General features: G+C 66.7%; 100 protein-coding genes and 5 tRNA genes (1 of these 105 running past the window's edge). 42 read left to right on the forward strand and 63 right to left on the reverse strand.

What is annotated here, in order from left to right:
* Positions 1-216: 216 nt before the first annotated feature.
* From rimO to phaC, 6 genes are all read right to left on the reverse strand, one after another.
* Entirely contained in the window at positions 217-1,596 is a 1,380-nt protein-coding gene (gene rimO / locus IPF36_RS18565) for a 30S ribosomal protein S12 methylthiotransferase RimO (RefSeq protein ID WP_135705032.1), read from the reverse strand.
* A 144-nt stretch (positions 1,597-1,740) separates the two neighbouring features.
* Complete coding sequence (locus IPF36_RS18570) at positions 1,741-2,709, reverse strand: tRNA-dihydrouridine synthase (protein ID WP_135705031.1); 969 nt, start codon at positions 2,707-2,709, stop codon at positions 1,741-1,743.
* A 229-nt stretch (positions 2,710-2,938) separates the two neighbouring features.
* The gene (gene phaR, locus IPF36_RS18575; RefSeq protein ID WP_018004481.1) at positions 2,939-3,490 is read right to left on the reverse strand and encodes a polyhydroxyalkanoate synthesis repressor PhaR; all 552 of its coding nucleotides are present in this window, start codon (positions 3,488-3,490) and stop codon (positions 2,939-2,941) included.
* A 425-nt stretch (positions 3,491-3,915) separates the two neighbouring features.
* Positions 3,916-4,656 (reverse strand): 3-ketoacyl-ACP reductase, encoded by a 741-nt coding sequence (locus IPF36_RS18580; RefSeq protein WP_135705030.1) that lies wholly within the window; start codon positions 4,654-4,656, stop codon positions 3,916-3,918.
* 104 nt (positions 4,657-4,760) lie between these two features.
* Positions 4,761-5,942 (reverse strand): acetyl-CoA C-acetyltransferase, encoded by a 1,182-nt coding sequence (locus tag IPF36_RS18585; protein WP_029049660.1) that lies wholly within the window; start codon positions 5,940-5,942, stop codon positions 4,761-4,763.
* Between the two features lie 81 nt (positions 5,943-6,023).
* On the reverse strand, positions 6,024-7,793 hold the full coding sequence (gene phaC / locus IPF36_RS18590; RefSeq protein WP_135705029.1) for a class I poly(R)-hydroxyalkanoic acid synthase: 1,770 nt from the start codon (positions 7,791-7,793) through the stop codon (positions 6,024-6,026).
* Between the two features lie 435 nt (positions 7,794-8,228).
* Here phaC and IPF36_RS18595 point away from each other — a divergent pair, with 435 nt between their 5' ends.
* Positions 8,229-8,459 carry a hypothetical protein gene (locus IPF36_RS18595; protein ID WP_133096839.1) on the forward strand — a complete coding sequence of 77 codons (231 nt, stop codon included), beginning with the start codon at positions 8,229-8,231 and terminating at the stop codon, positions 8,457-8,459.
* Between the two features lie 10 nt (positions 8,460-8,469).
* Here the strand turns inward: IPF36_RS18595 and pgeF are convergent, their stop codons facing one another.
* Both pgeF and IPF36_RS18605 read right to left on the reverse strand, forming a co-directional pair.
* Complete coding sequence (gene pgeF, locus IPF36_RS18600) at positions 8,470-9,273, reverse strand: peptidoglycan editing factor PgeF (RefSeq protein WP_195429511.1); 804 nt, start codon at positions 9,271-9,273, stop codon at positions 8,470-8,472.
* Positions 9,257-10,504, reverse strand: a complete 1,248-nt coding sequence (locus IPF36_RS18605; RefSeq protein WP_195429513.1) for an RluA family pseudouridine synthase — start codon at positions 10,502-10,504, stop codon at positions 9,257-9,259. Before IPF36_RS18605 ends, pgeF begins: the two co-directional genes overlap by 17 nt.
* A gap of 17 nt (positions 10,505-10,521) precedes the next feature.
* Between IPF36_RS18605 and IPF36_RS18610 the strand changes: the two genes are divergently transcribed.
* Complete coding sequence (locus IPF36_RS18610; protein WP_135705026.1) at positions 10,522-11,352, forward strand: outer membrane protein assembly factor BamD; 831 nt, start codon at positions 10,522-10,524, stop codon at positions 11,350-11,352.
* 84 nt (positions 11,353-11,436) lie between these two features.
* Here the strand turns inward: IPF36_RS18610 and IPF36_RS18615 are convergent, their stop codons facing one another.
* From IPF36_RS18615 to IPF36_RS18625, 3 genes are read right to left on the reverse strand one after another with little or no spacing between them, the layout of a single operon-like run.
* Positions 11,437-13,644 (reverse strand): ATP-dependent DNA helicase, encoded by a 2,208-nt coding sequence (locus IPF36_RS18615; RefSeq protein ID WP_195429516.1) that lies wholly within the window; start codon positions 13,642-13,644, stop codon positions 11,437-11,439.
* A gap of 22 nt (positions 13,645-13,666) precedes the next feature.
* Entirely contained in the window at positions 13,667-13,870 is a 204-nt protein-coding gene (locus IPF36_RS18620) for a DUF465 domain-containing protein (RefSeq protein ID WP_013956445.1), read from the reverse strand.
* Positions 13,871-13,905: 35 nt separating this feature from the next.
* The gene (locus tag IPF36_RS18625) at positions 13,906-14,709 is read right to left on the reverse strand and encodes a hypothetical protein (protein ID WP_135705024.1); all 804 of its coding nucleotides are present in this window, start codon (positions 14,707-14,709) and stop codon (positions 13,906-13,908) included.
* Between the two features lie 143 nt (positions 14,710-14,852).
* Here IPF36_RS18625 and IPF36_RS18630 point away from each other — a divergent pair, with 143 nt between their 5' ends.
* Positions 14,853-17,198: a Tex family protein gene (locus tag IPF36_RS18630; RefSeq protein ID WP_195429518.1), complete on the forward strand. Its 2,346-nt coding sequence runs from the start codon at positions 14,853-14,855 to the stop codon at positions 17,196-17,198.
* A 57-nt stretch (positions 17,199-17,255) separates the two neighbouring features.
* Here IPF36_RS18630 and IPF36_RS18635 read toward each other — a convergent pair whose 3' ends face one another.
* Both IPF36_RS18635 and IPF36_RS18640 read right to left on the reverse strand, forming a co-directional pair.
* Complete coding sequence (locus tag IPF36_RS18635) at positions 17,256-18,614, reverse strand: ATP-binding protein (RefSeq protein ID WP_195429520.1); 1,359 nt, start codon at positions 18,612-18,614, stop codon at positions 17,256-17,258.
* Positions 18,611-19,282 carry a response regulator gene (locus IPF36_RS18640; RefSeq protein ID WP_133096831.1) on the reverse strand — a complete coding sequence of 224 codons (672 nt, stop codon included), beginning with the start codon at positions 19,280-19,282 and terminating at the stop codon, positions 18,611-18,613. Before IPF36_RS18640 ends, IPF36_RS18635 begins: the two co-directional genes overlap by 4 nt.
* Positions 19,283-19,545: 263 nt before the next feature.
* Between IPF36_RS18640 and IPF36_RS18645 the strand changes: the two genes are divergently transcribed.
* Together IPF36_RS18645 and IPF36_RS18650 are read left to right on the forward strand one after the other, a co-directional pair.
* The gene (locus IPF36_RS18645) at positions 19,546-21,246 is read left to right on the forward strand and encodes a glycosyltransferase family 39 protein (protein WP_368671174.1); all 1,701 of its coding nucleotides are present in this window, start codon (positions 19,546-19,548) and stop codon (positions 21,244-21,246) included.
* Positions 21,247-21,311: 65 nt separating this feature from the next.
* Positions 21,312-22,367, forward strand: a complete 1,056-nt coding sequence (locus IPF36_RS18650) for a bifunctional UDP-4-keto-pentose/UDP-xylose synthase (RefSeq protein WP_135705021.1) — start codon at positions 21,312-21,314, stop codon at positions 22,365-22,367.
* Between the two features lie 33 nt (positions 22,368-22,400).
* Here the strand turns inward: IPF36_RS18650 and IPF36_RS18655 are convergent, their stop codons facing one another.
* From IPF36_RS18655 to IPF36_RS18705, 11 genes are all read right to left on the reverse strand, one after another.
* A complete protein-coding gene (locus tag IPF36_RS18655) occupies positions 22,401-23,480 on the reverse strand; it encodes an alpha/beta fold hydrolase (RefSeq protein WP_133096830.1) in 1,080 nt (359 codons plus the stop codon).
* Positions 23,481-23,758: 278 nt separating this feature from the next.
* Positions 23,759-24,163: a hypothetical protein gene (locus IPF36_RS18660; RefSeq protein ID WP_135705019.1), complete on the reverse strand. Its 405-nt coding sequence runs from the start codon at positions 24,161-24,163 to the stop codon at positions 23,759-23,761.
* 233 nt (positions 24,164-24,396) lie between these two features.
* Positions 24,397-24,873 carry a hypothetical protein gene (locus IPF36_RS18665; protein WP_255519839.1) on the reverse strand — a complete coding sequence of 159 codons (477 nt, stop codon included), beginning with the start codon at positions 24,871-24,873 and terminating at the stop codon, positions 24,397-24,399.
* 281 nt (positions 24,874-25,154) lie between these two features.
* A complete protein-coding gene (locus IPF36_RS18670; protein ID WP_135705018.1) occupies positions 25,155-27,056 on the reverse strand; it encodes a potassium transporter Kup in 1,902 nt (633 codons plus the stop codon).
* 318 nt (positions 27,057-27,374) lie between these two features.
* Positions 27,375-28,112 carry an ABC transporter ATP-binding protein gene (locus tag IPF36_RS18675; RefSeq protein WP_135705017.1) on the reverse strand — a complete coding sequence of 246 codons (738 nt, stop codon included), beginning with the start codon at positions 28,110-28,112 and terminating at the stop codon, positions 27,375-27,377.
* On the reverse strand, positions 28,109-28,870 hold the full coding sequence (locus IPF36_RS18680; RefSeq protein ID WP_135705016.1) for an ABC transporter ATP-binding protein: 762 nt from the start codon (positions 28,868-28,870) through the stop codon (positions 28,109-28,111). Before IPF36_RS18680 ends, IPF36_RS18675 begins: the two co-directional genes overlap by 4 nt.
* Complete coding sequence (locus tag IPF36_RS18685) at positions 28,867-29,955, reverse strand: branched-chain amino acid ABC transporter permease (protein ID WP_133096825.1); 1,089 nt, start codon at positions 29,953-29,955, stop codon at positions 28,867-28,869. The genes IPF36_RS18680 and IPF36_RS18685 overlap by 4 nt, the downstream gene beginning before the upstream one ends.
* 1 nt (position 29,956) lies before the next feature.
* Positions 29,957-30,823 (reverse strand): branched-chain amino acid ABC transporter permease, encoded by an 867-nt coding sequence (locus tag IPF36_RS18690; protein ID WP_063238635.1) that lies wholly within the window; start codon positions 30,821-30,823, stop codon positions 29,957-29,959.
* 256 nt (positions 30,824-31,079) lie between these two features.
* Entirely contained in the window at positions 31,080-32,282 is a 1,203-nt protein-coding gene (locus IPF36_RS18695) for an ABC transporter substrate-binding protein (RefSeq protein WP_195429522.1), read from the reverse strand.
* 121 nt (positions 32,283-32,403) lie between these two features.
* Complete coding sequence (locus tag IPF36_RS18700) at positions 32,404-33,219, reverse strand: alpha/beta fold hydrolase (protein WP_195429524.1); 816 nt, start codon at positions 33,217-33,219, stop codon at positions 32,404-32,406.
* Positions 33,220-33,244: 25 nt separating this feature from the next.
* On the reverse strand, positions 33,245-34,882 hold the full coding sequence (locus IPF36_RS18705; protein WP_195429526.1) for a benzoate-CoA ligase family protein: 1,638 nt from the start codon (positions 34,880-34,882) through the stop codon (positions 33,245-33,247).
* A 305-nt stretch (positions 34,883-35,187) separates the two neighbouring features.
* On the opposite strand from IPF36_RS18705, the gene IPF36_RS18710 reads away from it, so the two are divergent.
* The 14 genes from IPF36_RS18710 (at position 35,188) to IPF36_RS18775 (ending at position 48,984) form a co-directional block, all read left to right on the forward strand.
* Positions 35,188-36,150, forward strand: a complete 963-nt coding sequence (locus IPF36_RS18710) for a helix-turn-helix transcriptional regulator (RefSeq protein ID WP_135706244.1) — start codon at positions 35,188-35,190, stop codon at positions 36,148-36,150.
* A gap of 128 nt (positions 36,151-36,278) precedes the next feature.
* Positions 36,279-37,958 (forward strand): 2,3-epoxybenzoyl-CoA dihydrolase, encoded by a 1,680-nt coding sequence (boxC, locus tag IPF36_RS18715; protein ID WP_195429528.1) that lies wholly within the window; start codon positions 36,279-36,281, stop codon positions 37,956-37,958.
* Between the two features lie 42 nt (positions 37,959-38,000).
* Positions 38,001-39,425, forward strand: a complete 1,425-nt coding sequence (gene boxB / locus IPF36_RS18720) for a benzoyl-CoA 2,3-epoxidase subunit BoxB (protein WP_195429529.1) — start codon at positions 38,001-38,003, stop codon at positions 39,423-39,425.
* A gap of 51 nt (positions 39,426-39,476) precedes the next feature.
* Positions 39,477-40,715: a benzoyl-CoA 2,3-epoxidase subunit BoxA gene (gene boxA / locus IPF36_RS18725; RefSeq protein ID WP_135705012.1), complete on the forward strand. Its 1,239-nt coding sequence runs from the start codon at positions 39,477-39,479 to the stop codon at positions 40,713-40,715.
* Positions 40,716-40,839: 124 nt separating this feature from the next.
* On the forward strand, positions 40,840-41,229 hold the full coding sequence (locus IPF36_RS18730; protein ID WP_063238628.1) for an MbcA/ParS/Xre antitoxin family protein: 390 nt from the start codon (positions 40,840-40,842) through the stop codon (positions 41,227-41,229).
* A complete protein-coding gene (locus IPF36_RS18735; RefSeq protein ID WP_133096818.1) occupies positions 41,189-41,941 on the forward strand; it encodes an RES family NAD+ phosphorylase in 753 nt (250 codons plus the stop codon). Before IPF36_RS18730 ends, IPF36_RS18735 begins: the two co-directional genes overlap by 41 nt.
* Positions 41,942-42,063: 122 nt before the next feature.
* Positions 42,064-42,140, forward strand: a tRNA-Met gene (locus tag IPF36_RS18740).
* Between the two features lie 249 nt (positions 42,141-42,389).
* Positions 42,390-42,974 (forward strand): NUDIX hydrolase, encoded by a 585-nt coding sequence (locus IPF36_RS18745; protein WP_135705011.1) that lies wholly within the window; start codon positions 42,390-42,392, stop codon positions 42,972-42,974.
* A 37-nt stretch (positions 42,975-43,011) separates the two neighbouring features.
* Complete coding sequence (gene aat / locus IPF36_RS18750; RefSeq protein WP_133096816.1) at positions 43,012-43,764, forward strand: leucyl/phenylalanyl-tRNA--protein transferase; 753 nt, start codon at positions 43,012-43,014, stop codon at positions 43,762-43,764.
* A gap of 67 nt (positions 43,765-43,831) precedes the next feature.
* Positions 43,832-44,626 (forward strand): arginyltransferase, encoded by a 795-nt coding sequence (locus tag IPF36_RS18755; protein WP_133096815.1) that lies wholly within the window; start codon positions 43,832-43,834, stop codon positions 44,624-44,626.
* An 81-nt stretch (positions 44,627-44,707) separates the two neighbouring features.
* Positions 44,708-45,742, forward strand: a complete 1,035-nt coding sequence (locus tag IPF36_RS18760) for a quinone-dependent dihydroorotate dehydrogenase (RefSeq protein WP_133096918.1) — start codon at positions 44,708-44,710, stop codon at positions 45,740-45,742.
* Positions 45,743-46,145: 403 nt separating this feature from the next.
* On the forward strand, positions 46,146-47,123 hold the full coding sequence (locus IPF36_RS18765) for an ABC transporter substrate-binding protein (RefSeq protein WP_116317769.1): 978 nt from the start codon (positions 46,146-46,148) through the stop codon (positions 47,121-47,123).
* Positions 47,124-47,291: 168 nt separating this feature from the next.
* Positions 47,292-48,188 (forward strand): ABC transporter permease, encoded by an 897-nt coding sequence (locus IPF36_RS18770; RefSeq protein WP_029047685.1) that lies wholly within the window; start codon positions 47,292-47,294, stop codon positions 48,186-48,188.
* A 1-nt stretch (position 48,189) separates the two neighbouring features.
* Positions 48,190-48,984 (forward strand): ABC transporter ATP-binding protein, encoded by a 795-nt coding sequence (locus tag IPF36_RS18775; protein WP_063238620.1) that lies wholly within the window; start codon positions 48,190-48,192, stop codon positions 48,982-48,984.
* A 135-nt stretch (positions 48,985-49,119) separates the two neighbouring features.
* Here the strand turns inward: IPF36_RS18775 and IPF36_RS18780 are convergent, their stop codons facing one another.
* The 3 genes from IPF36_RS18780 to IPF36_RS18790 all read right to left on the reverse strand — a co-directional run bounded on the left by IPF36_RS18780 (position 49,120) and on the right by IPF36_RS18790 (position 52,095).
* On the reverse strand, positions 49,120-50,166 hold the full coding sequence (locus IPF36_RS18780; protein WP_133096813.1) for a tripartite tricarboxylate transporter substrate binding protein: 1,047 nt from the start codon (positions 50,164-50,166) through the stop codon (positions 49,120-49,122).
* Positions 50,167-50,263: 97 nt separating this feature from the next.
* A complete protein-coding gene (locus IPF36_RS18785; protein ID WP_195429531.1) occupies positions 50,264-51,097 on the reverse strand; it encodes a phosphate/phosphite/phosphonate ABC transporter substrate-binding protein in 834 nt (277 codons plus the stop codon).
* A complete protein-coding gene (locus tag IPF36_RS18790; RefSeq protein ID WP_133096811.1) occupies positions 51,094-52,095 on the reverse strand; it encodes an ornithine cyclodeaminase family protein in 1,002 nt (333 codons plus the stop codon). The genes IPF36_RS18785 and IPF36_RS18790 overlap by 4 nt, the downstream gene beginning before the upstream one ends.
* A gap of 115 nt (positions 52,096-52,210) precedes the next feature.
* Between IPF36_RS18790 and IPF36_RS18795 the strand changes: the two genes are divergently transcribed.
* Complete coding sequence (locus tag IPF36_RS18795; RefSeq protein WP_133096810.1) at positions 52,211-53,098, forward strand: LysR substrate-binding domain-containing protein; 888 nt, start codon at positions 52,211-52,213, stop codon at positions 53,096-53,098.
* 34 nt (positions 53,099-53,132) lie between these two features.
* Here the strand turns inward: IPF36_RS18795 and IPF36_RS18800 are convergent, their stop codons facing one another.
* The 3 genes from IPF36_RS18800 to IPF36_RS18810 are packed head-to-tail and all read right to left on the reverse strand — an operon-like array spanning position 53,133 to position 55,554.
* Positions 53,133-53,402, reverse strand: a complete 270-nt coding sequence (locus IPF36_RS18800; protein ID WP_133096809.1) for a hypothetical protein — start codon at positions 53,400-53,402, stop codon at positions 53,133-53,135.
* On the reverse strand, positions 53,399-54,811 hold the full coding sequence (locus tag IPF36_RS18805) for a LutB/LldF family L-lactate oxidation iron-sulfur protein (RefSeq protein WP_195429533.1): 1,413 nt from the start codon (positions 54,809-54,811) through the stop codon (positions 53,399-53,401). The genes IPF36_RS18800 and IPF36_RS18805 overlap by 4 nt, the downstream gene beginning before the upstream one ends.
* 17 nt (positions 54,812-54,828) lie before the next feature.
* Positions 54,829-55,554: a (Fe-S)-binding protein gene (locus tag IPF36_RS18810; RefSeq protein ID WP_133096807.1), complete on the reverse strand. Its 726-nt coding sequence runs from the start codon at positions 55,552-55,554 to the stop codon at positions 54,829-54,831.
* 236 nt (positions 55,555-55,790) lie between these two features.
* Between IPF36_RS18810 and IPF36_RS18815 the strand changes: the two genes are divergently transcribed.
* From IPF36_RS18815 to IPF36_RS18825, 3 genes are all read left to right on the forward strand, one after another.
* A complete protein-coding gene (locus IPF36_RS18815) occupies positions 55,791-56,576 on the forward strand; it encodes an IclR family transcriptional regulator (protein ID WP_029047693.1) in 786 nt (261 codons plus the stop codon).
* Between the two features lie 146 nt (positions 56,577-56,722).
* Positions 56,723-57,451, forward strand: a complete 729-nt coding sequence (locus tag IPF36_RS18820; RefSeq protein ID WP_133096806.1) for a FadR/GntR family transcriptional regulator — start codon at positions 56,723-56,725, stop codon at positions 57,449-57,451.
* 22 nt (positions 57,452-57,473) lie between these two features.
* The gene (locus IPF36_RS18825; protein ID WP_195429535.1) at positions 57,474-58,886 is read left to right on the forward strand and encodes an FAD-binding oxidoreductase; all 1,413 of its coding nucleotides are present in this window, start codon (positions 57,474-57,476) and stop codon (positions 58,884-58,886) included.
* Positions 58,887-58,951: 65 nt separating this feature from the next.
* Here IPF36_RS18825 and pbpG read toward each other — a convergent pair whose 3' ends face one another.
* The 5 genes from pbpG to IPF36_RS18850 form a co-directional block, all read right to left on the reverse strand.
* Positions 58,952-60,169: a D-alanyl-D-alanine endopeptidase gene (gene pbpG, locus IPF36_RS18830; protein WP_195429537.1), complete on the reverse strand. Its 1,218-nt coding sequence runs from the start codon at positions 60,167-60,169 to the stop codon at positions 58,952-58,954.
* 251 nt (positions 60,170-60,420) lie between these two features.
* Positions 60,421-61,134: a nitroreductase gene (locus IPF36_RS18835; protein WP_133096803.1), complete on the reverse strand. Its 714-nt coding sequence runs from the start codon at positions 61,132-61,134 to the stop codon at positions 60,421-60,423.
* 25 nt (positions 61,135-61,159) lie between these two features.
* Complete coding sequence (locus IPF36_RS18840; protein WP_133096802.1) at positions 61,160-61,606, reverse strand: thioesterase family protein; 447 nt, start codon at positions 61,604-61,606, stop codon at positions 61,160-61,162.
* Positions 61,607-61,703: 97 nt separating this feature from the next.
* On the reverse strand, positions 61,704-62,630 hold the full coding sequence (locus tag IPF36_RS18845) for a DMT family transporter (RefSeq protein WP_195429539.1): 927 nt from the start codon (positions 62,628-62,630) through the stop codon (positions 61,704-61,706).
* A complete protein-coding gene (locus IPF36_RS18850) occupies positions 62,627-63,547 on the reverse strand; it encodes a histone deacetylase (protein ID WP_135705002.1) in 921 nt (306 codons plus the stop codon). Before IPF36_RS18850 ends, IPF36_RS18845 begins: the two co-directional genes overlap by 4 nt.
* A 366-nt stretch (positions 63,548-63,913) precedes the next feature.
* Between IPF36_RS18850 and phaP1 the strand changes: the two genes are divergently transcribed.
* Positions 63,914-64,492 (forward strand): TIGR01841 family phasin PhaP1, encoded by a 579-nt coding sequence (gene phaP1, locus IPF36_RS18855; protein ID WP_133096799.1) that lies wholly within the window; start codon positions 63,914-63,916, stop codon positions 64,490-64,492.
* 354 nt (positions 64,493-64,846) lie between these two features.
* Here phaP1 and lpdA read toward each other — a convergent pair whose 3' ends face one another.
* From lpdA to aceE, 4 genes are all read right to left on the reverse strand, one after another.
* Positions 64,847-66,634, reverse strand: a complete 1,788-nt coding sequence (gene lpdA / locus IPF36_RS18860; protein WP_133096798.1) for a dihydrolipoyl dehydrogenase — start codon at positions 66,632-66,634, stop codon at positions 64,847-64,849.
* A 33-nt stretch (positions 66,635-66,667) separates the two neighbouring features.
* Positions 66,668-67,297: an MFS transporter gene (locus IPF36_RS18865; protein ID WP_133096797.1), complete on the reverse strand. Its 630-nt coding sequence runs from the start codon at positions 67,295-67,297 to the stop codon at positions 66,668-66,670.
* 76 nt (positions 67,298-67,373) lie between these two features.
* Complete coding sequence (gene aceF / locus IPF36_RS18870) at positions 67,374-69,038, reverse strand: dihydrolipoyllysine-residue acetyltransferase (RefSeq protein WP_135705001.1); 1,665 nt, start codon at positions 69,036-69,038, stop codon at positions 67,374-67,376.
* Between the two features lie 167 nt (positions 69,039-69,205).
* Positions 69,206-71,893, reverse strand: coding sequence for a pyruvate dehydrogenase (acetyl-transferring), homodimeric type (aceE, locus tag IPF36_RS18875; RefSeq protein WP_135705000.1), 2,688 nt, complete (start codon positions 71,891-71,893; stop codon positions 69,206-69,208).
* Between the two features lie 423 nt (positions 71,894-72,316).
* On the opposite strand from aceE, the gene IPF36_RS18880 reads away from it, so the two are divergent.
* Positions 72,317-74,902 carry a PAS domain S-box protein gene (locus tag IPF36_RS18880; RefSeq protein WP_135704999.1) on the forward strand — a complete coding sequence of 862 codons (2,586 nt, stop codon included), beginning with the start codon at positions 72,317-72,319 and terminating at the stop codon, positions 74,900-74,902.
* A gap of 148 nt (positions 74,903-75,050) precedes the next feature.
* A complete protein-coding gene (locus IPF36_RS18885; RefSeq protein ID WP_029047707.1) occupies positions 75,051-75,683 on the forward strand; it encodes a response regulator transcription factor in 633 nt (210 codons plus the stop codon).
* Positions 75,684-75,755: 72 nt separating this feature from the next.
* On the opposite strand, the gene IPF36_RS18890 is transcribed toward IPF36_RS18885, so the two are convergent.
* Entirely contained in the window at positions 75,756-76,436 is a 681-nt protein-coding gene (locus IPF36_RS18890; protein ID WP_133097426.1) for a hypothetical protein, read from the reverse strand.
* Between the two features lie 195 nt (positions 76,437-76,631).
* On the opposite strand from IPF36_RS18890, the gene folD reads away from it, so the two are divergent.
* From folD to IPF36_RS18910, 4 genes are all read left to right on the forward strand, one after another.
* Positions 76,632-77,483, forward strand: a complete 852-nt coding sequence (gene folD, locus IPF36_RS18895; RefSeq protein WP_133097427.1) for a bifunctional methylenetetrahydrofolate dehydrogenase/methenyltetrahydrofolate cyclohydrolase FolD — start codon at positions 76,632-76,634, stop codon at positions 77,481-77,483.
* A gap of 120 nt (positions 77,484-77,603) precedes the next feature.
* Positions 77,604-79,697, forward strand: a complete 2,094-nt coding sequence (locus IPF36_RS18900) for a M3 family metallopeptidase (RefSeq protein ID WP_195429541.1) — start codon at positions 77,604-77,606, stop codon at positions 79,695-79,697.
* The gene (gene xth / locus IPF36_RS18905; RefSeq protein ID WP_195429544.1) at positions 79,694-80,524 is read left to right on the forward strand and encodes an exodeoxyribonuclease III; all 831 of its coding nucleotides are present in this window, start codon (positions 79,694-79,696) and stop codon (positions 80,522-80,524) included. The genes IPF36_RS18900 and xth overlap by 4 nt, the downstream gene beginning before the upstream one ends.
* A gap of 210 nt (positions 80,525-80,734) precedes the next feature.
* Positions 80,735-82,543: a SulP family inorganic anion transporter gene (locus IPF36_RS18910; protein ID WP_133097531.1), complete on the forward strand. Its 1,809-nt coding sequence runs from the start codon at positions 80,735-80,737 to the stop codon at positions 82,541-82,543.
* Positions 82,544-82,750: 207 nt separating this feature from the next.
* Here the strand turns inward: IPF36_RS18910 and IPF36_RS18915 are convergent, their stop codons facing one another.
* Positions 82,751-83,014: a DUF1488 domain-containing protein gene (locus tag IPF36_RS18915; RefSeq protein ID WP_029047712.1), complete on the reverse strand. Its 264-nt coding sequence runs from the start codon at positions 83,012-83,014 to the stop codon at positions 82,751-82,753.
* 226 nt (positions 83,015-83,240) lie between these two features.
* On the opposite strand from IPF36_RS18915, the gene IPF36_RS18920 reads away from it, so the two are divergent.
* Positions 83,241-83,316, forward strand: a tRNA-Lys gene (locus IPF36_RS18920).
* 128 nt (positions 83,317-83,444) lie between these two features.
* Here the strand turns inward: IPF36_RS18920 and IPF36_RS18925 are convergent.
* Both IPF36_RS18925 and IPF36_RS18930 read right to left on the reverse strand, forming a co-directional pair.
* Positions 83,445-84,833 (reverse strand): 8-oxoguanine deaminase, encoded by a 1,389-nt coding sequence (locus IPF36_RS18925; RefSeq protein WP_195429546.1) that lies wholly within the window; start codon positions 84,831-84,833, stop codon positions 83,445-83,447.
* Between the two features lie 121 nt (positions 84,834-84,954).
* Positions 84,955-85,863: a LysR substrate-binding domain-containing protein gene (locus IPF36_RS18930; protein ID WP_133097430.1), complete on the reverse strand. Its 909-nt coding sequence runs from the start codon at positions 85,861-85,863 to the stop codon at positions 84,955-84,957.
* A 138-nt stretch (positions 85,864-86,001) separates the two neighbouring features.
* On the opposite strand from IPF36_RS18930, the gene IPF36_RS18935 reads away from it, so the two are divergent.
* The 3 genes from IPF36_RS18935 to IPF36_RS18945 all read left to right on the forward strand — a co-directional run bounded on the left by IPF36_RS18935 (position 86,002) and on the right by IPF36_RS18945 (position 88,162).
* Positions 86,002-86,077 (forward strand) — tRNA-Lys (locus IPF36_RS18935).
* Between the two features lie 385 nt (positions 86,078-86,462).
* Positions 86,463-87,443: a tripartite tricarboxylate transporter substrate binding protein BugE gene (locus IPF36_RS18940; protein ID WP_135704996.1), complete on the forward strand. Its 981-nt coding sequence runs from the start codon at positions 86,463-86,465 to the stop codon at positions 87,441-87,443.
* Positions 87,444-87,763: 320 nt separating this feature from the next.
* Positions 87,764-88,162 (forward strand): hypothetical protein, encoded by a 399-nt coding sequence (locus IPF36_RS18945; protein WP_133097432.1) that lies wholly within the window; start codon positions 87,764-87,766, stop codon positions 88,160-88,162.
* 63 nt (positions 88,163-88,225) lie between these two features.
* Here IPF36_RS18945 and IPF36_RS18950 read toward each other — a convergent pair whose 3' ends face one another.
* On the reverse strand, positions 88,226-89,743 hold the full coding sequence (locus tag IPF36_RS18950; RefSeq protein WP_135704995.1) for an acetyl-CoA hydrolase/transferase family protein: 1,518 nt from the start codon (positions 89,741-89,743) through the stop codon (positions 88,226-88,228).
* Positions 89,744-90,153: 410 nt separating this feature from the next.
* On the opposite strand from IPF36_RS18950, the gene IPF36_RS18955 reads away from it, so the two are divergent.
* Positions 90,154-90,768: a MarR family transcriptional regulator gene (locus IPF36_RS18955; RefSeq protein WP_195429548.1), complete on the forward strand. Its 615-nt coding sequence runs from the start codon at positions 90,154-90,156 to the stop codon at positions 90,766-90,768.
* Between the two features lie 206 nt (positions 90,769-90,974).
* On the forward strand, positions 90,975-95,843 hold the full coding sequence (locus IPF36_RS18960; protein ID WP_135704993.1) for an NAD-glutamate dehydrogenase: 4,869 nt from the start codon (positions 90,975-90,977) through the stop codon (positions 95,841-95,843).
* Between the two features lie 30 nt (positions 95,844-95,873).
* Here the strand turns inward: IPF36_RS18960 and IPF36_RS18965 are convergent, their stop codons facing one another.
* The 3 genes from IPF36_RS18965 to IPF36_RS18975 all read right to left on the reverse strand — a co-directional run bounded on the left by IPF36_RS18965 (position 95,874) and on the right by IPF36_RS18975 (position 96,970).
* Positions 95,874-96,245, reverse strand: coding sequence for a hypothetical protein (locus tag IPF36_RS18965; protein ID WP_133097436.1), 372 nt, complete (start codon positions 96,243-96,245; stop codon positions 95,874-95,876).
* A gap of 101 nt (positions 96,246-96,346) precedes the next feature.
* Positions 96,347-96,535 carry a hypothetical protein gene (locus tag IPF36_RS18970; RefSeq protein WP_133097437.1) on the reverse strand — a complete coding sequence of 63 codons (189 nt, stop codon included), beginning with the start codon at positions 96,533-96,535 and terminating at the stop codon, positions 96,347-96,349.
* Positions 96,536-96,580: 45 nt separating this feature from the next.
* Positions 96,581-96,970, reverse strand: coding sequence for a hypothetical protein (locus tag IPF36_RS18975; protein ID WP_133097438.1), 390 nt, complete (start codon positions 96,968-96,970; stop codon positions 96,581-96,583).
* A gap of 229 nt (positions 96,971-97,199) precedes the next feature.
* On the opposite strand from IPF36_RS18975, the gene IPF36_RS18980 reads away from it, so the two are divergent.
* From IPF36_RS18980 to IPF36_RS18995, 4 genes are all read left to right on the forward strand, one after another.
* Positions 97,200-97,475: a hypothetical protein gene (locus IPF36_RS18980; RefSeq protein WP_240745948.1), complete on the forward strand. Its 276-nt coding sequence runs from the start codon at positions 97,200-97,202 to the stop codon at positions 97,473-97,475.
* 38 nt (positions 97,476-97,513) lie between these two features.
* Positions 97,514-98,020: a cupin domain-containing protein gene (locus IPF36_RS18985; RefSeq protein WP_135704992.1), complete on the forward strand. Its 507-nt coding sequence runs from the start codon at positions 97,514-97,516 to the stop codon at positions 98,018-98,020.
* Between the two features lie 185 nt (positions 98,021-98,205).
* A complete protein-coding gene (locus IPF36_RS18990) occupies positions 98,206-98,454 on the forward strand; it encodes a hypothetical protein (RefSeq protein WP_133097440.1) in 249 nt (82 codons plus the stop codon).
* A gap of 3 nt (positions 98,455-98,457) precedes the next feature.
* Complete coding sequence (locus IPF36_RS18995; protein WP_133097441.1) at positions 98,458-98,742, forward strand: hypothetical protein; 285 nt, start codon at positions 98,458-98,460, stop codon at positions 98,740-98,742.
* 206 nt (positions 98,743-98,948) lie between these two features.
* On the opposite strand, the gene IPF36_RS19000 is transcribed toward IPF36_RS18995, so the two are convergent.
* The 14 genes from IPF36_RS19000 to IPF36_RS19065 form a co-directional block, all read right to left on the reverse strand.
* Positions 98,949-99,230 carry a hypothetical protein gene (locus tag IPF36_RS19000; RefSeq protein ID WP_240745947.1) on the reverse strand — a complete coding sequence of 94 codons (282 nt, stop codon included), beginning with the start codon at positions 99,228-99,230 and terminating at the stop codon, positions 98,949-98,951.
* 207 nt (positions 99,231-99,437) lie between these two features.
* Positions 99,438-99,514, reverse strand: a tRNA-Pro gene (locus tag IPF36_RS19005).
* Between the two features lie 56 nt (positions 99,515-99,570).
* Complete coding sequence (locus tag IPF36_RS19010) at positions 99,571-99,993, reverse strand: MerR family transcriptional regulator (RefSeq protein ID WP_133097442.1); 423 nt, start codon at positions 99,991-99,993, stop codon at positions 99,571-99,573.
* A gap of 132 nt (positions 99,994-100,125) precedes the next feature.
* The gene (locus tag IPF36_RS19015) at positions 100,126-100,536 is read right to left on the reverse strand and encodes an integration host factor subunit alpha (protein ID WP_063238522.1); all 411 of its coding nucleotides are present in this window, start codon (positions 100,534-100,536) and stop codon (positions 100,126-100,128) included.
* 89 nt (positions 100,537-100,625) lie between these two features.
* On the reverse strand, positions 100,626-103,073 hold the full coding sequence (gene pheT, locus IPF36_RS19020; RefSeq protein ID WP_195429550.1) for a phenylalanine--tRNA ligase subunit beta: 2,448 nt from the start codon (positions 103,071-103,073) through the stop codon (positions 100,626-100,628).
* Between the two features lie 70 nt (positions 103,074-103,143).
* Positions 103,144-104,175: a phenylalanine--tRNA ligase subunit alpha gene (pheS, locus tag IPF36_RS19025; protein WP_029047729.1), complete on the reverse strand. Its 1,032-nt coding sequence runs from the start codon at positions 104,173-104,175 to the stop codon at positions 103,144-103,146.
* A 250-nt stretch (positions 104,176-104,425) separates the two neighbouring features.
* Positions 104,426-104,782 carry a 50S ribosomal protein L20 gene (gene rplT, locus IPF36_RS19030; protein ID WP_008650487.1) on the reverse strand — a complete coding sequence of 119 codons (357 nt, stop codon included), beginning with the start codon at positions 104,780-104,782 and terminating at the stop codon, positions 104,426-104,428.
* 28 nt (positions 104,783-104,810) lie between these two features.
* Complete coding sequence (gene rpmI, locus IPF36_RS19035) at positions 104,811-105,008, reverse strand: 50S ribosomal protein L35 (RefSeq protein WP_006575466.1); 198 nt, start codon at positions 105,006-105,008, stop codon at positions 104,811-104,813.
* A 166-nt stretch (positions 105,009-105,174) separates the two neighbouring features.
* Positions 105,175-105,696, reverse strand: coding sequence for a translation initiation factor IF-3 (gene infC / locus IPF36_RS19040; RefSeq protein ID WP_081479471.1), 522 nt, complete (start codon positions 105,694-105,696; stop codon positions 105,175-105,177).
* A gap of 47 nt (positions 105,697-105,743) precedes the next feature.
* Complete coding sequence (gene thrS / locus IPF36_RS19045; RefSeq protein WP_135704990.1) at positions 105,744-107,651, reverse strand: threonine--tRNA ligase; 1,908 nt, start codon at positions 107,649-107,651, stop codon at positions 105,744-105,746.
* A 367-nt stretch (positions 107,652-108,018) separates the two neighbouring features.
* Positions 108,019-108,095: transfer RNA gene (locus IPF36_RS19050), tRNA-Val, on the reverse strand.
* A gap of 21 nt (positions 108,096-108,116) precedes the next feature.
* Positions 108,117-110,342, reverse strand: a complete 2,226-nt coding sequence (locus IPF36_RS19055; RefSeq protein WP_195429552.1) for a bifunctional (p)ppGpp synthetase/guanosine-3',5'-bis(diphosphate) 3'-pyrophosphohydrolase — start codon at positions 110,340-110,342, stop codon at positions 108,117-108,119.
* A 15-nt stretch (positions 110,343-110,357) separates the two neighbouring features.
* Positions 110,358-110,720: a RidA family protein gene (locus IPF36_RS19060; protein ID WP_135704988.1), complete on the reverse strand. Its 363-nt coding sequence runs from the start codon at positions 110,718-110,720 to the stop codon at positions 110,358-110,360.
* Between the two features lie 52 nt (positions 110,721-110,772).
* The gene (locus IPF36_RS19065) at positions 110,773-111,651 is read right to left on the reverse strand and encodes an alpha/beta fold hydrolase (RefSeq protein WP_195429554.1); all 879 of its coding nucleotides are present in this window, start codon (positions 111,649-111,651) and stop codon (positions 110,773-110,775) included.
* 229 nt (positions 111,652-111,880) lie between these two features.
* Here IPF36_RS19065 and IPF36_RS19070 point away from each other — a divergent pair, with 229 nt between their 5' ends.
* On the forward strand, positions 111,881-112,657 hold the full coding sequence (locus tag IPF36_RS19070; protein WP_133097448.1) for a 3-hydroxybutyrate dehydrogenase: 777 nt from the start codon (positions 111,881-111,883) through the stop codon (positions 112,655-112,657).
* Between the two features lie 9 nt (positions 112,658-112,666).
* Positions 112,667-113,155, forward strand: coding sequence for a DUF411 domain-containing protein (locus IPF36_RS19075; protein ID WP_135704987.1), 489 nt, complete (start codon positions 112,667-112,669; stop codon positions 113,153-113,155).
* A gap of 51 nt (positions 113,156-113,206) precedes the next feature.
* Here the strand turns inward: IPF36_RS19075 and IPF36_RS19080 are convergent, their stop codons facing one another.
* Both IPF36_RS19080 and IPF36_RS19085 read right to left on the reverse strand, forming a co-directional pair.
* The gene (locus IPF36_RS19080; protein ID WP_133097450.1) at positions 113,207-113,587 is read right to left on the reverse strand and encodes a putative zinc-binding protein; all 381 of its coding nucleotides are present in this window, start codon (positions 113,585-113,587) and stop codon (positions 113,207-113,209) included.
* Positions 113,588-113,786: 199 nt separating this feature from the next.
* On the reverse strand, positions 113,787-114,017 hold the end of the coding sequence (locus tag IPF36_RS19085; RefSeq protein WP_133097451.1) for a CoA transferase subunit B. It continues 408 nt past the right edge of the window; 231 of the gene's 639 nt are visible here — the last part of the coding sequence; its start codon lies off the right edge, out of view; its stop codon occupies positions 113,787-113,789.

Raw genomic sequence — 114,017 nt, forward strand, 5'->3', positions numbered from 1 at the left:
ACCAGCGCGCCCAGTTCGGCCGGCGCCACGTCCTTCAGGCTGCCGCCAAAGGTCCCGATTGCGGTACGGACACCGCTCACCACTACGACTTCACGCGTCATGACTTGTCTCCCAGGAGGTTTGTTGCGCTGCACAGTATAGCGGCGCCCGCGCAGAAACGAACGACCGTACTTTTACCTAATCGCGCCGCGCCCCGCCTCGTCCGGCAGGACTAGCTCAGACCTCGCCCCACAGGTCGTGACCATCGGCGCCCGTGATCTTCACGTCGACGAACTCGCCTGCGCGATAGCGCTGCGAGGTACGCTCCGGCGGCGCGATATAGACCAGGCCGTCGATTTCCGGCGCATCCGCCGACGAACGGCCGATGCCGCCGTCCTGGTTGACCTCGTCGACCAGCACGCGCAGGGTCTGGCCGACCTTGCGCTGCAGCCGGCGCGCGGACACTTCCTCGGCCACTTCCATGAAGCGGGCGCGGCGCTCCTCGCGCACCTCGTCGGGCAGCGCGCCCGGCAGGTCGTTGGCCGTGGCGCCTTCCACCGGCGAGTATGCAAAGCAGCCGACGCGGTCCAGCTCGGCCTCGGCGATAAAGTCCAGCAGCGTCTGGAACTCGGCCTCGGTCTCGCCCGGGAAGCCGGCGATAAAGGTGCTGCGGATGGTCAGCTCGGGGCAGATCTCGCGCCAGGCACGGATGCGGTCCATGGTCTTTTCGGCGTTGGCCGGGCGCTTCATGCGCTTGAGCACGTCCGGGTGGGCGTGCTGCAGCGGCACGTCCAGGTACGGCAGCACGTGGCCGTTGTTCATCAGCGGGATGATCTCGTCGACGTGCGGGTACGGATAGACGTAGTGCAGGCGCACCCAGGCGCCGTACTGCGCGGCCAGTTCGCCCAGCGCCGCCACCAGTTCGGTCATGCGGGTCTTGAGCGGACGGCCGTTCCAGAAGCCGGTGCGGTACTTGACGTCGACGCCATAGGCGCTGGTGTCCTGCGAGATCACCAGCAGTTCCTTGACGCCGGCCTTGAACAGATTCTCGGCCTCCAGCATGACCTCGGCCACCGGGCGCGACACCAGGTCGCCACGCATCGACGGGATGATGCAGAACGAGCAGCGATGGTTGCAGCCTTCCGAAATCTTCAGGTAGGCGTAGTGCTTGGGCGTCAGCTTGATGCCGGCGGCCGGCACCAGGTCGGTAAACGGGTCGTGCGGCTTCGGCAGGTGCGTGTGCACGGCCTGCATCACTTCGCCCAGCGCATGCGGGCCGGTCACGGCCAGCACCTTGGGGTGCACCGACGACACGATGTCGTGCCCCGCCGCATCCTTCTTGGCACCGAGGCAGCCGGTCACGATGACCTTGCCGTTCTCGGTCAGCGCCTCGCCGATGGCGTCCAGGCTTTCCTGCACAGCCTCGTCGATAAAGCCGCAGGTATTGACCACCACCAGGTCGGCGCCGTCATAGGTGCCGCTGATGGCATAGCCCTCGGCGCGCAGCTGGGTGATGATCTGCTCGGAGTCGACCAGGGCCTTGGGACAGCCGAGCGAAACGAAACCCACGCGCGGACTACTGTCTTTCTGGGTCGTTGATTCTGAAGGGTTTTTCACGGTGCGATACGAATGTGGGGCAGGCGCGGCGGAGTATATCCGGTTATCGCGCGGGCGATCGGGCGCCAGGCGATGCAGGCCAATCGCGTATTTTACCCGTTTGCCAGTCTTTGCCGGCGCCTGACGCCACACTTGATGGCTGGTTCAGCCAGGAATCGGAGAGGCGCCGGGAACACTCAGCAGCAGACGCGCGATCTCGGCCGAGTCCTGCATGCGCCGGATTGCGTCATGCAGTTCGGTGGCCTGCGGCCAGGTCCGCTTCAGGTAGCTGAGCCAGAGCTTGACCCGGCCGTGCTCATGGCAGGACGAGATCCGTTCGTGCAGCTTCTTCAGGTACAGCGAGATCTGGCGCAGCACCAGCGGCCATTCGGCGGCGGACGGCGTGCGCTCCATCTGGCCGCGGATGCGCCGGACCAGGAAAGGGTCGGAGACCGCGCCGCGCCCGATCATCACATCGTCGCAACCGGTCACTGCGCAACAGCGCTCCCAGTCGGCGACGGTCCAGACGTCGCCGTTGGCAATGACCGGAATGTCGATGGCCTCGGCGATCCGCGCGATCCACTCCCAATGCGCGGGCGGCCGGTAGCCGTCGTCGCGCGTGCGCGCATGCACCACCAGCGACGCCGCCCCGCCCTCCGCCAGCGCGGCGGCACAGTCCAGCGCGAGAGCGGTATCGGAAATGCCCAGCCGCATCTTGGCGGTCACGGAGATATGCGCCGGCACCGCGGCGCGTACTGCGGCCACGATGCGGTTCAGCAAGTCAGGTTGCCCGAGCAGCATGGCGCCGCCGCCATGCCGGTTGACGACCTTCGCCGGACAGCCGAAATTCAGGTCGATGCCGTGGGGCGACAAGGTCGCGGCATACGCGGCATTGCGCGCCAGCCATTCTGGGTCGCTGCCTAGCAGCTGGATCACCATCGGCGTACCGCTGTTGGTGTAGCCGCCCTGCAGGGTTTCGGGCGTATCGCGCTCATAGACACGGGCGGGAAGCAGCGAGCCCGTCACCCGCACGAACTCCGACACGCAGCCGTCGTAGCCGCCAAGGCCAGTCAGCACGTCGCGCAGGACGTAGTCCGCAAGCCCCTCCATCGGAGCGAGGATCAGCCGGCTCATGATCAGGAGTGCGCCAGGCGGCGTGCGCCGGCTTCGCGGGCGCATAAATGGCAAGGACGGTGGATTCTGGAAGGCATCGGGATTCGCGCTATGCAGGCGAGTCCGCAAATGAGCCGCCAGTTCAGGAGGTCGGCATTTTAACCGCTTTGGCCGCTGCGCTGCACGACGGGGCTGTTTATCGACAGCGCACAGGAAAAGCGGCAGGCCGAACGGCCCGCCGCCACGTCGATTACTTCTTGTCCGGCTGGTTGAACGGGAACGTCCCGAACATATTCTTGGCCTGGTTCTGCATCTGTTCCTGCATCTGCACGAACAGGTTCTTGCTCTGCTCGATGTAGTTGCTCATCATGCCCTGCATCATCGGGCCCTGCATGTTCATGAACTGCGACCACATGTCGGGGCTGAAGGCCTCGCCCGAATACAGGCCCTTGGAATTCTCGGCCAGCTTGTTCTGGATATCGATAAAGGCCTGGATGTTCTTTTCCAGGTAGGTGCCCATCATGCCCTGCATGGCATGGCCGTAGAACCGGATGATCTGCGACAGCATGGCACTGGAGAACATCGGCACGCCGCCGGTCTCTTCTTCAAGGATGATCTGCAGCAAGATGCTGCGGGTCAGTTCATCCCCCGACTTGGCGTCAACGACCTTGAATTCTTCGGAATCCATGACCAGCTGCTTGACGTCAGCCAGGGTGATATAGGTGCTGGTCTGGGTGTCGTAGAGCCTGCGGTTCGGATACTTCTTGATCAGTCGCTCTGCGCCTTTTTTGGTCGTGGCCATCGGTGCTCTGTCCTTGTGTCGTCGCTGATTGCGCGCTGCTGCACCGCATGGGGTGCACTGCGCAAATCGGTACCGCCTGCGCCATCTGTGTTTGTCGTGTCGGCTTGCCGCGGCGTGTTCGCGCATGGCTGCGCGTTGCGGCTTCGCCACCTCGCCCCCGCGAGGGCCGCACTGCACGACTATGGTGCTGGCTGCGCCGCTGCCCTGATTCTATGCCCAACACAGCACTAAGAAAAGCGACCCAGCTTAAGGAAAACCCGGTAAACCCACGCCAAATCGGCAGACAAACCGCTGCGCGGAAATGATTCGCGGGCCCTTGCGGCCCGCGAAAGAGACAGCGAAACCAAACCTCCGCCGCCTTGTGCGCCGCGCTGGCTGCACCGCAAAATGCGGCCGCCGGCGCGGTTGCCGATCACGCCGGCAGGTCAGCCCATGTGCAGGCCGCCGTTCAGCGAGAAGTCGGCGCCGGTCGAGAAACCGGACTCATCGGACGACAGCCAGGCGCAGATCGAAGCGATCTCGTCCGGCTCGCCCAGCCGCTTCACCGGGATCGTGGCGACGATCTTGTCGAGCACGTCCTGGCGGATCGCCTTGACCATGTCGGTGGCGATATAGCCCGGCGAAACGGTGTTGACCGTCACACCCTTGGTCGCCACTTCCTGCGCCAGCGCCATGGTGAAGCCGTGCAGGCCGGCCTTGGCGGTGGAGTAGTTGGTCTGGCCGAACTGGCCCTTCTGGCCGTTCACCGACGAGATATTGACGATCCGGCCCCAGCCACGGTCGACCATGCCGTCGATCACCTGCTTGGTGACGTTGAACAGCGAGGTCAGGTTGGTGTCGATCACCGCATCCCAGTCGGCGCGCGTCATCTTGCGGAACACCACGTCGCGCGTGATGCCGGCGTTGTTGATCAGCACATCGACCTCGCCAACCTCGGCCTTGACTTTGTCGAAAGCGGCCTTGGTCGAATCCCAGTCGGCAACGTTGCCTTCCGAGGCAACGAAATCGAAACCGAGCGCCTTCTGCTGCTCGATCCACTTTTCACGGCGCGGCGAGTTGGGGCCGCAGCCGGCCACCACACGAAAGCCATCCTTGGCCAGGCGCTGGCAAATGGCGGTCCCGATGCCGCCCATGCCGCCGGTCACATACGCAATGCGCTGAGTCATGTCCACTCCTTGATTGGCTCTTCGTTATCGTTGCCGGGCCCGCGAGGACCGCTGGCCCGGCCTACTGCTGATTCGTTGCCGCTTGATACCGAACTGGTTGCGGATCAGTTGCGCTCAACCGCCAGCGCCACGCCCATGCCGCCGCCGATGCACAGCGAGGCCAGGCCCTTCTTGGCGTCGCGGCGCTTCATCTCGTGCAGCAGCGTCACCAGGATACGGCAGCCCGATGCACCAATCGGGTGACCGATGGCGATGGCGCCGCCGTTGACGTTGACCTTGGAGGTATCCCAGCCCATCTGCTGGTGCACCGCCAGCGCCTGCGCGGCAAAGGCCTCGTTGATTTCCATCAGGTCGAGGTCCTGCGGCGTCCAGCCGGCACGCGACAGCGCGCGCTTGGAAGCCGGCACCGGGCCCATGCCCATCACCTTGGGATCGACGCCGGCGTTGGCGAAGCTCTTGATCGTGGCCAGCGGCGTCAGGCCCAGTTCCTTGGCCTTGGCCGCCGACATCACCACCACCGCGGCGGCGCCGTCGTTCAGGCCCGAGGCATTTGCCGCGGTCACCGAGCCGGCCTTGTCGAAGGCGGGCTTCAGGCCGGCCATGCTGTCCAGCGTGGCGCCATGGCGGACAAACTCGTCGGTCTTGAACGCAACCGGGTCGCCCTTGCGCTGCGGGATCAGCACCGGCACGATTTCCTCGTCGAACTTGCCGGCCTTCTGCGCGGCCTCGGCCTTGTTCTGCGAGCCGACGGCAAATTCATCCTGCGCCTCGCGCGTGATGCCGTATTCCTTGGCGACGTTCTCGGCGGTAATGCCCATGTGGTACTGGTTGTACACATCCCACAGGCCATCGACGATCATGGTGTCGACCAGCTTGGTATCGCCCATGCGGAAGCCGTCGCGCGAGCCCGGCAGCACGTGCGGAGCGGCGCTCATGTTTTCCTGGCCGCCGGCCACCACGATCTCGGCGTCGCCGGCAGCGATGGCATTGGCCGCCAGCATCACGGCCTTCAGGCCCGAGCCGCAAACCTTGTTGATGGTCATGGCCGGCACCATAGCCGGCAGGCCGGCCTTGATCGACGCCTGGCGCGCCGGGTTCTGGCCCGAGCCGGCGGCGAGCACCTGGCCCATGATGACTTCGCTGACTTGTTCCGGCTTGATGCCGGCACGCTCCAGCGCCGCCTTGATGACTACTGCGCCCAGTTCGGGGGCCGGGATCTTGGCCAGCGATCCGCCAAACTTGCCTACTGCGGTACGGGCCGCGGAAACGATGACAACGTCAGTCATGGTGTAGTCCTTTCGATGGAAATGGAAAGCCTGCGCGGCAGCCGATGCCGCCAGTGTGGCGGCCCGGCCATCATGCAAGCATCATGCCTTGGCTTTGACGTAACGCCCAGGCGCGGGTTCGATCACGGGATAGCGCGCGTTGCCGTACTCGGCGGGCGCGGCGCGCTTGGCACCGGCATGGCCGGCAAGCCATGCCATCCAGTCTGGCCACCAGCTGCCGTGGTGCTCGGTGGCATCGGCCAGCCATTGCTGCGGCGATGCCGCCAGCTTGTCGTTGGTCCAGTGGCTGCGCTTGTTCTTGGCCGGCGGGTTGATCACGCCAGCGATATGCCCGGATGCGCCCAGCACGAAGCGCACCTTGTTCTTCAGCAGCGCGGTCGAGGCATAGGCGGCGGTCCACGGCACGATATGGTCCTCGCGCGAGCCGTAGAGATACGTCGGCGTGTCGATGCTGCCCAGGTCGACCGGCACGTTGCACACGGTCAGCTTGTTGGGCACCTTCAGCTCGTCCTGCAGGTAGGTGTGGCGCAGGTACCAGCAGTACCACGGGCCCGGCAGGTTGGTGGCGTCGCCATTCCAGAACAGCAGGTCGAACGGCACCGGCGTGTTGCCCTTCAGGTAGTTGTCGACCACGTAGTTCCACACCAGGTCGTTCGGGCGCAGGAACGAGAAGGTATTGGCCAGCTCCAGCCCGCGCAGCAGCGAGCAGGGTGCGCCGGCACCACCGCCCAGCGTGGCTTCGCGCAGCTGCACATGGGCTTCGTCCACGAACACGTCGAGGATGCCGGTATCGGCGAAATCGAGCAGCGTGGTCAGCAGCGTCAGGCTCGAGGCCGGATGCTCGCCGCGCGCGGCCAGCACTGCCAGCGCGGTCGAGACGATGGTGCCGCCCACGCAGAAGCCCAGCACGTTGATCTGGTCCTGGCCGCCGATATCGCGCGCAACCTCGATGGCCTTGATGGCGCCGTGCTCGATGTAATCGTCCCAGGTGGCGGCCGCAAGGCTGGCATCGGGATTGCGCCACGACACCAGGAACACCGTATGGCCCTGCTCCACCGCATGCCGCACCAGCGAGCTTTCCGGCTGCAGGTCGAGGATGTAGTACTTGTTGATGCACGGCGGCACCAGCAGCAGCGGGCGCGCATGGACCTTGGCGGTCAGCGGCTTGTATTGCAGCAGCTGGAAGTATTCGTTTTCATAGACCACCGCACCTTCGGTCACGGCAACGTTGCGGCCGACCTCGAACGCGGTCTCGTCGGTCTGCGAAATCTTGCCGCGCGTCAGGTCTTCGAGCATGTTGCGCACGCCGGCGCGCAGCGATTCGCCGCCCGATTCGATCAGCAGCCGCTGCGCTTCGGGGTTGGTGACCAGGAAATTGGCCGGCGACATGGCATCGACCCATTGCGAGATCGCAAAGCGGATGCGCTGGCGTGTCTTGGCATCGGCCTCGACAGCGTCGGCCAGCTCGGTCATGGCGCGTGCGTTGAGCAGGTAGAACGCGGCGGCGAAGCGATAAGGAACGTTATTGCGCCACGCCTCGCCGGCGAAGCGCCGGTCATGCAGCGGCCCCGCGGCGTCGGGATTACCCTCGGCCATGGCCTGCCACAAGGCCACGAAGTCGTTCATGTAGCGCTTCTGGATATCGCCCAGTTGCGCCGGGGCGATCTTCATGCCTGCGAGCGCGTCCAGGCCCGGAATGCCTGCGACGGCCGCATGGCCGTTACCTCCTGTGCCCTGCCACTGGCGGGACCATTCCAGCCATGTGGCTGGATCGAATGGCCCCGGCGTGAACTTGAACGGTTGGGACTTGCCTTCCTGGATGGAAGCTGCCGCACCTTTGCCGGTCGCCATGATGTGAATTGTCTCTCTGCCGTCACTATACGAACCGGCTCCGGGCATTGCCCTGGCCGGCACTTTTGCATTGGGAGATGCTATCCGGATGGACCCGGCGCGCGCCTCACCCGAACCGGGCAGGCTAGCCAGATAATTCGCCGGAACCCCGGCGCCCCGCGCTTGCGCGGCGGATTCCGCCCATCCCGATAGCAACTCCCTTTTTACCGGCTACCGCGGCGCTCTGGCTGGCAACGCCATGCGGTATGCTTGCCGGCAAAAACCCTTGGAATCGTCAGCGATCCCGAGACATTTGAGGCCATTGTTGCCTTGCAACGTATGTACTGTCAATGTGGAAATCCGTCCTGGCGAAACGGGCTCCCCGACCTACCGGACGGTATGCCGCGCCTGCCTCCGCCGAGGCTCCGCAGGATAGGCGAGAAGGATGAAAATTTTATGTACATCGTAGCCATTGGCTGGCTCTATGTCGCGCTGATGATGGCGATCACCGAGCACACGGTGGTGGCGGGCGTCGCCACGTTCGTGTTCTATGGGCTGGCGCCGGTGGCACTGGTGCTGTACATCCTGGGCACGCCGGCGCGGCGGCGGCGCAAAGCGCAAGCCGAGCGCGCGGCGCAGGCCGGCGGCAATGCGCCGCCGGTGGCGGAAACACCGCCGGAGAAGTAGGACTGACGCCTCAGTCGGCCAGCCAGACCAGGCTGGCCATGCGGCCGGTCACGCCGTCGCGGCGATAGGAGTAGAAGCGCGCTGCGTCGGTGACGGTGCAGGCATCACCGCCATACACCTCGGTGCAGCCGGCCCGTGCCAGCCGCGTGCGCGCGAGTGCATAGATGTCGGCCAGGTACTTGCCCGGGGCACCGGCACGGAAAGCCGCCGCAACAGCGGCCTGCTCGCCGGCATGCGCCTGCGCCAGGAAGGCGTCGCGCACCTCGGCGCCGACCTCGAACGCATCCGGCCCGATGGCCGGACCCAGCCACGCCAGCCAGCGCTGGTCCTGACCGCCGGCCGCGGCCTGCATGCGGGCCAGCGTGGCTTCGATAACGCCATTGCACAGCCCGCGCCAGCCGGCGTGCGCCGCACCCACCACCGTGCCTTGCGCATCGCACAGCAGGACCGGCAAGCAGTCGGCCGTCATCACGGCGCAGACATGGCCCGGTGCGCTCGCGACACTGGCATCGGCCTGCGGGGCCTGATCGCCTGCACCGGCCACGTGGCCGGCCGTGACCACGGCGCAGCCATGCACCTGGTCAAGCCAGCGCGGCATCGACGGCAGGTGCGCGGCCAGCCGTTCCCGATTGCGCGCGACGTCCGCCGGATCGTCGCCCACATGCGTGCCCAGGTTGAGCCCGCCCGGCATGCCGCCGGCAAGCCCGTACGGTCCCTGGCTGACGCCGCCATGGCGTGTGGTCGAGAGCGCGCGCACGCGCGCCGGCGCCGACCAGCCGGGCACCAGCCATTGGGAGTCAGGCGTCGCGCTCATCGTCTTCATCCTCGTCACCCTCGCCGGCATATTCCCAGTGGGCTTCACCGCCTTCCCACACCTCGTCCCAGGCCTCTTCTTCCTCTTCATCCTGCGCGCTTTCGAAGTCGAGCGCATCGACCAGTGCCTGCAGGTCCGCCGGCGGCTGCGCGGTCCACGACATGTGCCGGCCGGTGGCCGGATGCACCAGGCCAAGCTTGTACGCATGCAGCGCCTGGCGCTCGAACGGCACCGGCAGCGGCACGCGGATGGCCGGACGCTGGCCGCGCTGGGTCGCGCGGAAGTAGACCGGATCGCCCACCAGCGGATGGCCGATCGATTCGAAGTGCACGCGGATCTGGTGCGTGCGCCCGGTCTCGAGCTTGCACATCACCATCGAGACAAAGCTGCGGCCCAGCGGCACCGTGGCCAGCGTGCGGAAATGCGTGCGCGAGGGCTTGCCGCTGGCCGTATGCACCACCGCCATGCGCGTGCGTTCGCGCGCGTCGCGGCCGATCGGCGCGTCGATGGTGCCCTCGTCGTAGGTGCGGCCCCACACCAGCGCAATGTACGTGCGCTTGACCGTGCGCGCCTGCAGCTGGCGCACCAGGTCGGTCTGCGCGGTCAGGGTGCGCGCGACCACCATCAGGCCAGATGTTTCCTTGTCGAGCCGGTGCACGATGCCCGCACGCGGCAGGGCGCTGGCGGCCGGGTCGCGATGCAGCAGCCCGTTGAGCACGGTGCCGCTCCAGTTGCCGGCGGCCGGATGCACCACCAGCCCGGCGGGCTTGTTGATGATCAGCAGCGTGTCGTCTTCATAGACCACGTCCAGCGGCACATCCTCCGGCGCAAAGGCAGAAGATTCGGGCGCGGCCTGCGGCTGCACCTCGATGCGGTTGCCCATCTGCACCGCATCGCGCGGGCGCCGCACCTGGCCGTCAACGCGCACCGCGCCGCTTTCGATCCACTGCTGCAGGCGGCTGCGCGAGAACTCGCTGAAGTGACGCGCGAGCAATTTGTCGAGGCGTTCGCCATGCGCGGCACTGTCCACCTCCAGGGACAGCGTTACCCCGGCCTCGGCGCCCGGCGCGGCATTGGCCGGCGCGGCCTCGGCAAGGTCCTCGAATTCCTCGGAATCGGCCACGGCTGCGGCGGCGCGCACCTGTTCGGGTGGCAGTCCTCCCACACCCGCGCCCGGTCGGGCTTGAGGTTGGGGGCTTGGGCTATAATGCTTGACGCTATTTTTCTTCATCCGGGATACGATTGCCCATGCAATTGCAGAGCATGAAACGCGCGCCGTGGCGCGCGACAATTGGAGCGGTTCTGCTCGCAGGCGGCTGCGTCATGCTGTCGGCATGCGGCCTGCTGGCGGACCAGCCCGACGAAACTGCCGGCTGGTCGGCCAACAAATTATATTCGGAAGCCAAGGACGCACTGGATGGCGGCGACTACACCCGCGCCGTCAAGCTGTACGAAAAGCTCGAAGGCCGCTATCCGTTCGGGCGCTATGCGCAGCAGGCGCAGATCGACACCGCCTACGCCAACTACAAGGACGGCGAGACGGCCGCAGCGCTGGCCGCGGTGGACCGCTTTATCCAGCTGCACCCGAACCACCCCAACATCGATTACGCCTACTACCTCAAGGGGCTGATCAACTTCAACGACAACCTGGGCTGGCTGGGCCGCTTCTCCGGCCAGGACCTGAGCGAGCGCGACCCCAAGGCCGCACGCGCCGCCTACGACGCGTTCAATACGCTGGTCACCAAGTACCCGGACAGCAAGTACGCCCCCGACGCCGCGCTGCGCATGCAGTACATCGTCAACTCGCTGGCCCAGCACGAGGTGCATGCCGCGCGCTACTACTACAAGCGCGGCGCCTACCTGGCCGCGGTGAACCGCGCGCAGCAGGCGCTGAAGGACTATGACGGCGCGCCGGCTAACGAGGAAGCGCTGTACATCATGATCCGTTCGTACGATGCGCTGGGCATGAAGGACCTGCGCGACGATACCGCCCGCGTGATGGAGAAGAACTTCCCGGAAAGCGACTTCATCAAGTACGGCGAACGCCGCAAGGACAAGTCCTGGTGGGAAGTGTTCTGAACCTCGCCAACGCCCACGGGCGGCGATAAAAAAACGGGACGTGTCGCATGACCGTCCCGTTTTTGCTTTCCAGGGGTGCGCCCTTCAGTCTTCCGCGCCCGCTTCCGCGGCACGCGCCGCCTTGCCCTCCCCGCGCAGCGATTCCAGGAAGCGCACCACCGTGGCCGCCTCGCGCGTGCGCGTGAACGGCGGCAGGCTCTGCCAGATCTGGCGGCCATAGGGCTTTTCCACCAGCCGGGTGTCGAAGATGGCCAGCACGCCGCGGTCGGACTCCGAGCGGATCAACCGCCCCGCGCCCTGCTTCAGCGTGATCACCGCATGCGGCAGCTGGTGCGCGGCAAACGGACTCAGCCCCTTCTTCTGCAGCACTTCCATGCGCGCGGCCAGCACCGGGTCGTCGGGCGGCGCGAACGGCAGCTTGTCGATGATCACCAGCGACAGCGCCTCGCCGCGCACGTCCACCCCTTCCCAGAAACTCTGGCTGCCCACCAGCACGGCGTTGCCCAGTTCGCGGAAGCGATCGAGCAGCTCGGTGCGGCTGGCCTGGCCCTGCACCAGCAGCGGCAGGTTCAGCCCGCGCTCGGCGAAGGCGTCGTAGAGCAGGTCGGAGGCGCGCTGCACCGCGCGCAGCGTGGTGCACAGCAGGAAGGTGCGCCCGCCGGCCGCTTCGATCAGCGGCAGCGCGGCCTGCACCACGGCATCGGTGAACTGCGGCGACTGCGGCGCGGGCATGTCGCGCGGCACATACAGCAGCCCCTGCTTCGCGTAGTCGAACGGACTCGGCAGCGTCAGCGAACGGTCCTTGTCGAGACCAAGCTGGGCTGCATAGTGCGTAAAGTTGCCCTTGACCGACAGCGTGGCCGAGGTAAAGACCCACGCACGCGGCTGGCCGCCGCGCTGGCGCGAGAAAATCGGCGCGATCGACAGCGGGGTTCGGTGCAGCTGCACGGTGTGGGAGAACACTTCGACCCAGCGTACGGTTTCAGCGGGCGCCGGCGCCTGGGCTGCCTCGCCGCCTTCACTGCCCTCGCCTGCCGGTGCGGCGGGCGCGGCAACGACATCGCTGCGCCATGCCGCCAGCCGCTCGGCCAGCTCCAGCGCGCGCCGGTGGCACTGCTGCAGCGATTCGGCGCGCTCCGCCTGGCTTTCCAGCATCTCGACGAAGGCGGACAGCGCCTCGTCCAGCGCATCGAGCGTTTCATTGAAGGGCTCGGCAATGCGGCGGTCGGCCTCGATCTGGCCCAGCGCCAGCCGCGCGTTGTCCTTGCCGAACGCCAGCCGCAGGTCGCGCGCGGCACGCTCCAGCGGCGCGCCCAGCGCCACCCAGTCGACCGCATCGCGCGCATGCGACAGGCCTTCGGCCACCGTGTCGCGGGCCAGCTCGAGCAGCTGGCTGGTCGACAGCGTTTCGCCGAAGAACAGCGTCGCAGTCTCGGGCAGCTGGTGCGCTTCGTCGAAGATCACGGTGTTGGCGGCAGGCAGCAGCTCGGCCATGCCGGTATCGCGCAGCACCACGTCGGCGAAGAACAGGTGATGGTTGACCACCACCACGTCGGCCTGCTGCGCTTCCTTGCGCGCGCGCATCACGAAGCAGTCCTTGTAGAACGGGCACTCCGAGCCCAGGCAGTTGTCGCGCGTCGACGTCACCATCTGCCACACCGGCGCGTTCTCGGGCACGGCGGCCAGCTCGGCCTTGTCGCCGGTCTTGGTTTCCTTGACGAAGCGACCGATGTCACGCAGCCACGCGGCGTCCTGGCGCGATGCCAGCCGCCCGGCCGCCTGCGCGCGTTCGAGGTGATAGTGACAGACGTAGTTGGCGCGGCCCTTGAGCAAGGCCACCGAGACCGGCACGTTCAGCGCATGGCGCACCGTCGGGATATCGCGCAGGAACAGCTGGTCCTGCAGGTTCTTGGTGCCGGTGGACAGGATGACCTTGCCGCCCCACAACATGGCCGGCACCAGGTAGGCGTAGGTCTTGCCGGTGCCGGTGCCGGCCTCGACGATGACGGTGTCGTTGGATGCGATCGCCTCGGCGACGGCATCGGCCATCTTGTGCTGCGAAGCGCGCGGCCGGTAGCCCGGGATGGCCTGCGCCAGCGTGCCGGTATCGGCAAAGATGGTGCCAAGCTCGGCGCTGCGGCTGGCTGCGGCGTCCATGGCGCTGGCGGCGACGTCATGCAGGTCCGTGGCGTCGTCCGCGCTGGCGGTATCGTCTTGCTCGGGGGAATCGGAAAGGTCGGACAAGGTGGGGGAATACTTTGTGTAAGCCGCCGGTCGGTGTGCCGGCGGCATCTGGTGCGGGCGGCCCGGATGCTCAGGCCGGCACGTCGGGTTCCAGCTGCAATTGCAGCAGCGTGATGGCGTCCTTCAGCTTCAGCCGGCGCTTCTTCAGGCGGCGCAGTTGCAGCTCGTCATGGACGGCGTCGCTCGCGAGCCGGTCGATCAGGAAGTCCAGGTCGCGGTGCTCGATCTGCAACTCCATGATGCGCCGCTCCAGGGTATTCAGGTTGCTGTCCATGTGCGCCTTCGCTGTACGGTCACAGTGCGATCGGCTCAGAAGCCGAACGGGCGCGGCGCCGACGCCTGGCCCTGCTGCTCCTTGGCCTTGGCGCGCCGCTCTTCCAGTTCCTTCTGGCGCCGCTCGAGGTCGCGTTGCTTGGCCTCGTACGCCTTCACGTTTTCCTCGCGCTGGCGCGCCTGCTCGGCGCCCTTTTGCTGCGCCTCCTTCATCTTGGCGTCATAGTCGGACTGCTTCTGCTGGTACGCCTGCGCATTGGCGGCACGCTGCGGCGCTTCACCCTGGCGTTGCGCGTCGCGCAGTTGCTGTTCCTGCTGCTTCTTCTCGAACGCGGCGCGGCTGGACTGCTCGCTGGCGGCACGCTGCGGCTGGCTGGCCTCGAATTCGGCCCGGCGCAGCGCCTGCTCGCGGTCGCGCTCGGCAGCGCGGTGCGCGCGTTCGGCCTCGCCGACTTCCAGTTCGCGCTTGCGCAGCACCTGCAACTCCTCGCGCTGGACTTCCTTGGCCTTGTCGATGCAGCTGTTGACGAAGAACTTGCTGTAGCACTCGTGCTCGGCCGCGGAAAAACGGTAGTTGGTCCAGGCGCGGGAATCGCCGATGGCCTTGCGTTCGGCACCGAAGTCGCGCGGAGCTCCGGCGGCCGGCGCAGAAGCTTGCGCCAGCGCCGGTCGCACCGGCATCAGCGCGGCGCCGGAGGCGAGCGCCAGCACGGCCAGGCTGGCAGCCTGGAAAAGGACGGATTTCGGCACGTTGGCGACAGTTGGCATGGCCGGCGAGGTGGCGGGAGAAGTTACCGCGGAAGTAGCCAGGGCGGCGGCCTGACGGGGCTTGACGATCATGACGGGATTCTAGCATCCGGGCCGCCTGGCGGCCTGCCCCGCACATGCCGGTAACGCCCCTTGCGCGAAGCCGGCGGCAAGCGTGGCCGAACTGCGGCGCGCTTGTGGCAAAATGCCCCGCTTTCGACCGACTGCGTTTTCAGATGTCCAACCTGCCCGCTTCCGTCTCGCAAAAAATCGTGTCGCTCATCGCGGCTGAACTGTCCGTGCAGCCGCGCCAGGTCGCGGCCGCCGTGGACCTGCTCGACGAGGGCGCCACCGTCCCGTTCATCGCCCGCTACCGCAAGGAAGTGACCGGCAACCTGGACGACACGCAGCTGCGCAACCTGGAAGAGCGACTGCTCTACCTGCGCGACATGGAAGACCGCCGCGCGGCCATCCTGGCGTCGATCCAGGAGCAAGGCAAGCTCACGCCCGAGCTGCAGGCTGCCATCGAGGCCGCCGAAACCAAGCAGACGCTGGAAGACCTCTACCTGCCCTACAAGCCCAAGCGCCGCACCCGCGCCCAGATCGCGCGCGAATGCGGACTGGAACCGCTGGCGCTGGCGCTGCTGGCCGACCCCACGCTGGACCCGCAGGCCGAGGCCGCCAGGTACGTCAACGGCAACCCGACCGCCGACGGCGGCGTGCCCGATGTGAAGGCCGCGCTGGACGGCGCGCGCGACATCCTGTCCGAGCAGTTCGGCGAGACCGCCGAGTTGCTGGGCAAGCTGCGCGAACACCTGTGGAACAACGGCGTGGTCGCCTCCACCGTGATGGAAGGCAAGGAAACCGCCGAGGAAGAGAAGTTCCGCGACTACTACGCCTACAGCGAAACCATCCGCACGGTACCGTCGCACCGCGCGCTGGCGCTGTTCCGCGGCCGCAACGCGGGCGTGCTGATGGTCAAGCTGGGCCTGGGCGAAGAACAGGACGCGCTGGTGCCGCACCCGTGCGAAGGCATGATCGCGCGCCATGTCGGCATCCAGCAGCTGGGCCGCCCCGCCGACAAGTGGCTGGGCGACGTGTGCCGCTGGTGCTGGCGCGTGAAGGTGCAGCCGCACCTGGAAACCGAGCTGCTGACGCAGCTGCGCGAAACCGCCGAAAGCGAAGCCATCAAGGTGTTCGGCCGCAACCTGCATGAACTGCTGCTGGCCGCGCCGGCCGGCCCCAAGGCCGTGATGGGCGTCGACCCCGGCATCCGCACCGGCTGCAAGATCGCGGTGGTCGACAGCACCGGCAAGCTGCTCGACACGGCCACCATCTACCCGCACGAGCCGCGCCGCGACTGGAACGGTTCGCTCGCCACGCTGGCCCGCCTGGCGAAGCAGCACAACGTCGCGCTGGTCTCGATCGGCAACGGCACCGCCAGCCGCGAGACCGACAAGCTGGTGCAGGACCTGATGAAGCAGATGCCCGAGCTGAAGCTGACCAAAATCGTGGTCAGCGAGGCCGGCGCATCGGTCTACTCGGCGTCGGAACTGGCCGCCAAGGAATTCCCGGACCTGGACGTGTCGCTGCGCGGCGCGGTGTCGATCGCACGCCGCCTGCAGGACCCGCTGGCCGAACTGGTCAAGATCGATCCCAAGTCGATCGGCGTGGGCCAGTACCAGCACGATGTGAACCAGCGCGAACTGGCGCGTACCCTCGATGCAGTGGTGGAAGACTGCGTGAACGCCGTGGGCGTGGACGTCAACACCGCCTCGGCGCCGCTGCTGGCGCGCGTATCGGGCCTGAACACGGTGCTGGCGCGCAATATCGTCGAATACCGCGATGCCAACGGCGCCTTTGCCAACCGCAACGCGCTGAAGAAGGTGCCGCGCCTGGGCGACAAGACCTTCGAGCAGGCGGCCGGCTTCCTGCGCATCAACGATGGCGACAACCCGCTGGACCGCTCATCGGTGCACCCGGAAGCCTATCCGGTGGTGCAACGCATCCTGGACGCCATCAAGAAGGGCCTGCGCGACGTGATGGGCAACCGCGAAGCGCTGCGCGGCCTGTCGCCGGAAAAGTTCACCGACGAGTCGTTCGGCCTGCCGACCGTGCGCGACATCCTGTCCGAGCTGGAAAAGCCCGGCCGCGACCCGCGCCCCGAGTTCAAGACCGCGACCTTCCAGGAAGGCGTGGAGGACGTGAAGGACCTGCAGCCCGGCATGGTGCTGGAAGGCGTGGTCACCAACGTGGCGGCGTTCGGCGCGTTCGTCGATATCGGCGTGCACCAGGACGGCCTGGTTCACATCTCGGCGCTGTCGAACAAGTTCGTCAAGGACGCGCACGAAGTGGTCAAGGCCGGCCAGATCGTCAAGGTCAAGGTGATGGAGGTCGACGTCAAGCGCAATCGCATTGGACTGTCGATGCGGCTGGACGACGAGCCGGGCCAGGCGGCACCGCGAGCCGGCGGCGGCGACCGCGGCGGCCAGCGTAACGGCGGCAAGGGCCCCGGCGGCGGCCGCCGCGAGCCGGAGCCGGCGGGCGCGATGGCAGCGGCATTTGCCAAGCTCAAGCGCTGAACGGCACGCTCCACGCAAAATCAAGGACGCCCCGCACGAAACTGTGCGGGGCGTTTTTCATTGCGCGCCGCCGCGGGCGATCGTCACGACCAGTCCGGTCGCGCCGTCGGTCCGGTTGGCAAAGGCAAGGTCGAGTCCGTGCAGCCTCGCCACGCGCAGGGCGATGGAAACGCCGAGGCCATGCCCATGCTCGCGGTGCGCCCCGCCCCCGCGGAAGAAGCGGTCGCCGAGCCGCGCCAGCACATCGGGCGCGATGCCCGGCCCCTGGTCGCGCACGGAAATACCGCCCGGCTCGAAATCCACCGTGACCAGCGCGCCCGGCGGGCTGTAGCGGATGGCATTGTCGAGCAGGTTGCGCAGCAGCAGGGACAGCAGGTTGGCATCGCCCGCGACCGGCAGCGGTTCGCCGCCCTGCTCCGGCCATTCGAGCTCCACATCGACCTGCTTCTGCTGCGCCAGCGCCAGGCAGTCCGACAGCGCCTGCTGCGCCACCGGCAGCCAGCTGACCGGCTGGCGCGACGGCAGCGCCGAGGCATCCTCCAGCCGGCTCAGCGTCAGCAGCTGCGATACCAGCCGGCTGATGCGGTCGATGCCGGCGGCGACGTTGGCGCGGGCCCGGTCGCGCTCCACGGCGTCCGGCGAGCGCTCGGCAAGCTCCCATTGCGCCCTTAGCGCGGCCAGCGGCGTGCGCATCTCGTGCGCGGCGTCGGCGGTCAGGCGGCGCTCGTGCTCGATCGAATCCGACACGCGCTCCAGCAGCCGGTTCATCGCGTGGACCAGCGGTACCAGCTCGCCAGGCACCGCCTCCAGGCTGAGCGGCTGGCGATCGTCGGGCGCGCGCCGTTCGATGTCGGCCGACAACGCCCGCACCGGCGCCATCGCGCGGCGCGTGAACCAGATCAGCAGCGCGATCAGCAGCGGCAGGCCCGCGGCCCATGGCAGCACCTGCGCGGCGATATAGGACAGGATCAGCTCGTTGCGCTCGGCCAGTTGCTGGCCGACGCAGACACGCCAGCCGGTATCCGGATCGTCGAGGTAGTACAGCCGCCAGCGCTGGTGGTCGAGCACGGTATCGGTAAAGCCCTTCACGCCCGGCGCGCGCGGCAGCAGGTCGCCCTCCGGATCGATATGCAGCGGCTGCCCGTTTGGCAGCCACGCGGCGATGGCGAGGTCGCCGAGGCCGGCATCGCCCTGGTCGCCTTCCACCAGCTGCGGCAGCCGCGTGCGCGACGGCCCGGCGGCAAGGTCGACCATCGGCGCCACCGAGTGCATCTGCAGCGCCATGCGCACCATGTCGGTGTCATACAGCTCGTTGATCTCATGCCGGGCGCGCACGTAGGTCAGGCCGATGGTCAGCAGCCAGACCACCGGCGTGGCGATCAGCACGGCCAGGATAAGCCGGCGCTGCAGCGTCATTGGCAGTCCTCGGCTGCGCCCAGCGTGTAGCCCGCGCCGCGGAAGGTGCGCACGATCCTGGGATGGATCTTTCGGCGCAGGTGGTGGATGTGGACTTCCAGCGCATTGCTTTCCACGCCGCCCTGCCAGTCATAGAGCTTGTCGCGCAGGAAATCGCGCGTCAGCAGGCGGTTGGGGTGTGCCAGCAGCAACTCGAGCAGCATGGCTTCGCGGCTGGTCAGCTCCACCGGCGTGCCGGCCCAGTATGCCTGCCGGCGGGCGGGATGGAATTCCAGCGCGCCGTGCTTCCACACCGGCGACGACATCCCCACGGCGCGGCGTGTCACGGCGCGCAGGCGCGCGGCCAGTTCGTCGAGCGCGACCGGCTTGACCAGGTAGTCATCGGCGCCGGCATCGAGCCCGCCGATGCGGCTTTCGATCGCATCGCGCGCGGTCAGGACGATCACGGGAATGCGGCAGCCGCGCGCGCGCCAGCGCGCCAGCAGCGCCATGCCGTCCTCGCCGGGCAGGCCGAGGTCCAGCACCACGGCGTCATAGCCGGCCATCTCGAGCGCATGGTCGGCCTCTGCGGCGGTGCTGAACCAGTCGACCGCATAGTCCAGCAGCTGCAGCCCGCGCCGCAGGCCGTCGCCGAGCATGGGGTCGTCTTCAACAATAAGGATTCTCATGTTCCGGGTCGTTATGCGGCCGTCACGCCACGCAGGGGATCGATTGTGCGCTTGCAAGCTTAATGTGCCATTAAGGTTGCCGGCTTATCCTCGCGCTCGCATTGCCAGGCCTTGTCCTGTTCAACGCCGCGCCTGGCGCCGGCGCCGACAAGGCCGTCAACTCTTCCGCCCGCGCCGCCTTGCCGTCACACCTGCCCTCCAGCCCTGCCAGCCCCGCCGTTCTGCCACACGCCGAGCGCCTCGCCGCGCGGCCCGACCATGCCGTGCGCGTGGCAGGCATTCCCGCCATTGCGCTCGCGCTCGCGGTGCTGGCGTTCGCGCTGCTGTGGTTCGGCACGCTGGGGGCACGCCACCTGCTGGGACCGGATGAAGGCCGCTACGCCGAGATCGCGCGCGAGATGCTGGCCACCGGCGACTGGGTCACGATCCGCTATGACGGGCTGAAGTACTTCGAGAAGCCGCCCTTCCACCTGTGGGTGACGGCAGTGTCATATACGCTGTTCGGCATCGGCGAATGGCAGGCGCGGCTGTGCGTCGCGCTTGCCGGCCTGGCCGGCGTGGCGGCATCGATGCTGGCGGCGGCGCGCTGGTTCGGCGCGCGCGCGGGATGGCTGGCGGGGCTGGTGCTGGCATCGGCGCCGATGTGGAATGCCGCGGCACACTTCAATACTCTCGACATGACGCTCTCCGGCGTCCTGGCCTGCGCCCTGGCGGGCATGCTGCTGGCGCAGCACCCCCGCACCACGCCAACGTCGCGACGCAACTGGATGCTGGCATGCTGGACGGCGATGGGTATCGCGCTGCTGACCAAGGGGCTGGTCGGGGTGGTGCTGCCGGGACTGGCACTGGTGGCGTACACCTGCGTCACGCGCGACCTGGCGCTGTGGCGGCGCCTGCATGCGCTGGCGGGCATTGCGGTGATGCTGCTGGTGGCGGTGCCGTGGTACTGGCTGGTGGCACGTCGCAACCCCGAGTTCCTGCACTTCTTCTTCGTGCACGAGCACTGGCAGCGCTACACGTCGACGGTGCATGCGCGCCAGGGTCCGCCGTGGTACTTCGTGCCGCTGGTGCTGGGCGGGTTCATGCCGTGGCTTGGGGTGCTGCCCGCAATGGTCCGCACCGTCAGGCATCGCGCCGGGGCCAGCGTGACCACCGTGACCACCACCATGACAATCGGCCCGGCACCGTTCCAGCCCGCGCTGATGTGCGCTGCGTGGGCATTGTCGATCTTCGCCTTCTTCAGCCTGTCAGGCTCCAAGCTGCCCGGCTACATCCTGCCGGTGTTCCCGGCGCTGGCGATCCTCGCCGGTGCCGCGCTGGCGCAAACCGGCGTGCCGGCGTGGCGCACGCAGCTTTGGGCGATGCTGGCGATCGGCGCGCTCGGGCTGCTGGCGAGTCCCGTGGTGGCGAACCTCGATTCCAACAACACACCGAACGTGCTCTATCGCGCCTACGCCGTATGGGTGACGATGGCGTTTGCCCTCATCTGCGCCGGCACGCTCGCCGCGCTGTGGCTGCTGCGCCGGCACGGGCGCATGGCAAGCATCACGGCTTACGCGCTGGGCATGCTGCTGGCATTCACCGTTGCCCTGCTCGGCCATGAGGCCATCGGCCGCTCGGCCTCGGGCATCGCCCTGGCTGCGCCGATCGAGCGCGTGCTGCGGCCCGGCATGCCGCTCTATGGCGTGGGCATGCTCGACCATACATTGCCCTTCTACCTGCGGCATCCGCTCACCATGGTGGCGCAGCCCGATGAACTGGCCTTCGGCACGGAGCAGGAGCCGCAGAAGTGGCTGCCGACCATCGACGCCTTTGTCGATGCGTGGCAGCACGGCCCGCGTGCCGTGGCGCTGTTGTCGCCGCGGACGTTTGCCGAACTGAGCGCGCGCGTGCCGATGCATGTGATCGCGCGCGACTGGCGGCGCGTGGCCGTGGCCAACTTCCCCGTCGCCGGCGTGCGCTAGCGTGCTGCCGGTGTTTCGTGCCGCACTCGTGCGGCACGCTTCTTTTCGATGCGATCGTCAACACAATGCAAGGCAAGAAAGTACTGATTCTCGGCGTCAACGGCTTCATTGGCCATCACCTGACGCGCCGCATCCTGGAAACCACGCCGTGGGAGGTCTACGGCATGGACATGAACACGGACCGCCTGGGCGACCTCGTCGATCACCCGCGCATGCACTTCTTCGAAGGTGACATCACCATCAACAAGGAGTGGATCGAGTACAACATCCGCAAGTGCGACGTGGTGCTGCCGCTGGTCGCCATCGCCACGCCGGCCACCTACGTGCGCCAGCCGCTGCGCGTGTTCGAGCTGGATTTCGAGGCCAACCTGCCGATCGTGCGCGCCGCGGTCAAGTACGGCAAGCACCTGGTGTTCCCGTCGACCTCGGAGGTCTACGGCATGTGCAGCGACGAGGAGTTCGACCCGGAAGCCTCGCCGCTGGTCTACGGCCCGATCAACAAGCCGCGCTGGATCTATGCCTGCTCCAAGCAGCTGATGGACCGCGTGATCCACGCCTACGGCATGGAGCAGGGCCTCCACTACACGCTGTTCCGCCCCTTCAACTGGATCGGCGCGGGGCTGGACTCGATCTTCGAGTCGAAGGAAGGCTCGTCGCGCGTCGTGACGCAGTTCCTCGGCCATATCGTGCGCGGCGAGCCGATCAAGCTGGTCGACGGCGGCGCGCAGAAGCGCGCGTTTGCCGATATCTCGGACGGCATCGGCGCGCTGATGCGCATCATCGAGAACCCGAGCGGCATCGCCAGCGGCAAGATCTTCAATATCGGCAATCCGGCCAACATCCATTCGGTGCGCGAGCTGGCCGAGATGATGCTGAAGATGGCCGCGGACTACCCCGAATACGCCGAGGAAGCGCGCAAGACGCAGATCGTCGAAACCTCGTCGGGCGACTTCTACGGCAAGGGCTACCAGGACGTGCAGCACCGCGTGCCGAAGATCGACAACACCGTCGAGGAACTGGGCTGGAAGCCCGAGGTCACGATGGAGCAGTCGCTGCGCCGCATCTTCGAAGCCTACCGCGGGCACGTGGCCGACGCGCGCACGCTAGTGAACCAGTCGTAGGCGCAGGCAGGCAGGCCACAGGCGCTCGATGTCCTAAGCGTCCGCCCGGTCAAACCCCGCCTTGCGCGCCAGCACGATGGCCTGCGCGCGGTTCTCCACTTCCAGCTTGGCGAAGATGCTGGTGATGTGGTTGCGCACGGTCTTTTCGCACAGGTCCAGGCGCGCGGCGATCTGGGCGTTGTCGCGGCCCTGCGCGATCAGCTCGACGATATCGCGCTCGCGCCGCGTCAGCGCGGTGAAGGCGGGATCGCGCACCGGTGCCGAGGCCGGCAGGAAGGCACGCACCTCGTCGAGCCATCGGTTCCAAGCGGGCTCGGTGTCGAGCAGCAGGTGATTGCCGCTTTCCAGCGGCACGAAGCGCGCGCCGGGAATTTCGCTGGCGATCAGGCGGCCCTCGTCGAACGGCACGCGCGCGTCGCGCACCGCATGCAGCACCAGCGTCGGGCACGTGACCCTCGGCAGCAGTTCGACCACATCGATCTCGTTGAACACGCGCATGAAGCGCGCGGCATTCAGCGGCGACGTGGAGACCCGCTCCAGCTCGTTGAACCACGCATGCTGCTCGGCCGTGCCGCCCGGGATGAACTGGGTCGTGAAGAACTGGCGGAAGGCGGGATTCTCCTGGCCCCAGCCTAGCTCGGCGAGCTTGTTCATCAATTCGGCTTCCTCGCGCAGGCGCGGGCTCAGGTTGTCGCGCTTGAGCCGCCCGCGCGCATAACCGCCGTGGAGGATCAGGTGGCTGACGCGCTCGGGGTGCGCCACGGCGTAGGCCACGGCGATCGATGCGCCCTGCGAGATACCCAGCAGCGGGAAATGCTCCACGCCGTTGGCATCGACGATGGTTTCGAGGTCGCGCAGCCACGCGTCGAACGACAGGTCTTCGATATCGCGGTCGGACAGCCCGCAGCCGCGTTCGTCATAGCGGATCAGCGTGTGGTGCGCCGACAGGGCCATGATCATGTGGCTCCACACCGGGCTGTCCACATCGAACTCGAGGTGGCTCATCCAGTTGGCCGCCTTCACCAGCGGCGCGCCGCTGCCCGTGACGGCGTAGGCAAGGCGAACGCCATCCCGGCTGGTGCACAGGCGAATCTGCTGCTTGAACATCGGCATGTCGGGCCGCGCGGTGCTGGGACGGCCTGCCGGCGGCGCGGCCCTCGGGACCGTGCCTGCCAGGCGGGCGCGCCGCGTGACTTCACTAGTGTAGGAAAGGATCGGTGCGGCTTTGCAAGGGATTGCGCAAGCGCGCATGGCGTTGCGCGAATGCACCGGCCCGGCATGAAACCGGGCCGGTGGTCAGGGACGAGCGTGCGGCAGCGTTTGGCACGGGCGGGTCCTGACGCACATGCGGGCGCATGTGCGCTGGCATGGTGCCTCACCGAGGCACACGGTTATGCATGGCTGAGGCATTCGCCACTGTCGCGCGGGCCGCTGCGTGCGCCGTCGCTGTAGCCGTCGCGCGATCTGGTGCGGGTCCCTTCCGTAAACGGGTCGAACTGTCCCATGCGCGCGCCGTCGGTATATGGATCGGGCTTGCGCATGCCGTCACGGTACGGATCAAAGTCACGGACCGCGCACACTGACATGCCCTGGCGCGCCACCACGGACAACATCGTGGCCTCGGTCGCGGGCCCGTGCGCTCCGTCGGTGAAGGCGTCGCGCTGTCCGTGGCGGACATGCGCGGCAGTCCGCGTGGCTTCGTCACCCGCCCCGGCGTGGGCGGTCGGGCTCGCGCCGACCGCCAGTGCGGCAAGTGCGGTGACGGTGAGCAGGGTCTCGGCAAACTTCTTATGCATTGCTATCTCCAACCGGGGATGCCGGCAGCGTGGCCGCTGCGGTCCCTCATGCAGGCGATCACCAACGGAATGCACGGGCCGCACGGGATCGCCTTGGCCGTGCGGGCCGATTGCCCGGCGCCTGCCGGCTGCCCTCCCATCGCGGCAGCGGTGCGGCGCCTGACTCCTGGATCAGGAAGATGCGGGTGTGGGGGGTGCGGGCGCGCATGGCGCCCCGCTTCAGTCGCTCAACGTCAGTGCAGCCATCCGAACATCGCGAGCAGCGGCACCAGCGGCACCAGCGGCATTAGCGGCGACAGCGCCGGCGACGGCATCAGCCGCGCCGGACTGCGCCAGCGTGCCGCCAGGCCCGCCGACACGCGGTCGGCGGCCAACTGCACCGCGGTGCGCCAGAGCGCCGCATCCGGCGCCTGGCGGCCGCGCAGGGAGCGCGCCAGCGACAACGCGCGTCCCAGCTCGCGCGCCGGCGCGCCGTGATCGTGGTCCAGCTCGCGCAGCGAGGCCAGCCACGACTCCCAGTTCGCGTGTGAATGACAGAAGACGTAGAGCAGCAGCAGCGCCGGCGGCAGCAGCACCGCGCCGGTGGGCGCGATGCGCTCGCGCAGCATGCGTCGCAGCCATGGCGGCAGCGCACGTCGCGGCAGGCGCGCGCGACGGGCTTCGTCGGCATGCCGGCTGGACGGGCGAGACCACTGCTGCAACGAACGCATGGCACGGCTCCTCGAGGAGGCGGACCGCCACGAAGGGGTCCTGTGACAAGTTGAGGGTTGCATTGTCCGGCCCGGGGCCGGCGCGCGCATGAGGCCGTGGTCCCGGGCCGGCTGCTGCGACGCCCGGGTTTCCGGGACAAGTGCCCCGGGGGAGCGCCGGCGGGTGGCGCATGGCAGACGCGCGCCTCGACCGCGCGGGCCGCGTCAGACAAAAAAGCCCCGGGACACGCCTTGCGGCGCCGTCCCGGGGCTTGCAGCGGCGGGCACCAGGCCCGCCCGCTTCAGATCTCGACCTTGGTACCCAGCTCCACCACCCGGTTGGCCGGGATCTGGAAGAAATCTGACGGCTTGGCGCCGTTCTGATGCATCCAGGCGAACAAGCTTTCGCGCCACATCGGCATGCCCGGCAGCTTGGACGGAATCACCGATTCGCGCGCGATGAAGAACGAGGTTTCCATCAGCTCGAAATGCATGCCGAGCTTGCGGTCGGCCAGGTCCAGCACCTTCTGCACGTCCGGCGTTTCCTTGAAGCCGTATTCCGACTTCAGGATAAAGACGCCGCCGCCCAGGTCCTTGCAGCTCAGGCGATGATCGTCGTCGACATACGGCACGTCGCGCGTGATGAAGTGCAGGAACACCACGCGCTCGTGCAGCACGCGGTTATGCTTGAGGTTGTGCAGCAGCGACACCGGCACCGACTCGGTGTTGCCGGTCAGGAACACCGCGGTGCCCTCGACGCGGTGCGGCGGGTGCGCCAGCAGGCCGGCGATGAACGGCTCCAGCGGGATGCCGTCTTCCAGGCTGCGCGCGCGCAGCAGCTTGCGGCCGCTGTACCAGGTCATCAGCATGAAGAAGGCCATGCTGCCCAGCAGCAGCGGGAACCAGCCGCCTTCGGCGACCTTGAGCAGGTTGGCGGCAAAGAACGACAGGTCGACCAGCAGGAAGCCCGCGCCGACCAGTACCACCAGCGCCGTGTTCCACTTCCACACATTGCGCATGCACACCGCCGCCAGGATGCTGGTGATGACCATGGTCGTGGTCACGGCGATGCCGTAGGCCGCCGCCAGGTTCTCGGACTTCTTGAACGAGATCACCACGCCGATCACCAGCACCAGCAGCAGCCAGTTGACCACCGGCAGGTAGATCTGGCCGATCTCCGCGGCCGAGGTGTAGCGCACGCGCATGCGCGGCACAAAGCCCAGCTGGATCGCCTGGCTGGTCAGCGAGAAGGCGCCGGAGATGACCGCCTGCGAGGCGATCACCGTCGCGCAGGTGGCCAGCAGCACCATCGGGATCAGCAGCGGCTCCGGCACCATCAGGTAGAACGGGTTCTCGGCGCCGGCGGGGTTTTGCAGCAGCATCGCGCCCTGGCCGAAGTAGTTCAGCATCAGGCACGGCATCACCAGGATGAACCAGCCGAGGCGGATCGGCCGCGCGCCGAAATGGCCCATGTCGACGTACAGCGCCTCGGCCCCGGTCAGCACCAGGAACACCGAGCCCAGCACGATAAAGGCCTGCAGCGCATGCTCGACCAGGAAGGTGATGCCGTACAGCGGATTGACCGCCTTGAGGATTTCCGGCGCCTGGACCAGGTTGAACACGCCCAGCGCACCCAGCGTCACGAACCAGGCCGTCATGATCGGACCGAACAGCTTGCCCACCGCGTGGGTGCCATGCCGCTGGATCAGGAACAGCCCGGCCAGGATGGCCAGAGTGATCGGTATCACGAATTGCGACAGCTGCGGCGCCGCGATCTCCAGCCCTTCCACCGCCGACAGCACCGAGATCGCCGGCGTGATGACCGCATCGCCATAGAACATGCAGGCGCCGAAGATGCCGAGCATCATCAGGATCTTTGCCTTGCCCGAGCGCGGCGCCACGGTACGCAGCACCAGCGCCATCAGCGCCAGCACCCCGCCCTCGCCGTCGTTGTCGGCGCGCATCACGAACACCACGTACTTGATCGAGACCACGATGATCATGGCCCAGAACAGCATCGAGATGACTCCCAGCACGGCGTCGGGGCTGAAGGCGATGCCATGTTCCTTGCTGAAGCACTCCTTGAGCGCGTACAGCGGGCTGGTGCCGATGTCGCCGAAGACGACGCCGACCGCGCCGAGCACCAGGGCGCGTGTACTGGGACTCTCGACGAAATAATGGCTGGTTGTGGACTGGGTAGTCATGAGATTGGGTCTGCCCGGCCGGCTTGCCGGCAGTTTTGTTGGCTCTGGCAGCCGCCACCCGGCGCGGGGTGCCGACTGCTGCGACCGTTTTCCGGCGCTTTTTGCGTTCTATTGCATTGCACAAACCCGCGCAATTCTAGATGAACTGCCCGCGAACGACCACTCCGGTGATCCGGATGCCGTTTTCGTGACCGAGCAAGCATGGGAGGGAAGTTGCCGGTGGTCAAGGCCCGGGTAAGCAATAAAGCGTGTCCTTGCGCCCGCAAGGGCCGTTGTGGCACAACAACATTTGTGCCTCAGGCGGCACCCAGGAGGGGCCTATACGCCGAGGTAACGATCCAGCGCTTCCGGCTTGCCGGCCAGGTCGGCCGCCGGGCCAGCCAGTACCACCCGGCCTTTTTCCAGCACCACGGCGCGGTCGGCGTGCGCCAGCACCGAGCGGAAGTTGCGGTCTACCACCACCGAAGCGATCCCGGTGGCGCGCACCGTGGCGATGACTTCCCAGATCTCGCGCACGATGCGCGGGGCCAGCCCTTCGGTGGCTTCGTCCAGCACCAGGCAGTCGGGATTGGTCATCAGCGCGCGGCCGATCGACAGCATCTGCTGCTCGCCGCCGGACAGTTGCTGGCCGCCATGCGAGAGGCGCTCCTTCAGGCGCGGGAACAGGTCGAGCACACGCGCCTCGTCCCAGTCGTTGCGGCCATTGCTGCCCTTGCGGGCGGCCATCAGCAGGTTTTCACGCACCGACAGGCTGGGGAAAATGCCCCGCCCTTCCGGCACGTAGGCGACGCCGAGGCGCGCCACCTCGTAAGGCTGCGCCCGCGACATGTCGCGGCCGGCCACGCGGATCTGCCCCTGGCGCTGGCGCACGTGGCCCAGCAGCGTGCGCAACAGCGTGCTCTTGCCCATGCCGTTGCGCCCCAGCAGGCCCACGGTCTCGCCCACGCCCACGGTGAAATCGATGCCGCGCAGCACATGGCTGGAGCCGTACCAGGCGTTGATGCCGGTGGCTTCGATCATCGGTGTGCTGGTGAGTGTGCTAGTAGGCGTACTCATGCGGCCTCGTTTTCTTCTTCGCCCAGGTAGGCAAGCTGGACTTCGCGGTTGGACCGGATCGCCTCGGGCGTGCCGGTGGCGATCACCGCGCCGTTGACCATCACGGTGATACGGTCGGCAACCGAGAACACCGCGTCCATGTCGTGTTCGACCAGCAGGATGGCATGGCCCTCGCGCAGGCCGCGCAGCAGCCCGAGCATGCGCGTCGATTCCTCGGCGCCCATGCCGGCGAGCGGCTCGTCGAGCAGCAGCGCAACCGGCTGCGTAGCCAGGCACATCGCCACCTCGAGCTGGCGCTTCTGGCCATGCGCCAGGTCGCTGGCGCGCCGGTCCGCCAGCGGGGCCAGGCCGGCGCGCTCCATCGCCTCGTCGGCCAGCGTGGCGCTGGTGCGGCAGCCCTGCGCGCTTTCCCACAGGCGCCAGGCCCGCTGCGCGCGCGACTGCGCGGCCAGCCGGCAGTTCTCGCGCACGGTCAGCGGCAGGAAGATGTTGTTGCGCTGGTAGCTGCGCCCCACGCCGTGCCGTGCCAGCCGCGGCTGCGACCAGCCGGTGACCTCCTCGCCCTTCAGAAACAGGCGCCCTGACGTGGGCGGCAGCTCGCACGACAGCATGTTGATCAGCGTGGACTTGCCCGCGCCATTGGTGCCGATCACGGCATGGATCTCATGCAGCGCCAGCGACAGGTCGACGCCGGCCACGGCAGTAAGGCCGCCAAAGCGGCGCGTGAGCTGCTGCGCCTGCAATACCGGGGTGTTCATGCGGCCTCCGTATTTCGCGCGTTGCCATCATTGGTCTCGCTGGCTTCGCTCCCCTGCCCGCCATTGTGCCTCCCGGTCTTGCCGCGGCGCCCGTGCCGCAGCACCGCGGGCAGGCTCACCAGCCCCCGCGGCAGCAGCGCGACGGCAACGATGATGAAGCCGCCCATCACGAGCTGCCAGTGCTTGGTCAGCGTGCTGAACCATTCGGCCAGCAGCACGAACGAAAACGCCCCCAGCACCGCCCCGGCAAGGCTGCCGACACCGCCCAGGATCACCATCAGCATGGCGTTGCCCGACTGGTGCCACGACGCGATCTCCGGGTTGACGAAGCCGAACTGGATCGCATAGAGGAAGCCGGCCAGCCCCGCCAGCACCCCGCCGGCGACAAAGGCGCCTAGCTGGTACCGATAGGTGGCATAGCCGGCGGCGCGCATGCGCTGCTCGTTATGGCGGATGCCCACCAGCGCATGGCCGAAGCGCGAACGCAGCACCAGCGCCAGCAGCGCGACCGTGGCCACCAGGCCCGCCCACACCAGCCAGTAGAAGTGCGTGGGGTCGGTGACGGTCAGCAACTGCTCGCCCGGCACCGGGAATTCCGGGCGGAAATAGATATAGGTGCCGTCGCTGCCGCCCGCGAGCTTGGTGTCATGGAAGACGAAGTAGACCATCTGCGCGAAGGCCAGCGTCACCATGATGAAATACACGCCGCGCGTGCGCAGCACCAGCGCGCCCACCACCAGCGCCAGCCCGGCCGAGGCGGCCAGCGCGCCGGCCAGCAGCAGCCAGCCGTTGCCCGGCCCGGATTGCGGCGCGAGCATCGCGGTGGCGTAGGCCGCCATGGCGAAGTACGCGGCATGCCCCAGGCTCACCAGCCCGGTATAGCCGATCAGCAGCTGCAGCGACAGCGCGAAGATCGCCATGATCATCACCTTGCTGAGCAGCTCGATATAGAACTTGTGGCTGTCCGCGGTCAGCAGCAGCGGCAGCACCGCCAGCACGGAGAAGGCCACCAGCCAGCCCAGCGCGGCAAGCAGCGCGGCATTGCCGCGGGAATGCCGGCGCGCCGGCAATGTCGTCGGATTCATGTCAGCCCGCCTTGAACAGCCCCTGCGGCTTCCACAGCAGGATCACCGCCATCAGCAGGTAGATCAGCACGCCGGCCGCCTCCTGCCAGAACACCTTGCCAAAGGTATCGACGAAGCCCAGCAGCAGCGAGGCCACCAGCGCGCCCTTGACCGAGCCGATACCGCCGATCACCACCACCACGAAGCACACGATCAGCACCTGCCCGCCCATGCCCGGATACACCGACGACACCGGCGCCGAGATCATCCCCGCCAGCACCGCCAGCGCCACGCCCAGCGCGAACACGAAGCGGTACAGCACGGTGATGTTGATGCCGAGCGACTGCACCATCTCGCGGTTGGTCGCGCCCGCGCGGATCATCATGCCCAGCCGCGTGCGCCGGATCACGTAGTACATGGCCGCGGCCACCGCCAGGCACACCGCGGAGATAAAGAGCCGGTACACCGGGTACGTCATGTCGTTGCCGATCGGCAGCGCGCCGTCGAGCAGCGCCGGCACCTGCACGCCGTGCACATCGTCGCCGACCAGGATGCTGCGCAGCTCTTCGAACACCAGGATCAGGCCGTAGGTCATCAGCACCTGCTGCAGGTGGTCGCGCTCGTACAGGTAGCTGAAGAAGGCCCACTCCAGCACGTAGCCGAACACCACCGCCAGCACGATGCCGAGCGGGATCGCGATAAACAGGTTGCCGGTCAGCCCGGCGAGCGTGAAGGCAAGGTATGCGCCCAGCATATAGAAGCTGCCGTGCGCCAGGTTGATCACGCCCATGATGCCGAAGATGAGCGTCAGGCCGCTGGCGACCAGGAACAGCAGCAGGCCGTACTGCACGCTGTTCAGGCACTGGATGAGGAAGGAGACGATGTCCATGCGGGCACTTCTGCAGACTACGACAGGGAAGACGGTTTTGGGTGCGCCAAAGCCGCCCGAACTTGCCTGAGCAAGGTGTTCTCCCTCTCCCCGCATGGGGAGAGGGGTGGGGTGAAGGGTGGTTTAGCCAGGTACCAGATCAAGCGGAGCCTTCGGTCTTGAATCGATGGGCGTCAGCCTTTGACCCGCATGCCCTCACCCCCTGCCCCTCTCCCGCAGGCGGGAGAGGGGAGCAAACACGCGGGTATTGAAGCGCTTACAGCCTGCACCCACGCGCCGGATCCGCCAGCGCCTTCACCGCCACCGAGCTGACCTTGTTCTCGCGCCCGTCCACCTTGCGCAGGTAGAAATCCTGCACCGGGTTGTGCGCCTTCGACAGCGTAAAGGCACCGCGCGGGCTGTCGATCTTGGCCGAGCCCATGGCCTTGTACAGGTCGGCCTTGCGCGTCATGTCGCCCTTGACCGCACTGGCACCGGCCGCGAGCAGCTGTGCCGCGTCATACCCCTGCACCGCGTAGACGTCGGGCTGCAGCTTGAAGGTCTTGGCGTAGTCCAGCCGGAAGTTCTTGTCGCGCGCATTGCTCAGGCCGTCCGCGTAGTGCAGCGTCGTTTCCAGCCCCTGCGCGGCGTTGCCCTGCGCTTCCAGCGTGCCGTCGGTCAGGAAGCCCGAGCCGTACAGCGGGATCTTGTCCTTCAGCCCCGCCGCGGCCCAGTCCTTGACGAACTTGACCGCGCCGCCGCCGGCAAAGAACACGAACACGGCATCCGGCTTGAGCGAAGCCACCTCGGTGATCAGCGCCTGGAATTCGACGTTGGGGAAGGGCAGGCTCAGCTCCTTCACCACCTTGCCGCCCTTGGCCTCGAAGGCCTCCTTGAAGCCCTTGACCGACTGCTCGCCGGCGGCGTATTTCCACGTCAGCGTCACCACCTTCTTGAGCCCGCGCTCGGCCAGCACCTGGCCCATCGCATAGCCCGGCTGCCAGTTCGAGAATGAAGTGCGGAAGATGTTCGGGCCGCACAGCGGACCGGTGGCTTCATCGACGCCGGCGTTGGGGATGATCAGCAGCGTGTTGTTTTCCTTGGCGACCTTGACGATGCCCATCTGCACGCCCGAATGCACCGTGCCGACCACCACGTCGACCTGGTCGCGCTTGACCAGCTTGGTGGCGTTTTCCGGGGCCTTGGCGGGGTCGGATTCATCGTCGACCTTGAAGTACTCGATCTCGCGGCCGCCGAGCTTGCCGCCCTGCTGCTGCACATACATGCGGAAGCCGTTCTCGATGGCGGTGCCGAGCGCCGCGTACGTGCCGGTGTACGGCAGCATGAAGCCGACCCTGATCTTGCCGCCCGGTGCGGGCTGGGCTGGCGGGGCGGGCTGGGCCGAGGCGCCGGCCATGGCAAACACGGTGGCGGCGGCAAGGCAGGCAGGCGCGAGCCCGCGCGGTGTGAAGCGACGCATCAATGTCTCCTGGTGGTCAAGCCGGCGGCTTACCGGACCGTTGCCGGTCCCCCTGCCGCTGCCGTGGCCTGCGACGGCGCATGCTGCGCCGCGGACCCTGCGGAGCGGGCGGGAAGCCCAATTATTTTAGGTATGAAGTATGTGTGTTTATATGCCGAACCGCGGCCTGCGTCAACGCCTCAGGCTGATCGCGGTGTGGCGAATGCCCGCATCGCGCGAGTTTAAGCAACGTGGTTTGTGGGGCATATCGATGGATACCCTCGATCTGCGCCATGGTGCCGTACTCGTCGTCTTCGCCCTGCACCGCCAGCACCGGGCCCGTCAGCCCCGACAGCAGCGGACGCAGGTCCCACTGGCGGAAATCCGGGTCGAGCCAGATATCGTTCCAGCCCCAGAAGGCGGATTCGACGTCGTCATGATGGCGCCCCAGCCGCTGGCGCAGGTCGGTGTCGAGATAGACCTGGCGCGTGGCGGCGATGCTGCTTACTGACAGGTCTTCCACCACGATATGCGGCGCGAGCACGGTGATGCCGTCCAGCGCCTGCGGGAAGCTGGCGGCATAGATCAGCGCGATGGAAGCGCCATCGCTGTGCCCCATCAGCCAGGGCACGCCATGCTTGCGGCCGGGCCCGATATCGAGCGCGTCGAACAATGCCGGCAACGCCTCGCGCGCCTGGCGGTGCATGAAATCGGGGCGCCATTTCTCGGCATGCGGGCGCGGCGTGGAACGGCCGTAGCCGTAGCGTGAGAACACCAGCCCGCGATAGTCGCCGGCCTCGCAGAAATCGCGCGGGAAATCGCGCCACATGCTGACCGAGCCCAGGCCTTCGTGCAGGAAGACCACCAGCGGACGCTGCGTGCGCTCGGGGCGCAGCCACTGGTATTCGATCTGGATACGGCGTTCGTCGAAGGGGATTTCCACCAGGCTGGTGGGCATCGGCATCTTGTCGTCTGGCATCGCTTCAGGAAGGAGTTGTCTGGGACTGGCGCGCGGCTTCCTCGCGCTGGCGCAGCCGGAAACGCTGGATCTTGCCGGTGGCGGTCTTGGGCAGTTCCGGCACGCATTCGATCTGGCGCGGGTACTTGTAGGGCGCGAGGCGCGCCTTGATGAACGCCTGCAGCTCCGCGGCCATGCCGTCCTGCCATTGCTGGCCCGGCCGCAGCACGACGAAGGCCTTGGGCTTGACCAGCTCGTCGGCATCGGCCACGCCGATCACCGCGGCTTCGAGCACGGCCGGGTGCAGCGCCAGCGCGGCTTCGACCTCGAACGGCGAGACGTAGATGCCGCCGACCTTGAGCATGTCGTCGCTGCGCCCTGCATAGGTGTAGTAGCCGTCGGCATCGCGCAGGTACTTGTCGCCGCTGCGCGTCCATTCGCCGACAAAGGTGTCGCGGGTCTTTTCGCGATTGCACCAGTACATCAGCGCCGCGCTCGGTCCCTTGATGTAGAGGTCGCCGATCTCGCCGGGCGCGCACGGTTCGCCGCGCTCGTCCAGCAGCTTCAGTTCGTAGCCCGGGACGGCCATGCCCGTGGTGCCGTAGCGCACCTCGCCGGGCCGGTTCGACAGGAAGATATGCAGCATCTCCGTGGAGCCGATGCCATCCAGGATGTCGCAGCCGAAATGCGCCAGGAAACGCTCGCCGATATCGCGCGGCAATGCCTCGCCGGCGGAGGTGCACACGCGCAGGGCCACGTCGCTGCGCACGGGCAGGTCGGGCGCGGCGAGCATGCCGGCGAACAATGTCGGCACGCCGAAAAACACTGTTGGCCGCTGCTCCCGCAGTCGCCGGAACACCGCCGTCGGCGTGGGCCGTTCGGCCATCAGCACGGTGGTCGCGCCAACCGACATCGGGAAGGTCAGCGCATTGCCCAGCCCGTAGGCGAAGAACAGCTTGGCGGCCGAGAACACGACGTCGTCCTCGCGAATGCCGAGCACCTGGCGGGCATAGAGATCGGCGGTGTAGAACAGGTTGCCGTGGGTATGCACCGTGCCCTTGGGGCGGCCGGTCGAGCCCGACGAATAGAGCCAGAACGCCATGTCATCGGGGCCGGTGCGCGCGACCGGCGCCGGCGAGCGGGTGCGCGCCAGCATCGCGCCCACGCTGCATGCCGGCGCCGCATCGCCATGCGGGGCGGCCTGGATCACCATCGGCGACAGGCCGCTCTTGTCGATCGCTGCCTGCATCACCGGCAACAGCGGCGTCGATACCACCACTGCGCGGGCGCCGCTGTGCGCGAGCATGTACGCATAGTCGTCCGCGGTCAGCAGCGTGTTGACCGCCACCGGCACCACCCCGGCCAGCAGGCAGCCGAGAAACACCGTGGGGAAGTCGACAGTATCGAGCGCGCACAGCAGCAGCCGCTCTTCCTGCCGGAATCCCGCATCGCGCAGCGCGCCGCCAAAGCGGCGGGCGCGGGCATCGAGCGCGGCGTAGGTCAGCGAAGTGGCGTCGTCGACATAGGCGACCTTGTCGCCCCGCCCTGCTTCGAGGTTGCGCGAAAGCAGGTCTTCGGCGGCGTTGTAGCGCGTCGGCAGCACCGCGACGGTGCCGTCCGGCGCTGCAGTGCGGGCAATGGCGGCGGTATTCGGGGGCGTCATGTCTCCACTCCTTGGTGTCGCATGCCGCGCGCTGCCTGGACCGGTAGCTACGCGCCAGGCGCCAGGCCAGTCGCTGTTATCTCGATGTCCGGATCACTTGCGTGCCGGCATCCGCTTTGCGATGCATTTTATTTCATATCAACTATTATGCAAGCAAGGGGATGCACTATAAGACAGCGCCTTGCGGGGAGCCGCCGGGCGGGAGCCCGAAGCACCACAGGGCGCGGCAACCCTGCTCGTATAATGCGCCCTTGCTTTTTGCCAGGCGGCCCAGGCGCCGCCCGGCCAACATGACCTTCGACACCATGCGCCGCGACCCAGCCCCGCTGCCTGCCACCGACCCCGACGCCCGCCCCGCGCGCGAAGCGTCCGCGCCGGCCGCCAATGCCGAGCGCGACCCTTACCTGACCCAACTGGGCGACCGCATCCGCTCGCTGCGCGCCTCGCGCGGCATGTCGCGCAAAGACCTGGCGCGCGGCGCCGGCGTGTCCGAGCGCTACCTCGCCAACCTCGAAACCGGCACCGGCAATGCCTCGGTGCTGCTGCTGCGCCAGGTGGCCGGCGCGCTCGACGTGCCGCTGCCGGTGGTGCTGGCCGAGGTGGACGGCCCGAACGGCTTGAACGGCCAGCAGGCGACGGAGTTCGCGCAGATGGTGCAATGGCTGGCGCAACTGCCGGCCGCGGACCTCGCGCGCGTGCGTGAAGCCTGCCGCCATGCGCTGGCGCCTGAAGAATCCGGTGACGCGCGCCACCGCCGCATCGCGCTGATCGGCCTGCGCGGCGCCGGCAAGTCCACGCTGGGCCGCGCGCTGGCGGCCGCGCGCGACGTGCCCTTCGTCGAACTGAACACCGTGATCGAGCAGGAAGCCGGCGCCAGCCTGTCCGAAATCCATTCGCTGTATGGCCAGGCCGCCTACCGCCGCTACGAGATGCGTGCGCTGGAACGCACGCTGCGCGAGAACGAGCGCATGGTGCTGGCCACGCCGGGCAGCCTGGTGTCGGAGCCGGGCACCTTCAACCTGCTGCTGGCGCACTGCTACACCATCTGGGTGCGCACCTCGCCGGAAGAGCACATGGCGCGCGTGGTGGCCCAGGGCGACATGCGCCCGATGGAAGGCAACCGCGAGGCCATGGCCGACCTGCGCCGCATCCTGCAGGCGCGCACGCCGCTGTACGCCCGCGCCGATATCTCGATCGACACCAGCGGCCTGGATGCCGCGACCTCGCTGCAACAGCTGCGCGCACAACTGCAGGCCGCGGGCGCCTGACCTCGCTTTACCCGCTCTCACCCCGCACGCGTTGCGCGCGCGGGGCAATCAGGCATTGCGCCGCGCCCTCCTCTGCACTATATTTCATCAAAAGCCGCAAGGCACTATAGTGCATCAAGGAGACAGCCATGTCCGCGCCGGCACCCGCCCCCGAAGCCCCCGTTCCCGTCACGTTCGAGCGCCATCCCGACCAGTACCGCCACTGGAAGCTCAGCTTCAACGGCCCAGTCGCCACGCTGGCGATGGACGTCGACGAGGAAGCCGGCCTGTGGCCCGGCTACGCGCTTAAGCTGAATTCGTACGACCTCGGCGTCGACATCGAACTGCATGACGCGCTGCAGCGCATCCGCTTCGAGCATCCCGAAGTGCGCACCGTGGTGCTGACCAGCGCGCGCGAGCGCATCTTCTGCTCCGGCGCCAATATCTTCATGCTGGGCCAGTCGTCGCACGCGTGGAAGGTCAACTTCTGCAAGTTCACCAACGAGACCCGCAACGCCATCGAGGATGCCAGCGAGCATTCCGGGCTGAAATTCATTGCCGCCTGCAACGGCACCACCGCCGGCGGCGGCTACGAGCTGGCGCTGGCCTGCGACGAGATCGTGCTGGTCGACGACCGCTCTTCCGCGGTCAGCCTGCCCGAAGTGCCATTGCTGGGCGTGCTGCCCGGCACCGGGGGCCTGACCCGGGTGACCGACAAGCGCAAGGTCCGGCGCGACCATGCCGACATCTTCTGCACCACCACCGAGGGCGTGCGCGGCCAGCGCGCAAAGGACTGGAAGCTGGTCGATGAAGTGGTCAAGCCGGCCCGCTTCGCCGAGTACGTCGCCGAGCGCGCCGCGGCACTGGCCGCCGCCAGCGACCGCCCGCAGGGCCACCACGGCATCACGCTGACGCCGCTATCGCGCACGGTCGAGCCCGACGGCTACCGCTACGAGACCGTGCGCGTGCATATCGATCCCGCGGCACGCAAGGCCACGCTCACCATATTCGGCCCCGACAAGCACCAGCCCGCCGATCTGGCCGGCGTGGTCGCCGCCGGCGCGCAATGGTGGCCACTGAAGATGGCGCGCGAGCTCGACGATGCCATCCTGACGCTGCGCACCAACCACCTCGGCATCGGCATCTGGGTGCTGAAAACCGATGGCGACCCGGCGCAGGTGCTGGCCGCCGATGCGCTGCTGGAAACCAATGCCGGCCACTGGTTCGTGCGCGAGACCATCGGCATGCTGCGCCGCACGCTGGCGCGGCTGGACGTGTCGTCGCGCAGCCTGATCGCGCTGATCGAGCAGGATTCGTGCTTCGCCGGCACGCTGCTGGAACTGGCGCTGGCGGCTGACCGCAGCTACATGCTGCACCTGCCCGACGCGCCCGACGACGCGCCGCGCATCTTTGTTTCGCCAGTCAACTTCGGCCGCTACCCGATGCCGAACGGGCAAGACCGGCTGGCCGCGCGCTTCTATGGCGACGAGACCGCGCTGGCCGCGGTGCGCGAACACGTCGGCGCCCCGCTCGACGCGCTCAGCGCCGACTCGCTCGGCCTGATCACCGCCGCGCCGGACGATATCGACTGGGAAGACGAAATCCGCATCGCGCTGGAAGAGCGCGCCAGCCTGTCGCCGGACGCACTCACCGGCATGGAAGCGAACCTGCGCTTCGGCGGCGCCGAGAACATGGCAACGCGCATCTTCGGCCGGCTGACCGCGTGGCAGAACTGGATCTTCCAGCGGCCCAACGCCGTCGGCGAGAACGGCGCGCTGAAGGTGTTCGGCACCGGCAACAAGGCGCGCTTCGACTGGGACCGGGTGTAGCGCCCTGCCCCCTGCCCCGCGCAAGGACAACGAGGAGACACCGTGAGCATCGACTACAGCCAGAAGATCCCCAACAACGTCAACCTGTCAGACGACCGCGCGCTGCAACGCGCGCTCGAGCACTGGCAGCCCGCCTTCCTCGACTGGTGGCGCGACATGGGGCCCGATGGCTCGCACAACTTCGACGTGTACCTGCGCACCGCGGTGTCGGTGGACCCGTCGGGCTGGGCGCATTTCGAGCACGTCAAGATGCCCGACTACCGCTGGGGCATCTTCCTGCTGCCGGCCGACCCGGAGCGCAGGATCCATTTCGGCGAACACAAGGGCGAAGCCGCGTGGCAGGATGTGCCCGGCGAGCACCGCGCCAACCTGCGCCGCATCATCGTCACGCAGGGCGACACCGAGCCGGCATCGGTCGAGCAGCAACGGCACCTGGGCCTGACCGCGCCCAGCCTGTACGACCTGCGCAACCTGTTCCAGGTGAACGTGGAAGAAGGCCGCCACCTGTGGGCCATGGTCTACCTGCTGCACCGCTACTTCGGCCGCGACGGCCGCGAGGAAGCCGAGGCGCTGCTGGAGCGCCGCTCCGGCGACCAGGACAACCCGCGCATCCTCGGCGCCTTCAACGAGCGCACGCCGGACTGGCTGTCGTTCTTCATGTTCACCTACTTCACCGACCGCGACGGCAAGTTCCAGCTGTGTGCGCTGGCCGAGTCGGGCTTCGATCCGCTCGCGCGCACCACGCGCTTCATGCTGACCGAGGAAGCGCACCACATGTTCGTCGGCGAATCGGGCGTATCGCGCGTGATCCAGCGCACCTGCGAGGTCATGCGCGAGCGCGGCATCGAAGATCCGGAACAGGTGCGCGCCGCCGGCGTGATCGACCTGGAGACGATCCAGCGCTACCTGAACTTCCACTACAGCGTGACCATCGACCTGTTTGGCGCGGACCAGTCGTCTAACGCTGCCACCTTCTACAGCGCCGGCCTGAAGGGCCGCTTCGAGGAAGGCAAGCGCGCCGACGACCATGTACTCAAGGGCGATGTCTACCGTGTGCTGGAAGTGCGCGACGGCCGCCTGGGCGAGCGCGAGGTGCCGATGCTCAATGCTCTCAATGAAGTGCTGCGCGACGACTACATCAAGGACAGCATGGGCGGCGTGGCGCGCTGGAACAAGGTGATCGAGAAAGCCGGCATCTCCTCCCGCCTGACCGTGCCGCACAAGGCCTTCAACCGCAAGATCGGCACGCTGGCCAACGTGCATGTGTCGCCGCAGGGAGAACTGATCTCAGAGGCCGAGTGGAAGGCCAACGAACGCAAGTGGCTCGCCACGGACGAGGACCGCGCCTTTGTCGCCAGCCTGATGGGCCGCGTGGTCGAGCCCGGCAAGTACGCCAACTGGATCGCGCCGCCGGCGGTGGGTATCAATCGCCAGCCGATGGATTTCGAGTACGTGCGTTTCAACTGAACCAGGCAAGAAGCCGGCAAGGAGATACCGGACTAACCAGAGATAAGAGCAATGGGCGCCCCCGACATCATCAAGCAGCACCTGATCGACCCGGAAATCTGCATCCGCTGCAATACCTGCGAGGACACCTGCCCGATCGACGCCATCACCCACGACGACCGCAATTACGTGGTCAAGGCCGAGGTCTGCAACGGCTGCAATGCCTGCCTGTCGCCGTGCCCGACCGGCGCCATCGACAACTGGCGCACCATGCCGCGCGGCGACGCCTATACCATCGAGGCGCAGCTGTTGTGGGACGAACTGCCGGCCGAGGTGCCGTTGCCGGAGCTGGACACTGCGATCGAAAACACCGCGGCCGCGGCGCCCGCTACGGCGGCGCCTGACGTGAGCATCCAGGCGGTCGAAGCCAGCCGCCACACCTCGCAGCGCGCGCCATGGTCGGCGGCGCACCCGTATGTGAACCTGCACGGCGTGCGGGCGCCGGTCGCCGCGACGGTGGCCGGCAACTACCGGCTCACCGCCGACGACGCCTCCAGCGATATCCACCATATCGTGCTGGACTTCGGCACCCATTTCTTCCCGATCCTGGAAGGCCAGTCGATCGGCATCGTGCCGCCGGGCACCGACGCCGCGGGCAAGCCGCACTACATCCGCATGTACTCGGTGGCCAGCCCGCGCGACGGCGAGCGCCCCGGCTACAACAACCTCGCGCTGACGGTAAAGCGGGTCGACCAGGACCATGACGGCCGGCCGGTGCGCGGCGTGGCATCCAGCTACCTGTGCGACCTGGCCAAGGGCGACACCGTGCAGGTGGTGGGTCCGTTCGGCACCACCTTCCTGATGCCCAACCACGCCGAAGCCAGCGTGATGATGATCTGCACCGGCACGGGCTCCGCACCCATGCGCGCCATGACCGAGCGCATGCGCCGCAACCTGGCGCACTTCAGCGGGCGCCGGATGCTGTTCTTCGGCGCCCGCAATGCCAACGAACTGCCCTACTTCGGCCCGCTGCTCAAACTGCCCAGGGATTTCCTCGACATCCACTTCGCCTTTTCGCGCGATCCCGATACACCGCGCCGCTATGTGCAGGACGCCATCCGCGAGGCGGCCGATGCCGTGGCGACCCTGCTGGCGGACCCGAACGGCCATGTCTACATCTGCGGACTGAAAGGGATGGAGGAAGGCGTGCTGGCCGCCTTCAACGCGGTCTGTGCCGGCGCCGGCCGCAGCTGGGCGGAACTGGAAGCCATCATGAAAGCCGAGGGCCGGCTGCATATCGAGACCTATTAGCCGGCAGGCCTGTCTAACCGATACCGGCCCGCCAGCATCCGGCGGGCCGGACCTTTTTTGCCCCAAACACTTCCCTTCTGAAATCGTTCGCCTATAATCTTTCTGAAGAAACAGGAGCAAGGCGATGCAATCCAGGCGGATCCCGGAAACAGACCCCGCCGGCGGCCCCGACCCCGGCACCACGCTGACCAAGGCGGTAATGCGTGCCGCCGGCTTCCTTGGCATCAGCCAGGCGGTGGTGGCAAGCGTCCTGGGGATCAGCACGGCTTCGGTATCGCGCATGGCATCCGGCGGCTATGTACTCGACGCGCACCGCAAGGAGTGGGAATTCGGCGTGCTCTTTGTACGCCTGTTCCGCTCGCTGGACGCAATCCTCGGCCATGGCGACCAGGCGCGGCTGTGGCTGACGCATGAAAACCTGGCACTGGGCGGCAAGCCCATCGAAATGATCCGCACAACGGAAGGTCTGGTCCGTGTCGTTCACTACCTGGACGCCACCCGCGGTCGCATCTGAGCGCCGGCAGTTCGCGCTCACGTTGTGGCGGGCGGTGGAAGCCCAGCACGTTGTCTCCACCATGCCGCTGGTCGACAGCCTCGAAGAACAGGCCGTGCTGGAAGCCGTGCTCGATGCCGGCAAACCCGCCGTGCCGGTCGAGGCACGCCACCTGCACTATCTGCTGTTCACCCCCTTTCGCTACCCGCCGTCTCCCTGGGGTTCGCGCTTCCGTGCCGCGCAGGATCCCGGCGTGTTTTACGGCGCCGCGGAGATCCGCACGGCCTGCGCGGAGCTGGGCTACTGGCGCTGGCGCTTCCTTAACGACAGTCCGGCGCTGCCGGGCATCGACGCGCGCGCGCAGACGCTGTTCGAAGTGCGCATCGCCACCGACGGCGTGGCGCTCGACGCCCCGCCCTTCGACCGCGATCGCGATGCCTGGACCGATCCCGACCGGCACGAACCCTGCCAGGCCTTCGGCCGCGTCGTGCGCGAAGCCGGCCTCGGCATGATCCGCTACACCTCGGTACGCGACCCGCATCACGGCCTGTGCGGCGCCGTGCTGACGCCGCGCGCTTTCGCCCACCCGCAGCCACTGGCAACCACCACCTGGATGCTGACCGTGCGCCCCGACCGCGTGATCTGGCAGCGCGACGACCTGCAGCAGCGCGACAGCTTCGAGTTCGCCGCCACGCTGTGGCAGCGCACAAGCGATAGTCCGGGCGAGGGCTGAACCTGTTCGCGCTCGCGGCGATCTAATCGTTGTGGCACGCGGGTTTTCGCGGCGCTTGGCGATACTTCCAGTCAGGTGTTGCAATGCGCAACCAGGTGCCCTATAATCTTTTCTTCGACGGACGCGGGGTGGAGCAGTCTGGCAGCTCGTCGGGCTCATAACCCGAAGGTCGCAGGTTCAAATCCTGCCCCCGCAACCAACCGCTGATGATGCGGTTGGACACTGCAAGTCATCCGATCCGATTCGGTCCCATTCGGTCCGCTCGACAGACAAACCCGCCACTGGCGGGTTTTTTGTTTTGGCCGCGCCGTTTTGCGCAGCCTCAGCACACACGCCGGCAGCATCATCGGTGCGGCATGCAACCGACCTCACCGTGCTGCCCTGCTGACCCGCCGCGGCGCCCTCCGCGAGGGTGATACACTTTCGCCATTCCTCCCGGACGCCCCTCATGAAATTCTGCTCGAACTGTGGCCATGCGGTCGTGTTGCGTGTGCCTGACGGCGACAACCGCCCGCGCAGTGTCTGCGACAGCTGCGGCACCATCCACTACGTCAACCCGCGCAATGTCGTGGGAACGATTCCGGTCTGGGAAGACAAGATCCTGATCTGCAAGCGCGCGATCGAGCCGCGCTATGGCTCCTGGACCCTGCCCGCCGGCTTCATGGAAATCGGCGAGACCACCGCGCAGGCCGCCGCGCGCGAGACGCTGGAAGAAGCCGGCGCGCGCGTGCAGGTGGGCGAGCTGTTCTCGATCCTCAATGTGCCGCATGTGCACCAGGTCCACCTGTTCTACCTGGCCACGCTGGACGACCTGGACATCGCGCCGGGCGAGGAAAGCCTGGAGGTCAAGCTGGTGGAAGAGGCCGACGTGCCGTGGGACGAACTGGCGTTCCCGACCGTGATCCACACGCTGCGCTGCTTCTTCGCCGACCGCGCCGCCGGCCGGCTGCAGGACGGCAGCTTCCGGCTGCATAGCCTGGATATCGACAAGCCCATGCGCCCGCTGACCAGCCGGGCCACGGTCACGCCCTGAGCGCCGGCCGGCGCGCGCAACACCCGGCACGGCCCTCATGATCGCCTGGCTGGAGCCGCACGACCCGTTTCCTCCGGTGGAGGAGGCGCTCGGGCCCGATTCCGACGCGCCCGGCTTGCTGGCGGCTAGCCGCGACCTGTCGCCCCAGCGCCTGCTGCTGGCGTACCGGCAAGGCATCTTTCCGTGGTATTCGAGTGGCCAGCCGGTGCTGTGGTGGAGCACCGACCCCCGCATGGTGCTGGCGCCGCAGGCATTGCGCGTGTCGGTGACGCTGCGCAAGACGCTGCGCCGCGTGCTGCGCGACGCGGACTGGGAAATCCGCGTCGACGACGATTTCGCGGCGGTGATGCGCGCCTGCGCCACCACGCCGCGCGACGGGCAGGACGGCACCTGGATCACCGGCGACATCATCGCCGCCTATGGCACGCTGCACCGCAACGGCCTGGCGCATTCGGTCGAGACCTGGTTCCGCGGCGAGCGTGTCGGCGGCTTGTACGGCGTGGCGCTGGGACGGATGTTCTTCGGCGAGTCGATGTTCGCGCACCGCACCGACGCCTCCAAGATCGCGCTGGCGGCGCTGTGCGCCTTCCTCGGCAACCACGGCGTGGCGATGATAGACTGCCAGCAGGAGACCGACCACCTGGCCTCGCTGGGCGCCAGCCCGATCCCCCGCGCGCAGTTCGTGGCACATGTGCGCGCGGCGGCGCTGCAGCCCGCGATCCACCCGTGGCGGTTCGACAAGTCGGTGCTGGAGTGCTGGGCCGGAACGCCAGCCGCGCCAGCCGGTTGAATCCCGGGAAGGACGCCGCCCCCGCCAAACGTCCGCCCGCATCGTCCCGCCCGGAGCCCCCAGAGTCATGAGCAAGCTGAAGGAACTACCGCTCTCTGCGCTGCAGTTCTACGCTACGGCGCCCTACGCTTGCAGCTACCTGGAAGGCCGCATGGCGCGCTCGCAGGTCGCCACGCCCGCGCACCTGATCAACGCCGACGTCTATTCGCGCCTGGTGCGCGCAGGTTTCCGGCGCAGCGGCATCTTCACCTACCGGCCATATTGCGACGATTGCCATGCCTGCACGCCGTGCCGGGTGCTGGTCGACCAGTTCACGCCCGACCGCTCGCAGCGCCGCGCCTGGCGCCGGCATGAGCACCTGCAGGCGCTGGTGGCGCCGCTGACCTACGTCGAAGAGCACTATTCGCTGTACCTGCTGTACCAGTCGATGCGCCACGCCGGCGGCGGCATGGACCAGGACAGCCGCGACCAGTACGAGCAGTTCCTGCTGCAAAGCCGTGTCAATTCGCGCCTGGTCGAGTTCCGCGAACCTCCGGGATCGCCCGAGGCAGGCCGCCTGCGCATGGTCAGCATGATCGACGTGCTCGACGACGGGCTGTCGTCGGTCTACACCTTCTACGACCCGCTCGAGCGCAACGCCAGCTACGGCACCTTCAACATCCTGTGGCAGATCCAGCAGACCCACGCGCTCGGCCTGCCGCACCTGTACCTGGGCTACTGGATCGCCGACAGCCGCAAGATGGCGTACAAGGCACGCTTCCAGCCGCTGCAGGTGCTGACCGGCAACCACTGGCACGCCTTCGAGGAAAAGGACGCCGCCGCGGCCCCAGACGCCCCCGACACGCCTCCCGCGAAGGAGTAGCCCGCCACCGGGCAAGCGGACCAGCCGCTACAATGCCGGGCTGGAATTCACTCTGTGACGGCCCCGCCGGCCGGCTGCCCCGTGCTCAACGCGCTCTACCCCCTGTTTCGCCCCGCCCTGTTCTCGATGGATGCCGAGGACGCCCACCATTTCACGCTGAACAACCTGCTGCGCGCCCACCGCATGGGCCTGGGCGGCTGCATCGGCAACAAGATCGCCGACGATCCGCGCACCGTGATGGGCGTGCGCTTCCCCAACCCGGTCGGGCTGGCCGCCGGGCTGGACAAGGACGGCGCGTATATCGACGGGCTGGCCGCGTTCGGCTTCGGCTTTATCGAGGTGGGCACGGTCACGCCGCGCGCGCAGCCGGGCAACCCGCGCCCGCGCATGTTCCGCCTGCCGCAGGCGGATGCGCTGATCAACCGCATGGGCTTCAACAACGGCGGCGTCGATGCCTTTGTCGCCAACGTCAAGGCGTCGCGCTGGAAGGCCGAGGGCGGCGTGCTGGGGCTGAATATCGGCAAGAACGCCGATACGCCGATCGAGCGCGCCAATGACGACTACCTGTACTGCCTGGAGCGGGTCTACCCGCACGCCAGCTATGTGACGGTCAATATCTCGTCGCCCAACACCAAGAACCTGCGCCAGCTGCAGGGCGCCAGCGAGCTGGACAGCCTGCTGTCGACGCTGAAGGACGCGCAGCAGCGCCTGGCCGACCAGCACAAGCGCTACGTGCCGCTGGCGCTGAAGATCGCCCCGGACCTCGACGCCGACCAGATCGGCAATATCGGCGACGCGCTGGTGCGGCACAAGATCGACGGCGTGATCGCCACCAACACCACCATTTCGCGCGAGGCGGTCAAGGGGCTGCCGCATGCCGAGGAAGCCGGCGGCCTGTCGGGGCGCCCGGTGTTCGAGGCCTCCACGCGCGTGGTGCGCGCGCTGCACGCCGTGGTCGGCGATGCGGTGCCGATCATCGGCGTGGGCGGCATCTTCAGCGGCGCCGATGCGCGCGCCAAGATCGACGCCGGCGCGAAGCTGGTGCAAGTCTACAGCGGGCTGATCTACCGCGGCCCGGCGCTGGTGCGCGACTGCGCCGCGGCCTTGCGTCGCTAAGCCTTCTCCATCCCCCTGCCGGGGCCCGGCTCGAGGAAAACCTCGACGCCCGGGATGCGCAATTGCATGAAGATGGGATCGCCGCAATCGGGGTAATCCACAAGGAAATCACGAATCCCGCGCAATAATATGCGCCTGAATGGCCGATAGCGGGCGCCTGACAGCATCGGATGCCGCGCTTTGGCATGATGACTACGCATTTCGTGCGCGAGAAGTGGTATCCTCGCAGGCTTATCGCTGTCGCATCCGACGCGCCCGCGCACGCTCCCTCTCGCCGCAGGAAGCCGCCGCGCACGCCCCGGACCGGCACCGTCCGCCAGTGCACGGGCGAGCGCCAGGACAGCGGACCGAACCATCCGCGGCCGCATCCATCCAGAACCGAGCATTCGGGGGAGAACAGATAATGAAGTCTATCAAGGGTCTCGCAGCAACCAAGTCGATCCTGGGCGGCGCCGTGGCGCTGGCCTTGCTGTACGGCGGTGCCGTGCAGGCCCAGACCGTCAAGGTACTGTCGATCGTCGACCACCCCGCGCTGGACGCGATCCGCGACGGCGTGCGCGCCGAACTGAAGGCGGCCGGCTATGACGCCGACAAGAGCCTGAAGTGGGAATACCAGAGCGCCCAGGGCAACACCGGCACCGCCGCGCAGATCGCCCGCAAGTTCGTCGGCGACAACCCGAACGCCATCGTTGCCATCGCCACCCCGTCGGCCCAGGCCGTGGTCGCCGCGACCAAGACGGTGCCGGTGGTGTACTCGGGCGTGACCGATCCGGTCGCCGCGCAGCTGGTCAAGAGCTGGGCCGCTTCGGGCACCAACGTGACCGGCGTGTCGGACAAGCTGCCGCTGGACAAGCAGGTCGCCCTGATCAAGCGCGTGGTGCCGAAGGCCAAGAACGTGGGCATGGTCTACAACCCGGGCGAGGCCAACTCGGTGGTGGTGGTCAAGGAACTGAAGGAGCTGCTGGCCAAGGAAGGCCTGACGCTGAAGGAAGCCGCCGCGCCGCGCACCGTGGACATCGGGCCGGCCGCCAAGAGCCTGATCGGCAAGGTCGACGTGATCTACACCAACACCGACAACAACGTGGTGTCGGCGTATGAGTCGCTGGTCAAGGTCGCCAACGAATCGAAGATCCCGCTGGTGGCGGCCGATACCGACAGCGTCAAGCGTGGCGCGGTGGCCGCGCTGGGCATCAACTACGGCGACCTGGGCCACCAGACCGGCAAGGTCGTGGTGCGCATCCTGAAGGGCGAGAAGCCGGGCGCGATCGCTTCGCAGACCAGCGACAACCTGGAGCTGTTCGTGAACACGGGCGCCGCCGCCAAGCAAGGCGCCACGCTGTCGCCGGAGCTGATCAAGGAAGCCAAGACGGTCATCAAGTAAGCACGTCACTGCCCGCCGCCGTCGCAATACGGCGGTGCCCTGCCGCGCCTACCCGGCGCGGCAGGCGCAGACCGGGCGAGGCGGCGGGCGGCTCCACACGGGCCGCCGTGCCGCCCCGCTCCAAACCGGCGCCAGGGTAGCCGCCGGCCCCCGCAACAGGATTCCCCCATGTCCCTTTTTTCCCTTCTGGGCGCCCTGGAGATCGGCCTGATCTTCAGCCTGGTCGCGCTCGGGGTGCTGATTTCCTTCCGCATCCTCAACTTCCCCGACCTGACCGTTGATGGCAGCTTTCCGCTGGGCGGCGCCGTTGCCGCGACGCTGATCGCCGCCGGCCAGGACCCGTTCCTGGCGACCGTGGTCGCGATCGCAGCCGGCGCGCTGGCTGGCTGGATCACCGGCTGGCTCAACGTGCGTCTCAAGATCATGGACCTGCTCGCCAGTATCCTGATGATGATCGCGCTGTACTCGGTCAACCTGCGCATCATGGGCCGCCCCAACGTGCCGCTGATCACCGAGCCGACCCTGTTCACCATCCTGCAGCCGGAATGGATGCCTGACTACGTGCTGCGCCCGCTGGTGCTGTTCATCGTAGTGGTGATCGCAAAGCTCGGCCTGGACTGGTTCTTCAGCTCGCAACTGGGCCTGGCGATGCGCGCCACCGGCGCCAACCCGCGCATGGCCCGCGCGCAGGGCATTCCCACCGGCCGCGCCACGCTGGCCGGCATGGCGCTGTCCAATGCGCTGGTGGCACTGGCCGGCGCGCTGTTCGCGCAGACCCAGGGCGGCTCGGATATCTCGATGGGCATCGGCACCATCGTGATCGGCCTGGCCGCGGTGATCATCGGCGAAACCGTGCTGCCGGCGCGCCGCCTGATCTGGACCACGCTGGCCGTGGTGCTCGGCGCCATCCTGTACCGCTTCTTCATCGCGCTGGCGCTGAACAGCGACTTCATCGGCCTGAAGGCGCAGGACCTGAACCTAGTCACCGCCGCGCTGGTGACGATCGCGCTGGTGCTGCCGGCCACGCGCAAGAAGCTGTTTGCCCGCAAGAACGGAGGTGCCTGAGATGCTGCGCGCACAAGACCTGAAGCTCACCTTCAACCCGGGCACCCCGATCGAGACCCGCGCGCTGCGCGGACTCACGCTGGAAATCCCGAGCGGCCAGTTCGTCGCCGTGATCGGCTCCAATGGCGCCGGCAAGTCGACCTTCCTGAACGCGATCAGCGGCGACCAGATGGTCGACTCGGGCCGCATCACCATCGATGACACCGACGTCACGCGCCAGCCGGCATGGGACCGGGCGCACCTGGTGGCGCGCGTGTTCCAGGACCCGATGGCCGGAACCTGCGAGGCGCTGACCATCGAGGAGAACATGGCCCTGGCGATGGCGCGCGGCGCGAAGCGGGGTTTCCGCCCGGCGCTGAACCGCGCCTCGCGCGAGCTGTTCCGCGAGAAGCTGCGGCTGCTGAACCTGGGGCTGGAAAACCGCCTGACCGACCGCATCGGCCTGCTGTCCGGCGGCCAGCGCCAGGCGGTGAGCCTGCTGATGGCATCGCTGCAGCCGTCGCGCATCCTGCTGCTGGACGAGCATACCGCCGCGCTGGACCCGAAGACCGCCGCGTTCGTGCTGGAACTGACCGCGCGCATCGTCGAGGAGAGCAAGCTGACGACGATGATGGTGACGCACAGCATGCGCCAGGCGCTGGACTACGGGCAGCGCACGGTGATGCTGCACCAGGGACAGGTGGTGCTGGATGTCTCTGGCGACAAGCGCAAGGGGCTGGATGTGCCGGACCTGCTGAAGATGTTCGAGCAGACGCGGCATGAACAGCTGGATGATGACGCGCTGTTGCTGGGCTGACAGCGCTGACATCCAAGAAGAATGGGGAGCTTTGGCTCCCCATTCTTTTGCGTTCGATGACGCTTGAGTGTCCCGAATGTTTGCTCCCCTCTCCCGCGAGCGGGAGAGGGGAGCAAACCGGCAGCATGCAAACGACTAATCGATCGTGATGCGCCGCTGTCTGATCAACCCCGCCCACCGGACACTCTCCTTCTGGATTGTTGCCGCCAGCTGCTGCGGCGTGCCACCCGCCGCCTCCATCCCCAGCGTTGCCAGCTTTTCCTTCAGCGCCGCATCGGCCAGCACCGCGTCGGCATGCTGGCTGAGCTTGCGTACGATCTCGGGCGGCGTACCCGCCGGCGCCATCAGCGCATACCACGACACCGCCTCGAATTTCGGGAAGCCCTGCTCCGCGATCGTCGGCACATCGGGCAGCACCGTCGAGCGTTTGGTGCTGGCCACGCCCAGGGCGCGCAGCTTGCCTGCCTTGATATAGGGCAACGCCGCCGACAGCTGCGCGAACATCATCGTCACCTGCCCGCCGACCACATCGGTCATGGCCGGGCTCACGCCCTTGTACGGCACGTGGTTCAGCTTGACGTTGGCATCGAGCTGCAGCAGTTCCCCGGCGAGGTGCGCCTGGCTGCCGGCGCCGGGCGAGGCGAAACTCAGTTCGCCCGGTTTCTGTGCGGCCAGCTTGAGCAGGTCCGCCAGCGATCTGGCCGGCGTGGCCGCGTTGACCACCAGCACGTTTTCGGCGGTGGCGAGCATCGCCACCGGCGCCAGGTCGGACTGCTTGTAGGGAAGGTTTGGCATCAGCGTGGGATTCACCGCGATATTCCCGACCGGCACCAGTGCGATGGTGTAGCCGTCTGGCGCTGCCTTGGCCACCATGTCGACACCGATGGTGCCGGCGGCGCCGGCCTTGTTCTCGACCAGCACGCTCTGGCCGGTGGCCTTGGCGATGCCCTCCCCGACGGCGCGCGCCAGCACGTCGGCGGGGCCGCCGGCGGCAAACGGCACGATCAGGCGGACCGGCCTGGCGGGATAAGCCGGCGGCTGGGCATGGGCCGGCGCCGCACCGAGCCATGCCGCGCAGGCTGCCGCACAGGCAAACAGGCAATGCATGGCAAGGCGCCGGATGTCAGAACTCACGAAAGACTTAACATCGGATTTCACAGCGGCATTCACAGCGGATTTCATGACGTTTTCCCCAATTTGGCAGTAATCAGGCTATGGCTCCTCCACCGCGCCGGCAGTCTTGTTATCGCCGATGGCCGTGTGCGGTCAGACACGTTGCCTATCCCGTGCCCCGCTCTGCAGCGGCGGGACCGGTCAGCGCAAAGCTCGCGCGATCCGCTTCATTCGCCATCGCGGGCAGGCAGGCATAGTCGCCCGGCTGCACCTCAACGAAGCGCGCCAGTTCCAGCGACGCCAGCAGCGCGGTGCCGGCGGCATCCTCATGCATTCCCAGCAATGCCGCACGCACGCGAGCACACTGCTGCGGATCGGTTCCCGCCGACGCGACCAGCACCGGAATCGGTGCGGGCGGCGTCAGCGCCAGCGTCTTCAGCTGCGCGGCAAGCCCCGGGTCATAGCGGCGCAGCAGGTCCATCACATAGCTGTCGATCACCCCCACGTCGGCATCGCCAGCAAGCACGGCATCGATGACCTCGCGCGGAGTTGGCGTGGCCATCGCAGCGGGCCGGTACAGCGACTGCGTACCCGCCGGTGCCAGCCGCATCAGGTAATAGCGCGGCGCGTTATAGCCCGAGTTCGACTCAGGCAACATGCATGCCAGCCGCCCGCCGAAGGTTTGCGCCAGGGACTGCACCGGCGCATCGGCGCGCACGATGAACTCCGTGAAATAGACCGGCCTTCCGCCATAGCGCGCATGCGACGGAACCGGCGCGGCCAGCAACTGCGGCGTAACCGGCGCGCTCGCGTACGGATAGCCACACATGAACACGCAGCCGCAGTCCGGCCGCGCCCACAGCGCGCTGACCGGCGCCGGCGCGGGATGCCCGACATACGGCAACGCAACGCCCGCGCGCTCGGACACGCGCGCCAGCAGCGCGCGCCATGCCGCTTCGGCCTGCGGCGTTACCGCGTACATGCGGGCATTGGCAATCATGCGTACACCAGCTTCTGGCCCAGCCCGCGCTGCTCGGCCTTCTTCAGGATGGCATGTCCCAGCGCGATATCGCTGAGCGACAGGCCGCGGTGCCAGAACAGGTTGGTTTCGTCGTCGCTCTGGCGGCCGGGCTTGCGGCCGGCGGCGATCTCGCCCAGTTCGGCGTAGAGCGTCTGTTCCGACAGCTTGCCCGCTTCGACATGCGCGCGCAGCGAGCCGAACATGCCGCCCTTGCACTGGCCCCAGTCGTCCACCACCATCCGCGTCATGATGTCGGTCAGCGACAGCTCGACCGCGCTCATGGTGCCGTAGGGCACGACGAACGCACCGGGCTTGATCCATTCGGTCTTGAGCATCGGCGTCGGGCGCTCCAGGCGCGACGCCTCGACCACGATGTCGGCGCCGCGCACGCACGATTCCCAGTCGTCCGTCACCACGATCTTCTTGCCGAGATCGCGCTCCAGCCGCGCGGCAAAGGCATTGCGGCTTTCCGGACGGCGCGAATGCACGCGGATCTCGTCGAAGTCATAGAGGCTGTCGAGCAGGCGCACATTCCAGTACGAGGTGCCGCGCGCGCCGATATGGCCCAGCACCTTGCTGTCGCGGCGTGCCAGGTGCTTGGCGCCGAGCGCGGTCAGCGCGCCGGTGCGGGCATCGGTGATGAAGGTGGCGTCGATCACCGCCACCGGCATGCCGGTGCGCGGATCGAACAGGTTCAGCATGGCCATCTCCGAAGGCAGGCCGAGCTTGTAGTTGTCGACGAAATCGCCGACGACCTTGACGCCGGCCAGCCCCAGCGGCGCCACGTAGCCGCGCAGCACGTTGAAGTGGCCGTTGAAGGCCGGGTCCGGCATCAGGTGCACGCGCGGCTCGATCACGGTCTGGCCATTGCCCTGCGCAACCAGTGCCTGTTCCACCGCATCGATGATTTCGGCATCGGTCATTTCCAGCCGCGCAATGTCCCGGCCGTTGAGATAGGTGAGATGAATGTCAGCCATACGGTCCCCGCTCTCCAGATCAGTGTGTGGTGTGTCGATGGAGTCCAGTGTAGGGTTGGCGCCCTTGACTGTCATATGCTTATATATCCGCCTGCCTTAACATCAGGTTAATGCCATGAAAATGAACCTGCGCCAGATCGAAGTCTTCCGCGCGGTGATGCTGACCGGATCGATCAGCGGCGCATCGAAGCTGCTCTATGTGTCGCAACCGGCCATCAGCCGGCTGATGTCGCACACGGAACAACGGCTCGGCCTCGAACTGTTCCGCCGCACCAAGGGGCGGCTCTACCCCACGCCGGAAGCGCGGCGGCTGCTGGGCGAAGTCAATGCGGTCTATGAAGGGATCGAGCGCGTCAACGAGATCGCCGAGGATCTCGCCGCCAACCGGACCGGCAGCCTGCGCATCACATGCAGCCCCAACCTGGGGCAGACCGTGCTGCCGCGCGCGATCGCCAGCTTCCGCGCCGCGCACCCGGCGGTGCGCGTGGTGGTGCGCACGCAGATCCCCGGCAACATGTTGCGTGCGCTGCTATCGGGACAGGTGGACCTGGCGGTGTCGAACATGCCGCTGACGCACCCTAACCTGGAGGCGCGGCTGCTGGTGAAGAACGAGATCGTCGCGCTGGTGCCGGTGGAACATCGGCTGGCCACGCGCAAATGGGTGCGCCCCGCCGACCTGATCGGCGAAGACCTGATTGGCTATGGACCCGATGTGCCGTTCGCGCTGCTGGTGCACGAGATGTTCGGCAACGATGGCGACCAGCCCGACATGCGGGTACAGGTGGAGCAGGCCCATGTGGCGCGCGCGCTGGCGCAGGCCGGTGCCGGCATCGCGCTGGTCGATGCCATGACGGTATTCGGCGCGAACTGGCCCAATATCGTCGCCGTGCCGATCCGCACCAGGGTCAATGCCTCGGTGCAGATCTTCCATGTGCAGACGGAGCCGCTGTCGCGGCTGTCGCTGGAGTTCGTGGAGACGCTGACGGGGATGATGAAGCGTTGAGCCGCGGGGGCGGCTGCGGCGAGGCGTATCGGCCTCAGGCCGTGGCCGCCTTGTCCAGCCACCTCGCCAGCTGGTCCGTCACCGCGCTGCTCGAGAACGAGCAACTGTCCTGCGCAAACACCGCCGACATCTCCAGCCTGCGCAGCAGCTCTTCCATCGCCTGCCCATAGACGGGCGGCAGCGCCAGCCCGCTGCCGGCATCGCGCCACGCACGCACGAGTTCCTGCGCGGGCATGGCCCCCGCGACGTGCCGGTCCAGTGCGGCGCGCATGCGCGCCAGCGTTTCCGTGTTGGCTGCGCTCATGAACGCGCCCTCCTTTCCTTGTAGAGTTCGCGGAACGTACGGCCCGACGGGGCCGGCATGTCGCGGGTTTCGGTCCAGCCCTTGCCGGCCATCGGCAGGCTGGTGATCAGCTTGTTGCCGCCGCCCATGCGGCCCAGCCACCAGGCACCGATGCGCGTGGCAAAGGCGTACAGGTCGGGCCGCTTGGCCACGTAGCCCCAGGCCTTCAGCGCAAAGCGCTCCTGCCACGGTCGCAGGCCGCGTTCCATCTGCTTCTCGCGCAGCTTGCGCAACAGGTCCGACAGCGGGATCGAAGCCGGACAGACCCGATTGCATTCGCCGCACATGGTCGCCGCCTGCGGCAGGTCCACCGCATTCGCCAGGCCTACGTAGCTGGGCGTCAGCACGCTGCCCATTGGCCCCGGATAGACCCAGCCATAGGCATGGCCGCCGATCTTCTGGTAGACCGGGCAATGGTTCATGCAGGCGCCGCAGCGGATGCAGCGCAGCATCTCCTGGAAATCGCCGCCGATCAGCCCCGAGCGGCCGCCGTCGACCAGCACGAAGTACATATGCTCGGGGCCATCGCGCTCGCCTTCGGCGCGCGGGCCGGTCAGCAGCGAGAAGTAGTTGGAGATCGCCTGGCCAGTGGCCGAACGCGGCAGCAGGCGCATGACCGTGGCCAGGTCTTCCAGCGTCGGCAACACCTTCTCGATGCCGGTCACGGCCACGTGCACGCGCGGCATCACCGTGCACATGCCTTCGTTGCCTTCATTGGTAACCACCGCGACCGACCCGGTCTCGGCGATGATGAAGTTGCCTCCGGTCACGCCCATGTCGGCCGACAGGAATTCCGGGCGCAGCACCTCGCGCGCCTCGCGGGTCATCTCCGGGATATCGGTCAGCCGCGGCTTGTGGTGAACCCTGGCGAACAGGTCGGCGATCTCGTCCTTGTCCTTGTGCACCACCGGCGCAATGATGTGCGATGGCGGCTCCGAGTCGTTGATCTGCAGGATGTACTCGCCGAGGTCGGTCTCGATGCTCTGCACACCCATCTCGCCCAGCACCTGGTTCAGGCGCATTTCCTCGGTCACCATCGACTTGCTCTTGATGACCTTCTTCACGCCGTGCTTCTGCGCGATCTCGGCGACCAGGCGCGCGGCGTCGGCGGTGGTCTCGGCGAACAGGACCGTGGCGCCGCGGCTGGTGGCGTTCTGCTCGAACGTCGCCAGCCAGACATCGAGGTTTTCGAGCGCGCGGTTGCGGCGCTCCTTCAGCGCCTCGCGCGTGGCGTCGAAGTCGATGTCGCGGATGGCATCGGCGCGTGCCGTGACGAACTTGGTCGAGAGCTTCTTCAGGTTCTGCTGCAGGCGCTGGTCGGCCAGCTTCTGGCCGGCGCGCGCCTTGAATTCCATACTGTGGACTTGCATCGTGGCGTCTCTCGTTGTCAGGCGTCGCCGGCCAGCACCTGGGCGATATGCAGCACGCGGGTCTGGCTGTCGCCGGTGCGGCGCAGCCGGCCTTCGATATTGAGGATGCAGCCCAGGTCGCCCAGCACCACCGCATCGGCGCCGCTGGCCTTGATGTTGGCGCATTTCTCGTCGACGATGGCCGTCGAGATATTGCCGTACTTGACCGAGAACGTGCCGCCGAAGCCGCAGCAGGCTTCGCAGTCCTTCATCTCGGTGAGCTGGACGCCGGGCAGGCGCGACAGCAGTTCGCGCGGCTGTTGCTTGACGCCCAGCTCGCGCAGGCCGGAACAGGAATCGTGGTAAGTGATATGGCCGGCAAAACCGGACGGCAGCGTCTCGACGCGCGCAACGTTGACCAGGAACTCGGTCAGCTCGTACACCCGTTCGCGCAGGCGTTCATAGCGGCCGTTCAGCTCCGGATCGTCGCGCAGCAGGTCACCGTAGTGGTGGCGGATCATGCCGCCGCAGCTTCCCGACGGGACCACGATGTAGTCGAACATCTCGAACTCGCGCAGGAATTTCTCGGCGAGATCCCGCGACACCGGGCGCTCGCCCGAGTTGTATGCCGGCTGGCCGCAGCAGGTCTGCGCCTCGGGCACCATGACCTCGTAGCCCGCGGCTTCCAGCAGCTTCAGCACCGAAAATCCGATCTCCGGACGCATCAGGTCCACCAGGCAGGTGGCGAACAGACCGACTCGCATTGTTGGCTTCTCCAGACCCCAAAACCCCGCAATTATGCGCGCCTTGGGCCGCGCGTGGCGCACAAGCGGTTCATCGCCGGCATGAATGCGGTGCGAAACACATCACTTTCCCAGGCGACATCACGGCGTGATTCTTACCGTAATGTCATTTCACCTATTGAAATTTTCACGATGCGAGATAGAATCAGGCAGACACTTAAAATTGCCGCAAAGCAACAATTTCCTCTCTTTCCACTATGTCCGAAGCAGACAAGTCACCCGGCAAGACGTCCATCCAGGTCATCGAGCGCATGATGACCCTGCTGGACGCCCTCGCCCAGCACGCCGACCCGGTCAGCCTGAAAGAGCTGTCGCTGGCCACGGGCCTGCATCCTTCCACCGCGCACCGCATCCTTAACGACATGGTGGCCTGCCGTTTCGTCGATCGTTCCGATCCGGGCAGCTACCGTCTTGGCATGCGCCTGCTGGAACTGGGCAACCTGGTCAAGGCTCGCCTGTCGGTGCGCGACGCTGCGCTGGCGCCGATGCGCGCGCTGCACCGCGTGACCGGGCAGACGGTCAACCTGTCGGTACGCCAGGGCGACGAGATCGTGTATATCGAGCGCGCCTACAGCGAGCGCTCCGGCATGCAGGTGGTGCGCGCCATCGGCGGCCGCGCGCCGCTGCACCTGACCTCGGTCGGCAAGCTGTTCCTGGCCGCCGACGAGTCGGCGCGCGTGCGCAACTACGCCACCCGCACCGGCCTGGCCGGGCATACCCGGACCTCGATCACGGACCTGACCAAGCTGGAGCGGGAGCTGAACTGGGTCCGCACCAATGGCTACGCCCGCGACAATGAAGAACTGGAACTGGGCGTGCGCTGCATTGCCGCCGGCATCTACGACGACTCGCGCCGGCTGGTGGCGGGCCTGTCGCTGTCGGCCCCGGCTGACCGGCTCCAGGACAGCTGGCTGCAGAACCTGAAGGAAACCGCGCTGCAGATCTCGCGCGGCATGGGCTACGTGTCCGAAGCCGCGGCCTGAGCGCCGGCATTCGTTCGAGAGCGCGACGACGCGCGGGCCGCCAGCAATGGCGGCCCGCGCGTTTTTACTTCCGGCATCGGGCACATTGATTCATATAGGTTTACCCTTAGTTTTCTGATAACCAGCAAACCTTATAATCGACGGCCATGCGAACCCGTGCCGTCACCCTCACCGAACAGGTCACCCGCCAGTTGCGCGCCGATATCGAAAGCGGCGCGTACCCGGTCGGCACCCGGCTGCCGACCGGCAAACAGCTCTCGGAGCAATATGGCGTCAGCGCCGCGGTGATCCGCGAAGTCACCGAGCACCTGCGCTCGCAGGGCTTTGTCGAGACGCGCCAGGGCGTGGGCTGCACGGTGCGCTCGCGGACCGGCGCGGCGGGGTTCCAGCTGCCGCGCGAGCCCGATATCGACGCCGCCGGCCTGGCTGACCTGTACGACCTGCGCATCGACCTGGAAGGCGCCGCGGCCGCGCTCGCGGCCGTGCGCCGCACCGATGACGACGTCGCCGCGCTGGCTGCGCTGCTCGAGCGGCTGCATGCCCACCTCCACGACGGGCAGCCGGCAACCGATATCGACGCGGCCTTCCATATCGGCATCGCCGCGGCGACGCATAACCCGTATTACCGCCAGTTGCTGCAGTACCTGAACCTGCAACTGCACCAGGCAGTCGCCACCGCGCGCGCCAATACGCTGCGCCAGCCTGGGCTGGCCGAAGGCGTGCAGGCCGAACATGAAGCCATCGTCGACGCGATCCGCCGCGGCGACCCCGACGCAGCCCGGACCGCCGCGGTCACCCACCTACGGAACGCGGCGCGGCGTCTTGGCCTGACGCTGCGCGCGCGCACCGCCAGCCCTTCCCCCGCGCAGCCCTGACACCACGGAAACACCGAACATCATGCAAACCGCTCATTTCGCCCAACGCCTCGCCGAAGCGCTCGGCCCCGACACTGTCCTGACCAACCCCGACGACATCGCTCCGTGGCTGTCTGACTGGCGCGGCATCTATCGTGGGCAGGCGCAGGCAGTGGTGCGTCCGCGCAGCGTGGAACAGGTCTCGCGCGCGCTGGCGCTGTGCCAGCAGGCGGCGGTGCCGGTGGTGCCGCGCGGCGGCAATACCGGCCTGTGCGGCGGTGCTACGCCTGACGGTCAGGCGGGCAACGTGGTGCTGAGCCTGGACCGCATGAATGCGGTGCGCTCGCTCGACACAATCGCCAACACCATGGTGGCCGAGGCCGGCTGCATCCTCGGCAACCTGCGCCGCGCCGCGCAGGAGGCCAACCGGCTGTTGCCGCTTTCGCTGGCGGCCGAGGATTCGTGCCAGATCGGCGGCAACCTGGCCACCAATGCCGGCGGCGTCAACGTGGTGCGCTATGGCATGGCGCGCGAGCTGGTGCTGGGCGTCGAAGCCGTGCTGCCCAACGGCGAGGTGTTCAACGGCTTGCGCACGCTGCGCAAGGACAACACCGGCTACGACCTGAAGCAGCTGCTGATCGGCTCGGAAGGCACGCTGGGCGTGATCACGGCGGCGGCCCTGCGGCTGTTCCCACGCACCGATACGCGTAGCGTGGTGCTGGCGGCAGTAGCCTCGCCAGCGCAATCGCTGGAGCTGTATGAGCTGCTGTTCGCGCAGTGCGGCGCGCGCCTGCAGGCATTCGAGTTCTTTACCGGCGACTGCCTCGACCTGGTGCTGACGCACGCGGAAGGCGTGCAGGAACCGTTCGCGCAGCGCTATCCCGCCTATGTGCTGGTCGAACTGGCGGACACCACGGATGAGGATGCGCTCAACGCGCTGCTGGAGCGCGTGATCAGCGAAGCGCTGGAGCGCGAACTCTGTCTCGACGCGGCGGTCTCGGCATCGCTGGCACAGCTGCAGGCGCTGTGGAAACTGCGCGAGGAAATCTCCGAGGCACAGCGCGCCGATGGTCCGCACCTGAAGCACGACGTGTCGCTGCCGATCGAACAGATCCCGGCGTTCATGGCGTCAATGGCAAGCCGGCTGCGCGCGCTCGACCCGGCGATCCGGCCCTTTGTCTTTGGCCACTTCGGCGATGGCAATCTGCACTACAACCTGTCGCGCCCGGCAGGCGCCCCCAAGGACTGGGCAGCGGCCCAGGGCGAGGCGGTGACTGACGCGGTGCTGGATGAAGTAATGCGCTACGGCGGCAGCATCAGCGCCGAGCACGGCATCGGCCAGCTCAAGCGCCATGCCTTCCTGGCGGTCAAGGATCCTCTGGAATTGCGGCTGATGCGAGAGATCAAGGCGGTATTTGATCCGGCCGGGATCATGAACCCGGGCAAGCTGCTCTGAGCGCTGTCGCGCTGGTACAAAAAAACGCGCCGGGATCCGGCGCGTTTTTCATTGCAGGCCAGCGATCAGATACCACGCCCCTGCTGCGAAGCCAGGATCGCGTGCGCGCCGCCCGGACGCTGCGTCAAGTTAGGGGAAGAGGGAAAGCCCTGCGGGTGCTGCGACGGCGCATGCTCCAGCCAGTCCTTGACACGGTTGGCATCGGCAAAGCGCGACAGCTTGCCCGCCGAATCCAGGAACACCATCACCACATTGCGGCCCTGCACGCGTGCCTGCATCACCAGGCACTGGCCTGCCTCGGAGATAAAGCCGGTCTTCTGCAGGCCGATCTCCCAGTTGCCGCCGCGCACCAGGCGGTTGGTGCTGACATAGTGCTGCGTGCGGCCCAGCACGTTGACCTCATGCTCGGTCTGGGTCGAGAACTCGCGGATGGTCGGGTTGCGGTATGCGGCGTTGACCATGCGCACCAGGTCCATCGCGCTCGAGACATTACTGCTCGACAGGCCGCTTGAGTCGACAAAGTGGCTGTCGTTCATGCCCAGCTCGCGCGCCTTGCGGTTCATGGCCTGCACGAAAGACGGCAGCCCGCCCGGATAGTGGCGGCCCAGCGCCGAAGCGGCACGGTTCTCGGACGACATCAGCGCCAGCAGCAGCAGTTCCTGGCGGGTCAGCTGCGTACCAAAGCGCAGGCGCGAGCTGCTGTGCTTTTCGGTGTCGCGGTCTTCCTCGGTGATGGTCAGCACTTCATCCATCGGCAGGCGCGCGTCCATGACCACCAGCGCGGTCATCAGCTTGGTGATCGAGGCGATCGGCAGTACCGCCGAGGCGTTCTTCTGGAACAGCACCTCGTTGGAGCCCTGGTCCATCACCAGCGCCACGCTGGAGCGCAGCGCGAGCGCGTCATCGGTGTCGCGCAGCCCCATCGCCTCGCCCAGCGATGGCTTGGCGGGCGTGAACACGGCGCGCACCGGCGCCGCGCGATGCGCGGCCACGACCTGGCGCTTGCCGTTTTTCAGCACGATCACCTTGCGGCCGGAACGGGCTTCGCTCTTGGCAACCTTGCTGGTGCGCGACTTCGCGCTCACAGCCTTGGAAGCGGATTTTTTGGTGACTTTAGCGTTAGTTGCCTGCTTTTTAGACGCTTTTTGCGTGCTTGCGGACGTACTGGCAGCTTCGGCGACGGGAGCTGCAACCATCGACACCGACACCAGCACCGCGGCGGCAACGGCGGACAAGGGCGTGGAGCCGAAGAATCTGGAAAAAATGGAATCAGACCGAAACATGATTCGTTCAGCGCATGAGGAATGGCGCTAGTGTAGAAAATTAAGAAATTGTTAGCAAGATTAAAGACTTACAGACGCTCCTTAAAGTTCGATTTACAAACATTTCCACATGGTGGAAAAAGTTGACCACAGGTCACGTCCGCAAACGAACTACAATCGCTCCGCCTTGCTCACCCCAGTAACAATCACGGCCAATACGGCAATTCGCTCTCTATATCGGCAGCAATCGTTACACATTGATACAAACCTCTCTATGAGAGGAAACGCGCAAACCCGCTCACCGGTTCCCGTTCGGTGGTCATGCGATTTTCCGGCGCGTCCGGATCGGCAAATCCCAGCGACATGCCGCACACCACCATTTCCTCCGGCGGCAGCAGCAAGTGGCTGGCAATGATCTTGTGGAACTGCGTGAACGCCGCCTGCGGGCAGGTATCCAGCGCGCGCGCCCGCGCGGCAACCATGATGCTTTGCAGGAACATGCCGTAGTCGAGCCAGCTGCCCTGCTCCATGATGCGGTCGATGGTAAAGATCATCCCCACCGGCGCATCGAAGAAACGGAAGTTGCGCGCGTGCTGCTCATGCATGCGCGCCTTGTCCTCGCGGCTGATCTCAAGCAGGCCGTACAGGTCCCAGCCCACCTTGCGCCGTCGCGCCAGGTAGGGGTTGGCCCATTCGCGGGGGTAGTACGGGTATTCCTCCAGGTACTTGCTGTCGCGCTCGGGGTCTTCGTAAGCGGCAAGCACATCGGCGCACAACTTTGCCTTGGCTTCTCCCGACAGGACATAGACCCGCCATGGCTGCGTATTGGTGCCGGAGGGAGCGCGGCTGGCGACGGCCAGAATGTCTTCCACGGTCTCCCGCGGCACGGGCGTATCGAGAAAGGCCCGCACCGAACGCCGTGTCAGGATCGCACGATCCACGCACGCCACGGCGTCCTGCGAACCCGGTTTCATCTCGAGGGACATCTTGTTCGTCTCCATTGCCCCGCCGTCACCCTTGCGCGCCTGCGACCGCCAGCGGCAGCAGCGCCTCGCGCAGCGGCGCCGGCAGCGGTACCGGCCGGCGCGTGGCGCGATCGACATAGACGTGGATGAAATGCCCCTGCGCGGCGGCAACCTCGTTGTCGCCGCTGAACAGGCCGACCTCATAGCGCACGCTCGACGTGCCGAGCCTGGCGACGCGCAAGCCTGCGACCACGGTCTCCGGGAAGCTGAGCGACGAGAAGTAGTTGCACTGCGTCTCGATCACCAGCCCGATTGTCTTGCCCGACTCGAGATCGAGCGCACCCTGCCGGATCAGGTAGGTATTCACCACGGTGTCAAAATAACTGTAGTAGACAACGTTGTTAACGTGGCCATAGACATCGTTATCCATCCAACGTGTCGTGATCGGCTGGAAGTACGGATAGGCACTGCGCGGGTCGGCTTGTGGCTTCATGGGGCGAGCAAGGAACTGGGCAAGAACGGAAAAGGGAAACGGAGTGCGCCAGGGCAACCGTTGACGCGTTCGCGCCTGCGAAACGAACGCACCAGCGCTACCTGCGGATGACCAGTGCCACCCCTGACGCAGCAAGCACCATGCCCGCGGCGGCCAGCGGCGGGAAGCGTTCGCCGAAGAGCAGCCAGGCCATCACGGCAGTGGTTGGCGGCGTCAGGTACATCAGGCTCGACACCCTGGTTGCCGCGCCCTGGCGGATCAGCACGAACAGCAGCGAGATGGCGCCGATGGACAACGCCACCACCGACCACGCCAGCGCGCCGATCATGGCGGCGGTCCATTGCACGCCGCGGGTCTCGAACAGGAACATGAATGGCAGGCAGGCGAGCGCGGCGGCGCCGAACTGGATCACGGATCCCATGCGCAGGTCGAACACCGGGCAGAAGTGCTTCTGGTAGACCGTGCCGACGGTAATGCTGAGCAGCGCGCCGACCGCCAGCGCCAGGCTTGCCGGCGTCAGCGCGCTGGTGCCGAGCTTGTTGCCCACCACCAGTGCCACGCCGGCGATGCCCAGGAGCAGGCCCAGCCACTGGCGCCCGCTGATGCGCTCGCCCAGCCGCGCGGCGATCAGCGCGGTCAGGATCGGCTGCATGCCCGCGATCAGCGCCGACACGCCGGCCGGCATGCCGAGCTTGATCGCCGCCCACACGCCACCAAGGTAGCCGCCCTGCAGCAGCAAGCCCGCCACGGCAAGATGGCCGACCACGCGCCAGTCGGTATGTGTCGAGCCGGCCGCGCGCGGCAACGGCACGCCGGCCAGCAGCACGAACGGCACCATCAGCACCAGCACGCCGGCAAAGCGCAGGAACAGGAATGTCATCGGTTCCGCATACGGCATGCCGTACTTGGCAACGATGAAGCCGGTGCTCCAGATCAGCACGAACAGCCACGGCATCGCCGCCACCCATGCCGTCTGGCGGGTGCCCGCGCCCACCGCGCGGCCGGGTTCTGCCGCGGCGCTCATGACACCCCCACCAGCGTGCCGTGGCGGGCATGGTATTGCGCGGCCAGGCGCACGGTCTGCACGTGGACCGCGACCGTGTCTTCGATCTGGTTGCCGTAGCCACCGGCCATCGCCACCGCCACCGGCAGTCCGCGCGCCATGGCGGCGTCGAATACCAGTTGGTCACGCCGCGCCAGGCCGGCGAAGCTCAGTTTGAGCCGCCCGAGCCGATCGCCCTCGTGCGGATCGGCGCCGGCCAGGTAGATCAGCAGGTCGGGCGCGAAGCGGCTGAATAGCGTATCCAGTGCCGCCTGCAGCGCACTGGCATAGCCATCGTCGTCGCAGCCGTCCGGCAGGCCGACGTCGAGGTCGCTGGCTTCCTTGCGGAACGGGTAGTTTTTCTCGCCGTGCAGCGACAGCGTGAACACGGTGGGGTCGCCTTGCAGGATCGACGCCGTGCCGTTGCCCTGGTGCACGTCGAGATCGACCACCGCCACGCGGCGCACGTCGCCGTCGCGCTGTAGCACGCGCGCCGCAATGGCAGCGTCGTTGAACACGCAGAAGCCGCCTCCCTTGTCGGCATACGCGTGATGCGTACCGCCCGCGAGGTTCACGGCAACGCCTTCGCGCAAGGCCGCCCGGCACGCCTCGATGGTGGCACCGGCAGAGCGCCGCGAGCGCTCGACCATGGCTTCGGACCACGGGAAGCCGATTTCGCGCTGGCGGGCGGCATCCAGCGTGCCGGCGGAAGCGGCCTGTACGTATTCCGGCGTATGCGCCAGCAGCAGGGCATCGTCGCCGGCGCGCGGCGCCTCGGCCAGGCGCAGGCCAGGAATCTGGGTTGCGACCGTGTCGCGCAGCATGCTGTACTTGCGCATCGGGAAACGATGTCCCGGCGGCAGCGGCAACACGAAATGGTCGGCGTAGAAGGCGAGCATGGGTCGGCCTGTGCGGTTCTGTTCACGTCTTGTCGGTTTTCGCAGGCGGCGGCCAGCCGTACAGCGAGGCAAGCCGCGATGTTAGCATCGCTCACCATCCCTCGCCGCCCTGCCGAAATGCCTGCTGCGGCACAAAATCAGCGCACCGCCACAATCTTTTTGTGCGACGCACAAAATGCGCTTGACATTAAACCTGGCTTCCCTAGAATTGGAATTGTTGCGGCGCATCAAAGCATCGGGCGCGGCACACAACCACCCACACGCGCCTGGGCTGGCCGAAACGGGAAACACCGTCACGGCCCTGACATCTAGGCGGCTTATTTTTGTATTTTGCTTGACCTTGAAGTTCACCACTGGAGACCAGCAATGATCCTGACCCCGGAACAAGTCGCAGCAGCGCAAAAAGCAAACCTGGAAACGCTGTTCGGCCTGACTACCAAGGCATTTGAAGGCGTCGAAAAGCTTGTCGAACTGAACCTGCAGGTCGTGAAGACCACGTTCGCCGAAAACGTGGAAAACGCCAAGAAGGCGCTGTCGGCCAAGGACGCACAGGAACTGCTGGCCCTGCAGGCCGCAGCCGTGCAACCGGTCGCCGAGAAGACCCTGGCTTACACCCGTCACCTGTACGAAATCGCTTCGGAAACCCAGAGCGAGTTCACCAAGGTGGCCGAGGCCCAACTGGCCGAAGGCTCGAAGAACGTGCAGGCGCTGGTCGAGAACTTCGCCAAGAACGCCCCGGCCGGTTCGGAATCGACCGTGGCCATCGTGAAGTCGGCGATCTCGGCTGCCAACAACGCCTACGAGTCGGTGCAGAAGGCGACCAAGCAAGCCGTGGAAATCGCTGAAACCAACTTCCAGGCCGCTGCTTCCGCCGCCACCAAGGCTGCCCAGCAAGCCAGCGCCACGGCCCGTACGGCCACGGCGAAGAAGGCTACGGTTGCCTGATAGCTGTTTGCCTTGACGATGGACCGGCTCCGGCCGGTCCGTTGGCAAAGCGCATCGAAGCGGAAACCTGCCGGTGTGTTTTGCCAACGATGAAGGTGGTGTCCCGACCGAGGATAGCGGCACTGCCTGGTCTGCCGATGTCTCCTCGGTACCGCGGTCTCCTTGTCCAAAGGTATCGTTAAAGCCTGGCCTGCAAAGGCCGGGCTTTTTTTTGGTTTTTCTCTTTCCCGCTTGTGCAGCGCCCCGCCCTGTTGGCCCCCAGTGTGGTGGCCTCGGGCTTCTGGCGGTTAATTGCATTCTCGGGGCAAAAAAAGAACCCGCCCGGAGGCGAGTTCTGCGCTTGCTGCGGAATCCTCAGCGCTTGCGCGGCGGCGGCACGTCGGTACAGGTACCTTCGTAGATCTCAGCCGCCATGCCGATCGATTCGCCCAGCGTCGGGTGCGGGTGGATGGTCTTGCCGATATCCACCGCATCGGCGCCCATCTCGATCGCCAGGCACACTTCGCTGATCAGGTCGCCGGCGTGCGTACCCACGATACCGCCGCCGATCACGCGATGCGTTTCCTCGTCGAAGATCAGCTTGGTAAAGCCCTCGTCGCGGCCATTGGCGATGGCGCGGCCCGAAGCGGCCCACGGGAACACACCCTTGCTGTACTTGATGCCCTGCGCCTTGCACTCGTCTTCGGTCAGGCCGGCCCAGGCCACTTCCGGATCGGTAAAGGCCACCGACGGGATCTGCTTGGCATCGAAGAACGCCTTCTCGCCATGCGCGGCTTCCGCGGCCACGTGGGCTTCATGCACCGCCTTGTGCGCCAGCATCGGCTGGCCGACGACGTCGCCGATCGCGAAGATATGCGGCACGTTGGTGCGCATCTGCTTGTCGACGTTGATAAAGCCGCGGTCGGTCACGGCCACGCCCGCCTTTTCGGCGGCGATGCGCTTGCCGTTGGGCGCGCGGCCCACCGACACCAGCACCAGGTCGTAGCGTTGCGCCTCGGCCGGGGCCTGCTCGCCCTCGAACTTTACGTAGATGCCGTCCGGCTTGGCTTCCACCCCGACCGTCTTGGTATTCAGCATGACCTTGCCGAAACGGTCCTTGTTCTTCTTTTCCCAGACCTTGACCAGGTCGCGGTCAGCGCCGCCCATCAGGCCCGGCAGCATCTCGACGACATCGATTTCCGCGCCCAGCGTGCTGTAGACCGTGGCCATTTCCAGGCCGATGATGCCGCCGCCGATGACCAGCATCTTGTTGGGCACTTCCGGCAGTTCGAGCGCGCCGGTCGAGTCGACGATGCGCGGGTCTTCCGGGATGAAGGGCAGCTTCACCGCCTGGCTGCCGGCGGCGATGATGGCCTTCTCGAAGCGGATCACGGTCTTCTTGCCGGTGCTGCGCTTGCCCTCGCCCTCGGTCAGCTCGACTTCCATATGGTGCGGGTCGAGGAAGTTGCCGATGCCGCGCACCACCTGCACCTTGCGCGCCTTGGCCATGCCGGCCAGGCCGCCGGTCAGCTTGCCGACCACCTGGTTCTTGTAGTGGCGCAGGCCGTCGAGGTCGATCTTGGCTTCGCCGAACAGGATGCCATGGGCGGCCAGCGCCTTGGCTTCGTCGATCACGGCGGCGTTGTGCAGCAGCGCCTTGGAGGGGATGCAGCCCACGTTCAGGCAGACGCCGCCAAGCGTGCTGTAGCGTTCGACCAGCACGGTATTCATGCCCAGGTCGGCGGCGCGGAAGGCGGCCGAGTAGCCGCCGGGGCCGGCGCCCAGCACCAGCATTTCGCACTGGATATCGGCACCGCCGCTATGCGTTGCGGCGGCCGGCGCAGCGGCGGCCGGTGCCGCGGCAGCCTGCGCAGGCGCAGCGGCCGGAGCCGGAGCTTGCGCGGGCGCCGGTGCAGCGGCGGCGGCCTCGGCCTCCACGGTGCAGATCACCGCGCCCTGGCCGACCTTGTCGCCCACCTTGACCTTGACTTCCACCACCTTGCCGGCGACCGACGACGGCACATCCATGCTCGCCTTGTCGGACTCCAGCACGATCAGGGACTGTTCCGTCTCGACCGTATCGCCGGCCTTGACCAGTACCTCGATCACTTCCACCGCGTCGAAATCGCCGATATCCGGCACCTTGACTTCGATCACACTCATATTTGCTCCTCAATACGCGCCCGCCTCTCGGCTTCAGGGCGCGCCGTCGTTGTTGGTTGCCGCATCCGCCGCCGGCGCTGCGCCATTGTCTGCATCGTGCAGCCGCACCGTATGGACCTCGATCGGCCCCGATGAGCTTTTGTCGAACTCCACGCCCGCATCGACGCCGATGCGCGCGATCTCGCCCGCATCCAGGTCGGGCCGGTCATACACCGCGTGCATCGCGCCCAGCGCGTAGTTGCGGCCCGAGCCGATGCCCCAGAAACGGTCGAACGAAAACACCTCGCGATACGAATAGACGCCGAAGATGCCGGCCGGATTGGCGATCAGGCATACGATCTGCGACGACTCGTAGGGATCGTCCTCGTCTTCCTTGGTGTTGACGAAGTACTCCGTCTTCAGCTTCTCGTGCACCTTCAGGAAGGTGCGGAACACGTCGTCGCGCGAGTCCAGCCGGCACTCCTCGCCCAGGCCCGCCAGCAGCGTGCGCATGACCGGGAAGTGCGCGGTCGTCCCGGCCAGCGCGATAAAGCCGTCGCCGACCGGAAAGACCTTCTGGTTGCGCTCATACGCGCGCGACAGCCGCGTATCGCCGAAGGTGACCAGCGCGTCCGCCGCGATCGCCACCTCGGCGCCCTTCTTGACGACAACACAGGTAGTCATGGCTCGCTCCTCTGAATCAACTCAGGTGGCTGGCCTTTCGCACACCGGCAAAGCCGGTGTGCGTCGCGGCTGCTTTTTACAGCAGGATGCGGCGGAAGTCGGCCAGCAGTTGCGCGAAGTACGTGTTGAAGCGCGCAGCCTCGGCGCCGTCGATGACGCGGTGGTCCCACGACAGCGACAGCGGCAGCGTCAGGCGCGGCGCGAACTGCTTGCCGTCCCACACCGGCTTCTGGAACGACTTGCACACGCCCATGATGGCCACTTCCGGCGCGTTGATGATCGGCGTGAAGTACGTGCCGCCCAGGCCGCCCAGCGACGAGATCGAGAAGCAGCCGCCCTGCATCTGGTCCGGCTTGAGCTTGCCGTCGCGCGCCAGCTTGGCCAGCTCGCTCATTTCCTGGCTGATCTCCAGCACGCCCTTCTTGTCGGCGTCCTTGATCACCGGCACGACCAGGCCATTCGGGGTGTCGGCGGCGAAACCGATGTTGAAGTACTTCTTCAGCACCAGGTTGTCGCCGTCGAGCGAGGCATTGAAGTTCGGGAACTTCTTCAGCGCCGCGACCGTGGCCTTGATCATGAAGGCCAGCATGGTGACCTTGATGCCGGACTTCTCGTTTTCCTTGTTCAGCTGCACGCGGAAGGCTTCCAGCTCGGTGATGTCCGCTTCGTCATGGTTGGTGACGTGCGGGATCATGACCCAGTTGCGGTGCAGGTTGGCGCCGGAAATCTTCTTGATGCGAGACAGGGCCTTGCTTTCCACCTCGCCGAAGCGGGTGAAATCGACCTTCGGCCACGGCAGCAGGCCGAGCTCGCCACCGCCGCCGCCAGCCGCGGCAGCCTGGGCCGGCGCGGCGGCCTGGCCGGTCATCACGCCCTTGACGTAGTTCTGCACGTCCTGCTGCGTGATGCGGCCCTTGGGGCCGGTGCCGGCCACGCGCGACACGTCGACGCCCAGCTCGCGTGCGAACTTGCGCACCGACGGGCTGGCGTGGGCGGCCTTGCCGCTTACGCCAGCGACGGCCGGCGCGGCGGCAGCCGCTGCTGCCGGAGCCGGGGCCGCCGCGGGCGCGGGTGCCGGGGCGGGCGCGCTGGCAGCGGCCGGTGCCGGAGCCGCCGCGGCAGCCGGAGCCGGTGCCGCGGCGGCGCCTTCCAGGATCAGCAGCAGCGTACCTTCGGACACGTTGTCGCCAACCTTGACCTTGACTTCCTTGACCACGCCGCCCTGTGGCGACGGCACGTCCATGGTTGCCTTGTCGGATTCCAGCGTCACCAGCGCGTCTTCGGCGTTGATGGTGTCGCCCGGCTTGACGTGGACTTCGATGACCGGCACGGCGTCGTAGTCGCCGATATCGGGTACCTTGACTTCGATGGCGCCGCCACCGCTCGCGGCAGGGGCTGCCGCGGGAGCCACTGCCGGCGCGGCAGCGGGTGCGGGCGCTGCGGCGGCCGGCGCCGGAGCAGGCGCAGCGGCCCCGGCGGGCGGTGCCGCGGAGGCCTCGTTGGCCGCTTCCAGCATAACCAGCACGGAGCCTTCGGACACGTTGTCGCCCACCTTGATGCGGACGTCCTTGACCACGCCGGCCTGCGGCGAGGGCACGTCCATGGTGGCCTTGTCCGATTCCAGCGTCACCAGCGCGTCTTCCGCGTTGATGCTGTCGCCGGGTTTCACATGCACTTCGATGACGGGAACGGCGTCATAGTCGCCGATATCCGGCACCTTGATTTCAATTGCTTGACTCATTCAGTGTCTCCTGGGCAGGCCGGCGCGCACGACATCCGCAAGCGGCGAGATTACCTTCGCCGCCCGCTTCTGTCACGCCGCCATGCCGCAAGGCGCCAGCCGGCGGTTTGCCGGGGCGCCCGCGGCACGGCGTCGCCGTACTGCGGGGGTGGGTGCAGGCTGCCGGATCAGACCGACATCGGGTTGGGCTTGCTCGGGTCGAGGTTGTACTTCTTGATGGCCTCGGCCACCTTGTCGCGGCTGATGGCGCCCTCGTCGGCCAGCGCCTTGAGCGCGGCCAGCGTGACCCAGTGGCGGTCCACTTCAAAGAAGTGGCGCAGCTTCTCGCGGGTATCCGAGCGGCCGAAGCCGTCGGTGCCCAGCACCACGTAGCGGCGCGGCACGAACGGGCGGATCTGCTCGGCGAAGGCGCGCACGTAGTCGGTCGATGCAATCACCGGGCCGCGGACCGACTTCAGCTTCTGCGTGACAAAGGCTTCGCGCTGGGCTTCGGCCGGGTGCAGCAGGTTGAAGCGCTCGGCGGCCTGGCCTTCGCGGGCCAGCTCGGTGAAGCTCGGGCAGCTCCACAGGTCGGACTCGACGCCCCAGTCCTTCTTCAGCAGCTCGGCGGCGGCAACCACCTCGCGGAAGATCGTGCCGGAGCCCAGCAGCTGCACGCGCGGCGCGTTGCTGTTCTCGACGCCCTTGCGGAACTGGTACATGCCCTTGACGATGTCCTGCTCTACGCCAGCCGGCATTTCCGGATGCTCGTAGTTCTCGTTCATCACCGTCAGGTAGTAGTAGACGTCTTCCTGCTCGGCGTACATGCGGCGCAGGCCGTCCTGCATGATCACCGCCAGTTCGTACTGGTAGGTCGGGTCGTACGAGATGCAGTTCGGGATCGCGGCGTGGAACACGTGCGAGTGGCCGTCTTCATGCTGCAGGCCCTCGCCGTTCAGCGTGGTGCGGCCGGCGGTGCCGCCCAGCAGGAAGCCGCGCGAGCGCATGTCGGCAGCGGCCCAGCACAGGTCGCCGATACGCTGGATGCCGAACATCGAGTAGTAGATGTAGAAGGGGATCATCTGCACGCCGTGCGTCGAGTACGACGTGGCGGCGGCGATCCAGTCGCACATGGCGCCGGCTTCGTTGATGCCTTCCTGCAGCACCTGGCCAGTCTGCGATTCCTTGTAGAACATCAGCTGGTCATGGTCTTCCGGCACATACTTCTGGCCTTCCTGGTTCCAGATGCCGACCTGGCGGAACAGGCCTTCCATGCCGAAGGTGCGCGACTCGTCCGGGACGATGGGCACCACGTGCTTGCCGATCTGCTTGTCTTTCAGCAGGGTGTTCAGGATACGCACGAAGGCCATGGTGGTGGACACTTCGCGGCCTTCGCCGGTGGCCTTCAGCAGCGCCTCGAACGCGGACAGCTGCGGGACCGGCAGCGCTTCGGCCTTCTGGCGGCGGGCCGGCAGGTAGCCGCCCAGGTTCAGGCGCGCCTGGCGCATGTATTCCAGTTCCTTCGAACCTTCCGGGAAGGTGATGTACGGCACATCTTCCAGCTGGTCGTCGGCAACGGGGAGATTGAACTGGTCGCGGAACTTGCGGATCGCGTCCACCGGCATCTTCTTCTGCTGGTGGGCCACGTTCATGGCCTGGCCGGCGTCGCCCATGCCATAGCCCTTGATGGTCTTGGCCAGGATCAGCGTGGGCTGGCCCTTGTGCTCGCTGGCGGCCTTGTAGGCGGCGTAGATCTTGTGCGGATCGTGGCCGCCGCGGTTCAGGCGCCAGATATCGTCGTCGGACCAGTCGGCCACCATCGCCTTCAGCTCAGGCGTGTTGAAGAAGTGCTCGCGGACGTAGGCGCCGTCCTTGGCCTTCATGGTCTGGTATTCGCCGTCGACGCATTCCATCATGCGCTTCATCAGCAGGCCCTTGGTGTCGCGCGCCAGCAGCGAATCCCACTTGCTGCCCCACACCACCTTGATCACGTTCCAGCCGGCACCGCGGAATTCGGATTCCAGTTCCTGGATGATCTTGCCGTTGCCGCGCACCGGACCGTCCAGGCGCTGCAGGTTGCAGTTGATGACGAAGACCAGGTTGTCGAGCTTCTCGCGGCCGGCCATGCCGATCGCGCCCAGCGATTCCGGCTCGTCGGTCTCGCCGTCGCCCAGGAAGGCCCAGACCTTGCGGTCGCCGGCCTTGGCCAGGCCGCGGCTGTCCAGGTACTTCATGAAGCGGGCCTGGTAGATGGCCATGATCGGGCCCAGGCCCATCGACACCGTCGGGAACTGCCAGAAGTCCGGCATCAGCCACGGGTGCGGGTAGGACGAGATGCCGTGGCCGTCGACTTCCTGGCGGAAGTTGTCGAGCTGGTCCTGGCTCAGGCGGCCCAGCAGGAAGGCGCGCGAGTACACGCCCGGTGCCGAGTGGCCCTGCACGAAGACCAGGTCGCCGCCGCTCTGTTCCGAGGGGGCGCGCCAGAAATGGTTGTAGCCAACGTCATACAGCGTGGCCGCCGAGGCAAACGAGGAGATATGGCCGCCGACATTGGTGTGCTTGTTGGCGCGCAGCACCATCGCCATGGCGTTCCAGCGGGTGTACGAGCGGATGCGGTGCTCGATGTCCTGGTCGCCGGGGATGCGGGCCTGCTGCTCCACCGGGATGGTGTTGATGTACTGCGTCTCGGCGTGGAACGGCTGGGTCACGCCGTTCACGCGTGCGTACTCGATCTGCTTGTCGATCAGGAACGCGGCGCGTGCCGGGCCCTCGGCGGCGAGGACGCCCTGCAGGGCATCCAGCCATTCATGGGTTTCCTGGGGATCGGCGTCGTTGGCGCTGGATGCGCCGAGAATCTGCTCTGGTACGGCGGACATGACTGTCTCCTGGGTGAATTCGTGCTTCCGTGCCTGCGCTTCCGGCGCCGGCTTTGGGGGCTCTACGGGTTGACTCGCACCGTTGCGGGTTCGGCGCTGCCGCGCCTTGCATCGGGGCCGCCGCCGGGGAACCTGTTCCGGCTCCTCCGCGCGGCAGGCGCATGGCTACCGCCCGCATTCTTGGGTCGAACCGATTCTATGGAAGCCCATTGGGCAACACAAGTGAAATTTTCAAATTGCGATATCGTTTTTTACGATGTGGAATAATGACGCAATGCACCAAGATCCACGCCACGACGCGCATGGCGCCAGCCGCAAGGGCGCCCGCGCGGACAGCGGCGGCCGGGATTTCATTGGCGCTTTCCCCAAGCGACGCACCGCAATAATCTCGGTACACTGAACGGTCAGCCGTCAATCCCTCCCATGCCGTTCCTCGATCGCTACCTCTCCCGCCTGCGTGCAGCCATGCTTTCTCCCGATGCTTCGGGCACAGCCAAGGCCGCCGGGGGCGACACCGGCCACAACCCGCCTCCGGCGACGGGGCTCGGTCCGATCGACACCCTCGACCCCGACGACGGCGCGCCGGTGGCGGCCCCGCGCGGCCTGTGGTGGCTGCGCTGGCGCAATCTCGTCGCCACCAGCTGGTTCATGTTCATCCCGCTGGTCGCGATCGTGCTGTTCACGGTGGCAATGGGCGTGATCCTGTGGTCGCTGCACGAGACCGAGCGCCAGCAGCAACGCGATGCGCTGTACCGCGACGCCGCCTGGGCGCAACAGCGCGTACGCCTGTCGCTGCTCAGCAACCAGGACCAGCTGGCCTCGCTGGCGCGCGACATCGCCGCCGCGCAACTGGAGCAAGGCGCCTACCGTACCGCCGCCCAGGAAATCCTGCGCGAGAACTCCGAGATCGTCTTTATCAACTGGCTCGACGCCACCAAGCGCGGCCGCTGGTCGCTGCCGTCGACGTCCGAGTTCGCGGTGCGCCTGCGCGAAAACCAGGACCAGCCGCTCGAGCCCGAAGTGCTGGACACCTTCGATGCCGCGCGCGAAACCCAGCGCGTGGTCTACTCGCGCCCGCTGGTCAACGACCGCGGCGACAGCTTCATGCTGATGCAAGTGCCGATCGTGCGCGACAACGAGTTCCTCGGCACGCTCGGCGCGCTGTACTCGATCAACGGCATCCTGACGCACCTGCTGCCGCCGGAGCTGACCGAGCGCTACCGCTTCTCGCTGATCGATAAGAACAACCAGACCCGCGCCAGCACCTCGCTGCGTCCAGTGCCCGGCAACGCGCTGTCGTATGAAGTGCTGCTGGATCCGCCCGGCCACTCGCTGTCGCTGCGCGCCGACGCCTACCCGCCGCCGTCGAACCTGCCCAACAACATGCTGCTGTGGCTGGTGGTGGGCCTGTCCTGCTTCCTGCTGTGGAGCCTGTGGAGCATGTGGCGCCATACCAGCCGCCGCTCCGAGGCGCAGCGCGCGCTGCTGGCCGAGACCTCGTTCCGGCGCGCGATGGAAAACTCGATGCTGATCGGCCTGCGCGCGCTCGATCTGAACGGCCGCATCACCTACGTCAACCCCGCCTTCTGCCGCATGACCGGATGGCAGGAGAACGACCTGGTCGGCCGCCTGCCGCCCTTCCCCTACTGGCCGCCGAACGACCAGCAGGAGATGCAGAAGCAGATCGACCTGACGCTGCAGGGCAAGTCGCCCGCCGGCGGCTATGAGATGCGCACGATGCGCCGCGACGGCAGCAGCTTCTACGCGCGCATGTATGTGTCGCCGCTGGTAGACAGCCGCGGCCGCCATACCGGCTGGATGAGTTCGATGACCGACATCACCGAGCCCAAGCGCGCGCGCGAGGAACTGGCCGCCGCGCATGACCGCTTCACCACAGTGCTGGAGAGCCTGGACGCCGCGGTGTCGGTGCTCGCCACCGACAAGGCCGAGCTGCTGTTCGCCAACCGCTATTACCGCCAGCTGTTCGGCTGGGAGGCCGAGGGCCACCTCAAGCTCGCCGGCGACGATCTCGACAAGGAACAGGTCTCGAGCGACAACACCGATTACGTCGACGCCTACGCCGGCCTGCCCGCTTCCGAGCTGATGCCCTATGCGTCGGACGCGCGCGAGGTGTTCGTGCCCGACATGCAGAAATGGTTCGAAGTGCGCCGCCGCTATATCCAGTGGGTGGACGGCCACCTGGCGCAGATGCAGATCGCCACCGACATCACCGTGCGCAAGGCCGCCGAGGAAATGGCGCGCCAGCATGAGGAACGCCTGCAGTTCACCAGCCGCCTGACCACCATGGGCGAGATGGCGTCGTCGCTGGCGCACGAGCTGAACCAGCCGCTGGCCGCCATCAACAACTACTGCATGGGCGCGGTGGCGCGGCTGCATTCGGGCCGCAGCACGCCGGAAGACCTGATCCCGGTGCTGGAGAAAACCTCCGCGCAGGCCGTGCGCGCGGGCACCATCATCAGCCGCATCCGCGGCTTCGTGAAGCGCAGCCAGCCGCAGCGCCGCGAAGCGGCGCTGCACGATATCGTCGCCGATGCCGTGGGCCTGGCCGACCTGGAGGCGACCCGCCGCCGCGTCACCATCCTGACCCGGCTGCCGGCGCCGCCGATGACCATCTATGTCGACCCGGTGCTGATCGAGCAGGTGCTGGTGAACCTGCTCAAGAACGCGGTCGAAGCCATGGCCGGCCTGCCGGCGCTGCGCGCCGGCGGCGTGGTGCGCCTGCACGCGCGCGTGGAGCCGGGCGAGTTCGGCGACAACGTCCATATCGATGTCATCGACCAGGGTCCGGGCGTCGACGAAGCGACCAAGGAACGGCTGTTCGAGCCCTTCTTCAGCACCAAGTCCGACGGCATGGGCATGGGGCTGAACATCTGCCGCTCGATCATCGAGTCGCACCAGGGCCGGCTGTGGGTGGAGAACAATGTCGACGGCATTGGCTGCACCTTCAAGATCATGCTGCCGCTGCATCCGGTGATGGCCGAACAATAATCCCCGCATTCGACCGCTGTCCGATTCGTTCCGGACGCCCCCGGCAGGCCGGCGCGGACTCCCTACGCATGTGGGGGATCCGTCTCGCCACAGAGGCCCCGGGGCGGTTACACTTCGCAGCAATGAATTGTTGTCCCGAGGAGACTACATGACCGCAACGCCAAACCCCACGCCCCACCGCGGCGAGACCGTGTTCATCGTCGACGACGATGAAGCCATGCGCGACTCGCTGACCTGGCTGCTGGAGGGCAATGGCTACCAGGTTCGCAGCTTTACCAGCGCCGAGCAGTTCCTCGCCGCCTACGACGCCAGCCAGGTGTCCTGCCTGATCCTCGACGTGCGCATGCCCGGCATGAGCGGCCCGGAACTGCAGGAGCGGATGATCGCCGAGAACATCAATATCCCGATCGTCTTTATCACCGGCCATGGCGACGTGCCGATGGCGGTATCGACCATGAAGCGCGGCGCCATCGATTTCATCGAGAAGCCGTTCGACGAATCCGAACTGCGCGCGCTGGTCGAGCGCATGCTGCAGAAGGCCCGCACCGACCACTCGGCCGCGCGCGAGCAGCGCGCCGCCAAGGACCTGCTGGGCAAGCTGACCACGCGCGAGCAGCAGGTGCTGGAGCGCATCGTGGCAGGCCGCCTGAACAAGCAGATCGCCGATGACCTGGGCATTTCCATCAAGACGGTGGAGGCGCACCGCGCCAACATCATGGAAAAGCTCAACGTCAACACGGTCGCCGACCTGCTGCGCCTGGCCCTGTCGCGCAACAGCTGACCTGCGGCGCCGGCTGGCCTCCTCAGGCCCTCCTGGCCAGCCTTTCCGGGCGCCACTGCCGGCGCCCCGGTCTCAATTCTTCAGGTAATCTTCGTCCCGGAACGTGACCACCCATTGTGGCCGGTAGACCACAAAGACGGCCACCAGCAGCCCGGTCAGGAACGCCTCGCCAAACGCCAGGATCAGCGTAGCCGCCAGCGTATCGGCCACGGTGAACGGCAGCCCCGGCGCCATCACGTGCCGCCACGCCGCCTGCGCGGCACTCGCGCCCAGCGCGGCCAGCCCCGCGGTGAAATAGCCGTGCCCCAGGATAAAGATGAACGGATGGCGCGGCAGCCAGCGCCGCATCAGCGCCTGCAGTCCGGCCGAAAGCAGCGCCGGCACCAGCGCCAGCCAGGTATAGCGCACCCATAGCGAAGGCCAGTCGAACAGCGCCCAGCTGTGGCCGGCCAGGTATTCAAGCCCGAACAGCGACACCAGGTCCACCACGAACAGCGACAGCAGCGCCAGCGGCAGCCCGAACAGCGTCACCATCAGCGTGGCGCCCAGCAACTGGATCACCAGCCCGCCGACCAGCGTGGCGCGCACCGTCCACAGCAGCGCCACCAGCACCATCGCCCCCAGCCAGGCGTGCTGCAGCGAATTGCGCCGCAGCAGGCGCCACGGCCGGCGGCTCAGCGCCCACAGCAGTCCGGCGAGGGACACGACAACGAGCAGCGGATCTGACAGCAGGGACGGGAGCGCGGTGTGCATGCGGCCGATGCTACCAGTCCCTTACCCCTACAACCCTTGCATCCGGTCAAGCTGCGCGCGCCAGCCCGCACTGACCCTTTATAATTCGCCTTTGATCCGCATGCCCGCATGACGGGCGCACGCCACTCGCGGCCGAAGCCATCTGCCGGATCCGCCCAAATTCGCACAAACCCGCCCAAACCGGTCTTTTCCTCCATGTCTGCCCAACTGATCGACGGCAACGCCCTTGCCAAACAAATCCGCTCCGAAGCCGCCCAGCGCGCCGCCAGCCTGACCGAGCGCGGTCACCGCCCCGGCCTCGCCGTGATCCTGGTCGGCGAGGACCCGGCCAGCCAGGTCTACGTGCGCAACAAGGTCAAGGCTTGCCAGGACAACGGCTTCCACTCCTCGCTGGACCGTTACCCGGCCGACCTGTCCGAGGCGGAATTGCTGGCCCGCATCGACGCGCTCAACCAGGACCCGAGCATCCACGGCATCCTGGTGCAGCTGCCGCTGCCCAAGCACATCGACAGCCACAAGGTGCTGGAAGCGATCGCCCCCGAAAAGGACGTCGACGGCTTCCACGTCGCCAACGCCGGGGCGCTGATGACCGGCGCCCCGCTGTTCCGCCCGTGCACACCGTATGGCTGCATGAAGATGCTGGATTCGATCCAGTACCCGCTGCGCGGCGCGCGTGCCGTGGTGGTCGGGGCCTCCAATATCGTCGGCAAGCCTATGGCGATGCTGCTGCTGCAGGCCGGTGCCACCGTCACCATCTGCAACAGCAAGACGCGCGATATCGGCGCCCATACCCGCGACGCTGACGTGATCGTCGCCGCGGTCGGCAAGCGCAACCTGATCACCGCCGACATGGTCAAGCCGGGCGCCGTCGTGATCGACGTGGGCATGAACCGCGACGACAACGGCAAGCTGTGCGGCGACGTGGACTTCGCGGGCGTGCGCGAGGTGGCCGGCTACGTCACGCCGGTGCCTGGCGGCGTCGGCCCGATGACCATCACCATGCTGCTGGTCAACACGCTGGAAGCCGCGGAACGCGCCGCGGGCTGAAGCGCGCGCGTTCGGCGTACATTCGACCTACAGTACGCCACACGGGGTGCTGGAAATGCCCGCACCCCGCCCCCATCTGCGGGGCATCGACCTTTGAGGCCAGCCAACCGAGAACACGCCATGGACCAAGCCGCACAAGCCACCCCGGTCAACAATCCGCTGCTGGACTTTTCCGACCTGCCCCGCTTCGCCGAGATCCGGCCCGAGCACATCAGCCCGGCGCTGGACGTGCTGCTCGAAAATGCGCAGCAGGCGGTCGCCCGCGCCGAGGATCCGGCCACGCCGGCCGACTGGGCCAACGCCGTGCAGGCGCTGGAAGCCGCCACCGAGCCGCTGGGCCGCGCCTGGGGCGTGGTCAGCCACCTGAGCGCGGTCGCCGACACGCCGGAACTGCGCAAGGCACACGCCGACAACCTGCCGCGCATGACCGAGTTCTGGTCGTCGCTCGGCCAGAGCCTGGCGCTGTATGAAAAGTACAAGGCGCTGGCCGCCAGCCCCGAGTTCGCCGGCATGAGCGCGGCCCGCCACCAGCTGATCGAGAACGAGCTGCGCGGCTTCCGCCTGGGCGGCGCCGAGCTGCCCGAAGACCGGAAACCGCGCTTCGCCGAGATCCAGGAGCAGCAGGCGCAGCTGTCCAAGGCCTTCTCCGACCATGTGCTGGACGCCACCAACACCTACGCGCTGATCGTCGAGGACGAGGCACGCCTGGCCGGCCTGCCCGACGATGCGCGGGAAGCCGCCCGCCACGCCGCTGAGAAAGACGGCAAGGCCGGCTGGAAATTCACGCTGCACTTCCCCTCGTACTTCCCGGTGCTGCAGTACGCCGACGACCGCGCGCTGCGCCAGACGTTGTACGAGGCCAATGTCACGCGCGCCTCGGAACTGGGCGCGCAATACGGCCTGGGCCAGGGCGAGTGGGACAACACCGCCAACATGCGCGACCAGCTGGCGCTGCGCCGCGAAGAAGCGCAGATGCTCGGCTACCAGTGCTACGGTGAAGTCTCGCTGGTACCTAAGATGGCCGAGTCGCCGGCCGAAGTGCTGAAGTTCCTCGACGAGCTGGCCATCAAGGCAAGGCCCTACGCCGAGAAGGACTGGGCCGAGCTGAAGGCCTTCGCCGCCGCCGAACTCGGCCTGTCCGACCTGCAGCCGTGGGACGTGGCCTATGCCTCGGAAAAGCTGCGCCAGCAGCGCTATGCGTTCTCCGAGCACGAGGTCAAGCAGTACTTCCCGGAACCCAAGGTGCTGGAAGGCCTGTTCGGCGTGGTGCAGAAGCTGTTCTCGGTGCGCATCGAGGCCGAGCCGGCGCAGACCTGGCACAAGGACGTGCGCTTCTTCCGCGTGACCACTGCGGACGGCACGCTGCTGGCCCAGTTCTACATCGACCTGTACGCGCGCGAAGGCAAGCGCGGCGGCGCCTGGATGGACGACGCGCGCGGCCGCAAGGTGCTGGAGCAAGGCGGCGTGCAGACGCCGGTTGCGTACCTGACCTGCAACTTTTCCGCGCCGGTGGGCAACAAGCCCGCGCTGTTCACGCACGACGAAGTGATCACGCTGTTCCATGAGTTCGGCCATGGCCTGCACCACATGCTGACGCAGGTGGGCGAGCTGGGCGTGTCCGGCATCAACGGCGTGGAATGGGATGCGGTGGAACTGCCGTCGCAGTTCATGGAAAACTTTTGCTGGGAATACGAAGTGCTGACCGGCATGACGCAGCACGTCGACACCGGCGCGCCGCTGCCGCGCGCATTGTTCGACCGCATGCTGGCCGCCAAGAACTTCCAGAACGGCATGATGACGCTGCGCCAGATCGTGTTCTCGTCGTTCGACATGCACCTGCATACGGACTTCGACCCGGCCGGCGCCGCCTCGGTGCTGGAGCTCTCGCGCCAGATCAATGATCGCGTGCACGTGGTGCCGCAGCATCCGCTGTCGCGCTGGCCGAACACCTTCAGCCATATCTTTGCCGGCGGCTACGCGGCGGGCTACTACAGCTACAAGTGGGCGGAGGTGCTGTCGGCCGACGTCTATGCGGCGTTCGAGGAAGCGGCACAGCTGTCGGGCACCGTGCTCGACAGCGAGACCGGCGCGCGCTACCAGCGCGAGATCCTGTCGGTGGGCGGCAGCCGCCCGGCGATGGAATCCTTCGTCGCCTTCCGCGGCCGCGCGCCGCAGATCGATGCGCTGCTGCGCCACGGCGGGATGGCGGCATGAGCGCGGTTGCACTACCCACCACCGGTCCGCTGCGGATCGCGAGCTGGAACGTCAATTCGCTGAAGGTGCGCCTGCCGCAGGTGCTGCAATGGCTGGCCGAGCAGGACCAGGCCGGCGCGCCGATCGACGCGCTGTGCCTGCAGGAACTGAAGCTGCCGGACGACAAGTACCCGCTGGCCGAACTGGAGAATGCGGGCTTCCACAGCATCTACACCGGCCAGAAAACGTACAACGGCGTGGCCATTCTCGCGCGCGACGCCAGCATGCCCGGGCCGGTCGACGTAGTGCGCAATATTCCCGGCTTCGAGGATGCGCAGCAGCGCGTGATCGCCGCCACCTACGGCGACCTGCGCCTGGTCTGCGCCTACTTCCCCAACGGCCAATCGCCCGAGTCGGAGAAGTTCACGTACAAGCTCAAGTGGCTGGAAGCGATGACGGCGTGGCTGCGCGACGAAATGCAGCGCCATCCGCGCCTGGCGCTGCTGGGCGACTTCAATATCGCGCCCGAAGACCGTGACGTGCACGATCCGGCCAAGTGGGTCGGCCAGAACCTCGTGTCGCCGCCGGAGCGCGCCGCCTTTGCCGCACTGGTGGAACTGGGCCTGGCCGATGCCTTCCGCAGGTTCGAGCAGCCGGAGAAAAGCTTCTCCTGGTGGGACTACCGCATGCTGGCGTTCCGCCGCAATGCCGGGCTGCGCATCGACCATATCCTGCTGTCGCCGGAGCTGGTCGAGCAATGCTCCGCCTGCGTGATCGACCGCGTGCCGCGCACCTGGGAACAGCCCTCGGATCACACTCCGGTGGTCGCCACGCTGCACTGCGGCTGAGGCCCGCCACGGGCTGCGGCCGCCACGGCATGCGCCGCCAGTCCACGCATTCACGCAAGCCCGGGCATGCCCGGCTCGCCCCGCGGCGGCCTGCCCGCTACACTGACGGCATGAACCCCGCATGAACCCCTGAACGCGGCAAGACCGCGGACAGGGGCGCCGAGGCCTGTTCCCATGTCCGTATCCACGCAAGGCTCATTCCTGCATCGCATGTTCCCGTGGCGCCAGCGCGTCGACCGCGCCACGCTGCGCGCCGACCTGGTCGCCGGCCTGCTCGGCGCGGTGCTGGTGCTGCCGCAGGGCGTGGCCTTCGCCACGCTGGCCGGACTGCCGCCGCAGTACGGCATCTACAGCGCGGTGGTGCCCTGCATCGTCGCGGCGCTGTTCGGTTCGAGCTGGCATGTGATGTCGGGGCCGACCAATGCCAATTCGCTGGCGTTGTTCGCCATGCTGAGCCCGCTCGCGTTCGCCGGCAGCCCCGCGTATATCGGGCTGGCGCTGGCGGTGACCATCGTGGTCGGCGTGATGCAGCTCGCGGTCGGCACGCTGCGGCTCGGTTCTCTCGCCAACTTTATCTCGCCGTCGGTGCTGCTCGGCTTTACCTGCGGCGCGGCGACGCTGATCGGGTTGTACGCGCTGAAGGATGTGTTCGGACTGCAGGTGCCGACCGGCACCAGTGCCTTCGGCGTGCTGCGCCACCTGGCCGAGCATGCCGAGACCATCAACTGGTCCGCAGCGGCAGTCGCCGCCGTGACGCTGGCGGTGACGCTGCTGTGCAAGCGGCTGTGGCGCAAGCTGCCGTTCATGCTGCTGGGGCTGCTCGCCGGCTATGGCGTGGCGCTGCTGCTGAACCAGGCCGGCGCCTTCGCCCAGCATGTGAACGTGGTCGGGCCGATCCCTTCGGCGCTGCCGCATTTCCATGTGCCCGACGTCGACTGGCGCAAGCTGCCCGACCTGCTCGGCATCGCCTCGGCGCTGACCATCGTCGCGCTGGGCCAGTCGATCTCGATCGCCAAGGCGGTGGCGCTGCGCTCCGGGCAGCATATCGACGCCAACCGCGAATTCATCGGCCAGGGCCTGTCCAATATCGCCGGCGGCTTTTTCTCCGGCTATATCTCGTGCGGCTCGCTCAACCGCTCGATGCCCAACTTTGAAGCCGGGGCGCGCACACCGCTGGCCAGCGTGTTCTCGGCGTTGTGGCTGGTGGCGCTGGTTGCGCTCAGCGCGCCGCTGCTGGCGCAGATCCCGATGGCGGCGATCGGCGCCATGCTGCTGCTGGTGGCGTGGGGACTGCTCGATCTCGCCCGGCTGCGGCGCATCTTCACGCTCAGCCGTACCGAGTTCGCGATTGCCATCGGCACCTTCGCCGCGACGCTGGTGATCCGGCTCGAAATGGCGGTGCTGCTCGGCACCGTGCTGTCGCTGGTGGCCTACCTGTACCGCACCTCGAGGCCTGCAGTGCGCAGCCTGGTGCCGGATGCCGACGACCCGGGCCGGCGCTTCACGCCGCTGGACGAACTGCACCGCCCGCAGCCGGAATGCCCGCAACTCAAATTGCTGCGCATGGAAGGCGCGATCTACTTCGGCGCCGTCCAGTACGTGACCGACCGCCTGCACTGGCTGCGTGAGGTCAATGCCGGCCAGACGCACTTGCTGGCGATGACCAAGAGCATGAATTTCATCGACCTGGCCGGCGCGGAAATGTGGGAAAACGAGCTGGCCGAGCGCCGCGCGATGGGCGGCGATCTCTACTTCCACCGCCCGCGCACGCAGGTGCTGCAGACGTGGGAGCAGACCGGCTTCAGCAACAAGCTGGGGCCGGACCATATTTTCCCGACCAAGCGGCAGGCGCTGCACACGATCATCGGCAAGCTGTCGCCCGAGATCTGCGCGCAGTGCCGCGCCAGGATCTTTGAAGAATGCGCGTCGCGGCCGGGGGCATCAGGGCACGACGCCGTCGATGCCGATGCGGCCAGCGCACCGCGGCCGCAGGCATGCGCCACCGCGGCGGCACGCTGACGCGTCGCGCACAAGATGCCGTCAGCAAGAAAAAGCCTGCCGAGGACAGCGTTAGACGACCGGAAATTGAAACAGCGGGGAAGACGTTGGTGCCTGCGCCGGCGTTGCGGGGCCGGGTACGCAAGGCCGGACGGCCCTACGCGGTGATGCCTGATGGTGGATGGGCGCCCGCGGCATGCCGACGGCTGGCCGGGGCATCCATCCTCATCAGATCGGCGCCACGTGGGCGCGCTTGACGACGATTGGCTGGGGCGCGCCCTGCTCGATTAGCACCACGGCGGCGCGTTCGATGGTTTCGCGTCCGGCACGGAATGCCTCTTCCAGCGACAGCACCTGGTCGGCGCTGAAGCCTTCCCACAGTGCTTCGCGTGTCACTACGCAAGTCACTTTCTCGCCATTGACGATCGCCTGGAAGAGCAAGCCTTCATTATTGATGTCGTAGCGTTCTTGCTCTTGGAATTTGATATCCATCGGTGCAGCCCTCCATATGCAAGTGGAGAAGAATCCTAACATGGCTCCGACCATATCGTGCGGATCCGCCTTGTGCGATTGCGCTCAATCCGATGACCGGCAAGGCTGGCGTTCGGTTCCGTTCACCTGATCGTCACTGGCATCGGCATGCGCGAAAGGCGTTGCACACGGTTGTTTGCAAACTGTTGACAGCGCCGGAAATCATGCTAGAATCTCGTTCTTCGTTGGGGCGTTAGCTCAGTTGGTAGAGCAGCGGACTCTTAATCCGTAGGTCGAGTGTTCGAGTCACTCACGCCCCACCAGCGAATACAGAAAGGCCGGAAGCAGCGATGCTTCCGGCCTTTTGCTTTTTCCGCTGCTGCTTTCCGTTCCGGGTTTTCTCGAAAATGCCGCAGGCAGTGCACGCCTGCGGCAGTTCACCTCCCCGCGCTCACGCGCCGACGCTGGCGCGCTCGAACAGCGTGTGCGCCAGTGCGCGATGCCGCGTCAGCACGTTGGGCAGGTCCGCCGTCAGCAGCACGCCGTCGCGCACCACTTCGCGCCCGTTGATCACGCTCGCCGCGACATTGGCCGGGGTGCAGAACACCAGCGACGCAACCAGGTCGTGGCCGCCGCCGGCGAAGCCCACCCCCGACATATCGAAGGCAACAAAGTCCGCCGACATGCCCGGCGCGAGCGCGCCGATATCGTCGCGGTTGAGCACGCGTGCGCCGCCCAGCGTGGCGATCTCCAGCGCCTCGCGCGCGCTCATCGCGGCCGGGCCGTAGCCGACACGCTGCAGCAGCATGGCCTGGCGCGCTTCACCCAGCATGTGCGCGCCGTCGTTCGACGCGCTGCCGTCGACACCCAGCCCGACCGGCACGCCCGCATCGCGCATCGCCCGCACCGGCGCGATGCCGGATGCCAGCCGCATGTTCGAGCACGGGCAATGCGCCACGCCGGTGCCGGTACGCGCGAACAGCGCAATGCCTTCGTCGTCGAGCTTCACGCAGTGCGCATGCCAGACATCGTGACCGACCCAGCCCAGGTCTTCGGCATACTGCGCCGGCGTCAGGCCGAATTTCTCGCGCGAGTATGCGATGTCGTTGTCATTCTCGGCCAGGTGGGTGTGCAGCGACACGCCATAGTGGCGCGCCATCACGGCCGACTCGCGCATCAGGTCGCGCGACACCGAGAACGGCGAGCAAGGCGCCAGCACCACGCGCAGCATCGCGTGGCGCGCGCTGTCGTGGTACTGCTCGACCAGCCGCTGGCTGTCGCGCAGGATCGCGGCTTCATCTTCGACCACCACGTCGGGCGGCAGGCCGCCCTTGCTGCGGCCCACGCTCATCGAGCCGCGCGCGGCGTGGAAGCGCATGCCCATCTCCTGCGCGGCGGCGATCGAATCGTCCAGGCGCGAGCCGTTGGGAAACAGGTAGAGGTGATCGCTGGTGGTGGTGCAGCCGGACAGCATCAGCTCGGCCATCGCGGTCCTGGTCGACACGGCAATCATTTCCGGCGTCAGGTGCGACCACAGCATGTACAGGTTGGTCAGCCACGAGAACAGCTCGGCATCCTGCGCGGCGGGCACGGCGCGCGTCAGGCTCTGGTACATGTGGTGGTGCGTGTTGACCAGGCCCGGTGTCACCACGCGGCCGCGCATATCGAGCACCTGCGCGCTGCCATCGTCGACCATGCGGCGGTATTGCGGCGGCAGCCCGGCGGTCGGACCGACCCATTGCACCGCCGGGCCTTCGGCGACCAGCGCGCCGTCGCGGATCTCGCGGCGCTGCGCGTCCATGGTGACGAGTACGTCGGCGTTCAGGGCAATCAGGGTCATGGCGGCATTCCTTAGGTTCTCGGGGACAGATGCCGCCAGTCTAAGGCGAAGGCGTGCTCGCGCCTAAGCATTGAATTCCGAGCACTGTGTCCACAAAAAGTGGACATCCACCCTACCCCGCCTAGCGGGCCTGGGCGAACAACGTGGCCAGTGCATCGCCGATGCGTTCGGCCATCAGCTCCGCGGCCGCGCTGAGGGTGCCGCGGGCACGCGCCACCAGCGTTAGCGTCTGCCCCTGCAGGTGGCGGTCGCGCAGCGGCACGTACACCAGCGCCTGCCGCGCGCGCTCTTCCATCACGTCGAGCGGGTTCAGCAGCGCCACGCCAGTGCCCAGCATGACCAGCTGGCGGATCAGCACGGTCGAGGTCGATTCCGCCACCGGCGAAACTTCGATGGCATTGCGCGAGAAGGCCGCGTCCAGCAGGGCGCGGATCGATAGCGACGGCGCCGGCAGGATCAGCGGATAGCCGACGCATTCGCTCAGCAGCACGGACGGCTGCGCCGCCAGCGCATGGCCCGGCGGCACCACCGCGCCGATCTGCCAGTCGCTGCTGGCCAGCGTGCGAAAGGCGGGCAGCTCCGGCAGATCGTAGCCAAGCCCGAGATCGGCATCGCCTTGCTCGACCGCCGCGACGATATCGGCAACCGGCAGGTCATTCACCCGCACCACGATGCCCGGATAGCGCTGGCGGAAGTCATGCACCAGCGACGGCATCAGCGAGCCGGCCAGTCCCGCGGTGACCGCCACGGTGACCTCGCCGCGGCGAGCGCCCTTGAATTCCTCGATACGTTCGCGCAGCGCGTCATGCTCGCGCAGCGTCTGGCGGACGTGGGCCAGCACCATCTCGCCCAGCGGCGTCAGGCGCAGCCGCTTGTTGATGCGCTCGAACAGCGGCGCGCCCAGCTCGGCTTCCAGGTCAAGGATCTGCCGGTTCACGGCCGTCGGCGCCACGTGCAGGTGCTCGGCCGCCTTGCGGATCGAACCGCGGCGGACAACCTCGTCGAGATAGCGCAGGACTCTGGCGTGCATGGGCTGGCCGTGTCAGGGTGTATCGGGGGGTGCCGAATTGTAGCGGCGGGCGCGAGCCCCGCGGCCGTCCCCTTCGCGGAAAATGGCGAAAGGGTATTGCGCAGTATCCGATACCTTGCTACAATCTTTTTCTTTGTTGGGGCGTTAGCTCAGTTGGTAGAGCAGCGGACTCTTAATCCGTAGGTCGAGTGTTCGAGTCACTCACGCCCCACCAGCGAATTCAGGAAAAGCCGGAAGCTTGCTTCCGGCTTTTTTCATTTCCGCCTTCGTTTCCGTTCTCATTCCCGCTCGCCCTTCCCTCGCTCCCCTCTCCTGCGCAAGCCGCTGCCAGGCAGCACGGCACGACCGCCGTTTTCTTGATACGCGGGTTGTCACCAATTCCTTTCCACGCGCTTTCCCGGTTGAATCGCTTCCGCGCACGTTGTGGAACTTGGTTCCGTATCGCGGAACCGCAACGCGCAGGCCGCTGCCGCACCCCGGCGCGGCCGGGTCAGCCGGCGCGGGAAGACTGACGGCGCGGGGCGCACGATGGTGGCGCCCGATAGAAACGCCTGCAGCCCGCCTGGCAAGCAATCAGTGAAAGAAGAACGGAGGCATCCTTGAAAGCAGTCAACAATGCAGGCGCAGCCGCCTGCCTCGCAGCCATCGGCCTGGCCTGTGCCGGCTTTGCCCAGGCGCAGTCCTACCCCACCAAGCCGATCCGCCTGATCGTCCCGTTCGCGGCCGGCGGCACCACCGATATCGTCGCGCGCGCGGTCTCCGACGGCCTGGGCCGCGAGCTGGGCCAGCCGGTGGTGGTGGAAAACCGCGGCGGCGGCGGTGGCGCGATCGGCGCCGACGCGCTGGCCAAGTCCGCGCCGGATGGCTACACCCTGGGCATCGCCACGGTCAGTACCATGGCGACCAACCCAGCCACCAATCCCAAGAATCCGTACGACCCGCTCAAGGATTTCGCGCCGATTACCAACCTGGTCAACGTGCCCAACGTGCTGACGGTGAACCCGAAGGTGCCGGCCAAGACGCTGAAGGAATTCGTCGCACTGCTGAAGGCCAACCCGGGCAAGTACAGCTACGCGTCCGCCGGCAAGGGCAGCATCTCGCATCTGGATGGCGAGCTGTTCAAGGACATCACCAAGACCGACATGGTCCATATCCCCTACCGCGGATCGGGCCCGGCGCTGAACGACACGCTGGCCGGCCAGGTCAACGCGCAGTTTGACAACCTGCCGTCGTCGATGCCGCATATCCAGGCCGGCAAGCTGCGTGCGCTGGCAGTGGCGGCACCCAAGCGCGTCGAGGGCCTGCCCGATGTGCCGACCTTTGCCGAAGCCGGCATGAAGGACATGAACAACATGGCCTGGTATGGCCTGGTCGCCCCGACCGGCACGCCCGCTGCCATCATCACGCGCGTGCACGATGCCGCGGTCAAGGCACTGCAGGACCCGAACGTCAAGCGCCGCCTGGCTGAAAGCGGCGCCTACACCGACGGCAACACCTCGGCCCAGTACGCCGCGCAGATCAAGCGCGAACTGGACCTGCGCAAGAAGATTGCGCATGACCAGAACATCACGCTGGAATAACCGGCCTTTGTGTCAAAGAGGACATCGAACGGCTGCCACATGGCAGCCGTTTTTTCGTCTGGACGCCACAAAACGTGCCGATTAAATCGCTCTCCAATGGGAAATTTCTGTTCTCGGAGCCGAATCTTGATCCTGGACAGGACGCAACCTCCGCCCAAGCGTTTCAATATCCATAGAAGAAACTTTCACTTTGCGGACACGCGCCAACTCGGTACATTAGCTGGGTGATCCGCCACACGGCCGGCCGCATGCCGGACCACGCTCGGCCCCAACCCGTCATCGCGCAGGCGCTGCGATGCCGATATCGCGAGGATAAAGAGATGCTGAAGAAGACCGTTTCGACCCTGATCGTTGCAGCATTCGCCGCTGTGGGTGCGACGCAGGTTTATGCGCAGAAGAACTACACCGAGGGCGGCGACCTCTACGGCGGCAGCCACACCAAGAAGCAGGCCAGCCCGAACCAGAACCCGGCGAAGTCGGGCAAGTTCGATCCCTACACCGATGGCGCCAAGCAGTCGACGCGCTCCGACCTGACCAACTCGGGCAAGAAGTTCGACCCGAACACCGACGGCGCCAAGGCCGGCAAGTACGATCCGTACACCGACGGTGCCAAGGCTGGCAAGCCCGATCCGTACACCGACGGTGCCAAGACCGGCAAGTACGATCCGTACACCGATGGCGCCAAGGCGCCCGCCAGCCAGGGCGACAAGGCACAATAAGCCCGCACTGCCCAGGCAAGACAGCCCGCTTCGGCGGGCTGTTTGCATTGTTGCGTACGCGTTTCAGGCAGCCAGCGCCTGCGCCGGCTGTGGGGGCTGCATCGTGCCGCGATCGCGGAAGCCGACGTGCCAGGACAGCGCCTCTTCCAGCAAGTGAGGCGTGTGGCCACCGTGGGCGCCGGCGCGGCGGAAATAATCGCCCAGCAATTCGCGGTATTGCGGGTCGGCGCAATTGGCGATGACGGTGTGCGCGCGCTCGCGCGGCGCCAGGCCGCGCAGGTCGGCCAGGCCATGCTCGGTGACGATGATGTCGACGTCGTGCTCGGTGTGGTCCACGTGCGCCACCATCGGCACGATGCTGGAGACATCGCCGCCCTTGGCCACCGACTTGGTCACGAACACCGACAGGTGCGCATTGCGCGCAAAGTCGCCGGAGCCACCGATGCCGTTCATCATGTGCGTGCCGCCCACGTGCGTGGAATTGACGTTGCCGTAGATGTCGCACTCCAGCGCGGTGTTGATGGTGATCAGCCCCAGCCGGCGCAGGATCTCTGGATGGTTGCTGATCTCCTGCGGGCGCAGCAGCAGCCGCGAGCGGTAGCGGTCCAGGTTCGACAGAAAGCGCTGGTAGACCTCGCGCGTCAGCGTCACCGACGATGCCGAGGCGAACGACAGCCGGCCCGCATCGAGCAACTCGATGGTGCTGTCCTGCAGCACCTCGGAATACATCTTCAGGTCGCGGAACGGCGAGTCGACCAGCCCGTGCAGCACGGCGTTGGCAATGGTGCCGATGCCGGCCTGCAGCGGCTGCAGCGACGGCGACAGCTTGCCCGCGCGCACTTCGCGCAGCAGGAAGTCATTGAGGTGGCCGGCGATGCTGCGCGTCTCGTCGTCCGGAGGCAGCGCATTGGAGGGGCTGTCGTCCTTGGCGGTGATGACGATGGCGGCAATCTTTGCCGGATCGATCGGGATATACGGCAGTCCGATGCGCTGTTCCGGCGCGATCAGCGGGATCGGCTGCCGGTACGGGCGGTGGACCGGGAAATAGATGTCGTGCAGCCCCTCCAGCTCCAGCGGCATGTTCATGTTGATTTCGACAATCACCTTGCGCGCCAGCATGGCAAAGCTGGCCGAATTGCCCACCGAGGTGCTGGGGATGATGCCGCCCTGCTCGGTGATCGCGACAGCCTCGACCACCGCCACGTCCACCGGCGCGATCTGGCCGGAACGCAGCTGCTCGACGGTTTCGGACAGGTGCTGGTCGATGAACATCACTTCGCCGGCGTTGATCTTGCGGCGCAGCGTGGCATCGGACTGGAACGGCAGCCGGCGCGCGATCACGTCGGCCTCGGCCAGCACGCGGTCGATGTCGTTGCCGAGCGAGGCGCCGGTCATCAGGGTAATGCGCAGTGGCTCGGTCGCCGCACGCCGCGCCAGCGCGAACGGGACTTCCTTGCAGTCGCCCGCGCGGGTGAAACCGCTCATGCCTACGGTCATGCCGTCGCGGATCAGCGCGGCGGCTTCGTCGGCCGAGACTACCTTGTCATGCAGCCTGGCCAGGCGAATGCGTTCCTTGTACATCCATATCTCCGGTCTGGCGGCGCAGGCCCTTGCCCATGCCGCTCGCCCCGCGCCTTGTTTGCCGAAGGCTGGCGTTGTGGGGTCTCCGGCTCGCAGTGTAGCCAGCCGCCCCCATTCCGGCTGTGATTTAAAGTCATGGGCAGCAGTCGCTTTCCTCATAGGCGGCGGCAGTGCCAGCGACCTTCGCTCCACTAACTGCAGCCAGAGTCTCAGGGCATACCCGCAATGTCACAAAAATGGCAAAAGTTTCTGGTACTGTCTCGCCCTATCGGTTGAAGGGGCCCGCCAGAGAGGTCCAGCAACCGTGCCGCCCGGGCCGGCCATGCTCGGCCCATCAACCCGTTGCACCAGCGTGACGGGTGCCTGCAGCATCGTAGTGGCGGCAAATTTAAAATCAGGAGACGCCATTCATGCAGCCCAGACCTCTCGAACCCAACGAGCCGGTCGTCCTTGCACTGGTCGACGCCGTCACCGCCTGGCAAGACGCCCTGGAACAGACCCTCTCCGCCTCTGGCCTGACTTACGCCAAATGGCTGTTGCTGCGCGCGATCAAGCGCGGCGACTTCGTACGCGGCGCCCCGTTGCCGGGCGCCATGCCGATCGACGTTCCGCAGTCCGAACTGCTGCTGCATGAACTGCGTCGCGACGGCTGGATCGAGCATGCCGAAGCCACCACGCCGTCCATCGCCGACACCGCCGCGAGCCGCCTCGAACGCGTTTCGCAGGCGCTCAGCGCGCTGCACAGCGTGTCGGTGGCACCGTTCAACCCCCAGGAGCGCGTGGCGCTGGGCAGCCTGCTGGAACGGATGAAGCTCCGGCTGAACGACCACACCATGCGCCAGATCCGGGTGGGCGGCGAAGCCGCTCGCCAGGACAGGCTGGCGAGTGCAGGCGGTACCGGCGCTACTGCCGGCGGGATTGCCCCGCAGGGCGGCGCGCCGGCGCCCTGCGCCTCCTGCACGGGACTGCCCCCGGTCGCGCATCGCCCGGCCTCTTGTCCCACCCTCGCCAGCGCGCGCTTCTGAGGCGCGTAGCCAGGCCGGTTGCCGCCCCTTCTGCAGGCGGGCCGGCCGCACTGTCCGGATCGTTCGCTTTCTTCGCGACTTTATCCCGCCAGGTGCGCTGATTTTTCCTAAAGTATGAGCATGCCCCGGCACATGCCCGACCGGGCGGCGAATTGCCGCGCGGGCCGCGCGAGCCGCGTCGTCTATCGATACCGCGAGGAGAGATCATGCCGCAGGAGAACGAAGACAAAGTCGCGCACCTGCTGGACGAACTGCTTGCCTTTGCGCGGGAGCGGCTGCCGGCGGCCACCTTCAGCGCCGCCGAGCCCTTCCTGCGGCACTACTACGACCAGGCTGACCTCGACGACCTGCTGCACTGCGAAGTCGCCGACCTGTATGGCGCCGTGATGGCGCACTGGCAGACCGCGCAGAAGTTCGTCCCCGGCAGCGCGCGCATCCGCATCTACAACCCCACGCTGGAAGAGCATGGCTGGCACTCCGACCATACCGTGGTCGAGATCGTCAACGACGACATGCCCTTCCTGGTCGACTCAGTGACCATGGAGATCAACCGGCAAGGATTGGCGTTGCATTCGGCCATCCACCCGGTGTTCCGCGTCTGGCGCAGCGCCGCCGGCGGGATCGAGCGCATCGCACTGGGCGGCGCCGGCGAGCCCGGCGACAATTCGCGCCTGGAATCCTTCATCCACTTCGAGGTCGACCGCAGCGGCGAGGCCGCGCGGCTGGAAGCGCTGCGCAGCGGCATCGCGCGCGTGCTGGGCGACGTGCGCGCCGCGGTCGAAGACTGGCCGGCGATGTGCGACATCACCCAGGCCACCATCGCCGCACTGGCGCAGGCGCCTGACGCCGCCTCCCCTGACAGCACCGAGGCCCGCGCCTTCCTGGAATGGATGATGGACGACCATTTCACCTTCCTCGGCCAGCGCGACTACCAGCTGGTGGCGCAGGAAGGGCGCTATTTCCTGCGCGGCGTACCGGGCTCGGGCGCGGGCATCCTGCGCGAGAGCCTGCGCGAGCCGGACGCCGATGACCTGACGCCACTGCCCGCCGCGGCCACCGCCATCATCGAAGGCCCCTCGCCGATCTTCGTCACCAAGGCCAACTCGCGCGCCAGCGTGCACCGGCCGGGCTATCTCGACTATATCGGTGTCAAGCTGCTGGATGCACAGGGCCAGCTATTTGGCGAGCGCCGCTTCGTGGGCCTGTACACCTCGACCGCGTACACGGCGCCGATCGCCGAGATCCCGCTGGTGCGGCGCAAGTGCGCCAATATCCTGGCGCGCGCCGGCTTCCTCACCAAGGGTCACCTGTACAAGTCGCTGGTCACGATCCTCGAGCAATATCCGCGCGACGAACTGTTCCAGGCGAGCGAAGACGAACTGTTCAGCATTACCACCGGCATCCTGCGGCTGCAGGAGCACCAGCGCACGCGGCTGTTCGTGCGGCGCGACCGTTTCGACCGCTTTGTCTCGTGCCTGGTGTTCGTGCCGCGCGACAAGTACAACACCGACCTGCGCCAGAAGATCCAGAAGCTTCTGACCGCGGCCTTCCACGGCACCAGTTGCGAATTCACGCCGCTGCTGTCGGAATCGCCGCTGGCACGCATCCAGCTGACCGTGCGCGGCGAGCCGGGCACGATGCCGCATGTCGATACCGCCGAACTGGAACAGCGCATCGTCCATGCCAGCCGCCGCTGGCAGGACGACCTTGCCGAAGCGCTGCACGAGAGCCACGGCGAAGAACAAGGCAACCGGCTGCTGCAGCGCTACGGCGGCTCGTTCCCCGCGGGCTACCGCGAAGACTACCCCGCCCGGACCGCGGTGCGCGACATCGAGCTGATGGAGCACGCGCTGCGCGCCCACCACAGCGCGCGCGGCATGGCCATGAACCTGTACCGGCCGATCGAGGCCGCGCCGGGCGCGTTCCGCTTCAAGGTCTACCGCGCCGGCGAGCCGATCGCGCTGTCGCACAGCCTGCCCATGCTCGAACACCTGGGCGTGCGGGTGGACGAAGAGCGCCCCTACTTGATCGAGCCCGACAGCGGCGCGCCGGTGTGGGTGCATGATTTCGGGCTGGAGATCGCCGACAGCGGCGGCGCGGCGGACTTCGATATCGCGCGCGTCAAGGCGCTGTTCGAAGACGCCTTTGCGCGCGCCTGGCATGGCGAGATCGAGAACGACGACCTCAACCGGCTGGTGCTGCGCGCCGAGATGGCCGCGCGCGACGTCACCATCCTGCGGGCCTATGCACGCTATTTGCGCCAGGTGGGCTCGACCTTCAGCGATGCCTATATCGAACGCGCGCTGACCGGCAATGCGGGCATCGCGGCGATGCTGGTCGCGCTGTTCATCGCGCGCTTCGACACCGTGAGCCAGGTGGCTGCCGATACCGCGCGCCAGGCACGCTGCGACAAGCTGCTGGCCGAGATCGAGGCCGCGCTCGACAAGGTGCCCAACCTCGACGAGGACCGCATCCTGCGGCTCTTCCTGGGCGTGATCCAGGCCACGGTGCGCACCAACTACTTCCACCGCAGCGACGACGGCCAGCCGCGTCCCTACGTGTCGTTCAAGTTCAACCCGGCGCTGGTGCCGGGGCTGCCCGAGCCGCGGCCGATGTTCGAGATCTGGGTCTATTCGCCGCGGGTCGAGGGTGTGCACCTGCGCGGCGGCCGCGTGGCGCGCGGCGGGCTGCGCTGGTCCGACCGCCGCGAAGACTTCCGCACCGAGGTGCTGGGGCTGATGAAGGCGCAGATGGTGAAGAACACGGTGATCGTGCCGGTAGGCTCCAAGGGCGGCTTCGTGGTCAAGCGCCCGCCGCCGCCGACCGACCGCGATGCCTTCCTGCAGGAAGGCATCGCCTGCTACCAGACTTTCCTGCGCGGGCTGCTGGACCTGACCGACAACCTTGTCGGCGGGCAGCTGGTGCCGCCGCCCGACGTGGTGCGGCACGACGACAACGATCCCTACCTGGTGGTGGCGGCCGACAAGGGCACCGCCACGTTCTCCGACTTCGCCAATGCGATTTCCGCCGAGTATGGCTTCTGGCTCGACGATGCCTTTGCCTCCGGCGGCTCGGTCGGTTACGACCACAAGAAGATGGGCATCACCGCGCGCGGAGCGTGGGAATCGGTCAAGCGGCATTTCCGCGAGATGGGCGTCGATATCCAGACCACCGACTTCACCGTCGCCGGCGTCGGCGACATGTCGGGCGACGTGTTCGGCAACGGCATGCTGCTGTCGCCGCATATCAAGCTGGTAGCCGCCTTCGACCACCGTCACATCTTCCTTGACCCCGACCCGGATCCCGCGCGCACGCTGGAGGAACGCACGCGGCTGTTCAGTCTGCCGCGCTCGAGCTGGGCCGACTACGACGCCACGCTGATCTCCGCCGGCGGCGGCATCTTCCCGCGCACCGCCAAGACCATCGCGCTGACGCCGCAGGTGCAGGCGGTGCTCGGCGTCACGGCCAGCGCGCTGTCGCCGGCCGAGCTGATCCACGCCATCCTGATGGCGCCGGTCGACCTGCTCTACAACGGCGGCATTGGCACTTACGTCAAGTCGAGCCAGGAAACGCATCTGCAGGCCGGCGACCGTACCAACGACGCGGTGCGCGTCAATGGCAATGAACTGCGCTGCAAGGTGGTCGGCGAAGGCGGCAACCTGGGTTTCACCCAGCTGGGCCGCATCGAGTTCGCGCGCAAGGGCGGCCGCATCAACACCGATGCCATCGACAACTCCGCCGGCGTGGACTGCTCCGACCATGAGGTCAATATCAAGATCCTGCTGGGCCTGGTGATGGCCGACGGCGAGATGACCGAGAAGCAGCGCAACAAGCTGCTCGCCGAGATGACCGACGAGGTCGGCCTGCTGGTGCTGCAGGACAACTACTACCAGACCCAGGCGCTGTCGGTGGCCGGGCGCCACGCCACGGCGCTGCTCGACGGCGAGGCGCGGCTGGTGCGCTGGCTGGAGCGCGCCGGCCGGCTGAACCGGGCGCTGGAATTCCTGCCTTCGGACGAAGAGATCGCCGAGCGCAAGCTGGCGGGCGAAGGGCTCACGTCGCCCGAGCGCGCGGTGCTGCTGGCCTACAGCAAGATGTGGCTGTACGACGCGCTGCTCGATTCCGACGTGCCCGAAGACCCGCTGGTCGGCGGCCTGCTGGCCGATTACTTCCCGGTGCCGCTGCGCCAGCGCCATGGCGATACCATGCATCGCCACCCGCTGCGGCGCGAGATCCTGTCGACGCACCTGACCAACATGCTGGTCAACCGCATCGGCGCTACCTTCGTGCACCGGATCATGGAAGAAACCGACGCGCGCCCCGCCGACATCGTGCGCGCCTGCCTGATTGCGCGCGACGTGTTCGGGCTGACCGCGCTGTGGCAGGAGATCGATGCGCTGGACAACCGCGTGCCCGATGCCGAGCAGGCACGCATGTTCGGCCAGGTGGCGGTGCTGCTGGAGCGGGCCTGCCTGTGGTTTATCCGCTATCTACGCAGCGGCGGCCAGGCCAGCGCCGAGCTGGCGCGCTTTACGCAGGCGGCGCAGTGGCTGGTGCCGCAGTTGCCCCAGCTGCTGCCGCCCGCCGATGCGGCGGCGCTGGCGGAGCATGCCAGGACCTTTTCCGATGCAGGTGTCGACGAGGCGCTCGCCTTGCGCGTTGCCGGCAGCGAGATCTCGGCGGCGGCGCTGGATATCGCCGAAGTGGCCAACGCGTGCGAGCGCAGCCTCGACCTGGTTGCGGGCGTGTATTTCGCGCTGGACAGCCACCTGAGCTTCAGCTGGCTGCGCGAGCGTGCGCTGGCGCTGCCTTCTGACACGCACTGGGACCTGCTGGCGCGCACCACCACGCTCGAAGACCTGGGCCGGCTCAAGCGTGCGCTGACGGTCAGCGTGCTGTCGCAGCAGGGAGAACTGGAATCGCCGGAAGCGATGATCGATGCCTGGCGTGCCAGCCGCCATGGCGCGCTGGAACGCTTTACGCGCATGCTGGCCGACCAGCGCGCATCGGGTGCGGCGGGACTGTCGATGCTGTCGGTCGCGGTGCGCGAGATCGGGATGCTCGAGCGCGGCTAGCGCGCCATGCGTGGCGCGGGCGAGGCGCGCTTATTCGTCCGCGCTGCCTTCGTCGCCGCTGTCGTCATCGCCGTCGAGGTCGGTGTCGAGACCGTCATCGTCCCGGCGGGCGCGCAGCTCCAGCCCGAGCAGCACCAGCAGCTCGAAGGCATCTGACAACAGGTGCTTCTGCCGGGGCAGCAGGCTGGCGTAAGGCATGTCGTAGATCGACTGGTGCGCGGCGCGCTGCCCCTTCAGGCCGCGGTCGCGCGCAATATCCGACAGCAGTGCGGCAAACCCGGACAGGTCCTGCGCCGCCAGCGCCGAATTCAATACCTTGGCGATGACTTCCGGGGAAGCGTTCGCCCAGCCCATGCGTTCAGCATTGGAAGCGGAATCTTGAGGGAAGTCGGCAAAGTCCATTTTGTGTTTAACGGTCTCGCCCAATGGAGCTTAAGTCGGCAGCCATGTGAATTTGACCCCACATGCGTGGGGTTCTGCACAGGCTCGCCGCGCCGATACAGCTAGCGCGCTGCCGGCTTCGCGGCTACCTGCCGATAGACCGTGGTGCCGTCACGCGCGGTGCGGGCTTCGACATAGTTGCGGGCGCCGCATTGCGGGCAGCGGAATACCGGCCCCTGCCCTTCGTTGCGGATCTGCACCTCGTCCGGCTCCCAGCGCGCGCCGCAAGCCTGGTTCCCACAAACAAACATGAACTCTCCTGAAAATTGAAAATTAAGGGCCCAATAGCGGCCCGCTCAACCATTGCGTTGCACCCACTGCCGCGCCCATGAAATCGCCGCGGCGCGGGCATCCTCCGGCGTGGCGTGCGTGGTCGGCGGCGCGCCGCCTTCCAGCACGACGGCGCCGGACTCCCAAATATCGCACAACGCCTTGAAACGTCCCGGCCCCAGCGCGTGGCAGAACACGTGGATGACAAAGCCGCGATACTCGACCACGTCGGTCGCGTCATCGGTCAGCGCGCGATCGGCGGTGGCATTGGATGGCACCACCGGCGCGTCCACACGCGGCTCCGGCCTGCCTCGCGCCGGACTTGCCCGCAGCAACGCCGCGCAGGCACCGCCCAGCGCCGCACCGATGGCCACGCCCAGGCCAAACCAGCAAGCCCTGCTTTTACACTGCGCCATCGGCATTCCCTGTCAGCGGCCTCCTGCCGGTCATCCTGTCACCCGCGCAAGACCGCCGGCAGCGTGCGCGGTATTGCTTTCAGAAGGTTATACCAATCCGGAAGAAGGCCATTGGCGGCGCGCGGTGCGCTGAAATAAGAATTCGGAACGTGACCAGACCGCGGCCGGCGACTATACTGTATATTCATACAGTAATCAGCAGGCGTCCTGCATCTGGCCGCGCTGCCGCATGGTCCTTGCCATAATGCCCCTGTACCAGTCCGATTCCATCCTGCTCGAGGCCTTTTATTTCGGCGACGATGCCGAATCCCTGCGCCTGCCCTGCGGCAGCGTCAGCATTGACGCCGGCGCCATCATCGTCCACGGCATCGAGCCCAACCTGCTGTGGTCGCTGCGCTGGACGCCCGATTTTCTCTCGTTCGAAGCGCACGGCACGCATCACCGCTATCCGGTCAGCCGCCCTGCGCTGGTCGGCCCCGCGCAGGCACGCTTCGCCCTGCTTTAAGCTATCGCTTCCGCCCGCCATGCCCTGCCGACACCGACATGCCAGACCGCAGCCTTGCCGCCAACGAACTGATCCGCACGCTTGAACTAAAGCCGCACCCGGAAGGCGGCTTCTACCGCGAAACCTACCGCAGCGAAAAACGCGTCGTGTGCGCCGACCAGCGTACGCGCGAAGCCAGCACCGCGATCTACTACATGCTGTGCGGCAACGACTTTTCCGCATGGCACCGCATCTGTTCCGACGAGTTGTGGCATTTCCACGCCGGGTCGCCGGTAGACGTGCACAGCATCGCCGACGGCGGCATCGTCACGCAGCGTCTCGGCGATCCGTTGCGCCACGACGGTGCGTCATTCCAGGCGATGGTGCCCGCGGGCCGATGGTTCGCCGCGGAACGCGTGGACCTTGGCGACGGCGTCGACTTTGCGCTGGTCGGTTGCACCGTGGCGCCGGCCTTCCAGTTCAGCGAGTTCGAACTGGCCGATGCAGCCGCGCTTGCGGGCCTGGCAAGCGGGCACGACGCCCTGCTGCGCCGGCTCTCGCGATAGCGCGCGGCAAAAAAACAGCCCACCGCGGCGGGCTGCGGGCGGGCCGTCAGCACTGCGGCGCCAGTCTACGCCGTCACCGCGCGCGCCCATCGGCAAAGAACCCGGGTAGCCCACCGCTTTTTCCTCCGACAGTCCGCACAGAGCGCTATACTGTATATCCATACAGTACTTCTTCTGTGCGCCCTATGTCACCCGAACCCGCCAACTGCCCCGTCTGCGGCGCCGCTGCCGAGCGCCTGCGTGCCGCGCCGCGCAGCTACCGCTACACCTGCCCCAGCTGCGGCATTTTCCAGATCAGCTCACGCGCGCTGACCTGCCGCCCCGGCCTGCCGGCCTCGGCGCGCGAGGATATCCGCCGGCTGCGCGCCTACGGCCACCTGCCGCTGCTGGACCTGACCCGGGACGGCGTCAGCATCAGTCCTGGCAGGCCCTGACCGATGGGCAACAACAAGCGCGCGTCCCGCTGCCACGTGCCGGCAGCGGCACCCGACAGCTACCCCGTCCCCGGGGCCAACGGCATCCTGGGCCGCATCCCCGGCCACTACATTGCCGCCGCGCTGGGTACGCTTGGCCCCGCCACGCGCGACGGTCCCGCCCACCGCGAAGTGCTGCTCGAAGCCGGCCATGCCGGCACCGTGCGGCTGTTTATCGAAAGGAAGCAGGCACGCCATGGCCGGTACACGCATTACTACTGGTCCGCATACCGCGCCGAGCCCGAGTGAGCAAGCGAATCGGAAGGCGGCACCGGCGGGCGCCAGCGGTTTGCGTCGCAAGAAGACGCGATCCGTCCTCCGTCGTAATCAGGACTAAAAACGGGACTAAAAACAGGACTAAAGCAGGAAGGACGCCATCGTCCGGTCATGCCATGGCCGCAGCCAGAACATTCACTACACGCGTAATGCGGAAACGGTTGCGGCGAAGGTCGCGTTCATGAACGCTTGCATTCAACCTTCTCTTCATACTCTCCGTCCTCATCCCATTTACGCTCGATCAGGCACGGACCGTCGCGATACTTTTCCTTGTGCTCATAGCCGCGCGGACCGCCCTTGCACTTGCGCTCTTCCTTGTATTCGCCATCCCGCTTGACCTCGCGCTCGATCTTGCAGGGGCCGCTGCGGAATTTCTCCTTGTACTCGCCGCCGGCATGGGAAACCGGTGAGCCAATCAGGCAGGAGAAGATGACGATAGGGGTAAGGTGTATGCGTGCCATGGGAACGACCTGCGCAGGGGATGACCGAGCATAACAACAGCCGCTGCCAGCGGCTGTATCAAAGCGTTACGCCTCGTCACATCCGTGCGCCCCGATGCGGACGCATGGCAATGCGATGCAAGCCATGGCAAACGAAATCGGATCATTGCAGGCGATGACTCGCAAAGAAAAAACCCGCTTGGCTTTCACCAAGCGGGTTTCTTGTTCTGGTCGGGGCGAGAGGATTTGAACCTCCGACCACCTGCACCCCATGCAGGTACGCTACCAGGCTGCGCTACGCCCCGAAAGAAGAAGATTATATCAGAAGCATTTCCCGTATGACTAGCTCCGGAAGCACAAATTATCCGGGCTTCGCGATCTCGCGCAGCTGCGCGAGCAGGTGCTGCACCTCGACCAGTTCGTTGCGCAGACCGGCTACATCGATCGACAAGGCTGCCGGGCTTTCCTCGCGGCGTTCGTCAGCGGGTTCCGCCGCGGCGGCAGTGTGATGACGGCCTTCGTCGAGCCGGTTGCGCGCGCCGTTGATGGTGAAGCCTTGCTCGTACAGCAGCTCGCGGATGCGCCGGATCAGCAGCACCTCATGGTGCTGGTAGTAGCGGCGGTTGCCGCGGCGCTTGACCGGCTTGAGCTGCGTGAACTCCTGCTCCCAGTAGCGCAGGACATGCGGCTTGACGGCGCAAAGCTCGCTCACCTCACCGATGGTGAAGTAGCGCTTGGCCGGGATCGGCGGCAACGCGATGCGTTCGCTGGATTTGTCCGACATGCAGTGTGTAGACGAGCGTCAGGCCATGCCGGCCATGAGGTTGGCGCGCAGGGTTTTGCGCGCCCAGAAGGATACCGATGCAGGCCTGCGGAGGCAATCCGCCTTTCGGGTGATGCGTGACGTGGCGAAGCGTCAGCCGGCGATGTCCGCGCGCTCTTCCACCAGGCCCTTGAGCTTCTGGCTGGCGTGGAACGTCACGACCCGGCGCGCGGTGATCGGAATCACTTCACCGGTCTTGGGATTGCGGCCGGGACGCTGCGGCTTGTCACGCAACTGGAAATTGCCGAAGCCGGACAGCTTGACGCTGTCGCCCTGCTCCAGCGCTTCGCGGATGACGTCGAAGAAAGCTTCGACCATGTCCTTCGATTCGCGCTTGTTCAGGCCGACCTGGTCGAACAGCATCTCGGCAAGTTCGGCCTTGGTCAGCGTGGGAACTTCGGGCGCGCGGGTATCCGGCGTCGCGTCGTCAAGGGTGGAAGCCTGCCGGTCGCTCATGTCACCCAGTGCTGCAGCGGTCATGGAATTCGCGTCTCGATCATTCATGTCGATCGCTCTAGTGTCTGTCTGGCGATCCGCCCGGGGCAAGGCCCGGGCGCCCTTGTTTATCGTAAGCCGTCGCTAGTAGCGTCAGTCTAGCCACGCAGCCGGGCCTGGAAGGCCTCTGTCAGCGCGTCGACCATGGAGCGCACTGCGCTGTCGACGGTTTCGTCCTGGAGGGTCGACCCAGTATCTTGCAAGGTCACCCGGAACGCAAGGCTTTTCTCGTCCGCGCCGATGGCGGCCGAAGCGGCCTTGGGACGGAACTCGTCGAACAGCGCGAGGCTCTGGCAGAAGCGGCCATAGCCCTGCTTTTCCAGCGCCGCGCGCATGGTGTCGAGCATGTCCTGCACGCGTACCGATTGCTTCACCACCACGGCCAGGTCGCGCACGGCGGCCGGGAACTTGGAGATTTCGGTGTACGTGGGCAGGCCGGTCTCGCGCAGTGCGTCGAGCTCCAGTTCGAACAGCACCGGCGCGTGCTGCAGCTCGTATTCCTGCAACCAGCGCGGATGCAGTTCACCGACCACGCCAACCGGCTTGCCATCGACCAGCACGCGCGCGGCGCGGCCGGGATGCAGCGCCGGGTGCGACACCGGCTCGAAGCGCGGCACGCGCGGATGGAACAGTGCCTCGACATCGCCCTTGACGTCGAAGAAGTCGACGTTGCGCGTGGCGATGCCCCACTGCTCTTCAAACGCCGGGCCGTAGGCGATGCCCGCGGCCATCATCGGCTGGTGGTAGCCGGCCACCGTCAGGCCGCCGTCCTGCACGTTCTCGTCGCGATGGAACACACGGCCCACCTCGAACATGCGCACGCGCGCGGCCTTGCGGTTCAGGTTGTAGCGCACCTTGTCGACCAGGCCGCCGACCAGCGACGAACGCATCACGGCCAGCTGGCTGGCGATCGGGTTGAGCAGGCGGATCGGCTTGTCGTTGGCGGCGAAGTCGCGTTCCCATTTCTCTTCGACGAAGGCGAAGTTGATGACTTCCTGGTAGTCGCGCGCAGCCAGCGCGTGGCGCACCACATGCGTCGAGCGGCGGGCTTCGTTGGTCGGGCGCATTTCGCTTTCGGCGATCGGCGGACGCGCCGGGATGCGCTCGAAGCCGTAGATACGCGCGACTTCCTCGATCAGGTCCTCCTCGATCTCGACGTCGAAGCGGTAGCTCGGCGGCGTGACCTCGAACACGTCGCCTTCGGCGCCTTGCACGCGCGTGAACGGCAGCTGCAGGCGCTGGAACACGTCGGCGATGGCGGCCGGCGACAGCTCGATGCCGAGCACGCGCTCGGCGCGCGCCACGCGCAGGCTGACCGGCTTGCGCACGGGCAGGTTGACCACGTGGTCGTCCACCGGGCCGGCCTGGCCGCCGCAGATCTCGAGGATCAGCGCGGTGATGCGCTCGATATGCTCGACCGTGGTGGCGTAGTCCACGCCGCGCTCGAAGCGATGGCCGGCGTCGGTCGAGAAGTTGTAGCGGCGGCTGCGGCCCTGGATCGCGGCCGGCCACCAGAATGCGGCTTCGAGGTAGATGTCGGTGGTGTCCAGCGTGACGGCGGTGCTGTCGCCGCCCATGATGCCGGCCAGGCTCTCGATCTCCTTCTCGTCGGCGATCACGCCGACCTGTTCGTCGACCTCGATGGTGTTGCCGTTCAGCAGCTTGATCTGCTCGCCCTTGCGGCCCCAGCGCACGTCCAGGCCACCGTGGATCTTGTGCAGGTCGAACACGTGCGACGGACGGCCCAGCTCCAGCATCACGTAGTTCGAGATATCGACCAGCGCGGACACGCTGCGCTGGCCCGAGCGCTCCAGGCGCTGCACCATCCACAGCGGCGTGACGGCACGCGCATTGACGCCGCGGATGACGCGGCCGGAGAAACGGCCGCACAGGTCGGGCGCCGACACCTTTACCGGCAGCTTGTCCTGGATCGTCACCGGCACCGGCTTCATGTCGGGCAGGTTCAGCGCGGCACCGGTCAGCGCCGACACTTCGCGCGCGACGCCGTGGATCGACAGGCAGTCCGCCTTGTTGGGCGTCAGCTTGATGACGAAGACCTGGTCATCCAGGTCCAGGTACTCGCGGATGTTCTGGCCGACTGGCGCGTCTTCCGGCAGCACCAGCAGGCCGCCGTGCTCCTCGGACAGCTTCAGTTCGCGCGCCGAGCACAGCATGCCGTAGCTCTCCACGCCACGCAGCTTGCCGACCTTGATCTCGAACGGCTGGCCGCCGTCCTCTGCCGGCGGCAGCACCGCGCCGACCAGTGCGCACGGCACCTTGATGCCGGGCTTGACGTTGGGCGCACCGCAGACGATCTGCAGGGTCTCGCCGGTGCCGGCATCGACCTGGCACACGTTGAGGCGGTCGGCATTGGGATGGCGCTCGGTCGACAGCACGTGCGCGACCACCACCTTGTCGAACGGCGGCGCGACCGGGCCCACCTCTTCCACTTCCAGCCCGGCCATAGTCAGGCTGTGCGACAGCGCGTCGGTGGAGATCTTTTCAGGGTTGGCGAAGGTGCGAAGCCAGGATTCCGAGAATTGCATGGCGCTTCTGATCCGGTAAGTATTCTGTGTAGTCGGTGACGAGTGATGCGGCGGCTGAATCAGTCCCGCGTCAAGCGAACTGGCGCAGGAAGCGCACGTCGCCCTCGAAGAACAGGCGCAGGTCGTTGATGCCGTAGCGCAGCATGGTCAGGCGCTCGAGGCCGGAGCCGAACGCGAAACCGATATAGCGCTCGGGATCGAGGCCCATGTTGCGCAGCACGTTCGGGTGCACCTGGCCCGAACCGGATATTTCCAGCCATTTCCCATTGCCAAAGGCCATGTCGATTTCCGCCGACGGCTCGGTGAACGGGAAGTACGACGGGCGGAAGCGCACCTGGATGTCATCGCGCTCGAAGAACTTGCGCAGGAAATCGGTGTACACGCCCTTCAGGTCGGCAAAGCTGACGTCCTCGCCGATCCACAAGCCTTCGACCTGGTTGAACATCGGCGAGTGCGTGGCATCGCTGTCGACGCGGTAGGTACGGCCCGGGCAGATCACCTTGATCGGCGGCATCGCCTTGCCCGCGTACTTCTCCACGTGCATCTTGGCGTAGCGCACCTGCATCGGGCTGGTGTGCGTGCGCAGCAGCAGGAGCTTGTCGTCGCTGTCGCGGCCATCGACGTAGAAGGTGTCCTGCATCGAACGCGCCGGATGGTTGTCCGGGTTGTTCAGCGCGGTGAAGTTCATCCAGTCGGTTTCGATCTCGGGGCCGTCGGCCACGTCGAAGCCGATCGAGCCGAAGATCTGCTCGACACGCTCCCACGTGCGCATCACCGGATGCAGGCTGCCGCGGGCGACCGCGCGGCCCGGCAGCGTGACGTCGATGGCTTCGGCGGCCAGGCGCGCGTTCATCAGCGCGTCGGCCAGCGCCTGGCGTCGCGCCTGCAGCGCGGCTTCCACCTGCTGCTTGACCTGGTTGATGCGCGCGCCCTCGCTCTTGCGGGTCTCCGGGTCGAGCTTGCCGAGGCCCTTGAGCAGTTCGGTCAGCGCGCCGGTCTTGCCCAGGAAGCGGGCCTTTTCGTTTTCCAGCGTGGCGTTGTCATTGGCGGCGGCGAAAGCGGCCTGGGCGTCAGCGACGATTTGGTCCAGATCCTGAGACATGGCGGCGGTCGTGGAGTGTTCTGACGTCGGCGGAACAATGTCAAAAAACAAAGCCGGCGCGACGTGGGTTGGCACTGCGTGCGGTATGCGTTTCCGGATGCCGTCTCGATAACAAACGCAAGACGGCATCCGGAACTGCAAATAAAAACGGGGCTCGGTGAGGAGCCCCGTTTCAGCGGACCTTGCGGTCGGCGGTCGACCTTGCGGTCGGTGCTTGCCCGGCGGCGCTTACGCGCCGCCGCAGCCGGCATCAGGCAACGGTGGCTTTCACCTGGTTGACGATGGCGGCAAAGGCAGGCTTGTCGTGAATAGCCATGTCCGACAGCACCTTGCGGTCCAGTTCAATCGAGGCCTTCTTCAGACCGTTCATGAACACGCTGTAGGTCATGCCATGCTCACGCGTCGCGGCATTGATACGCGCAATCCACAGGGCGCGGAACACGCGCTTCTTGTTGCGGCGATCGCGGTACGCGTACTGGCCAGCACGCATGACCGCCTGCTTGGCGATGCGATAGACATTATTGCGACGGCCGCGGTAACCCTTGGCAGCGTCGATGACTTTCTTGTGACGGGCCCGTGCAGTGACCCCACGCTTTACTCGAGGCATGTAATTCTCCTTTCGTTATCGTCAGGGGTTATGCGTAAGGCATCATCGCGCGCACCGACTTCAGGTTCGTCTCATGGACGTCCTGAGTACCGCGCAGTTGACGCTTGTTCTTGGTGGTCTTCTTGGTCAGGATGTGACGCTTGAAGGCCTGGCCACGCTTGAACGAACCGTTCGGACGGGCAGTAAAGCGCTTGGAAGCGCTTTTCTTCGTCTTCATCTTCGGCATGAAAAACTCCAGCTCATATGACATGCATGCAGGTGGCCGGCTCACGCCGACGCTTGCAAGACCCGCATCCACTTGTTGTTGCACGACGCCCTTGCGGGCGCGCGCGACTTCCGCACGAAGCAACGCCGGAATGCGCTGGCATCCCGGCCGCTGCACCGCGCAAGAATTACTTCTTCTTCTTGGGGGCGAGCACCATCACCATCTGGCGCCCTTCCATCTTCGGCATCTGCTCGACCTGGCCGATCTCTTCCAGATCCGCCTTCAGGCGTTCGAGCATGCGCGCGCCGATTTCCTGGTGGGCCATCTCGCGACCACGGAACCGCAGCGTGATCTTGGTCTTGTCGCCATCTTCCAGGAAGCGCTTCAGGTTGCGCAGCTTGACGTTGTAGTCGCCATCATCCGTACCCGGCCGGAACTTGACTTCCTTGACCTGGATGATTTTCTGCTTCAGCTTGGCCTCGTGGGCGCGCTTGGCTTCCTCGTACTTGAACTTCCCGTAATCCATGATCCGGGCGACGGGCGGAGTCGCGTTGGGCGCGATCTCCACCAGGTCCAAGTCCTTGTCCTCAGCCAGCCGCAGAGCGTCCATGAACTTGACGATGCCGAGCTGCTCGTTATCAACCCCTACCAGGCGCAATTCAGGCGCGCTGATTTCCCGGTTGATGCGATGACCTTTGTCCGTAGCGATGTTGCGTTACCTCAAGAAGACAAAAAAACAAGCCGTGCTCACCACCCTCAGGCTTTGCTGGCGACGTCGTGTTGCAGACGCTCAACAAACGCGGAGACGGGCATCACACCCAGATCCACGTTGCCACGGGCACGCACGGCCACTTGATTGGCATCCCGTTCCTTGTCGCCCACCACTAGCAGGTAGGGAACCTTCTGAAGGGAATGCTCGCGGATTTTATACGTAATTTTCTCGTTGCGCAAATCGGCCTTGGCCCTAAACCCTTGTTTTTGCAGCAATTGCACGACGTTTTCGGCGTATTCTGCCTGCGAATCCGCAATATTCATGACCACGACCTGGTCCGGGGCCAGCCAGGCGGGCAGCGCGCCGGCATGGTTTTCCAGCAGGATGCCCAGGAAGCGCTCGAAGGAGCCCAGGATCGCACGATGCAGCATGACCGGGCGCTTACGCGAGTTGTCCTCGGAGACGTACTCGGCACCCAGGCGCTCCGGCAGCACCAGGTCGAGCTGCAACGTGCCGCATTGCCACGAGCGGCCGATTGCGTCCTTGATGTGGTACTCGACCTTCGGGCCATAGAATGCGCCCTCGCCCGGCAGCTCCTCCCATTCCACGCCGCAGGCGCGCAGCGCCAGGCGCAGGCCTTCCTCGGCGTGGTCCCAGACCTCGTCCGAGCCGGCGCGCTGGTCGGGGCGCAGCGACAGCTTCACCGAAACGTTCTTGAAGCCGAAGTCGTCGTAGACCGAGAACGCCAGTTCATTGAAGGCCTTCGCTTCCGCGACGATCTGCTCTTCCGTGCAGAAGATGTGGGCATCGTCCTGCACAAAGCCGCGCACGCGCATCAGGCCATGCAGCGCGCCCGAAGGCTCGTTGCGATGGCAGGCGCCGAACTCGGCCAGGCGCAGCGGCAGGTCGCGGTACGAACGCAGGCCGTGATTGAAGATCTGCACGTGGCCCGGGCAGTTCATCGGCTTGATCGCGTAGTCGTGTTTTTCCGACTCCGTGACAAACATGTTCTCTTTGTAGTTCTGCCAGTGGCCGGACTTTTCCCAGAGCGAACGGTCCATCACCTGCGGCGTGCGCACTTCGTCATAGCCGGCGTCGCCCAGGCGGCCGCGCATGTATTGCTCGACGGCCTGCCACACCTGCCAGCCCTTCGGGTGCCAGAACACCATGCCGGGCGCCTCTTCCTGCAGGTGGAACAGGTCGAGCGTCTTGCCCAGCTTGCGGTGGTCGCGCTTCTCGGCCTCTTCCAGCATGTGCAGGTAGGCTTCCTGGTCTTCCTTCCTGGCCCAGGCCGTACCGTAGACACGCTGCAGCATCTCGTTGCTGGAGTCGCCGCGCCAGTAGGCGCCGGCCACCTTCATCAGCTTGAAGACCTTGAGCTTGCCCGTCGACGGCACGTGCGGGCCGCGGCACAGGTCGACGAAATTGCCTTCGCGGTACAGGCCGATTTCCTGGTCGGCCGGGATCGAGGCGATGATCTCTGCCTTGTACTTCTCGCCCATCGACTCGAACAGCGCCACTGCCTCATCGCGGTTCCACACCTCGCGCGTGACCTTCTCGTCCTTGCGGGAGAGTTCCGTCATCTTCTTCTCGATGGCCGCGAGGTCTTCCGGCGTGAAGGGACGCTTGTAGGCGAAGTCGTAGTAGAAGCCGTTCTCGATCACCGGCCCGATCGTAACCTGCGCTTCCGGATACAGTTCCTTGACGGCATAGGCCAGCAAGTGCGCCGTGGAGTGGCGGATGACGTCGACGCCGTCGGCGTCCTTGTCCGTGACGATGGCCAGCTGGGCGTCGTCTTCGATCTTGTAGCTCGTGTCGACCAGCTTGCCGTCCACCTTGCCGGCCAGCGCGGCCTTGGCCAGGCCGGAGCCGATGCTCTGCGCCACTTCGGCAACCGTCACCGGGCCCGGAAACTCGCGGCGGGACCCATCCGGCAGCGTGATTGCGATCATTTGGACTCTCCAGGATTCCGCCGGCGGCGCGCTGCGCATGGGCCGGGCGGATCAAACTGCATCTTGCGGGCACCGGTCCGCGGCTGCGCGACCCGGCGATTGTTCGATTGCTTTTTGCCGCACACATGGCTCCGCCGAAGCGCGCGAGAGCGGCAGCTTATCAGGCTGCTGGCAGGCGACAGGCGAAAAAAAACGCGGCCAAGGCCGCGTTTCTCTTTGTCAAACCCGTTTCAACCGGGTCGGAAGGCGCACCTCGACTACTGTCGCTTGCCAGCGGTAGTAGTTCGCGGTGTCATGAACATGATGCCTTTCCGTTCCATTTCAGGTTGAATCGGACTTGCCGCACTTCGTTGTTACTGCAATTCGTTGGTAGGCTCGATTGGACTCGAACCAACGACCCCCACCATGTCAAGGTGGTGCTCTAACCAGCTGAGCTACGAGCCTAGCGAAGACGCAAGTATAGCATCACTTTCTTTTTGCCTGCAATACCCCCTGCACCTCTTCGATCAGCGACAGCGCGCGCTGCAACTGCGTGGCCTCCGATACCTCCGCGGTGAACTGCATGCGTGCCACGCCCTTGCTCGACAACGTCTTTACGCCGGTGACGTTGATCTTCTCGCGCGACAGCACTTCCGAGATATCGCGCAGCAGCCCTTGCCGGTCGATGGCTTCGACATGGATGTCGACCGGATAGACCGCGGCATGGCTCTTCTTGCCCCACTCGGTCTGGATGACCCGCTCCGGCGCGCGCGCCGACAGCTGCTGGAAGGTATGGCAGTTGCGCCGATGGATCGACACCCCGCGTCCGCGCGTGACAAAGCCGACGATATCGTCCGGCGGCGCCGGCTTGCAGCAGCGCGACATCTGCGTCATCAGCGAATCCACGCCCACCACCAGCACGCCGCTCTTGGCGCCGCGCGCCACGCTGGTGGCGCGGCTCTTCTTGGTGACGGCGTCTTCCTCGCTGAGCGGTGCCTGGATTTCGCCTTCCGGGTGGCGCAGCGCATGCTCGACATGGCGCAGGCTGAACTCGTCCTTGGCCACCGCGGCGAACAGGTCGTCGGGCGTCTTGAAGTTCAGCCGCGCGGCCAGATCTTCCAGCTTGACCGCGGTCTTGCCCTCGCGCTGCAGGGTCTTGTCGATCAGCGCGCGGCCCTGCGCGATGGTCTCCTGCGAATCGAGCGCGTTGAACCACGCCCGCACCTTGGCGCGCGCACGGCTGCTGGCCAGGTAGCCAAGCTCCGCATTGAGCCAGTCGCGCGACGGCCCGCCCTGCTTGACCGCGATGATCTCGACGGTCTGGCCGTTCTTCAGCGTGGTATTCAGCGGCACCATGGTGCCGTCCACGCGCGCGCCGCGGCAGCGGTGGCCGAGGTCGCTGTGCAGGTAATAGGCAAAGTCCAGCGGCGTGGCGCCCTGCGGCAGCGCCACCACGCGCGCCTGCGGCGTCAGCACATAGATGTGGTCGTCGATCGCCGCGTGCTTGATCTGCTCCCACTCGTCATGCGCCACGCTGTGGTCGGCATCGTCCTTCCATGCCAGCAGCTGGCGCAGCCAGGCGATCTTCTCGTCGTAGCGTTCGCTGGCGGAGAACTGCCCACCGTAGCCCTTGCTGCCCGCTTCCTTGTAGCGCCAGTGGGCCGCGACGCCGTATTCGGCGAAGTGGTGCATCTCGTGCGTGCGGATCTGCACCTCGAAGGCGCGGCCGTCATCGCCGATCACCACCGTGTGCAGCGACTTGTAGCCGTTGGCCTTGGGCCGCGAGATGTAGTCGTCGAACTCGCGCGGGATCGGCTGCCAGATATGGTGGACGATACCCAGCACCGTATAGCAGTCCTTGATATCGTCGACGATCACGCGGAAGGCGCGCACATCGTACAGGTCGGCAAAATCCAGCTCCTTGCCGCGCATCTTCTTCCAGATGCTGTAGATGTGCTTGGGCCGGCCGCTCACTTCGGCACGGATGCCCGCGGCCGTCAGCTCGGACTGCAGCCGCGCGATGGCGCCGGCGATATAGCCTTCGCGCTCGATGCGCTTTTCGTCCAGCAGCCTGGCGATGCGCTTGTAGGTGTCGGGCTGCTCGAAGCGGAACGCCAGGTCTTCCAGCTCCCACTTCATCTGCCAGATACCGAGGCGGTTGGCCAGCGGCGCGTAGATGTCGAGCGTTTCGCGCGCCACGCCGGCGGTCGGCGTGTGCTTGGTCTCGGCCAGCCAGCGCAGCGTCTGCAGACGCGAGGCCAGCCGCACCAGCACCACGCGGATGTCCTGCGCGAATGCGAGCAGCATTTTGCGCAGCGCCTCGACCTGCTCGTGGCGCGCCTGCGCCTCGTTCTTCGACGGCGTGGCCGCTTCCACATCGGGGCGATTGCCGGCGATGGCACCGATGCGCAGCAGCTGCCGCACACCGTTGACCAGCCGCGCCACTTCTTCGCCGAAGCGAGGCTCGATCTCGGCTTCGGTGTCGGGCACGAATGCCGCCAGCCCGAACAGGCAGGCGGCCGCGCGCGCGGCATCGTCCACGCGCAGGCCATCGAGGATGCGCAGCATCCCCTCAGCGTGCGACTGCACCGTCTCGCCCGTAGGCAGCGCCACGCCGGCGCCGTGCTCGCGCACGTACGCCAGCGCACGGCCCACCAGTTCAGCATCCGGAATGCCTGCGATCCGGCCAGCCAGGTCGGTCGACGTCACCATGTCCCTACGCCTGCATCAGTTGAGCGCAGCGGTCACCACCACTTCGATCAGGTAATCGGGATTGGCCAGGCGGGCTTCCACCGTGGCGCGCGGGGGCGTGTTGCCTTGCGGCACCCAGGCGTCCCAGACCTCGTTCATCTCGCCGATCAGGTCGACGTTGGCGAGGAAGATCTGGCACGACAGGATGCGGGTCTTGTCGCTGCCGGCCTCGGCCAGCAGGCGGTCGATATGGCCGAGCACCTCGCGCGTCTGGCCGCGGATATCGGCCTTAGGGTCAACCTCGGGCACCTGCCCGGCCAGGTAGACCACGCCGTTGTAGACCGCATATTCGGACAAACGCTTGCCCACGTGGGCGCGCTTCAGTTCAAGGTTACTCATGACAATGCGTTGATCGATAAAAATACAGGTCCGCCGCGCGATGCGCGCCAACTCACCCGACAAAAAACTGCCGGGCGATCGCGATCTGCGCCGGATCGACAAAGGTTGGTGCATGCCCCACTTCAGGGACTTCCACCGAGCTCACATGCTTGCCGCGTGCCACCATCTCGGCGACGGTCTCGCGCAGCAGCAGGTCGGACTGCGCGCCGCGCACCACCAGCACCGAGGCTTCGATGGCCTCGAAGCTGCGCCACAGCGAGGCCTCGCCCGCCGCCACCGCTTCCGGCGTGGACTTGCGGAAGGGCACGGCCAGTTGCGGGTCGTAATGCAAGCCCCATTCCAGGCCGTCGCCGCCCTGCACCGGCTTCAGGATGGCGGCGTTCAGCTCGCGCCACTGCTCCGGCGTGTGGCGGCCGAACGACGCGCTGATGGTCTGCAGGTATGCCAGCCCTTCCTCAAAGGTCTTGAAGCGTACCGGCAGGCCCAGGTAGGCACCGATGCGCTCGACCGCCGACGGCGCGATCCTGGGGCCGACGTCGTTCAGCAGCAGCTTGCGCACCGGCGACTTGGGCAGCCCCGCCAGTCCCATGCCGATCAGCCCGCCCATCGAGGTGCCGAACCAGTCCACCCGCTCGACATTGAGCCGGGCGATCAGCGTGACCATGTCGGACACGTACTGCGGCACGATGTAGCTGTCCGGATTGGCCAGCCATTCCGAGCGGCCGCGCCCGACCACGTCGGGGCATACCACGCGATAGTCGCCGCACAGCGCGCTGGCGACGGCATCGAAGTCGCGGCCGGTGCGCGTCAGCCCGTGCGCGCATACCAGCACGCGCGGATTCGCGGGATCCCCCCATTCGTGGTAGGCCATGCGGTGCAAGCCCGCCGGACTGATGCACTGGACAAAACCGAGGCGCGGACTGGCAGACATCTGGACTCCCTGACGGACCCGGCCGGGACCGCGAAAAAGCGGCGCTGCCGGTGGTTGAGCAAAACTGGATTGTACGCCGCACCGGGTACAATGCCACAGCACACTGTCTGCGCCACCGCACGCGCCCGCGCGCCGATGCATGCCGGTGCGTGGCGGTGCCAGACCAGGCGGACCGGGCCACCCGGGCCGCCCTTTCCTTCCTGTGGAATCTCTCTCGACGGAGGCTTACATGCTCAAAGGCAAGACTGCTCTGGTGACTGGCTCGACCAGCGGCATCGGGCTCGGCATCGCAAAGGCACTGGCGGCCCAGGGCGCCAACATCATCGTCAATGGCTTTGGTGACGCGGACGCCGCAAAGAACGAGATCGCGCAGGCCGGCCAGGGCATCCAGGTCGGCTACCACGGCGCGGACATGAGCAAGGCGTCAGAGATCGAGGACATGATGCGCTATGCGCAGGCCGACTTCGGCGGCGCCGACATCCTGGTCAACAACGCCGGCATCCAGCACGTCGCCCCCATCGAGGACTTTCCCACCGAGCGCTGGGACGCCATCATCGCCATCAACCTGACCTCGGCCTTCCACACCACGCGCCTGGCGCTGCCCGGCATGCGCCAGAAGAACTGGGGCCGCATCATCAACGTGGCGTCGACGCACGGGCTGGTCGCGTCGGCACAGAAATCGGCCTACGTGGCTGCCAAGCACGGCATCGTTGGCTTCACCAAGGTGACCGCGCTGGAAACCGCGCAGACCGGCGTGACCGCCAACGCGATCTGCCCGGGCTGGGTGCTGACCCCGCTGGTGCAGAAGCAGGTCGAAGCCCGCGCGCAGAAGGAAGGCATCCCGGTCGAGCAGGCCAAGCGCGAGCTGGTGCTGGAGAAGCAGCCCTCGGGCGAGTTCGTGACGCCCGACGAGCTGGGCGCGCTGGCAGTGTTCCTGTCGTCCGACGCGGCACGCCAGGTTCGCGGCGCGATCTGGAACATGGATGGCGGCTGGGTGGCGCAGTAAGGATCTACGATGCAACGACGACGTTTTCTCGGCACCCTGGGCGCGCTGGCGCTCGGCACGATCGCGGTGGGCGCGCTGGGGCCTGCGGCCGATGCCTTCGCGCAGGCCAGGCCTCTTGCCATCGACGTCTACAAGAGCCCGCTGTGCGGCTGCTGCGAGGAATGGGTCAAGCACCTGCGCACCAATGGCTTCACGGTGACGGTGCATGATGTCGAGGATACCGGCGATTACCGCAAGCGCTTCGGCATGCCGGAGCGCTTCGGCTCCTGCCATACCGGCTACATCGGCGGCTACGCGATCGAGGGGCATGTGCCGGCCGCCGATATCCGCAAGCTGCTGGCCGCCAAACCCAAGGCAGTCGGGCTGGCGGTGCCGGGCATGCCGGTCGGCTCGCCGGGCATGGAACAGGGGCCGCGCAAGGATCCGTTCGACGTGCTGCTGGTCAAGGCCGACGGCGCGGCCTCGGTGTTCACCCGCTACAACAAGCCGGCGGCCTAAGGCGTCCGCCCCGCCGCCCTGCCGGATGCGCCGCCGCGCGTCCGGCCTTCCCTAAACCCCCGCAAGGCTTTCCAAAGCCGCTTCGACTTCCCGCCACACCGCCTCGGTCTCGCCCTCGGTGCATTCACCGTGCTGCCGCTTGACCGCCCCCAGCCGGTTCAGCACCAGGTGCTGGTCCGGCACCACGCCCACGTTTGCCAGGCAAGCCTGCACGCAAGCCAGCGGGCAGCCATCCAGCGCCAGGATCGGCCGGCCCGATTGCGCCACGCGCGTCAGCGCCGGCACGCCGCCGCCCACGCCGCTGATGCACGACATTTCGGCGCGGCCGCTGCGGTCCAGCCGCACCGCGCACGCATTGGCCAGTTGCGCCACGCTGGAGCAGCCAGAGCAGGCATACACCAGTGGCAGGGATCGGGTGGGAGAAGCCGGCATCGCGTACCTTCCGTCAGGACTTTGGTTGGCAGGACCACGCCTGCCGGGAAGCGGCCAGCATAGTGACTTGTGCGGCGGCGGGCCATTCGCCGATAGAGCTAGCCCGCACGGCCGATCGGCGTGGTCGGCAACACCAAATGAAAAAAGCCCTGTGGCGCAGTGCGCCACAGGGCCCGTCAGGCAATGGCCGAAGGCTTGCTTACAGCAACGGCGCCCCGGTCTTCGCCTGGATTTCCTCGCGGCTGACGCCCGGTGCGGTTTCGACCAGCTTCAGGCCTTCCGCAGTCACGTCCATCACGCCCAGGTCGGTGATGATGCGATTGACCACGCCCACGCCGGTCAGCGGCAGGTTGCACTGCTTCAGGATCTTGATGTCCTCGGTGCCGTCCTTCTTCTTGGCGGTGTGTTCCATCAGCACCACCACGCGGCC

The organism is Cupriavidus sp. IK-TO18, assembly GCF_015549295.1.
Taxonomy (GTDB): domain Bacteria; phylum Pseudomonadota; class Gammaproteobacteria; order Burkholderiales; family Burkholderiaceae; genus Cupriavidus; species Cupriavidus oxalaticus_A.

Bases quoted from the DNA above. Each gene is read 5' to 3' on its own strand.
- IPF36_RS18680 (WP_135705016.1), bottom strand. From the start codon at position 28,870: ATGAACACCCCGGTATTGCAGGCGCAGCAGCTCACGCGCCGCTTTGGC.
- IPF36_RS18615 (WP_195429516.1), bottom strand. From the start codon at position 13,644: ATGCCGCCGGCACACCGACCGGCGGCTTACACAAAGTATTCCCCCACC.
- IPF36_RS18580 (WP_135705030.1), bottom strand. From the start codon at position 4,656: ATGACTCAGCGCATTGCGTATGTGACCGGCGGCATGGGCGGCATCGGG.
- IPF36_RS18805 (WP_195429533.1), bottom strand. From the start codon at position 54,811: ATGCAAGTCCACAGTATGGAATTCAAGGCGCGCGCCGGCCAGAAGCTG.
- IPF36_RS18820 (WP_133096806.1), top strand. From the start codon at position 56,723: ATGCGAACCCGTGCCGTCACCCTCACCGAACAGGTCACCCGCCAGTTG.
- IPF36_RS18765 (WP_116317769.1), top strand. From the start codon at position 46,146: ATGAAGTCTATCAAGGGTCTCGCAGCAACCAAGTCGATCCTGGGCGGC.
- phaC (WP_135705029.1), bottom strand. From the start codon at position 7,793: ATGGCGACCGGCAAAGGTGCGGCAGCTTCCATCCAGGAAGGCAAGTCC.
- IPF36_RS18620 (WP_013956445.1), bottom strand. From the start codon at position 13,870: ATGGACAGCAACCTGAATACCCTGGAGCGGCGCATCATGGAGTTGCAG.
- pheT (WP_195429550.1), bottom strand. From the start codon at position 103,073: ATGCAATTCTCGGAATCCTGGCTTCGCACCTTCGCCAACCCTGAAAAG.
- boxA (WP_135705012.1), top strand. From the start codon at position 39,477: ATGGGCGCCCCCGACATCATCAAGCAGCACCTGATCGACCCGGAAATC.
- IPF36_RS18640 (WP_133096831.1), bottom strand. From the start codon at position 19,282: ATGAGAATCCTTATTGTTGAAGACGACCCCATGCTCGGCGACGGCCTG.
- IPF36_RS19080 (WP_133097450.1), bottom strand. From the start codon at position 113,587: ATGCCGGCTTCTCCCACCCGATCCCTGCCACTGGTGTATGCCTGCTCT.
- rplT (WP_008650487.1), bottom strand. From the start codon at position 104,782: ATGCCTCGAGTAAAGCGTGGGGTCACTGCACGGGCCCGTCACAAGAAA.
- IPF36_RS18670 (WP_135705018.1), bottom strand. From the start codon at position 27,056: ATGACTACCCAGTCCACAACCAGCCATTATTTCGTCGAGAGTCCCAGT.
- aat (WP_133096816.1), top strand. From the start codon at position 43,012: ATGATCGCCTGGCTGGAGCCGCACGACCCGTTTCCTCCGGTGGAGGAG.
- IPF36_RS18930 (WP_133097430.1), bottom strand. From the start codon at position 85,863: ATGCACGCCAGAGTCCTGCGCTATCTCGACGAGGTTGTCCGCCGCGGT.
- IPF36_RS18690 (WP_063238635.1), bottom strand. From the start codon at position 30,823: ATGGACATCGTCTCCTTCCTCATCCAGTGCCTGAACAGCGTGCAGTAC.
- IPF36_RS18835 (WP_133096803.1), bottom strand. From the start codon at position 61,134: ATGTCCCTCGAGATGAAACCGGGTTCGCAGGACGCCGTGGCGTGCGTG.
- IPF36_RS18675 (WP_135705017.1), bottom strand. From the start codon at position 28,112: ATGAGTACGCCTACTAGCACACTCACCAGCACACCGATGATCGAAGCC.
- IPF36_RS18570 (WP_135705031.1), bottom strand. From the start codon at position 2,709: ATGAGCCGGCTGATCCTCGCTCCGATGGAGGGGCTTGCGGACTACGTC.
- IPF36_RS18630 (WP_195429518.1), top strand. From the start codon at position 14,853: ATGTCCAACCTGCCCGCTTCCGTCTCGCAAAAAATCGTGTCGCTCATC.
- IPF36_RS18745 (WP_135705011.1), top strand. From the start codon at position 42,390: ATGAAATTCTGCTCGAACTGTGGCCATGCGGTCGTGTTGCGTGTGCCT.
- IPF36_RS18810 (WP_133096807.1), bottom strand. From the start codon at position 55,554: ATGCGAGTCGGTCTGTTCGCCACCTGCCTGGTGGACCTGATGCGTCCG.
- IPF36_RS19070 (WP_133097448.1), top strand. From the start codon at position 111,881: ATGCTCAAAGGCAAGACTGCTCTGGTGACTGGCTCGACCAGCGGCATC.
- IPF36_RS18915 (WP_029047712.1), bottom strand. From the start codon at position 83,014: ATGGATATCAAATTCCAAGAGCAAGAACGCTACGACATCAATAATGAA.
- IPF36_RS18595 (WP_133096839.1), top strand. From the start codon at position 8,229: ATGTACATCGTAGCCATTGGCTGGCTCTATGTCGCGCTGATGATGGCG.
- boxC (WP_195429528.1), top strand. From the start codon at position 36,279: ATGTCCGCGCCGGCACCCGCCCCCGAAGCCCCCGTTCCCGTCACGTTC.
- IPF36_RS18955 (WP_195429548.1), top strand. From the start codon at position 90,154: ATGCAGCCCAGACCTCTCGAACCCAACGAGCCGGTCGTCCTTGCACTG.
- IPF36_RS18790 (WP_133096811.1), bottom strand. From the start codon at position 52,095: ATGGCTGACATTCATCTCACCTATCTCAACGGCCGGGACATTGCGCGG.
- IPF36_RS18770 (WP_029047685.1), top strand. From the start codon at position 47,292: ATGTCCCTTTTTTCCCTTCTGGGCGCCCTGGAGATCGGCCTGATCTTC.
- IPF36_RS18960 (WP_135704993.1), top strand. From the start codon at position 90,975: ATGCCGCAGGAGAACGAAGACAAAGTCGCGCACCTGCTGGACGAACTG.
- IPF36_RS18980 (WP_240745948.1), top strand. From the start codon at position 97,200: ATGGTCCTTGCCATAATGCCCCTGTACCAGTCCGATTCCATCCTGCTC.
- IPF36_RS18900 (WP_195429541.1), top strand. From the start codon at position 77,604: ATGGACCAAGCCGCACAAGCCACCCCGGTCAACAATCCGCTGCTGGAC.
- pheS (WP_029047729.1), bottom strand. From the start codon at position 104,175: ATGTCTCAGGATCTGGACCAAATCGTCGCTGACGCCCAGGCCGCTTTC.
- IPF36_RS18815 (WP_029047693.1), top strand. From the start codon at position 55,791: ATGTCCGAAGCAGACAAGTCACCCGGCAAGACGTCCATCCAGGTCATC.
- IPF36_RS18945 (WP_133097432.1), top strand. From the start codon at position 87,764: ATGCTGAAGAAGACCGTTTCGACCCTGATCGTTGCAGCATTCGCCGCT.
- IPF36_RS18825 (WP_195429535.1), top strand. From the start codon at position 57,474: ATGCAAACCGCTCATTTCGCCCAACGCCTCGCCGAAGCGCTCGGCCCC.
- pgeF (WP_195429511.1), bottom strand. From the start codon at position 9,273: ATGAGCGCGACGCCTGACTCCCAATGGCTGGTGCCCGGCTGGTCGGCG.
- folD (WP_133097427.1), top strand. From the start codon at position 76,632: ATGTCTGCCCAACTGATCGACGGCAACGCCCTTGCCAAACAAATCCGC.
- IPF36_RS18625 (WP_135705024.1), bottom strand. From the start codon at position 14,709: ATGATCGTCAAGCCCCGTCAGGCCGCCGCCCTGGCTACTTCCGCGGTA.
- IPF36_RS18610 (WP_135705026.1), top strand. From the start codon at position 10,522: ATGCAATTGCAGAGCATGAAACGCGCGCCGTGGCGCGCGACAATTGGA.
- IPF36_RS19000 (WP_240745947.1), bottom strand. From the start codon at position 99,230: ATGGCACGCATACACCTTACCCCTATCGTCATCTTCTCCTGCCTGATT.
- IPF36_RS18840 (WP_133096802.1), bottom strand. From the start codon at position 61,606: ATGAAGCCACAAGCCGACCCGCGCAGTGCCTATCCGTACTTCCAGCCG.
- IPF36_RS18990 (WP_133097440.1), top strand. From the start codon at position 98,206: ATGTCACCCGAACCCGCCAACTGCCCCGTCTGCGGCGCCGCTGCCGAG.
- IPF36_RS18755 (WP_133096815.1), top strand. From the start codon at position 43,832: ATGAGCAAGCTGAAGGAACTACCGCTCTCTGCGCTGCAGTTCTACGCT.
- IPF36_RS18660 (WP_135705019.1), bottom strand. From the start codon at position 24,163: ATGCATAAGAAGTTTGCCGAGACCCTGCTCACCGTCACCGCACTTGCC.
- IPF36_RS18970 (WP_133097437.1), bottom strand. From the start codon at position 96,535: ATGTTTGTTTGTGGGAACCAGGCTTGCGGCGCGCGCTGGGAGCCGGAC.
- IPF36_RS19075 (WP_135704987.1), top strand. From the start codon at position 112,667: ATGCAACGACGACGTTTTCTCGGCACCCTGGGCGCGCTGGCGCTCGGC.
- IPF36_RS18965 (WP_133097436.1), bottom strand. From the start codon at position 96,245: ATGGACTTTGCCGACTTCCCTCAAGATTCCGCTTCCAATGCTGAACGC.
- IPF36_RS18795 (WP_133096810.1), top strand. From the start codon at position 52,211: ATGAAAATGAACCTGCGCCAGATCGAAGTCTTCCGCGCGGTGATGCTG.
- IPF36_RS18705 (WP_195429526.1), bottom strand. From the start codon at position 34,882: ATGACGCCCCCGAATACCGCCGCCATTGCCCGCACTGCAGCGCCGGAC.
- aceE (WP_135705000.1), bottom strand. From the start codon at position 71,893: ATGTCCGCCGTACCAGAGCAGATTCTCGGCGCATCCAGCGCCAACGAC.
- IPF36_RS18925 (WP_195429546.1), bottom strand. From the start codon at position 84,833: ATGACCCTGATTGCCCTGAACGCCGACGTACTCGTCACCATGGACGCG.
- IPF36_RS18780 (WP_133096813.1), bottom strand. From the start codon at position 50,166: ATGAAATCCGCTGTGAATGCCGCTGTGAAATCCGATGTTAAGTCTTTC.
- aceF (WP_135705001.1), bottom strand. From the start codon at position 69,038: ATGAGTCAAGCAATTGAAATCAAGGTGCCGGATATCGGCGACTATGAC.
- phaP1 (WP_133096799.1), top strand. From the start codon at position 63,914: ATGATCCTGACCCCGGAACAAGTCGCAGCAGCGCAAAAAGCAAACCTG.
- IPF36_RS18800 (WP_133096809.1), bottom strand. From the start codon at position 53,402: ATGAGCGCAGCCAACACGGAAACGCTGGCGCGCATGCGCGCCGCACTG.
- IPF36_RS18950 (WP_135704995.1), bottom strand. From the start codon at position 89,743: ATGTACAAGGAACGCATTCGCCTGGCCAGGCTGCATGACAAGGTAGTC.
- IPF36_RS18685 (WP_133096825.1), bottom strand. From the start codon at position 29,955: ATGAATCCGACGACATTGCCGGCGCGCCGGCATTCCCGCGGCAATGCC.
- IPF36_RS18730 (WP_063238628.1), top strand. From the start codon at position 40,840: ATGCAATCCAGGCGGATCCCGGAAACAGACCCCGCCGGCGGCCCCGAC.
- IPF36_RS18845 (WP_195429539.1), bottom strand. From the start codon at position 62,630: ATGAGCGCCGCGGCAGAACCCGGCCGCGCGGTGGGCGCGGGCACCCGC.
- IPF36_RS18880 (WP_135704999.1), top strand. From the start codon at position 72,317: ATGCCGTTCCTCGATCGCTACCTCTCCCGCCTGCGTGCAGCCATGCTT.
- IPF36_RS18605 (WP_195429513.1), bottom strand. From the start codon at position 10,504: ATGAAGAAAAATAGCGTCAAGCATTATAGCCCAAGCCCCCAACCTCAA.
- IPF36_RS19015 (WP_063238522.1), bottom strand. From the start codon at position 100,536: ATGAATGATCGAGACGCGAATTCCATGACCGCTGCAGCACTGGGTGAC.
- IPF36_RS18975 (WP_133097438.1), bottom strand. From the start codon at position 96,970: ATGGCGCAGTGTAAAAGCAGGGCTTGCTGGTTTGGCCTGGGCGTGGCC.
- IPF36_RS18890 (WP_133097426.1), bottom strand. From the start codon at position 76,436: ATGCACACCGCGCTCCCGTCCCTGCTGTCAGATCCGCTGCTCGTTGTC.
- IPF36_RS18850 (WP_135705002.1), bottom strand. From the start codon at position 63,547: ATGCTCGCCTTCTACGCCGACCATTTCGTGTTGCCGCTGCCGCCGGGA.
- IPF36_RS18700 (WP_195429524.1), bottom strand. From the start codon at position 33,219: ATGCCCACCAGCCTGGTGGAAATCCCCTTCGACGAACGCCGTATCCAG.
- pbpG (WP_195429537.1), bottom strand. From the start codon at position 60,169: ATGTTTCGGTCTGATTCCATTTTTTCCAGATTCTTCGGCTCCACGCCC.
- IPF36_RS18785 (WP_195429531.1), bottom strand. From the start codon at position 51,097: ATGATTGCCAATGCCCGCATGTACGCGGTAACGCCGCAGGCCGAAGCG.
- IPF36_RS18655 (WP_133096830.1), bottom strand. From the start codon at position 23,480: ATGCCGATGTTCAAGCAGCAGATTCGCCTGTGCACCAGCCGGGATGGC.
- IPF36_RS18650 (WP_135705021.1), top strand. From the start codon at position 21,312: ATGCAAGGCAAGAAAGTACTGATTCTCGGCGTCAACGGCTTCATTGGC.
- IPF36_RS18910 (WP_133097531.1), top strand. From the start codon at position 80,735: ATGTTCCCGTGGCGCCAGCGCGTCGACCGCGCCACGCTGCGCGCCGAC.
- IPF36_RS18665 (WP_255519839.1), bottom strand. From the start codon at position 24,873: ATGCGTTCGTTGCAGCAGTGGTCTCGCCCGTCCAGCCGGCATGCCGAC.
- IPF36_RS18585 (WP_029049660.1), bottom strand. From the start codon at position 5,942: ATGACTGACGTTGTCATCGTTTCCGCGGCCCGTACCGCAGTAGGCAAG.
- IPF36_RS18710 (WP_135706244.1), top strand. From the start codon at position 35,188: ATGCGCCGCGACCCAGCCCCGCTGCCTGCCACCGACCCCGACGCCCGC.
- IPF36_RS18995 (WP_133097441.1), top strand. From the start codon at position 98,458: ATGGGCAACAACAAGCGCGCGTCCCGCTGCCACGTGCCGGCAGCGGCA.
- thrS (WP_135704990.1), bottom strand. From the start codon at position 107,651: ATGATCGCAATCACGCTGCCGGATGGGTCCCGCCGCGAGTTTCCGGGC.
- IPF36_RS18695 (WP_195429522.1), bottom strand. From the start codon at position 32,282: ATGCGTCGCTTCACACCGCGCGGGCTCGCGCCTGCCTGCCTTGCCGCC.
- rpmI (WP_006575466.1), bottom strand. From the start codon at position 105,008: ATGCCGAAGATGAAGACGAAGAAAAGCGCTTCCAAGCGCTTTACTGCC.
- IPF36_RS18775 (WP_063238620.1), top strand. From the start codon at position 48,190: ATGCTGCGCGCACAAGACCTGAAGCTCACCTTCAACCCGGGCACCCCG.
- IPF36_RS19010 (WP_133097442.1), bottom strand. From the start codon at position 99,993: ATGTCGGACAAATCCAGCGAACGCATCGCGTTGCCGCCGATCCCGGCC.
- IPF36_RS18865 (WP_133096797.1), bottom strand. From the start codon at position 67,297: ATGACTACCTGTGTTGTCGTCAAGAAGGGCGCCGAGGTGGCGATCGCG.
- xth (WP_195429544.1), top strand. From the start codon at position 79,694: ATGAGCGCGGTTGCACTACCCACCACCGGTCCGCTGCGGATCGCGAGC.
- IPF36_RS18885 (WP_029047707.1), top strand. From the start codon at position 75,051: ATGACCGCAACGCCAAACCCCACGCCCCACCGCGGCGAGACCGTGTTC.
- IPF36_RS19055 (WP_195429552.1), bottom strand. From the start codon at position 110,342: ATGGTGACGTCGACCGACCTGGCTGGCCGGATCGCAGGCATTCCGGAT.
- IPF36_RS18985 (WP_135704992.1), top strand. From the start codon at position 97,514: ATGCCAGACCGCAGCCTTGCCGCCAACGAACTGATCCGCACGCTTGAA.
- phaR (WP_018004481.1), bottom strand. From the start codon at position 3,490: ATGGCCACGACCAAAAAAGGCGCAGAGCGACTGATCAAGAAGTATCCG.
- IPF36_RS19060 (WP_135704988.1), bottom strand. From the start codon at position 110,720: ATGAGTAACCTTGAACTGAAGCGCGCCCACGTGGGCAAGCGTTTGTCC.
- lpdA (WP_133096798.1), bottom strand. From the start codon at position 66,634: ATGAGTGTGATCGAAGTCAAGGTGCCGGATATCGGCGATTTCGACGCG.
- IPF36_RS18635 (WP_195429520.1), bottom strand. From the start codon at position 18,614: ATGACGCTGCAGCGCCGGCTTATCCTGGCCGTGCTGATCGCCACGCCG.
- IPF36_RS19065 (WP_195429554.1), bottom strand. From the start codon at position 111,651: ATGTCTGCCAGTCCGCGCCTCGGTTTTGTCCAGTGCATCAGTCCGGCG.